At 71.0% G+C, this 113995-nt stretch carries 98 protein-coding genes and 1 pseudogene (1 of these 99 cut by a window edge); 44 read left to right on the forward strand and 55 right to left on the reverse strand.

What is annotated here, in order from left to right; genetic code table 11:
- Positions 1-155 precede the first annotated feature (155 nt).
- Positions 156-1463, forward strand: coding sequence for a beta-ketoacyl-[acyl-carrier-protein] synthase family protein (locus ACGFK0_RS03210; protein WP_392899299.1), 1308 nt, complete (start codon positions 156-158; stop codon positions 1461-1463).
- Between the two features lie 288 nt (positions 1464-1751).
- Here the strand turns inward: ACGFK0_RS03210 and ACGFK0_RS03215 are convergent, their stop codons facing one another.
- Positions 1752-2246 carry a DUF3145 domain-containing protein gene (locus ACGFK0_RS03215; protein WP_392899301.1) on the reverse strand — a complete coding sequence of 165 codons (495 nt, stop codon included), beginning with the start codon at positions 2244-2246 and terminating at the stop codon, positions 1752-1754.
- A gap of 318 nt (positions 2247-2564) precedes the next feature.
- On the opposite strand from ACGFK0_RS03215, the gene ACGFK0_RS03220 reads away from it, so the two are divergent.
- The 4 genes from ACGFK0_RS03220 (at position 2565) to ACGFK0_RS03235 (ending at position 7357) form a co-directional block, all read left to right on the forward strand.
- A complete protein-coding gene (locus tag ACGFK0_RS03220) occupies positions 2565-3782 on the forward strand; it encodes a S8 family serine peptidase (protein WP_392899304.1) in 1218 nt (405 codons plus the stop codon).
- Positions 3783-3852: 70 nt separating this feature from the next.
- Positions 3853-4395: an RNA polymerase sigma factor gene (locus tag ACGFK0_RS03225; RefSeq protein ID WP_392899306.1), complete on the forward strand. Its 543-nt coding sequence runs from the start codon at positions 3853-3855 to the stop codon at positions 4393-4395.
- Entirely contained in the window at positions 4392-4841 is a 450-nt protein-coding gene (locus tag ACGFK0_RS03230; RefSeq protein WP_392899307.1) for a hypothetical protein, read from the forward strand. The genes ACGFK0_RS03225 and ACGFK0_RS03230 overlap by 4 nt, the downstream gene beginning before the upstream one ends.
- Positions 4838-7357 (forward strand): CHAT domain-containing protein, encoded by a 2520-nt coding sequence (locus ACGFK0_RS03235; RefSeq protein WP_392899309.1) that lies wholly within the window; start codon positions 4838-4840, stop codon positions 7355-7357. Before ACGFK0_RS03230 ends, ACGFK0_RS03235 begins: the two co-directional genes overlap by 4 nt.
- Positions 7358-7417: 60 nt before the next feature.
- On the opposite strand, the gene ACGFK0_RS03240 is transcribed toward ACGFK0_RS03235, so the two are convergent.
- The 3 genes from ACGFK0_RS03240 to ACGFK0_RS03250 form a co-directional block, all read right to left on the reverse strand.
- Positions 7418-8248 carry a sulfurtransferase gene (locus ACGFK0_RS03240; RefSeq protein WP_392899311.1) on the reverse strand — a complete coding sequence of 277 codons (831 nt, stop codon included), beginning with the start codon at positions 8246-8248 and terminating at the stop codon, positions 7418-7420.
- 91 nt (positions 8249-8339) lie between these two features.
- The gene (locus ACGFK0_RS03245; protein WP_392899599.1) at positions 8340-9452 is read right to left on the reverse strand and encodes an alkaline phosphatase family protein; all 1113 of its coding nucleotides are present in this window, start codon (positions 9450-9452) and stop codon (positions 8340-8342) included.
- A gap of 19 nt (positions 9453-9471) precedes the next feature.
- Positions 9472-10065 carry a DUF5998 family protein gene (locus ACGFK0_RS03250; RefSeq protein ID WP_392899314.1) on the reverse strand — a complete coding sequence of 198 codons (594 nt, stop codon included), beginning with the start codon at positions 10063-10065 and terminating at the stop codon, positions 9472-9474.
- A gap of 144 nt (positions 10066-10209) precedes the next feature.
- On the opposite strand from ACGFK0_RS03250, the gene ACGFK0_RS03255 reads away from it, so the two are divergent.
- Positions 10210-10539 carry a hypothetical protein gene (locus tag ACGFK0_RS03255; RefSeq protein WP_392899317.1) on the forward strand — a complete coding sequence of 110 codons (330 nt, stop codon included), beginning with the start codon at positions 10210-10212 and terminating at the stop codon, positions 10537-10539.
- 6 nt (positions 10540-10545) lie between these two features.
- On the opposite strand, the gene ACGFK0_RS03260 is transcribed toward ACGFK0_RS03255, so the two are convergent.
- Positions 10546-13047, reverse strand: a complete 2502-nt coding sequence (locus tag ACGFK0_RS03260) for a GNAT family N-acetyltransferase (RefSeq protein ID WP_392899319.1) — start codon at positions 13045-13047, stop codon at positions 10546-10548.
- A 168-nt stretch (positions 13048-13215) separates the two neighbouring features.
- On the opposite strand from ACGFK0_RS03260, the gene ACGFK0_RS03265 reads away from it, so the two are divergent.
- Positions 13216-14139, forward strand: a complete 924-nt coding sequence (locus ACGFK0_RS03265) for a carbohydrate kinase family protein (protein WP_392899321.1) — start codon at positions 13216-13218, stop codon at positions 14137-14139.
- Positions 14140-14277: 138 nt separating this feature from the next.
- Here the strand turns inward: ACGFK0_RS03265 and ACGFK0_RS03270 are convergent, their stop codons facing one another.
- Both ACGFK0_RS03270 and ACGFK0_RS03275 read right to left on the reverse strand, forming a co-directional pair.
- Positions 14278-15303, reverse strand: coding sequence for a LysR family transcriptional regulator (locus ACGFK0_RS03270; protein ID WP_392899324.1), 1026 nt, complete (start codon positions 15301-15303; stop codon positions 14278-14280).
- Positions 15304-15692: 389 nt separating this feature from the next.
- On the reverse strand, positions 15693-17786 hold the full coding sequence (locus ACGFK0_RS03275) for a RecQ family ATP-dependent DNA helicase (protein ID WP_392899327.1): 2094 nt from the start codon (positions 17784-17786) through the stop codon (positions 15693-15695).
- 238 nt (positions 17787-18024) lie between these two features.
- Between ACGFK0_RS03275 and ACGFK0_RS03280 the strand changes: the two genes are divergently transcribed.
- From ACGFK0_RS03280 to ACGFK0_RS03290, 3 genes are all read left to right on the forward strand, one after another.
- The gene (locus tag ACGFK0_RS03280; RefSeq protein WP_392899602.1) at positions 18025-19356 is read left to right on the forward strand and encodes a threonine/serine exporter ThrE family protein; all 1332 of its coding nucleotides are present in this window, start codon (positions 18025-18027) and stop codon (positions 19354-19356) included.
- Positions 19357-19438: 82 nt separating this feature from the next.
- Positions 19439-19765 carry a hypothetical protein gene (locus ACGFK0_RS03285; RefSeq protein WP_392899329.1) on the forward strand — a complete coding sequence of 109 codons (327 nt, stop codon included), beginning with the start codon at positions 19439-19441 and terminating at the stop codon, positions 19763-19765.
- An 11-nt stretch (positions 19766-19776) separates the two neighbouring features.
- Positions 19777-20844, forward strand: coding sequence for a DUF6745 domain-containing protein (locus ACGFK0_RS03290; protein WP_392899332.1), 1068 nt, complete (start codon positions 19777-19779; stop codon positions 20842-20844).
- Positions 20845-20935: 91 nt separating this feature from the next.
- Here ACGFK0_RS03290 and ACGFK0_RS03295 read toward each other — a convergent pair whose 3' ends face one another.
- The 8 genes from ACGFK0_RS03295 to ACGFK0_RS03330 all read right to left on the reverse strand — a co-directional run bounded on the left by ACGFK0_RS03295 (position 20936) and on the right by ACGFK0_RS03330 (position 28477).
- Positions 20936-21322: an ATP-binding protein gene (locus ACGFK0_RS03295; RefSeq protein ID WP_392899334.1), complete on the reverse strand. Its 387-nt coding sequence runs from the start codon at positions 21320-21322 to the stop codon at positions 20936-20938.
- 135 nt (positions 21323-21457) lie between these two features.
- Entirely contained in the window at positions 21458-22312 is an 855-nt protein-coding gene (locus ACGFK0_RS03300; RefSeq protein ID WP_392899337.1) for an STM4011 family radical SAM protein, read from the reverse strand.
- Complete coding sequence (locus ACGFK0_RS03305) at positions 22312-23595, reverse strand: STM4012 family radical SAM protein (RefSeq protein WP_392899339.1); 1284 nt, start codon at positions 23593-23595, stop codon at positions 22312-22314. Before ACGFK0_RS03305 ends, ACGFK0_RS03300 begins: the two co-directional genes overlap by 1 nt.
- On the reverse strand, positions 23592-24383 hold the full coding sequence (locus tag ACGFK0_RS03310) for an STM4013/SEN3800 family hydrolase (RefSeq protein ID WP_392899605.1): 792 nt from the start codon (positions 24381-24383) through the stop codon (positions 23592-23594). Before ACGFK0_RS03310 ends, ACGFK0_RS03305 begins: the two co-directional genes overlap by 4 nt.
- On the reverse strand, positions 24380-25459 hold the full coding sequence (locus ACGFK0_RS03315; protein WP_392899341.1) for an STM4014 family protein: 1080 nt from the start codon (positions 25457-25459) through the stop codon (positions 24380-24382). The genes ACGFK0_RS03310 and ACGFK0_RS03315 overlap by 4 nt, the downstream gene beginning before the upstream one ends.
- A gap of 78 nt (positions 25460-25537) precedes the next feature.
- Positions 25538-26467, reverse strand: coding sequence for an STM4015 family protein (locus ACGFK0_RS03320; RefSeq protein WP_392899343.1), 930 nt, complete (start codon positions 26465-26467; stop codon positions 25538-25540).
- Positions 26468-26539: 72 nt separating this feature from the next.
- Positions 26540-27475 carry an STM4015 family protein gene (locus ACGFK0_RS03325; RefSeq protein ID WP_392899345.1) on the reverse strand — a complete coding sequence of 312 codons (936 nt, stop codon included), beginning with the start codon at positions 27473-27475 and terminating at the stop codon, positions 26540-26542.
- Between the two features lie 72 nt (positions 27476-27547).
- The gene (locus tag ACGFK0_RS03330; protein ID WP_392899348.1) at positions 27548-28477 is read right to left on the reverse strand and encodes an STM4015 family protein; all 930 of its coding nucleotides are present in this window, start codon (positions 28475-28477) and stop codon (positions 27548-27550) included.
- A 327-nt stretch (positions 28478-28804) separates the two neighbouring features.
- Here ACGFK0_RS03330 and ACGFK0_RS03335 point away from each other — a divergent pair, with 327 nt between their 5' ends.
- The 4 genes and pseudogenes from ACGFK0_RS03335 (at position 28805) to ACGFK0_RS03350 (ending at position 31131) form a co-directional block, all read left to right on the forward strand.
- Complete coding sequence (locus ACGFK0_RS03335) at positions 28805-29383, forward strand: hypothetical protein (RefSeq protein ID WP_392899351.1); 579 nt, start codon at positions 28805-28807, stop codon at positions 29381-29383.
- 33 nt (positions 29384-29416) lie between these two features.
- Positions 29417-29998, forward strand: coding sequence for a TetR/AcrR family transcriptional regulator (locus ACGFK0_RS03340; RefSeq protein ID WP_392899354.1), 582 nt, complete (start codon positions 29417-29419; stop codon positions 29996-29998).
- Between the two features lie 85 nt (positions 29999-30083).
- Positions 30084-30296, forward strand: a pseudogene (locus ACGFK0_RS03345) (SDR family NAD(P)-dependent oxidoreductase); the annotation flags it as partial.
- 145 nt (positions 30297-30441) lie between these two features.
- Complete coding sequence (locus ACGFK0_RS03350; protein WP_392899356.1) at positions 30442-31131, forward strand: class I SAM-dependent methyltransferase; 690 nt, start codon at positions 30442-30444, stop codon at positions 31129-31131.
- Here ACGFK0_RS03350 and ACGFK0_RS03355 read toward each other — a convergent pair.
- The 5 genes from ACGFK0_RS03355 to ACGFK0_RS03375 all read right to left on the reverse strand — a co-directional run bounded on the left by ACGFK0_RS03355 (position 31128) and on the right by ACGFK0_RS03375 (position 36130).
- Complete coding sequence (locus ACGFK0_RS03355) at positions 31128-31733, reverse strand: response regulator (protein WP_392899359.1); 606 nt, start codon at positions 31731-31733, stop codon at positions 31128-31130. The genes ACGFK0_RS03350 and ACGFK0_RS03355 overlap by 4 nt on opposite strands.
- Positions 31730-32872, reverse strand: coding sequence for a sensor histidine kinase (locus tag ACGFK0_RS03360; protein ID WP_392899363.1), 1143 nt, complete (start codon positions 32870-32872; stop codon positions 31730-31732). The genes ACGFK0_RS03355 and ACGFK0_RS03360 overlap by 4 nt, the downstream gene beginning before the upstream one ends.
- A gap of 39 nt (positions 32873-32911) precedes the next feature.
- Positions 32912-33571, reverse strand: coding sequence for an ATP-binding cassette domain-containing protein (locus ACGFK0_RS03365; RefSeq protein ID WP_392899365.1), 660 nt, complete (start codon positions 33569-33571; stop codon positions 32912-32914).
- 91 nt (positions 33572-33662) lie between these two features.
- Positions 33663-34931: an alpha-amylase family glycosyl hydrolase gene (locus ACGFK0_RS03370; protein WP_392899368.1), complete on the reverse strand. Its 1269-nt coding sequence runs from the start codon at positions 34929-34931 to the stop codon at positions 33663-33665.
- Positions 34932-34966: 35 nt separating this feature from the next.
- Entirely contained in the window at positions 34967-36130 is a 1164-nt protein-coding gene (locus tag ACGFK0_RS03375; RefSeq protein WP_392899370.1) for a lactate 2-monooxygenase, read from the reverse strand.
- 138 nt (positions 36131-36268) lie between these two features.
- Here ACGFK0_RS03375 and ACGFK0_RS03380 point away from each other — a divergent pair, with 138 nt between their 5' ends.
- Together ACGFK0_RS03380 and ACGFK0_RS03385 are read left to right on the forward strand one after the other, a co-directional pair.
- Entirely contained in the window at positions 36269-38755 is a 2487-nt protein-coding gene (locus tag ACGFK0_RS03380) for a DNA topoisomerase (ATP-hydrolyzing) subunit A (protein ID WP_392899373.1), read from the forward strand.
- A 143-nt stretch (positions 38756-38898) separates the two neighbouring features.
- On the forward strand, positions 38899-39465 hold the full coding sequence (locus tag ACGFK0_RS03385) for a G5 domain-containing protein (protein WP_392899376.1): 567 nt from the start codon (positions 38899-38901) through the stop codon (positions 39463-39465).
- A gap of 63 nt (positions 39466-39528) precedes the next feature.
- On the opposite strand, the gene ACGFK0_RS03390 is transcribed toward ACGFK0_RS03385, so the two are convergent.
- On the reverse strand, positions 39529-39993 hold the full coding sequence (locus tag ACGFK0_RS03390) for a DUF6463 family protein (RefSeq protein WP_392899379.1): 465 nt from the start codon (positions 39991-39993) through the stop codon (positions 39529-39531).
- Between the two features lie 67 nt (positions 39994-40060).
- Positions 40061-40612, reverse strand: coding sequence for a TetR/AcrR family transcriptional regulator (locus ACGFK0_RS03395; protein WP_392899382.1), 552 nt, complete (start codon positions 40610-40612; stop codon positions 40061-40063).
- 175 nt (positions 40613-40787) lie between these two features.
- On the opposite strand from ACGFK0_RS03395, the gene ACGFK0_RS03400 reads away from it, so the two are divergent.
- A complete protein-coding gene (locus ACGFK0_RS03400; protein ID WP_392899384.1) occupies positions 40788-41681 on the forward strand; it encodes a hypothetical protein in 894 nt (297 codons plus the stop codon).
- 54 nt (positions 41682-41735) lie between these two features.
- Here ACGFK0_RS03400 and ACGFK0_RS03405 read toward each other — a convergent pair whose 3' ends face one another.
- The 3 genes from ACGFK0_RS03405 to ACGFK0_RS03415 form a co-directional block, all read right to left on the reverse strand.
- Positions 41736-42599, reverse strand: a complete 864-nt coding sequence (locus tag ACGFK0_RS03405) for an SDR family NAD(P)-dependent oxidoreductase (RefSeq protein ID WP_392899386.1) — start codon at positions 42597-42599, stop codon at positions 41736-41738.
- On the reverse strand, positions 42590-43561 hold the full coding sequence (locus ACGFK0_RS03410) for an alpha/beta fold hydrolase (RefSeq protein ID WP_392899389.1): 972 nt from the start codon (positions 43559-43561) through the stop codon (positions 42590-42592). Before ACGFK0_RS03410 ends, ACGFK0_RS03405 begins: the two co-directional genes overlap by 10 nt.
- Before the next feature lie 94 nt (positions 43562-43655).
- Positions 43656-44018: a nuclear transport factor 2 family protein gene (locus ACGFK0_RS03415; protein ID WP_392899392.1), complete on the reverse strand. Its 363-nt coding sequence runs from the start codon at positions 44016-44018 to the stop codon at positions 43656-43658.
- Between the two features lie 53 nt (positions 44019-44071).
- Between ACGFK0_RS03415 and ACGFK0_RS03420 the strand changes: the two genes are divergently transcribed.
- Complete coding sequence (locus tag ACGFK0_RS03420) at positions 44072-44638, forward strand: thioredoxin family protein (protein WP_392899395.1); 567 nt, start codon at positions 44072-44074, stop codon at positions 44636-44638.
- Positions 44639-44708: 70 nt separating this feature from the next.
- Here the strand turns inward: ACGFK0_RS03420 and ACGFK0_RS03425 are convergent, their stop codons facing one another.
- The 3 genes from ACGFK0_RS03425 to ACGFK0_RS03435 form a co-directional block, all read right to left on the reverse strand.
- On the reverse strand, positions 44709-45368 hold the full coding sequence (locus tag ACGFK0_RS03425) for a response regulator (RefSeq protein ID WP_392899398.1): 660 nt from the start codon (positions 45366-45368) through the stop codon (positions 44709-44711).
- 16 nt (positions 45369-45384) lie between these two features.
- Complete coding sequence (locus ACGFK0_RS03430; protein ID WP_392899401.1) at positions 45385-46512, reverse strand: sensor histidine kinase; 1128 nt, start codon at positions 46510-46512, stop codon at positions 45385-45387.
- Positions 46513-46775: 263 nt separating this feature from the next.
- A complete protein-coding gene (locus ACGFK0_RS03435) occupies positions 46776-48866 on the reverse strand; it encodes a type IIA DNA topoisomerase subunit B (protein WP_392899403.1) in 2091 nt (696 codons plus the stop codon).
- A 228-nt stretch (positions 48867-49094) separates the two neighbouring features.
- Here ACGFK0_RS03435 and ACGFK0_RS03440 point away from each other — a divergent pair, with 228 nt between their 5' ends.
- From ACGFK0_RS03440 to ACGFK0_RS03455, 4 genes are all read left to right on the forward strand, one after another.
- Positions 49095-49997 (forward strand): ABC transporter ATP-binding protein, encoded by a 903-nt coding sequence (locus ACGFK0_RS03440; RefSeq protein WP_392899406.1) that lies wholly within the window; start codon positions 49095-49097, stop codon positions 49995-49997.
- Entirely contained in the window at positions 49994-51067 is a 1074-nt protein-coding gene (locus tag ACGFK0_RS03445) for an ABC transporter permease (RefSeq protein ID WP_392899409.1), read from the forward strand. The genes ACGFK0_RS03440 and ACGFK0_RS03445 overlap by 4 nt, the downstream gene beginning before the upstream one ends.
- Before the next feature lie 119 nt (positions 51068-51186).
- A complete protein-coding gene (locus ACGFK0_RS03450; RefSeq protein WP_392899412.1) occupies positions 51187-51417 on the forward strand; it encodes a hypothetical protein in 231 nt (76 codons plus the stop codon).
- 237 nt (positions 51418-51654) lie between these two features.
- Positions 51655-52434, forward strand: coding sequence for a YaaA family protein (locus ACGFK0_RS03455; protein ID WP_392899415.1), 780 nt, complete (start codon positions 51655-51657; stop codon positions 52432-52434).
- 92 nt (positions 52435-52526) lie between these two features.
- Here ACGFK0_RS03455 and ACGFK0_RS03460 read toward each other — a convergent pair whose 3' ends face one another.
- Together ACGFK0_RS03460 and ACGFK0_RS03465 are read right to left on the reverse strand one after the other, a co-directional pair.
- A complete protein-coding gene (locus ACGFK0_RS03460) occupies positions 52527-54206 on the reverse strand; it encodes an RNA polymerase sigma factor (RefSeq protein ID WP_392899418.1) in 1680 nt (559 codons plus the stop codon).
- 252 nt (positions 54207-54458) lie between these two features.
- A complete protein-coding gene (locus ACGFK0_RS03465; protein ID WP_392899421.1) occupies positions 54459-56570 on the reverse strand; it encodes a SpoIIE family protein phosphatase in 2112 nt (703 codons plus the stop codon).
- A gap of 482 nt (positions 56571-57052) precedes the next feature.
- Here ACGFK0_RS03465 and ACGFK0_RS03470 point away from each other — a divergent pair, with 482 nt between their 5' ends.
- The 10 genes from ACGFK0_RS03470 to ACGFK0_RS03515 all read left to right on the forward strand — a co-directional run bounded on the left by ACGFK0_RS03470 (position 57053) and on the right by ACGFK0_RS03515 (position 67642).
- Positions 57053-57757: a molybdopterin-dependent oxidoreductase gene (locus tag ACGFK0_RS03470; RefSeq protein WP_392899424.1), complete on the forward strand. Its 705-nt coding sequence runs from the start codon at positions 57053-57055 to the stop codon at positions 57755-57757.
- Positions 57758-57776: 19 nt separating this feature from the next.
- On the forward strand, positions 57777-58514 hold the full coding sequence (locus ACGFK0_RS03475; RefSeq protein ID WP_392899428.1) for a cytochrome b/b6 domain-containing protein: 738 nt from the start codon (positions 57777-57779) through the stop codon (positions 58512-58514).
- A gap of 141 nt (positions 58515-58655) precedes the next feature.
- Entirely contained in the window at positions 58656-58904 is a 249-nt protein-coding gene (locus ACGFK0_RS03480; protein WP_392899431.1) for a hypothetical protein, read from the forward strand.
- A gap of 245 nt (positions 58905-59149) precedes the next feature.
- Entirely contained in the window at positions 59150-60688 is a 1539-nt protein-coding gene (locus tag ACGFK0_RS03485; RefSeq protein ID WP_392899608.1) for a hypothetical protein, read from the forward strand.
- 99 nt (positions 60689-60787) lie between these two features.
- Positions 60788-62692 (forward strand): SseB family protein, encoded by a 1905-nt coding sequence (locus ACGFK0_RS03490; RefSeq protein ID WP_392899433.1) that lies wholly within the window; start codon positions 60788-60790, stop codon positions 62690-62692.
- 61 nt (positions 62693-62753) lie between these two features.
- Positions 62754-65039, forward strand: a complete 2286-nt coding sequence (locus tag ACGFK0_RS03495) for an SseB family protein (protein ID WP_392899435.1) — start codon at positions 62754-62756, stop codon at positions 65037-65039.
- The gene (locus ACGFK0_RS03500; protein ID WP_392899438.1) at positions 65036-65404 is read left to right on the forward strand and encodes a hypothetical protein; all 369 of its coding nucleotides are present in this window, start codon (positions 65036-65038) and stop codon (positions 65402-65404) included. Before ACGFK0_RS03495 ends, ACGFK0_RS03500 begins: the two co-directional genes overlap by 4 nt.
- A 29-nt stretch (positions 65405-65433) precedes the next feature.
- The gene (locus ACGFK0_RS03505) at positions 65434-66186 is read left to right on the forward strand and encodes a LamB/YcsF family protein (protein WP_392899441.1); all 753 of its coding nucleotides are present in this window, start codon (positions 65434-65436) and stop codon (positions 66184-66186) included.
- Positions 66183-66797, forward strand: coding sequence for a 5-oxoprolinase subunit PxpB (gene pxpB / locus ACGFK0_RS03510; protein ID WP_392899445.1), 615 nt, complete (start codon positions 66183-66185; stop codon positions 66795-66797). The genes ACGFK0_RS03505 and pxpB overlap by 4 nt, the downstream gene beginning before the upstream one ends.
- Positions 66794-67642 (forward strand): biotin-dependent carboxyltransferase family protein, encoded by an 849-nt coding sequence (locus ACGFK0_RS03515; protein WP_392899449.1) that lies wholly within the window; start codon positions 66794-66796, stop codon positions 67640-67642. Before pxpB ends, ACGFK0_RS03515 begins: the two co-directional genes overlap by 4 nt.
- Before the next feature lie 26 nt (positions 67643-67668).
- On the opposite strand, the gene ACGFK0_RS03520 is transcribed toward ACGFK0_RS03515, so the two are convergent.
- The 3 genes from ACGFK0_RS03520 to ACGFK0_RS03530 all read right to left on the reverse strand — a co-directional run bounded on the left by ACGFK0_RS03520 (position 67669) and on the right by ACGFK0_RS03530 (position 72228).
- Positions 67669-68391 (reverse strand): histidine phosphatase family protein, encoded by a 723-nt coding sequence (locus ACGFK0_RS03520; RefSeq protein ID WP_392899452.1) that lies wholly within the window; start codon positions 68389-68391, stop codon positions 67669-67671.
- Positions 68392-68466: 75 nt separating this feature from the next.
- Positions 68467-69552 (reverse strand): winged helix DNA-binding domain-containing protein, encoded by a 1086-nt coding sequence (locus tag ACGFK0_RS03525; RefSeq protein ID WP_392899455.1) that lies wholly within the window; start codon positions 69550-69552, stop codon positions 68467-68469.
- A 48-nt stretch (positions 69553-69600) separates the two neighbouring features.
- The gene (locus tag ACGFK0_RS03530) at positions 69601-72228 is read right to left on the reverse strand and encodes an AAA family ATPase (RefSeq protein ID WP_392899458.1); all 2628 of its coding nucleotides are present in this window, start codon (positions 72226-72228) and stop codon (positions 69601-69603) included.
- A 203-nt stretch (positions 72229-72431) separates the two neighbouring features.
- On the opposite strand from ACGFK0_RS03530, the gene ACGFK0_RS03535 reads away from it, so the two are divergent.
- Entirely contained in the window at positions 72432-73181 is a 750-nt protein-coding gene (locus ACGFK0_RS03535) for a ribonuclease HII (protein ID WP_392899610.1), read from the forward strand.
- A 69-nt stretch (positions 73182-73250) separates the two neighbouring features.
- Complete coding sequence (locus ACGFK0_RS03540; RefSeq protein WP_392899461.1) at positions 73251-73883, forward strand: endonuclease; 633 nt, start codon at positions 73251-73253, stop codon at positions 73881-73883.
- Between the two features lie 88 nt (positions 73884-73971).
- Here ACGFK0_RS03540 and ACGFK0_RS03545 read toward each other — a convergent pair whose 3' ends face one another.
- The 4 genes from ACGFK0_RS03545 to ACGFK0_RS03560 form a co-directional block, all read right to left on the reverse strand.
- Positions 73972-75399, reverse strand: a complete 1428-nt coding sequence (locus ACGFK0_RS03545; protein WP_392899464.1) for a TerD family protein — start codon at positions 75397-75399, stop codon at positions 73972-73974.
- A gap of 137 nt (positions 75400-75536) precedes the next feature.
- The gene (locus ACGFK0_RS03550; protein WP_392899466.1) at positions 75537-76586 is read right to left on the reverse strand and encodes a biotin/lipoate A/B protein ligase family protein; all 1050 of its coding nucleotides are present in this window, start codon (positions 76584-76586) and stop codon (positions 75537-75539) included.
- A 127-nt stretch (positions 76587-76713) separates the two neighbouring features.
- Entirely contained in the window at positions 76714-77082 is a 369-nt protein-coding gene (locus tag ACGFK0_RS03555) for a DUF4180 domain-containing protein (RefSeq protein WP_392899469.1), read from the reverse strand.
- Positions 77075-77521 (reverse strand): helix-turn-helix domain-containing protein, encoded by a 447-nt coding sequence (locus ACGFK0_RS03560; protein WP_392899471.1) that lies wholly within the window; start codon positions 77519-77521, stop codon positions 77075-77077. The genes ACGFK0_RS03555 and ACGFK0_RS03560 overlap by 8 nt, the downstream gene beginning before the upstream one ends.
- A 131-nt stretch (positions 77522-77652) precedes the next feature.
- Here ACGFK0_RS03560 and ACGFK0_RS03565 point away from each other — a divergent pair, with 131 nt between their 5' ends.
- Positions 77653-78618: a pirin family protein gene (locus ACGFK0_RS03565; RefSeq protein WP_392899473.1), complete on the forward strand. Its 966-nt coding sequence runs from the start codon at positions 77653-77655 to the stop codon at positions 78616-78618.
- Positions 78619-78800: 182 nt separating this feature from the next.
- A complete protein-coding gene (locus ACGFK0_RS03570; protein ID WP_392899476.1) occupies positions 78801-79502 on the forward strand; it encodes a DoxX family protein in 702 nt (233 codons plus the stop codon).
- Between the two features lie 25 nt (positions 79503-79527).
- On the opposite strand, the gene ACGFK0_RS03575 is transcribed toward ACGFK0_RS03570, so the two are convergent.
- The 6 genes from ACGFK0_RS03575 to ACGFK0_RS03600 all read right to left on the reverse strand — a co-directional run bounded on the left by ACGFK0_RS03575 (position 79528) and on the right by ACGFK0_RS03600 (position 89331).
- The gene (locus ACGFK0_RS03575; RefSeq protein ID WP_392899479.1) at positions 79528-79677 is read right to left on the reverse strand and encodes a hypothetical protein; all 150 of its coding nucleotides are present in this window, start codon (positions 79675-79677) and stop codon (positions 79528-79530) included.
- On the reverse strand, positions 79667-80602 hold the full coding sequence (locus ACGFK0_RS03580; RefSeq protein WP_392899482.1) for an NAD-dependent epimerase/dehydratase family protein: 936 nt from the start codon (positions 80600-80602) through the stop codon (positions 79667-79669). The genes ACGFK0_RS03575 and ACGFK0_RS03580 overlap by 11 nt, the downstream gene beginning before the upstream one ends.
- Before the next feature lie 85 nt (positions 80603-80687).
- Complete coding sequence (gene sigJ, locus ACGFK0_RS03585; protein WP_392899484.1) at positions 80688-81629, reverse strand: RNA polymerase sigma factor SigJ; 942 nt, start codon at positions 81627-81629, stop codon at positions 80688-80690.
- A 130-nt stretch (positions 81630-81759) separates the two neighbouring features.
- Positions 81760-88122, reverse strand: a complete 6363-nt coding sequence (locus ACGFK0_RS03590; RefSeq protein WP_392899486.1) for an LAGLIDADG family homing endonuclease — start codon at positions 88120-88122, stop codon at positions 81760-81762.
- Positions 88123-88244: 122 nt separating this feature from the next.
- On the reverse strand, positions 88245-88718 hold the full coding sequence (gene nrdR, locus ACGFK0_RS03595; protein ID WP_392899488.1) for a transcriptional regulator NrdR: 474 nt from the start codon (positions 88716-88718) through the stop codon (positions 88245-88247).
- Positions 88719-88995: 277 nt separating this feature from the next.
- Positions 88996-89331 carry a LysM peptidoglycan-binding domain-containing protein gene (locus tag ACGFK0_RS03600; protein ID WP_392899490.1) on the reverse strand — a complete coding sequence of 112 codons (336 nt, stop codon included), beginning with the start codon at positions 89329-89331 and terminating at the stop codon, positions 88996-88998.
- Positions 89332-89506: 175 nt separating this feature from the next.
- Here ACGFK0_RS03600 and lexA point away from each other — a divergent pair, with 175 nt between their 5' ends.
- Positions 89507-90205: a transcriptional repressor LexA gene (gene lexA / locus ACGFK0_RS03605; RefSeq protein ID WP_392899493.1), complete on the forward strand. Its 699-nt coding sequence runs from the start codon at positions 89507-89509 to the stop codon at positions 90203-90205.
- A 75-nt stretch (positions 90206-90280) separates the two neighbouring features.
- Here the strand turns inward: lexA and leuS are convergent, their stop codons facing one another.
- Positions 90281-92779, reverse strand: coding sequence for a leucine--tRNA ligase (gene leuS, locus ACGFK0_RS03610; protein WP_392899613.1), 2499 nt, complete (start codon positions 92777-92779; stop codon positions 90281-90283).
- Between the two features lie 150 nt (positions 92780-92929).
- Positions 92930-93553: a hypothetical protein gene (locus ACGFK0_RS03615; protein ID WP_392899496.1), complete on the reverse strand. Its 624-nt coding sequence runs from the start codon at positions 93551-93553 to the stop codon at positions 92930-92932.
- Between the two features lie 223 nt (positions 93554-93776).
- Here ACGFK0_RS03615 and ACGFK0_RS03620 point away from each other — a divergent pair, with 223 nt between their 5' ends.
- Positions 93777-95321, forward strand: a complete 1545-nt coding sequence (locus ACGFK0_RS03620; RefSeq protein ID WP_392899499.1) for a long-chain fatty acid--CoA ligase — start codon at positions 93777-93779, stop codon at positions 95319-95321.
- Positions 95322-95384: 63 nt separating this feature from the next.
- Here ACGFK0_RS03620 and ACGFK0_RS03625 read toward each other — a convergent pair whose 3' ends face one another.
- Entirely contained in the window at positions 95385-96632 is a 1248-nt protein-coding gene (locus ACGFK0_RS03625) for a cytochrome P450 (protein ID WP_392899501.1), read from the reverse strand.
- A 205-nt stretch (positions 96633-96837) separates the two neighbouring features.
- On the opposite strand from ACGFK0_RS03625, the gene ACGFK0_RS03630 reads away from it, so the two are divergent.
- Complete coding sequence (locus ACGFK0_RS03630; RefSeq protein WP_392899504.1) at positions 96838-97728, forward strand: alpha/beta fold hydrolase; 891 nt, start codon at positions 96838-96840, stop codon at positions 97726-97728.
- Between the two features lie 58 nt (positions 97729-97786).
- Here ACGFK0_RS03630 and ACGFK0_RS03635 read toward each other — a convergent pair whose 3' ends face one another.
- Positions 97787-98821, reverse strand: a complete 1035-nt coding sequence (locus tag ACGFK0_RS03635; RefSeq protein WP_392899506.1) for an ATP-dependent DNA ligase — start codon at positions 98819-98821, stop codon at positions 97787-97789.
- Between the two features lie 108 nt (positions 98822-98929).
- On the opposite strand from ACGFK0_RS03635, the gene ACGFK0_RS03640 reads away from it, so the two are divergent.
- Positions 98930-99139, forward strand: a complete 210-nt coding sequence (locus ACGFK0_RS03640; RefSeq protein ID WP_392899508.1) for a hypothetical protein — start codon at positions 98930-98932, stop codon at positions 99137-99139.
- Positions 99140-99273: 134 nt separating this feature from the next.
- Here ACGFK0_RS03640 and ACGFK0_RS03645 read toward each other — a convergent pair whose 3' ends face one another.
- The 4 genes from ACGFK0_RS03645 to ACGFK0_RS03660 form a co-directional block, all read right to left on the reverse strand.
- Entirely contained in the window at positions 99274-100539 is a 1266-nt protein-coding gene (locus ACGFK0_RS03645) for a class I SAM-dependent methyltransferase (RefSeq protein ID WP_392899509.1), read from the reverse strand.
- A gap of 85 nt (positions 100540-100624) precedes the next feature.
- The gene (locus ACGFK0_RS03650; protein ID WP_392899511.1) at positions 100625-101992 is read right to left on the reverse strand and encodes an FAD-binding oxidoreductase; all 1368 of its coding nucleotides are present in this window, start codon (positions 101990-101992) and stop codon (positions 100625-100627) included.
- 250 nt (positions 101993-102242) lie between these two features.
- The gene (locus ACGFK0_RS03655; protein WP_392899513.1) at positions 102243-102770 is read right to left on the reverse strand and encodes a DUF1707 and DUF4870 domain-containing protein; all 528 of its coding nucleotides are present in this window, start codon (positions 102768-102770) and stop codon (positions 102243-102245) included.
- A 35-nt stretch (positions 102771-102805) separates the two neighbouring features.
- On the reverse strand, positions 102806-103621 hold the full coding sequence (locus tag ACGFK0_RS03660) for a polysaccharide deacetylase family protein (protein ID WP_392899515.1): 816 nt from the start codon (positions 103619-103621) through the stop codon (positions 102806-102808).
- A 174-nt stretch (positions 103622-103795) separates the two neighbouring features.
- Between ACGFK0_RS03660 and ACGFK0_RS03665 the strand changes: the two genes are divergently transcribed.
- Positions 103796-104167, forward strand: coding sequence for a hypothetical protein (locus tag ACGFK0_RS03665; protein ID WP_392899517.1), 372 nt, complete (start codon positions 103796-103798; stop codon positions 104165-104167).
- Positions 104168-104186: 19 nt separating this feature from the next.
- On the opposite strand, the gene ACGFK0_RS03670 is transcribed toward ACGFK0_RS03665, so the two are convergent.
- Positions 104187-105155 (reverse strand): DUF4192 domain-containing protein, encoded by a 969-nt coding sequence (locus ACGFK0_RS03670; protein ID WP_392899519.1) that lies wholly within the window; start codon positions 105153-105155, stop codon positions 104187-104189.
- 222 nt (positions 105156-105377) lie between these two features.
- Here ACGFK0_RS03670 and ACGFK0_RS03675 point away from each other — a divergent pair, with 222 nt between their 5' ends.
- A complete protein-coding gene (locus tag ACGFK0_RS03675) occupies positions 105378-107441 on the forward strand; it encodes an ATP-dependent DNA helicase (RefSeq protein WP_392899616.1) in 2064 nt (687 codons plus the stop codon).
- 39 nt (positions 107442-107480) lie between these two features.
- Here ACGFK0_RS03675 and ACGFK0_RS03680 read toward each other — a convergent pair whose 3' ends face one another.
- From ACGFK0_RS03680 to ACGFK0_RS03690, 3 genes are all read right to left on the reverse strand, one after another.
- Positions 107481-108692: a pyridoxal phosphate-dependent aminotransferase gene (locus ACGFK0_RS03680; RefSeq protein ID WP_392899522.1), complete on the reverse strand. Its 1212-nt coding sequence runs from the start codon at positions 108690-108692 to the stop codon at positions 107481-107483.
- 174 nt (positions 108693-108866) lie between these two features.
- Entirely contained in the window at positions 108867-111377 is a 2511-nt protein-coding gene (locus ACGFK0_RS03685; protein WP_392899525.1) for an ABC transporter permease, read from the reverse strand.
- Entirely contained in the window at positions 111374-112156 is a 783-nt protein-coding gene (locus tag ACGFK0_RS03690) for an ABC transporter ATP-binding protein (RefSeq protein ID WP_392899528.1), read from the reverse strand. Before ACGFK0_RS03690 ends, ACGFK0_RS03685 begins: the two co-directional genes overlap by 4 nt.
- Positions 112157-112345: 189 nt before the next feature.
- On the opposite strand from ACGFK0_RS03690, the gene ACGFK0_RS03695 reads away from it, so the two are divergent.
- A complete protein-coding gene (locus tag ACGFK0_RS03695; protein WP_392899530.1) occupies positions 112346-113080 on the forward strand; it encodes a TetR/AcrR family transcriptional regulator in 735 nt (244 codons plus the stop codon).
- A gap of 73 nt (positions 113081-113153) precedes the next feature.
- Positions 113154-113995, forward strand: the 5' portion of a protein-coding gene (locus tag ACGFK0_RS03700) for a diiron oxygenase (protein ID WP_392899533.1). 160 nt of this gene lie beyond the right edge of the window; the window shows 842 of its 1002 coding nt (coding positions 1-842); it begins with the start codon at positions 113154-113156; its stop codon lies off the right edge, out of view.

Genomic DNA, 113995 nt, shown 5'->3' on the forward strand with positions numbered 1-113995 from the left:
CAATCTCCTTGGTTATTTCATTAAATAACTTTGTTTCAACACCCCCCCCCCGGGCCCACTTCCTTGGGGGGGGGGGGGGGGGGCGGCGCCCGGGGGGGGGCGGGTGGGGGGGCCGCGCCCGGCCCTCTCCCCACCGTCCGCAAGGAGCACCTGCTATGAGCAAGAGCCAGACCAGAGTCGTCGTGACGGGTCTCGGTGCAACGACCCCACTCGGCGGAGACGTACCGTCGACCTGGTCCGCCCTGCTCGCCGGCGAGTCCGGGGTCCGCACACTGGACTGGGAGGGCGTCGAGGACCTGCCCGTCCGGTTCGCCGCGACGCTGAAGGTCGACCCGTCCGAGGTCATGCCCAAGCAGGCGCTGCGCCGGCTCGACCGCAACCAGTCGATCGCGCTGATCGCCGCCCGCGAGGCGTGGACCGACGCGGGGTTCGCCCCGCCCACCTCCCGCAAGACCAAGAAGCCGGAGGAGCAGTCCGGCGTCGAGGGCGGCTTCGCCGTGGACGGTGAGCGTCTCGGCGTCGTGTTCTCCAGCGGCATCGGTGGCCTGCACACCGCGCTCAACAGCTACGACGTCTACCGGGAGAAGGGCTGGTCGCGGGTCTCGCCCTTCACCGTCCCGATGCTGATGCCGAACGGCGCGTCCGGGCACGTCGGCATCGAGTTCGGCGCGATGGCCGGCTCGCACGCCCTGGTCAGCGCCTGCGCGTCCAGCGGCGAGGCGGTCGGCTACGCGATCGACATGATCCGCGCGGGCCGCGCCGACGTGGTGATCTGCGGCGGCACCGAGTCCTGCATCCACCCGCTGCAGATGGCCTCGTTCGGCGCAATGCGGGCGATGTCCACCCGCAACGAAGAGCCTGAGCGCGCGTCCCGTCCCTACGACAAGAACCGCGACGGGTTCGTGCTCGGCGAGGGCGCCGCCGTGCTGATCCTGGAGTCGGAGGAGCACGCCCGCGCCCGCGGCGCGCAGATCAACGGCTTCGCGGCCGGCTGCGGCTACTCCGGCGACGCCTACGACATCGTGCTGCCCGACCCGAGCGGTTCCGGGCAGGCCAAGGCGATGCAGCGCGCCCTCAAGGACGCCGGCCTGGACGCCGCCGACATCGTGCACATCAACGCGCACGCCACCTCGACCCCCGCCGGCGACGTCGCGGAGCTCGCCTCCATCAAGGCGGGGCTCGGCGAGGAGGCCGCCTCCCAGGTCGCCGTCACCGCCACCAAGTCGATGACCGGGCATCTGCTCGGCGGCGCCGGCGCGCTGGAGTCGCTGTTCACGGTCCTCGCGCTGAAGGAGGGGCTCATCCCGTTCGTCGCCAACCTGGAGGACGTCGACGACGGCGTCGACCTGGACATCGTGCGCGACGAGCCCCGCAAGATCCCGGGCGGCCCCGCCGCGGCGCTCAACAACTCGTTCGGTTTCGGCGGCCACAACGTCTCCGTCGCCTTCGAACGCTGTGTCTGATTGCAGTTCCCTTGGCGTCAGGCGCTAGAGCGCCTTCCTTCGGCGGGAACCGCGGTGCGATCGCTGCATCGCTCCGGCTCGCCTAGAGGCTCGCTGCGCGATCAGGTTTCTCGCTTCGCTCGAAACCTGCCTTCGGACGCGTTCGCGACTGCTCAGGTTGTCGCGGGGTTGCGGTGTGGGCTGAGGCGCATGGGAGAGACGGCGATCGCACCGCATTGCCCGCCGACGTAGGGCCGCGGCGCCCTTGGCGTCAAGCGCTGCAGCGCTTGACGCCAAGGGCACTGCGAACTAAACCGCCGCGTGAAGCCAGCGGACGGGTGCGCCGTCCCCGGCCCGGCGGAAGGGCTCCAGTTCGTTGTCCCACGGCGTGCCGAGCAGACGCTCCAGCTCGTTCTCCAGTGTGATCTTGCCGACGGCGGCGTTGGCCATGACGGAGCGGAGCCGGTCCTCGGGGATCATGATGTCGCCGCTGGCCCCGATGGTGCCGGTGAACACCCCCAGGGACGGGGTGAAGCTGAAGCGGACGCCGTCGCTGCCGGGGGTGGGGTCCTCGGTGGCCTCGAAGCGCACCAGCTTCCAATTTCGCAGCGCCGAGGTGATGCCCGCGGCGGTGCCGGGGCTGCCCTCCCAATGCAGCTCGGCGCGCAGCGTTCCCGGCGCGGCCGCCTGATCCGCCCATTCAAGGGAAACGGGCACACCGAGAACACCTGCGGCGGCCCACTCGATGTGAGGGCTCAGCGCAGGCGGCGCGGAGTGGACGTAGAAGACGCCACGTGCGGTCACCGGACCTCCTGGATCTGTACCGAGGCTCGTCTTCCCCTACGGCCTCGTACGTCCCAAGTCGGCGTCCGCGTCCCTCATTGTGCATCATCGGCACGTGTCGCACCACCGTGAGTTCGGCGTTTGTTGAACGCTTGACCGCAGGATGCGCAACATTCACGGGCGCTGACCGACAAGGTTAACCGGTGGCAGGCCCCCGCGAGGCAGAAGCGCACAACGCGGTGAGGCCGCGTCCGGCCGCCGATCCCCGTCCACCTCCATCACCCAACGTGTGTGTTCCGGCACTATGGGTGCACACACCGAAGGCGAGAGCGAGGGCCGATGTTCGATCAGCAGGCGCGGCTGGAGCGGGTGCTGGCGCGGCATCCCGACGCGGTGGTGGTGGAGCCGGTACCGGGACGTCCGGCGCTGATCCGCCGGAACGAGATCCTGGTCGCCGGACGTGACGCCGGCGCCGCCGAGACCCTGGTGCGGCGCTGGTGCGACTCGCGTCACGACGAGCGCGCCGTCACGCGGCTGCGGCTGCGCCCGGCGGCGAAGGTCGACGTGTGCGAACTCTCCGCCCGGTTGAGCGCGGACGCGCTCGGCTCGGACGGGCCGGCGGCTGGCGGGCGGCGGCGCCGGCTGAGCGTGTCGCCGAACCATCTCGTCCACGGGCAGCCGATGTGGTGGAGCGGGCCCGCGGACCTGCCGCGCCCCGCCTCGCCGGTGCCCGCGCCGGAGGCCGCCACGGCGCGCCGGAACGTGACCGTCGCGATCCTGGACACCGGCCTGTCGCCGCATCCGTGGTACGAGGACGCCGAGTGGTACCGGGAGCAGCGCGACGAGGTCCGGGAGGTCCTGGACGCCGACCTGGACTTCGACCTGGACGCGCAGGCCGGGCACGGCACGTTCGTCGCGGGCGTGGTGCTGAGGCACGCGCCCACCGCCCGGCTGCGGGCCCGGCGCGTCATCGGCGGCGACGGGGTCGGCGACGAACTGGACGTGATCCGGGCGCTGGAGTGGCTGGCGGAGTGGGGGCGGGCCGACGTCGTGAACATCTCGCTCGGGTGCCATACCTTCGACGACCGGCCCTCGCCGGTGCTGGCGCGCGCGATCGCCGCGCTCGGCCGCCGGACGGTCGTCGTGGCGTGCGCGGGGAACGCGGCCGGGGACCGTCCGTTCTGGCCCGCCGCGATGAAGCCGGTGATCGGTGTCGCGGCGCTGGACGGCGGTGACCGGGCCTGGTTCTCCAACCACGGCTGGTGGGTGGACGCCTGCGCGGAGGGCGTGGACGTGGCCAGCGCGTTCGTGCGGTTCGACGGGACGCGTCCGCCCGTGGGCGGCGTCGACCCCGACCGCTTCGACGGCTTCGCGACGTGGAGCGGGACGTCGTTCGCGGCGCCGGTGGTGGCGGGCCGGATCGCGGGGCTCGCGGCGGCGGAGGGCCTCGACGCGGTCGACGCGGCGGACCGCGTCCTCGACCCGGTGGCGCACCCCGCCCTCCCGGGCCTCGGCGTCGTCGTCGACTCCGGGAACGACGCGACCGCAAAGCGTTAATTTCCAACACAGAGTCACCTGTACATGCCATAGGGTTAACCTTCGCGGGGGGCCTCGGGAGGAGACTTCGGTGGTCCATTGGGACGATGGCACGGATGAGCTGGTGGTCCGGGCACGCGACGGCGACGGTGCCGCGTGGGCCCGCCTGGTCGAGCGGCACAGCGGGCTGCTGTGGTCGATCGCGCGCTCGCACGGGCTGAACGACGCCGATTCCGGTGACGTGGTGCAGACGACGTGGCTGCGGCTGGTGGAGCGGATCGACGGGCTGCGCGATCCGTCCGCGACGGGTTGCTGGCTGGCGACGACCGCGCGGAACGAGAGCCTGCGCCTGGTGCGCCGGCGGGGACGCGACCTGCCGGTCGTGCCTGCGCCGCGGGCACCGGAGCCGCCGGCGCCGGAGCCGGGCCCCGACCGGATCGTGCTGGGCCGCGAGCGCCTGGGCCGGGTCGGTGCGGCCCTGGAGTCGCTTCCGCGGCGCTGCCGGACGCTGCTGCGGCTGTTCGCGCTCGCGTCGAGCCACGCCGAGCTGGCCGCCGCGCTCGGGATTCCCGTCGGCAGCGTCGCCCCGACCAGGGCGCGGTGCCTGAACGCGCTGCGGAGGCTCGTCCGGTGAACGACGATGAGCTGATGGCGGGCGTCCGCCACGCGTTCGAGGTCATGGATCCCGTGCCGGAGAGCGTCCTGGCCGCCGCGCGCGCGTCGATCGCGTGGCGGACGCCGTCCGCGACGCTGGCGGAGCCGGCGCAGGACCGGGCCGCGCGGACCGCGGCCGGGGTCCGCGGCGGGACGGGCAGGGTGCTGACCTTCACGTGCCCCGGGTCGACGGTGGAGATCGAGGTGTCGGAGAACGGCCGGGACCGCGAGATCAACGGGCGGCTCGTTCCGTCGTCGTCCGGCCTCGTCCAGGTGCGGCACCGGGACCTGCCGCCGGACGGGATCAGCACGCGCGCCGAGTCCGCCGGGCTGTTCTGCGTGCCGCGCGTGCCGGCGGGCCTGGTGAGCCTCGTGTTCCGGCTGGACGACGGCACGACGATCGTCACGAGCTGGATCCGCCTGTGACGGGGGCGGGTGAGCGCGAACTCCTCCTGCTGGCGGCGATGGACCCGGAGACCGCCTTCGCGCGGGCGATGGCCCTGCTCGACCGGGGCGGCGGGGTGCTCGCGCTGCGCATCGCCGGCCTGGCCGCCAAGGAGCTGGGGCGGCTGGACGAGGGCCTCGCCTTCCTTCACCGTGCCCTGGAGGCGGCCGGCGGCGCCGACGACGCGTACTCGGCGGCGCAGGTGCGGATGAATCTCGTCGGCCTGCTCACGGCACGCGGTGACGTCTCTGAAGCCCTCGTTCACGCGCATGGGGCGGAGATCGTCCTGCAGGGCCCGGACGCAGACCGTCTGGCCGCCAACAAGGCGTGCGCTCTGGCGAGGGCAGGGCGGCTGGACGAGGCACGCGAAGTCGCCACCCGAGCCCTGCCCCGCCTAAGGGAGGGACACGATCCGGCCGTGCTCAACGGCCTGCTCACCAACCTTGGGCTCGCACTGGCGTTCCGTGGCGATTTCGACGGCGCGGAGACGGCTCTGGCGGAGGCGGTCGCCGTCGGTGAGGCCGCCGGGCTGCGTCACCAGGCGGCGATGTCCAAGGGCAATCTCGCTTTCGTGGTGTCGCGGCGTGGGGACGTCCCGCGCGCGCTCGGGCTCTTCGCCGAGGCCGAACCCCACTTGACCGGTGAACGCTTGGCGCAATGCCGGTTCGATCAGGCGGAGACCCTCATCATGGCGGGACTGCCAGGCGAGGCGCGTCCCGTCCTCGTGGCGGCCCTGGACGCCGCCACGGTGAACGGCTACGGGTGCGACATCGCGGACGGGTTCCTCCTTCTCGCCCACGCCGAACTGGCCGACGGGAGTCCCGAGCGGTGCACGGACGCGGCCGAACGAGCGCGCGCCATGTTCGCCGAACAGGAACGGACGGGGTGGATGCTGCTGGCCGAGCACGTGTTGCTCAGGGCACGGTGGGCGTCCGGTGAACGCTCGGCCGTCCTGCTCCGTTCGGCGGAGGCCACGGCCGCGCGGCTGGAAGGCGGCGGATGGTCCGATGCCGCCGACGAGGCCCGTATCGTCGCCGCGCGCGTGGCGCTGGCGCTGGGCAGACCCGCCGGGCACCTGCTGTCACCGGTCGGGCGATCGCGCGGCTCCGCGTCCGCCCAGATCGCCGCCTGGCACGCCGTCGCCCTCGAACGCGCCGCACGCGCCGACCATGGGGGCGCGGTAGAGGCGGTCAGGGCCGGGCTCCAGGTGACCGAAGACCACGCGGAGGCGCTCGGTGCGCTGGACCTGCGGGCCCGCGCGATGGGATTCGCCACCGAACTGTCCGAACTCGGCCTCGGCCTGGCGTGCTCGGCGCCGGAACTGCTCGCCGTCGAGGAACGGCGGCGGGCGATCGCGCGCCCGGCCCGGGTCCGCCCTCCCCGGGACCCCGAGCGGGCCGCGGCGCTGACCGCGCTGCGCGCCCTCAGCGTCGAGCACACCGCGGGCATGGCCCGGGGAGACGTCCCGCCGGTCCCGCCGGACGACGTGGCGGACCTGGAGGCGGTGGTGCGCGCACGGACGCGGCGCCGCCCGTCGGGTGCGTCCCCGCCGCACTCCCCCGGCATCGGCGAGATCGCCGCCGCGCTCGGCGACCGCGCCCTCGTCGAGATGATCTCGATCGGTTCCGAACTGCACGCGGTGACCGTCGCCGGCGGCCAGGTCAGCCGCCATCACCTCGGGACGTGCGCCGACGCCGTCCGGGAGACCGGCCTGATCCGCTTCGCCGTCCGCCGCCTCGCCGCCGGCGACTCCCCGGAGGAGCTCTCCGCCCTCACCAGCGCCGCCGCGCGGCTCGACCGGCAACTGCTCGGCCCGCCGGGACACGACATCGGCGACCGGGAACTCGTCATCGCCCCGACCGGCGCGCTGCACAGCCTCCCCTGGGCCGTGCTCCCGTCGCTGGCCGGACGCCCCTTCACGGTCGTCCCGTCCGCCGGCGCCTGGCTCCGCGCCTGCGAACCCGGCCGCGGGGACGGGCACGTCGTCCTCGCCGCAGGCCCCGACCTCCACCACGCCGAACATGAGGTCGCCGCCCTGCGACGCATCCACCCGCGAGCGATCGTCCTGGACGGCTCGGACGCCCGCGCGGAACCGGTCCGGGACGCCCTCGACGGCGCCCTCATCGCCCACTTAGCCGCCCACGGTGAGTTCCGTGAGGGCAACCCCCTGTTCTCACGGCTGCGTCTCGCCGACGGGCCGCTGATCGTCCACGACCTGGACGAGCTGACCGCCCCGCCGGGCATGCTCGTCCTGTCGGCGTGCGACATCGGCCGCGCCGGCGAAGGCGACGCCGTGCTCGGCATGGCGGGCGCCCTCCTCGCCCTGGGCACCGCCACGGTCATCGCCAGCGTCGCACCGGTCCGCGACGCGGCGACCCCGGAGTTCATGTCCGCCTTCCACACCGCCGTGGCCGCCGGCCACGCCCCGGCGCACGCCCTCGCGGCGATCCCGCGCCCCCCGGGAGTGGCCGGGTTCCTGTGCCTGGGCGCCGGCTGACGACCGCGAGGCCGCCACCGGCGGCGGCCGCCCGAGCAGCCGTCGCCGGTGGCGACCCGGTCAGCCGTCGCCGGTGGCGACCGGGTTGGACGGATCCGTCACCCAGTCGGACCAGGAGCCCACGTAGAGGGCGGCGGGGATGCCGGCGAGGTTGAGCGCGAGGATCTCATGCGCGGCCGTCACCCCGGAGCCGCAGTACGCGCCGACGTCGAGGGCGTCCGTGGCGCCGAGCTCGGCGAAGCGCTCGCGCAGCAGGTCGGGCGGCAGGAACCGGCCGTCCACGCCGACGTTTCCGGACGTGGGGGCGTTGCGGGCGCCCGGGATGTGCCCGGCGACGGGGTCGACCGGCTCCTGTTCGCCGCGGTACCGCTCGGCGGCGCGGGCGTCGAGGAGAACCCCGGCCGTGGCCAGTTCGGCGGCGCCCTCGGCGTCCAGGACGGGCAGCCGGCCCGGGTCGGCGATGAAGTCGCCCGGCTTCACGTCGGGTTCGACCGTGCTCACCGGCCGGCCCGCCTCCGTCCAGGCGTGGTAACCGCCGTCCAGGACCCGGACCCGCTCATGGCCGAAGTACCGCAGGGACCACCACACCCGCGCGGCGGCCATGGAGTCAGCGTCGTCATAGACCACGACGCGGCTGTCCTCCGAGACGCCGGCGCGGCGCATGGCCGACTCGAAGGCGACGGGTTCGGGGAGGGGATGGCGGCCACCGGGCCCCGGCGGCCCGGCCACGTCGCGGTCGAGGTCGACGAAGACGGCGCCGGGCAGGTGCCCCTTGCGATAGGACTCGATCCCCGGGGGCCCCGCCAGATGCCATCGGACGTCCAGCAGGACCACGGGCGTCTGCCGCCGGAGCAGCCGGTCCAACGCGGGCACTTCGATGAGAGGGTGCACATCGCCAGTTTGACCGTCGGCACCCGGATTAGGGAGGGGCGAATCCGGGTTCATCTCACATCTCCCCTGGCTCGTGCCATATCGCAGGATGTCAGGACCGGGTCGTGCTCAGCAGCGGCACGAGCTGCTCCGCGGGGACGAGCGAGCCGTGCATGCCGACCATCCGGTTCAGCCACGGTTCCCGCTCGGACGCCACGATCGCCAGATCGGCGTGCGGGACCGCGACCACGTCGCCGATGCGTTCCAGCATCCCCGGGCCGAGCGGGCCGAACCAGCCGCCCTCCACGGCCGCCTCGCGCGGGAGCACCCATGCCCGGTCGCCGAGCAGGGCCGTCCATGCGGCGAGCACGTCCCCGTGGGCGCCCGGCTCGCTGTAGACGTACCGGGCGCGTGCGTCCCCGCCCAGAAGGGCCACGCCCTCGTGCAACTCGGGAACGGTATCGACGTCGACGCGTTCGGTGGGGTCGACCATGCCGTGGTCGGCCGTCACGTAAAGCGCCGACCCGGGAGGCAGGACGGCCGCGATCTGCTGGACGAGGACGTCCACGAACCGGAGTTGATGCCGCCAGTCGTGGGAGGCGACACCGAAACGGTGGCCTGTCGCGTCCAGGTCGGCGTGGTAGGCGGTGACATACGAGCGGTCGCCGCGGCGCAGCGCCAGCTCGATCCGCCCGACGAGCTGGCCGAGGCTCTCGGCGCTCAGATAACGGGCGCCTCGGGTGGTGGCACGGCTCAGACCGGACCCGCGGTACTGCCGCAGCGAGACGTACCCGGTCTCGACGCCGTCCGCCGCCGCCCGCTCGTACACGGTCGGGACGGGCTGGAACGTCTCCGGATCGGCGTCGTCGTCCTTCCACAGCAGGCAGTTGAGCAGCCTGCCGGTGGCCGGGACCGCCATCTGCAGACCGAGCAGCCCGTGCGCGCCCGGCGGGGCGCCCGTCCCCAGGGAAGCCAGGCTGGTGACCGTCGTCGCCGGGAACCCGGCCGTGATCGGGCCGCCTTCCATCGCGTTCAGGAACGGGGCCTCGTCCGGATGGGCCTTGAGCTGCTCCCAGCCGAGGCCGTCGACCAGCAGGACGCACGCGCGCGGCAGCGCGGGCAGATCCAGGACGTTCGCCGCGTCCGGGACACCGAGCGATGCCAGCACCGACAACGGGAGATCGGCGAGCGCGCCCGCCCCGTACCGGGGAACGGGCGGCTCCATGCTCGGAGCCGTCACCCGGTCACCGGGCCGGCGTCTCGGACACCGCCGCCGACAGCTCCTCGGCGAACGCCAGCACATGGCCGACGGCGTCGGCGCCGTCGGCGGCCTCGCTGACCCGCAGCGAGAGGTCGTCGGACGTGACGCTGCCCGTGTAGCCGTGGTCGGCCTCGCAGTTCTCGTCGCCGCACGTCGCGGGTTCGAGATCGATGTGGGCGATGGCGCCCCAGCCGATGGTGAGCACGACCTCCGTCGGCGGCACGCCCGGCACGTACGACGCCGGGTCCGGGACGACGCGTGTCACCGCGACCGACTGGACGCGTTCCAGCTTGACTGCCTCGGTGGTCGTGGACGCGTGCGGACGGGCCATGCCCTCACCCGGCGGGTGCTCGTCGGTGTGGCACACCAGCAGCCGGCTCGCCGACAGGACGAGCACGGTCACATGGCGCCGCACCTCCATCGCCGGGTCGAACGTCGCCTCATGGTGGACCACATAGGCGACGACGGGCTCGTTTCCAACGGCCGACTCGACCGCGTCCGCGACCAGGGCCGGGTAGTAACCGCTGCGGTCGATCGCCGTGCGCAGACCGCTCACCGTCGCTCGGGTTTCCCTCATGGCCCCATCCTGCCCTGTTCAGGGCCGGACGTGCACATGACGGTCCCGGCGCACGGTCATTCAGCCGGCCGCGGCCACGGAACCGGCCGCCGGGCACGGAACCGGCCGCGGGGTACGGGACCGGCATGCGGGTACGGGACGAGCATGGACGAGAAGCCGCTTCCGACTCCGCAGCCGGTCCCGCCGCCCACCCCGGATCCGGCGCCCGCCCCCGAACCGCTGGTGCCGCCCACCGAGCCGCCGCCCGGACCGTCCCCGAAACCCGCGCCGCAGCCGCCGGGGCCCGTCCCGCCGGGGCCGTCGCCCGAACCCGTCCCGCCGGGCCCGCCGCCGGAGCCCACACCGCCGGGCCCCGCGCCCGAGCCGAGCCCTCCCGCACCCGACCCCGACCCGGTCCCGCCGGGCCCGGAGCCCGATCCCATCCCGCCGACGCCGGGGCCCGGCCCGCCGAACCCGCCGGGCCCGCCCACCTGACGGACGTCAGGACAGCCGGCGCGGCCCCAGTTCGGGACGCGGCCCCAGCGGACGCTCCAAGGTCAGTGCCACCCGGCGCACCGTGACACCGGAGGCGTCCGCGACGACCGGGTCGAGTTCCAGGCGCGCCACCTCGGGAAGGTCGTAGCCGAGGCGGGACGCGCGCAGCAGCAGTCCCTCCAGGGCCTTCAGGTTCACCCGCTCCGCGCCGCGGTGGCCGAGCAGCAGCGGAGCCGTCCGGATGGCGCGGATCATCTCCGCCGCTTCCACGTCCGCGAGGGGCGACAGCCGGTAGGCGCGGTCGTCCAGCAGGGCGGCGGTCTCGTCGGCGATGCCGAACGACACCAGCGCGCCGAACGAATGGTCCTCCCTGATCACGATGCAGGTCGGCACCCCGTCGGCGTCCCCGCCCCCGGCGATCTCGATGCCGTAGCAGGACAGCAGCTCAGCCGCCTGTTTCGGCGTGGCCTCCACCGGGCCGCCGGAGCCACCGGGGCCGCCTGCGCCCTCCTCGCCGTCGTCGCCGGCGTCGTCGCCGGCGTTGAGCCACTCCGCGACCAGCTCCCGCGCGCGGTCGCGGTCCACACCGTCCAGCTCCGCGGTGTGCCCGGCGGGGCGCTGCCGCCACTGCGCGTACCGGATGACGTACGCCAGCGCCCTGACGGCGTCCTCCGGTGAGGTGTAGGACGGCACCGAGCCCTCCGCGGCCATCCCGTCCGGCCCGGTGACGCGCAGGTCGGCGGGCATGCCCTCGGTGCCCAGATAGGTCGCCACGATCGGCTTCGCGCTCCCGGCGGCCAGCCGGAGGATCTTCTCGGGGACGCGCACGTCGTAGCCCCCGATCGTCGGGGGCGTGAACAGCGCCACCACCGCGTCGACGGTGTCGTCCGCCAGCGCCGAGGCGAGCGCCGCCTCGTAGTCGTCGGCGTCCGCGCGCGGCCCGAGGTCGATGCGGGGCCTGACGTCCAGCCCGAGCGCCACCGCCTCGTCCTGCGCCAGCAGCCCCAGCGAGTTGGAGTTGTCGATGATCGCGACGCGGTCGCCGGCCGGGAGCGGCTGGTAGGCCAGTACCTGCGCCACGTCGAACAGCTCCGACAGGTCCTCCACCCGGATCACGCCGGCCTGCTCGAACAGCGCACTGACCGCGTGGTCGGGCAGGGTCAGCGCGCGTGCCGCATGCCCGATCGGGACGCCCTGCGTGCTGCGGCCGCTCTTGACGGCCACGATCGGCTTGCGGCGGCCGAGCCTGCGCGCGAGCCGCGCGAACTTGCGGGGGTTGCCCAGTGACTCCAGGTACAGCAGGACGGCCTTGGTCGCCGGGTCCTCCTCCCAGTACTGCAGGAGGTCGTTGCCCGACACGTCCGCCCGGTTCCCGGCGGAGACGAACGTGGACAGGCCGAGGCCGCGCTCGGCCGTCCGCTGCAGGATCGCGATGCCGAGCGCACCGGACTGGGAGAAGAAGCCCACCGGCCCCCGTCCCGGCATCGTCGGCGCCAGCGTCGCGTTCAGCCGGACGTCCGTGTCCGTGTTGGCTATGCCGAGGCAGTTGGGCCCGACGACGCGCATCCCGTAGGCGCGCGCGAGCCGCACCAGTTCCTCCTGCCGGGCACGTCCTTCATCGCCGATCTCACCGAAACCCGACGACACGACGATCAGACCCCGGACGCCCTTGCTCGCGCACTGCTCCACGACCTCGTGGACGGCGTCCGCCCGCACCGCGACGACCGCGAGATCGACATCGTCGGGAATCTCCAGGACGGACGCGTACGCCCGCACCCCCGCCACGGCCACCGCCGTCGGATGCACCGGGTACACCGGCCCGCTGAAGTCCCCGGCCAGCAGGTTGCGCAGCACGGTCTGCCCGACGCTGTGCTCGGCCCGGCTCGCCCCGATCACCGCCACCGAACGCGGGAACAGCAGCCGCTGGATCGACCGCGACTCCGCCCGGTGCTCGCGGGCCGTCATGACCTCCATCGACGTGTCGGTCGGCTCCAGGTCCAGGACGAGCTCGATCACGCCCTCCTCGAACCGCTGCTCCGCCCGGTACCCCGCCTCGCGGAACACCCGGGTCATCCGCCGGTTGTCGGGCAGGACGCTCGCCACGAACCGGCGCACGCCCCGCTCCCGCGCCGCCGCCGCGATGTGCTCCAGCAGCACCGGCCCGAGACCGCGCCCCTGATGCGCGTCCTCCACGAGGAACGCGACCTCCGCCGTCTCCTGCCGGTCGCTCAGCAGGTCGTAGCGGACGACCGCCACCATCACCTCCCCGATCGTGGCGATCAGCGCGACCCGCCGGTCGTGATCGACGGTCGTGAAGTGCGCGACATCACGGTCCGACAGGTGCGGGCGCGGCGAGAAGAACCGGTAGTAGATCGACTCCGGGGACAGCCGCGCATGGAACTCGCGCAGCAACCCGCCGTCACCGGGCCGTATAGGACGCAGATGGGCCGTCCCGCCGTCGCTGAGGACGACGTCGGCCTCCCACTGATCCGGGTAACGCTCGGTCACGTACCCGAGGGTAAGGCACGGACCCGCGGGCGCCCGCGCCAGGAAAAATTCTGCTTCCCCACTTTCGCTGCGCGTTCGAGACCTATTCGGGGCTCAAGAGCTGTTACGGTCGTCCACACGCCCTGAATTGCCGCTCGCGCGGGCCGTGTTGATCGAGGTGATGACTCCATGACGCGCGTGGTCGTGGTCGGCGATCTAATGACAGACACCGTGGCGCGTGCCGCCTACCCCTTGGCCAAGGGGAGCGACACGCCGGCCGCCGTGTCGATCCACGGAGGCGGCTCCGGCGCCAACGTGGCCGCCTGGCTCGCCGTGGAGGGGATCGACGTCGCCTTCGTCGGCCGCCGCGGCTCCGATATCGCGGGCCGGAACCGAGACATGGAACTCATGGGGTACGGCGTCGACGCCCGCCTCGTGATGGACGGCGACCGTCCCACCGGCACCTGTGTGGTGATGGTCACCCACAAAGGCGACCGGACGATGCTGTCCGACCCGGGCGCCAACGCGGCGCTCCTCCCCGAGGACATCGAGCGCTGCAGGGACCTGTTCTCCCAGGGCACCCACCTGCACCTGTCCGGCTACGCCCTGATCAACGAGGGCTCCCGGAAGGCCGCCATCCACGCTCTGGAGCTCGCCCGCAAGGCGCAGATGTCGGTCTCGGTGGACGGCGGCTCGTCCTCCCCCCTCAAGCGGATGGGCGCCGAGCCCTTCCTCGAATGGACGCAGGGCGCCCGCCTCCTCGTCGTCAACGCCAAAGAGGCCGAGATCCTCACCGGCCGCGACACGCCCGAGCAGGCCGCCAAGGTCCTCACCGCCTGGTACCCGCAGGTCGTCATCAAGACCGGCGCCGACGGCGCCCTCTGGTACACCAACGGCCGCCCCGAACCCATCACCGTGGCCGCCGAACCCGTCGAGAAGATCGCCGACGGCACCGGCGCCGGCGACGCGTTCGTCGCGGGCTTCCTGCCCCCGTGGCTGGACGGGAAGCAGCCCGCCGACGCCCTCACCGCCGGCTGCCGCCTCGGCGCGCAGGCCATGAAGAACCTGGGCGCCCGTCCGACCCTCGATGTCGTCGACAACCAGATCAATTGACCCGCTCCCCGGCCTGAAGAGGCCGGGGCCCCGTCCTGCGCCGACTCGTCCTGCGTCGGCCCGTCCGGGACGGCATTTCCGCGGCTTCCCGCTTCATCGGCGACCGCCACGGCGAACCGCGTTGCTGCCCGGCCAGGGTCAGGCGACCGGGGTATAGGTCCGGACGTCCTCCCGCACGGCCGCCCACAGGCGGTTGAGGGGGTGGCCGGCGTCGTAGCGTTCCAAGTCCGCGCGGCGGACGAAGGCGCCGGTCATGAGCTCCGCCTTCGGCTCCAGGTCGTCGTGGAGGCCGATGGCGCGAAGCGGGACGGTGTCCGGTTCGTCCTGGGCCGCCATGCCGCGCCCGATCGAACCGGTGACGATCATGCAGCCGCGGACGAAGCCGGAGCGCAGCAGGGAGAGGCCGTAGTGCACGTCGTCGATGTCGGCGACCACGGTGAGGCGGTCGCGGAAGTTCGCCCCGTACCAGGTGGCGAGCAGATCGGCGACGAGGCCGGCGGGCGGGACCACCAGCGGGATGCCGGCGAGGCGGCTCGTCTCCACCGGCGTGTCCGGCAGCTCGGACACCGGCAGGTTGGTGAGCAGCAGGGCCTGGCCCCGGGCGTACTCGATGACCTCGTACTCCTTGAAACGCAGGTCGCCCTCCGGGGTGCTGACGATGCTGCCGCAGATGAGGTCCACCTGGCGGGTCTCCAGGCGCGACCACAGGTCCTTGGTGCGGACGTGGGCGACCTTGAACTCCACCTCGCGCTGCCGGAACTCCTCCGATACGCGGTTCCAGGCCCGGGAGACGATCGGAAGGGTGAACTCGGTGGTGCCGACGGTGAGCATCCTGCCGAGGCGGCGCCGGCTCCAATGAATGGACTCCAGCCATTTCCCGAACGTCTCGCACGCCAGTTCGACCGTGGTCTCGCCGGTCGGGGTGAACAGGAAGTCCTTGCCGCGGCCCTGGCGGACCGTCAGGACCTCGCCGCAGAGTGTCTGGCTGTTGCGGTTCAGTGTGTCGAGCTGCTTCTGGACGCTGGACTGCTCACGACCCAGGACGCGGGCGGCCCGCAGCGCGGACCCCGTCTCGTGCACCACCAGAAGCGTCCGCAGTTGGTCGAACGTCATGTCCAACAGCCCGGACGGGCATTCCAGGAGCGCGTCAAAGGTCGGCGACACGGGGAGCGACATTACTACCTGTCCATCAAATGGCCGATTGGTTAGTTGAGCGGTAAATGATGACATTTCCCGCTGAACTTATCTCAAGATGTACTTCCAAACAACTGGACAGAGTTTTCTAACCTCTAGAACACTTCCTCGTGCGAGCCACTCCCCCGCCGCCGTCACTCCGTCCAGCAAGGACGGCGGCGCTCCCGGGCGTGCCCCGGCGGTGCCGGCCGCCGGGGCCGCCGCCCGGCGACCCGACTCCCGTTCGCCGCGGCACTTCTCCGCCGCGGCGCCGGGGCCGGACGCCGGCCCGTGCGCGGGGCCGCGCGCACGGGCCGGCCCGATCGTCCCGCCCGCGCCCACGGGGGCGCGCGGGCGCCGGACGGTCGTCACCGGTCGACCTAGTTGGGGGTGGCGAGGGTCAGGGGGAGGATGCGGCCGGCGCCGGACTCCTTCAGCAGGCGGGTGGCCACGGTCATCGTCCAGCCGGTCTCGACCCGGTCGTCGACCAGGAGGATGGGGCCCGGGTTCTCGGGGAGGGCCTCCGCCAGGCCTGCGGGGACGGCCAGGGTGTGCCAGACGGAGCGGAGTCGCTGGGCGCTGTTGTGGCGGCGCGGGACCGGCTCGCCGACGGGGGCGAGTTCGCCCAGGTAGGACAGGCGGCCGATCTCGGCTATGCGGTGGCCGAAGGTGCCGACCAGGCGCGGGCGGGAGCGGGAGCCGATCGTGACGACGCCGGTGGGGCGGGCGGGCCAGTCCCAGGCGGCGAGGACCTTGACGACGGCGTCGACCAGGTCGGCGGGAACGTCGGAGTCGTCGGCGGAGAACAGCTCGCGCAGGCGGTTGCCCCAGCCGATGTCGGTGAGACGGCCCAGGGCGCGGCCCGTCTCGGCCTGGAGGCCGGGCTTGATGCGGCCGGAGACGCCCAGGTCGTCCTTGACGCCGGTGGGCCACATGCGGCGGGGCGCTATGTCGACGCCTGGGCGGTGGAGGCGCTCGCGGGCCCGGGTCGTGCTCTCCTGGCCGACGTCGGCCGGCCAGTGACGGCCCGTGCAGTTGTCGCAGCGGCCGCAGGGGGCGGCGGCGGGGTCGTCCAGCTGGCGGCGCAGATACTCCTCCCGGCAGGCCGGGGTCGCGATGTAGTCGAGCATCGCCTGTTGTTCGCGGCGGCGTTCCGCGGTGACGCGTTCGTAGCGTTCGCGGTCGTAGGCCCAGGGCAGGCCGGTGGCCGTCCAGCCTCCCTTGACGCGGCGGGCGGCGCCGTCCACGTCGAGGACCTTGAGCATCATTTCGAGGCGGGCTCGGTTGAGGTCGACCAGTGGTTCCAGGGCGCCGGTGGACAGGGGGCGGCCGGCGGTCTCCAGGACGTCGAGGGTGTCGCGGACGACGGGCTCCGGTGGGAACGCGAGGCCGGCGAAGTAGGCCCAGATGTCGCGGTCCTCCCGGCCGGGCAGGAGGATCACCTCGGCGCGGTCGACTCCGCGGCCCGCGCGGCCGATCTGCTGGTAGTAGGCCACCGGGGACTGCGGCGCCCCCACGTGGACGATGAAACCGAGGTCGGGTTTGTCGAAGCCCATGCCGAGGGCGCTGGTGGCGACGAGGGCCTTGAGCTTGTTGTCCTGCAGGTCCTGCTCGGCCTGGAGGCGCTCGGCCTGCTCGGTCTGGCCCGAATAGGCGGCGACCTCGTGGCCGCGGTCGCGCAGGTGGCCGGTGATCTCATGGGCGGCGGCGACGGTGAGCGTGTAGATGATCCCCGAGCCGGGGAGGTCGGTGAGGTGCTCGGCCAGCCAGGCGATGCGCTGCTCGGCGGTGGGGAGCGCGACGACGGCCAGGTGCAGCGACTCGCGTTCGAGGGCGCCGCGCAGGACGAGGGCATCGTCGCCGGCGAGCTGCTCGGCGACGTCCTGGGTGACGCGGGCGTTGGCGGTCGCGGTGGTGGCGAGCACCGGGATGCCGGGCGGCAGTTCGGCGAGCAGGGTGCGCAGCCGCCGGTAGTCGGGGCGGAAGTCGTGGCCCCAGTCGGAGATGCAGTGCGCCTCGTCGACGACGACGAGCCCGGCCCCGGCGGCGAGCTTGGGCAGGACGAGGTCGCGGAAGTCGGGGTTGTTGAGCCGCTCCGGGCTGACCAGGAGGACGTCGACCGCGCCCTCCTCGACCTCGTCGAAGATCCGCTCCCAGTCGCCGGTGTTGGACGAGTTGATCGTGCGGGCGTTGATGCCCGCGCGGCCGGCGGCCTCGATCTGGTTGCGCATCAGCGCCAGCAGCGGCGAGACGATCACGGTGGGGCCCGCGCCGCGCTCGCGGAGCAGCCGGGTGGCCACGAAGTAGACGGCGGACTTGCCCCAGCCCGTGCGCTGGACGACCAGGGCGCGGCGCCGCTCGACGACGAGGGCGCGGATCGCCGTCCACTGGTCGTCGCGGAGCCGTGCGTGGTCGCCCGCGAGGGAGCGCAGGCAGCGCTCGGCCTCGTCCCGCAGTCCGTCTGAAGTGCTCATGCGTCCTTGGTACCAGCGGTTCGGAAGGCAACGCACCAGAATCGTGTTCTGTGGATGGCGGGCCGCGGCGGTTGGGGACATGGGGGGCGCGGGTAGCCTGCCTACCAAGATCGGTTCGACTGCGAGGGGGCACGAGCGGGGGATGGGCGCGGCGGAGCGCGTGCTGGGGCCGGTTGCGGCCGAACGGCTGCGGGAGTCGAACGCGGCGCACCGCCTGAGGCGGACGTGGCAGGTCCTGATGGACGGGGTTCCGCCGGAACCGCCCGAGGAGGAGCCCAGCGAGGCCGTCGACCCGCGGGCGATCGACCTCGTCCTGCGCGTCGGTGAGCTTCTGCTGGCCAGCGGCGAGACGACCGAGCGGGTGAACGAGGCGATGCTCGGGCTGGCCGTCGCCTACGAGCTCCCCCGCTGCGAGGTCCAGGTCACGCTTACCAGCATTCTGGTGTCGGCCCATCCGGGGAAGGGCGCACCGCCCATGACGGGGACGCGGGCCATCCGGCGCCGTACCCCCGCCTACTGGCGGCTCACCGCGCTGCACCAGCTCGTCCAGGACGCGTCCATCGGCATGCTGGAGCTGGACGAGGCCCACATGAGGCTCGCGGAGATAAAGCGGGGCCGCGCCCCGTACCCCGCCTGGCTCCTGGTCGCGTCACTGGGGCTCATCAGCGCCTCCGGCAGTGTGCTGGCCGGCGGTGGACCGCTCGTGGCGACCACCGCGTTCGCCGCCACCCTCCTCGGCGAGCGGACCGGCGCCGTCCTGGCGCGCCGCGGAATCGCGGAGTTCTTCCAGCTGGCGGTCGCCGCCGCGATCGGCGCCGGGGCCGCCGCGATACTCGTGGTGACGGTGGGCGAGCCCGGCCAGGCCGCCGCGATCGTCACGGGCGCGATCCTGGCCCTGCTGCCGGGACGCCCCCTGGTCGCCAGCATCCAGGACGGCATCACCGGCGACCTGGTCAGCGCCGGGGCCCGGGTCCTGGAGGTCTTCTTCATCGTCGCGGCGCTCGTCGCGGGGCTCGGCGCGGTCGTCTACGTCGCGGTCAGCCTGGGCGCGCCGATCGACGTCAGCCACCTGCCCACCGCCCCGGCGACGCTGGAGCCGGTCGCGGTCGTCGCCGCCGCCGCGATCTCGCTCACGTTCGCGGTGTCCCTCGCCGTTCCGCGGGACGTACTGCTCGCCGCGGCCCTGGGCGGCGCGCTGATCTGGGTGCTCTACGTCCTGACGCGGGGATGGGGTTTTCCGCCCGTCCTGGCGGCGGCCGTATCGGCCACCGTCGTCGGTGTGGCGGCCAACTGGCTCGCCCGCCGGCACGGTAATCCCGTCATGCCCTACGTGGTCCCGGCCATCGGCCCCCTTCTGCCGGGCACGGCGCTCTACCGGGGCATGGTGGAACTCAACACCGGGTCACCGGAGACAGGGGTGCTCAGCCTCATCGGCGCCGTGTCGGTGGCCCTCGCCCTGGGCGCCGGCGTCAACCTCGGCGGTGAATTCATCCGGGCGTTCCAGCATGTCGGGTTGAGCGCGTCCGGACGCTGGGCCCGCCCCGCGGCCCGCCGCACCCGCGGCTTCTAGCGCGCACCATCGCCGTGGGCCGGTGCTCGGTGCTCGTTTTGTCGGTGCTCGTTTTGTCGGTGGCGGACGTTACGTTCGCCGTATGTACCGACAGGGAGACATCCTGATCCTGCCCGTGCCGGAGGAGGCGGTTCCGCAGTCCGTGCGGAACCTGCCGCCCGCCCCGCGGGACGGCCGGGGGCGCATGGTCCTCGCCCTCGGCGAGGCCACGGGGCACGCGCACGCGCTGGCCGCGCCCGGGTCACTGCTGCGCGTCCCCGATCCGCTCACTCCCGATCACCTTCACCTGCCGGCCGGCGGGCGGCTGGTCCATGAGGAGCACGCGGCGATCTCACTGCCCAAGGGCTGGTACCGGGTGGTCCGCCAGCGCGAGTACGTGCCCGGCGCCGTCCGCGTCGTGGCCGACTGAGGGAGGTCGCGATGCTCACCGGGACAATGCGCGAATCGCACTTCGTGGTCGCCGACTGGCAGTCGGTGGCGTTCGGCACCGGGCCCGCCGACCGCGACCGGGCGGAGGCGGGCGTCGCCGCCGCCTACGCGGCCGCCGGGCTGGACGCCCCCGAGCGGTACCTGTGGATGCCCTCCCCCGCGCGCGGAGCCGTCACGGCGGCCGTCCTGAACAGGCGCGGCGACGCGGGCGCGAGCGTCCTGAAAGAGGTGCGGACGCGTCCATGGGAGGCGGAACGCACCGCGGCCTGCTCCGAACAGGGGCCGGAGCAGTGGCCGCGGGTGTGGGCCGAAACGGGCGGCCTGCTGTGGAACCAGGTGCAGGCACTCGTCGCGCGCGTGCGCGGCGCCATCGGTGACCTGGCACTGGACGGGCCCGAGGCGTCACCGCGGGCGGAGGCGGCCTCGTCCGTGCTGCGGGGCGCGACGCTCGACGCGGTCCTCGGCCAGCATGACGCGCCGTGGCTGGCGCTGTTCGAGACGCTCGGGCGGCTCGACGGCCCGCTCGCCGGCCTCGCGGAGGTCGCCCGTTCCGCCGGCTGGTGGTGGCCGTACGAGCGGCTGGTGATCCTGACGGAACGCCCCTGCGACCTGCATCGTGACGAGCCGGGGCGGCTGCACCGGGGCGACGGCCCGGCCCTCGCCTACCCGGACGGGTTCGCACTGCACGCCTGGCGCGGCATGCCGATCCCGCCCGATTTCATCGAATCGCTGACCGACCTGACGCCCGCCCGCATCACCTCGGAAGACAACGCCGAGCTGCGCCGGGTGATGCTGGAGATCTTCGGTTACGACCGCTATCTGGCCGAGACCGGCGCGCGTCCCCTGCATCAGGACGAGACCGGTGTCCTGTGGTCGATCGACCTGCCCGGCGACGAACCGTTCGTCATGGTGGAGGTGGTCAACTCGACACCCGAACCGGACGGCACGCACCGCACCTACTATCTGCGCGTCCCGCCGACCACCCGCACAGCGCGCGCGGGCGTCGCCTGGACGTTCGGTGTGGACGAGGCCGACTACCACCCCGAGAAGCAGACCTGAGCCTGCGGACGGCCGGGTTCGTCCCGGCCCGGCGGGTGTCCCCTGGTCGCACTTCCCCAGTCGCCAAGGGACGCCCGCCCCCCTCTCGCCTTCAGGGGGCCGCCGTCTGCGCCCAGGTGACCTTTCCGTCGGAGGTGGAGCGCCACCCCCAGGACCGTGACAGCGCGCCGACGAGCATGAGGCCACGGCCGCCTTCGGCCTGGAAGTCCACGATGGGCACCGTCGGCCCGTCCGGGTTGTCGTCCCACACCTCGACCATGGCGGTCTTGTCGTCGGGCAGGTAGATGACGAGCGTGACGGTGTTCGCGTGGCGGATCGCGTTGGTGACGAGTTCGCTGGTGATGAGTTCCAGGTCGCCGTTGACGTCCTGGCGGTCCCACCCCTCCAGGGCCGCGCGCACGGAGTCGCGCGCCGCGCGCACGGCCGCGTCGACCGGTTCGAGCGCGAGGACGAAGTGGGGTCGCTGTCGATGGTCCACGAAACCGCCTAAAATTCACCGGCTAACGCAAGCATGCGCTCTCTGAGACGGTCGTGCACGGAATCTGGACTCAATGCCGTTTCCGGTTCGCGTCGGGGTCACCGCCGGTTTCCTTCCCCGATCGCCGCCGCCGGATCACTCACGGCCGAGCAGGGCCGGAATGCGTTCGAGGACGCCTCCCGCGAACGTGCCGTAGAGGCCGAGTGGCTCAAGGTGGACATAGCCGATGTGGCAGTCGCACGTGCCGAGGGGGCACGGGCGCGGCGCGAGGGCGTCCCTGAACGAGCCGTCGTAGAGGTTGCCCAGCACCGCCGGGACGAAATGGCAGCGGCGCACCGTGCCGTCACCGTCGACGGACACGACGGTCTCGCCCGTGCGGCACGCGAGGCCGCGGCTGGGATGCGGGTGCCGGCTGACCGGGAACAGGGGGTCGATGCCGGTCCAGGAGGCGGCCTCGGCGTCGTCGTAGACGCGTCCCTCGGCGGCGTTGACCCACAGGTACGTCCCGGCGGGCAGGTCGGCGCGGAGGCGCCGGGCGGCGTCGAGGTGTTCGGGCTGCCCGACGATCCCGACGCTGAACCGCACCCCGCGCGCCGCCAGGTCGCGGCATTTGCCGAGGAAGCGCTCGTAGGGCACCTGGCCGGGGTGGTAGGTCGCCCACAGCGCCAGGCGGGACAGGTCGGCGCCGGACGTCCACGACACGCGGTGGCTCAGGTTGGTCTGGATCGCGACGCGGTCGACGTGCGGGAGGTGGCTCAGGTCGGTGAGGGCGCGCCGGTACCAGGACCGGACGAGCCCCTCGCCCCACGGCGTGAACAGGACGGAGACACGATGGTCCTGGCGGGAGACCCATTCCGTGAAGCGTTCCAGCGCGGCCCGGTCGGCGCGGAGTTGTTCCGGTGTGTCGCGGCGCTTGGCGAACGGGCAGTACGGGCAGTCGTAGTCGCAACTGGCGAGCGGCCCCCGGTAGAGGATCGTTAGGTGCTCCATCACCGCGCCTCGTAGGAGGCCATCCGCGCCTGGACGCGAGGTGAGAACAGGGCGGGGCCGATGGCGTCGGAGTAGGCGAGCCCTTCCGGAGTCAGCCGCAGGGCGCCGCCGGACGTGTCCAGCCATCCGCGGTCGTCGAACGACTTGAGGTCGGCGGGGAAGTCGTCCAGCGGATCGGTGCCGAAGCGCGCGCGGTAGTCGGTCCGGTCGAGGCCGGACGCCTGCAGGAGCGATTGGACGAGGTGCCGTCGGCGGCGTTCATCGTCGTCCAGTTCGAGGCCCACACGCGCTGTCGTGAAGTCGTCCTCGCGCACATAGTCGTCGATGATGGATCGCACCTGGCTCGCCCCGACCGCGTACTCGAACGAGTAATGGAGGCGGGACGTGTAGGAGCGGGCACCGCAGCCCAGGCCCACCATGCCGTCGGTCTGGCAGCAGTACTCGGTGCCGTTGGCCGTGTCGCCGGGAAGGCGGAACATCCGCATCGACACCTGCTCATAGCCTTGGGACAGGAGATGGTCCCGGCCGATCCGGTAGAGGGTGAGGCGCTGGTCGTCCCAGTCTTGCGCACGGCGTCCGAGGCCGGTCAGCGGACGGACGTAGAGGGGGTAGAGGTAGATCTCCTCGGGGTTCCAGGCAAGCGCGGCGTTCAGGGAGTGCACCCATGTCACGGGTGTCTGGCCGTCAATGCCGTAGATGAGGTCGATGTTGAGGGTCGGGAAGCCCACCGCACGGATACGGTCCAGCGCCGCCTCGACTTCGGCGCGTTTCTGGGGGCGGACGGCCGCGCGTGCCTCGTCGTCCAGGAAACTCTGCACGCCGATGGAGATCCGGGTCGTTCCGTGTTCGGCGAGGACGGTGAGGCGGTCGGTGGTGGCCGTCGCCGGGGAGGTCTCCACGCCCAGGGGAGTCGCGCCGAATCCTGGGAACCGTCCCGCGATGGCGCAGAGCCGTTCCAGTTCAGGCGCGGTGAGGTAGGTCGGTGTGCCGCCGCCGAACGCCGACGTGGCGAACGAGGCATCACTGCCGAGCGCGTCCAGGACGGCGGTGGCCTGCCGGTCGAGTGCGTCCAGGTAGGCGCCGGTCAACTCTTCGGGGGCGCCAGTGCGGGTGAACAGATTGCAGAAGCCGCACCGCATCTCACAGAACGGCACGTGGAGGTAGAGGAAGAGCGTGTCGATCGCCTCCCCCGCCCATACGTCGCGCAGGAGCGGTGGCGGGTCCAGCGGCCGGTAGGCGGTCTTGTGCGGATAGGCGTACACGTACCCCTGGTAGGGCGTCATGACAGAACGAACTCCCCATACGGAACGGTCCACACGACTTCGTGGCCGATGCGGTGCCCGGTGTGGCCCTCCTCTCCGTACGCCGTCCCGTGGTCGGAGCAGACGATGACGAAGCAGGGACGGCGCATCAGGTCGAACAGCCGGCCGATGTGTGCGTCGACATGCCGGAGCGCTGCGGCATGGCTGGCGCGCGTGTCTCCGTCCGAGGGCGTCGCGCCGTCCAGGTAGAACCAGTTGGGCTGGTGCAAGGACGCGACGTTCACCAGCAGGAACAGGCGCCGGTCGGCGGGCAGGCGTGCCACGATCTCGGCGACGCGGTCGATCTGGTTGGGCAGCGACTCCGCGTCGGTCACTCCGAACTCGCGCTCCCAGTGACTCTCGGCGAACAGCGACGGGAGCGCGGATCCGAGGGGCGTCAGCTTGTTGAAGAACCCGACACCGCCCACGCAGACCGTGTGGTACCCGTCGGCGGCGAGCCCCGAGGGAAGGTCGGGGGCGTCGAACGTCCACGTCCCGCGGGTGGTCGTCTCGCTGCCCGGGAACGCGCCGGCGAAGAGCCGTGGATGCGGCCCAGGCGACGCGGGCGTCGGCAGGAAGCCCGCCAGCATCGCGGCGTGCGCGGCGTAGGTGAAGCTCCCCGGCGTGTGGCGGCGCTCCCACCGGCCATCTGGAAGCAGCCCGGCGAGGGTGGGCGTCTCCCCAGCCGCGGCCAGTTCAGCGGCCACGTCGTAGCGGAGCGTGTCGAGCGTCACCAGCAGCAGGTCGTGGCTGCCGACGACCGCGTTCATGTCGCGCACGCACCGCTCCCCGCTAGGACGGCCCTGACCTGGGCGGTATAGGTGTCGGCGCCTTCGGCGGAGCCGCCGGGCAGGCCGGTGACACGCGGCAGCAGATCACCGAACGCGTTCACCTCGGCGACCGCGAACCGCTTCAGCCCCATGCCGATGAGCAGGTCGACGCCGACCATCAGGCTGCCCGGGAAACAGGCGGCGGCCCGCGCGCACACGTCCAGCGCCCGTTTCCAGCCGTCCTCGCCAAGCGCCCGCTGCACCGTGCCCAGGTCTCCCCTGACACCGCCCAGATGCAGGTTGGTCATGGGATGGCGGCTCGTCCGGACGACCGCGTGCGTGGGTTCACCGCCGATGACGACGACGCGCAGGTCGAACGCCCGCCCTCCGGCCATGGCCTTCGGCAGCCACCGCTCCACGTGCAGGCCGCCGGGCGCGAGCGCGTCGATGAGCGCCGCGACCTCGTCCTCGGTCTCGTACGCGCGGACGCGCAGCGAGTTGAGCAGGCCGTCCGGCGTCCTCGCCGCCGACGTGACGGCCCGCACCCGGCCGGGGGCGGTCTGCAGCGCGACGACCCCGGCCCCGGACGAGCCGTGCGCCGGTTTGACGAACACCCGCCGCTCCCTCGCCTCGTCCATCCGCGCACGAAGCACCGTATAGCCATCGACATCCGGCAGAGCGGGCGGGACGGGGACGCCCGCCGCCAGCATCCGCGCATGCGAGAGCCGCTTGTCGAACATGATCCCGATCTCCTCGGTGTCGCCGAGGAGCCGCGCCCCGGAGGCCGAGGCCGCGGCCGCCAGACGTCGCAGCGCCGCCGTGAACGTCCGGTGCCAGCGTGCGCCGCCGCCCACGCGGGCGGGGTGGCCGGGGCCGCGCAGCAGCGCGTCCGCCTCACGGTCCTCGCCCGGCGAGTCGATCCGGAGAAGTTCCCCCGGCTCAAGGACGATCTCGGCGCCGCGCAGTACGTCCGTCCAGGGCACCAGACGCGGCTCGGGCAGCCCGCACGACCGGCACGCCGCCGCGAACAGCTCGGGACGCCGGTCACCGGGTGTCCCCACCACGACGAACGTCATTGCGGCCCTGCGTTCATGCCGCGCGCCCGGCCCTGTGGCGGCGTTCGGGACGGACGGCAGAACGCTCCGCCTCGTGTGTCATTCCGTCACCGCGGGGCGGAACTCGTCGCCTCCCGGCTCTCCCTGCTCGCCCAGGTCGATTTCGACGCCGGGAAGTGCCGCTCTCACACGCTCCATCATCGCGCCGGACAGGAAGTGGTGATGCAGGTCCAGATTGCGCAGGTGCGTGAGCGGCTGACCGGACAGCAGCGCCTCCGCACCCTGGTCGGTGAGGGTGCCCATGGCCAGGCTCAGCGACTCCAGCCGCGCCACGACCGGCGCGCCCGCCACCGCCGCGGCGACCTCGTCCTGAATCTCGGAGTCCTCCAGGCCCAGGTGACGCAGCGCGGGCAGCCGCTCCCCGGACAGGATCGGCCCGAGGTCGGCCACCGTCGTATCGCCGCCGTAGTCCTCCACACCGAGCCACAGATCCAGTCGCTCAAGGTTCGGCAGCTCGCTCGCCCCCACGGCCTGGACGACCCGCGCGGGCAGCCCGCCCGACTCGACCCGCAGTACCTTCAGGGTCTCGCTTTTGATCGGATCGAGCGCGAGACCCTGTGCTCCGCGTACCCCCAGGCGCTCCAGGTCGGGAAACGCGGCCAGCAGGGGCGAGATGTCGGAGTGCTCGATCCAGGAGATCTCCGCCTCCTCCCAGGTGACGTCGCCGACGAACAGCGACCGCACGCTCGGGAGGGACCCGGCGGCCTCCACCAGCAGCGCGACCGGGTCGGAGGTGTGCGTGTCGTACTCACCGCCCCAGTGGCCGATGATCAGCGCCGTGATCCCGGTGGTGTCGACCGCCCGGACGAACCGCGCGAAGACGTCGCTGAACGGCTCCTCGTCGAATTCGGTCCCGACGTGCCAGGCGACCTCGGCCGCGGGCGGGAGCTCGTCGTCCGGCCCCGTCTCGTGGTTGAACCTGAACACCGGCAGGCCGGCATATTCCTCAAGATGCTGTCGGACGCCCATGGGTCCCTTTCACAAGATCGTCGGCGAGATGTCCTGCCAGAGACGCACGGCGGACCGCCCGGGTTCCCGGCCTCACTCCGTCACCGCCGCGAAGAGCCACTCGGGGTTGGGTTCGTCCTGTTCGCTCAGGTCGACCTCGACGCCGGGATGAGCCGCCTTGACCCGCTCGACCATCGCGTCGGACAGGAAATGGTGGTGCAGGTCGAGCTTGCGCAGGTGGGTGAGCGGCTGACCGGACAGCAGCGCCTCCGCACCGCGGTCGGTGAGGGTGCCCATGGCCAGGCTCAGCGACTCCAGCCGCGCCACGACCGGCGCGCCCGCGACCGCCGCCGCGATCTCGTCCTGGGTCTCGGAGTCCTCCAGGCCGAGATGACGCAGCGCGGGCAGCCGCTCGCCACCGAGCAGCGGAGCGAGGTCGGCCACGGTCGCGTCGCCGCCGTACCATTCGCTCCCGAGCCACAGGTCGAGGTGCGTCAGGTTCGGCAGCTCGCTCGCCGCCACGGCCTGGACGATCCGGGCGGGCAGCCCGCCCGACTCGAACCGCAGCACCTTCAGGCGCTCGCTCCTGATCGGGGCCAGCTCCAGATCCGCCGCACCGCGGACCTCGAACCGCTCCAGGCCGGGGAACGCGGTGAACAGCGGCGAGATATCCGAATGGTCGATCACGGAGATCATCAGTTCCTCGTAGACGATGTCTCCGAGGAACAGCGCCCGCAGCTTCGGGAAGGACGCGGCGGCCTCCGTCAGCGCCTCGACCGGGTCGGCGTCGTCCCAGTAGCCGATGATCAACGCTGTGATCTCGGTGGTGTCGACCGCCTCCAGGAACCGCGCGAAGACGTCGCCGAACGAATCCCGGCCGTCGGGCGCCCCGACGTACCAGGCGGTCCCGGCGGCGGGCGGGAGTTCGTCGTCCGGCCCCGTCCCATCGTTGAACCGGAACACCGGCAACCCGGCGTACCCCTCAAGATGCCGGCCGGCGGACTCCTCAAGATGCTGATAGATGTCCATGGGTCCTCGTCGCGGACTCGGTCGTGCCATGCCCCGTCAGGGGCGGGAGGGCCGGCGTCCGCACTCCCCTCGTCATTCCGTCACCGACGCGTAGAACCAGTCGCCGTCCGGCTCTTCCTGTTCGTTCAGGTCGACCTCGACGCCGGAGAGCGTCGTCCTCACCCGCTCCATCATCGCGTCGGAGAGGTAGTGGTGGTGCAGGTCGAGCTTGCGCAGGTGGGTGAGCGGCTGGCCTGACAGCAGCGCCTCCGCACCGCGGTCGGTGAGGGTGCCCATGGCCAGGCTCAGCGACTCCAGCCGCGCCACGACCGGCGCGCCCGCCACCGCCGCCGCGATCTCGTCCTGGGTCTCGGAGTCCTCCAGGCCGAGATGACGCAGTACGGGCAGCCGCTCTCCGGACAAGATCGGCCCCAGGTCGGCGACCGTCGCGTCACCGCCGTAGTTCTCCACCCCGAGCCACAGGTCGAGATGCCTCAGATTCGGCAGCTCGCTCGCGCCCACGGCCTGGACGACGCCCGCCGGCAGCCCGCCCGACTCGAACCGCAGCACCGTGAGGGTCTCGCTCTTGATCGGTGCGAGGACGAGGCCCCCCGCACCGCGGATCTCGAAGCGCTCCAGGCCGGGGAAGGCGGCGAACAGCGGCGAGATGTCGGAGTGCTCGATCCAGGAGATCTCCGACTCCTCGCCGGTGATGTCGCCGAGGAACAGCGCCCGCAGCTTCGGGAAGGACGCGGCGGCCTCCGACAGCAGCTTCACCGGGTCGGCGGCTTCCGTGTCGTAGGAGGCGCCCCAGTAGCCGATGATCAGCGCCGTGATCTCGGCGGTGTCCACCGCCTCGACGAACCGCGCGAACACGTCGCCGAACGGCTCCTCGTCGAAGGACGTCGCGACGTACCAGGCCGACCCGGCGGCGGGCGGGAGTTCGTCGTCCGGTTCCGTCTCCTCGTTGAACCGGAACACCGGCAGGCCGAAGTACTCGTCAAGATGCTCATAAACGCCCATAGGTCCCCTTCGTGGGTCTGTTGGGGAAGATTCCTATCAGGTGCGGAGGACAGAACGCGGGCGTTTCGCGATCGGCGCGGGACGCCGCCGGGCCCCGGCCCGCCACGGCCGCCGGTCACCGAAGGTGATGTCGCGCACACCCGCGCCGCCATGCGCTGACCTGGCCGCGGACGCGTATAACGGCCAGGTGACGGACACGTGGCAAAGCATCGACGGGACTGCCTCAGATGGGTGAAACCAGACGAGCCGGACCTCTAGAGTGAATCGAACTCGGGGCCCTCTCGCGGGGGCCCCTTGCCCTGCCTGCATGATCAGAGGTCCCCGAACATGAACGACCACGAGGTGCACGAGGAGTGCCTGCGGCTCCTCCAGGACGGCATGCCCGTCCCCGCTCCCGCCGCCTTCGAGGCGGGACGGGACTTCCTTCCGCTGGGGCTCGACATGGACGGCGACGTCGCCGTCGTCACGTTCCTGCACCAGTGGGACGACACCGCCGCCGCGTTCATCGAAGGCTGGACGTTCCATCGCCGCGACGGCGAGTGGCGTGAGCTGGGCGGCGCCGGCGGCTCGGCCCCCGACGAGCCCCTCGCCCGGCGCTCGTCCGGAGAGATGGGCCGCCACCTGCTGAAGTACGGCTCGGGACGGACGGTCCGCAACTCCAACCGGCTGCTGCCCTGGGGCGCCAAGTGGGTGAACGAGGCCCGGCTCCGGGCGTCGGCGGAGGTCACCCGGGTGCGGGTCGGCAAGCGGATCCTGGACGTCCCCGCGCACGGGCATGTCGCCGTGGTGTGGGGCGCCCGGCGGGGACCGGTCATCGAGGCCCTCGCCGCGGACGGTTCGGTGCTGGACGCCCTGGACCTCGACCGCCCGGCCGTCCCGGCACGGGCCCAGCGCGCCGATATTTGACCGTTCGTTCTGGAACGGTCTAACGTCCTGTCCATGGCACGGACGAAGGAGTTCGACCCGGACGCCGCCCTGCAGCGTGCGCTCGAGCTGTTCTGGGAGCGGGGGTACGAGGCGACCTCCATGGCCGACCTCGTGGCGCATCTCGGCGTCGCCCGCGCCAGCATCTACGCGACGTTCGGCGGCAAGCACGAGCTGTACATCAAGGCCCTCGACCGCTATCTCCGGACCACCGACCCGAAGATCGCCGAGGCGCTGTCGCAGCCCGGTCCCGTCCTGCCGGCGGTGCGGGCGCTGATCGAGCGCTATGCGGCGGAGGCGGCGCACGACCGGCCGCGGCGCGGCTGCATGGTGGTCAACACCGCGGTCGAACTCGCCCCCGGGGACACCGAGGCGGCCCGCCTGGTGGAGGCGAGCTGGGGCTTTCTGGAGGCGTCCCTCACCTCGGCGCTGACCCGCGCCCAAGCCCAGGGCGAGCTGCCCCGGGACAGGGACCCGCGGGGACTGGCGCGTCTCCTGCTCGTCCTCTTCCAGGGCATGCGGGTCCTGGGCCGCGGACCCGCCGACGACGGCCGGCTCGGGGACGCCACGCGCCAGGCCCTGACCCTCTTCGACTGACCGTTCCTCGCCCCGCCCGCCGGGCGGGGCTCTTTACGGCCCCAATTCAAGAACGATCGATCCAAATACAAGGGAGACACTCATGATGTTCGACGGCAGGGTCGCCCTCATCACCGGCGGCGCGGGCGGCATCGGCCGCGCCACCGCGCACGCCTTCGCACGCGAAGGCGCCACGGTCGTCCTCGCCGGACGCGACGTGACCGCGCTGGCCGACGCCGTCAAGGAGATCGGCTCCGGCAGAGCCGACCAGGTCGTCGCCGACGTGACCGACGCCTCGTCCGCGGCCCAGATGGTCGAGACCATGGTGGCGCGCCACGGCGGCCTGGACATCGCGGTCAACAACGCCGGTGTCCTCGGCATGGTCGCGCCACGACCTCGTCATCGACGGCGCCGCCACCGCCTGACGACGCTTTCCGGGCCGGTCCCCCGGGCACACTCAGTCCATGGCCCTCACGCCCGACTACGACTCCGACCCGGAGCGCTTCCGCCTCGCCGGCCGGGTCACCCGGCGGTATCTGATCGGGGCGCGGAGCCTGCACGACCACGTCGCCTCGAAGCTGCTGGGCGACGGGGCGTCCCGCGTCCTGGACATCGGCTGCGGGGAGGGCGCCCTCAGCGACGCCCTCCCCCACCCGCCGCCGTTCCGGCTGGTGGGCCTGGACGCGTCCGCCACGCTTCTGCACGCCCATCCGGGGCCGCGGGTGCGGGCCGACGCGACGCGGCTGCCGTTCCGGGACGGGACGTTCGACGCCGCCGTGTCCGTGAACATGCTCTACCACCTGGACGATCCCCGGCTCGCGCTCCGCGAGGCCCGCCGCGTACTGGTCCCCGGCGGCCTGCTGCTCGCCTCGGCGATCTGCCGGGACGACAGCCCGGAACTGGCGCCCGTCTGGCGGCCCGAATCCACCCCGTTCGACGCCGAGGAGGCCCCCGCCCGCGTCTGCGAGGTCTTCGGCGAGGTCGAGGTGGAGCGCTGGGACGCGCCGCTGATCACACTTCCCGACCGCGGCGCCGTCCGCGACTACCTGATCGCCCGCCGCATGCCCCGCACCGAGGCCGCCGAGGCCGCCGGCAGACTCCGCACGCCTCTGCCCGTCACGAAGCGCGGCAGCCTGGTCCTCGCCCGCCGCTAGAGCCAGCCGCGGTCGCGGGCGGCCTGTGCGGCGGCGTGGCGGTTGTCGGCGCCGAGTTTGGTGACGGCGGACGACAGGTAGTTGCGTACGGTCCCCTCCGACAGGCCCAGGCCGCGGGCGATGCGGGAGACCGGGGCGCCGTCGGCGGCGGCGCGCAGCGTGTCGAGTTCGCGCGGGGTGAGGGGGCAGTCCTCGGCGGCGAGGGCGTCGGCGGCGAGCTGCGGGTCGATGTACCGGGCCCCGGCGGCGACCTGCCGGATGACCTGGGCGAGCTGCGCGCCGGGCGCGTCCTTGCCGAGGAAGCCGCGGACGCCGGCGGCCATCGCGCGGCGCAGGTTGCCGGGACGGCCGTGCGCGGTCACGATCACCAGGCGGCAGCCGGGCAGGTCGCGGGAGAGCCGTTCGGCGGCGGCGAGACCGTCCAGCCCGGGCATGTCGATGTCGAGGACGGCCACGTCCGGCTTGAGGGCGAGCGCGCGGTCGACGGCCTCGTCGCCGCGGCCGACGTCGGCGGCGACCTCGATGCCGTCCTCGGTCTCCAGCAGCAGGACGAGCGCCTCCCTGATCAGCAGGTGGTCGTCGGCCAGCAGCACGCGGATCATGCCTCTCCCTCCGCCGGGGCGGGTTCCGCCGGGACGGCGGCCGCCACCCGGAACGTCCCGTCTCCGACCGGGCCCGCCGCGAACTCGCCGCCCGCCGCGGCGATCCGCTCGGCGAGGCCCGCGAGGCCGCTGCCGGCGTCCCCGGCGGCGCGGCGGGCGGCGCCGTCGTTGACGATCTCCACGTGGACGTGGCCGGCGTCCGCCCGGACGGTGATCTCGCACCAGGTGGCGCTGGAGTGCCGCAGCACGTTGGTGGCGGCCTCCCGGGCGACCCAGCCGAGCGGCTCGTGGACGTGGGCGGGCAGCTCCGGCGACACCTCGGGGCGCTCGCAGCGGAGCCCAGCGGCGCGCAGCACGGCCGACATTCCGTCCAGTTCGGTGCGCAGGGACGTGGCACGGTACCCCCGGACGACCTCGCGCACGTCCCGGACCGCGTCCCGCGCCATCGTCTGGATCTCGGTCAGCTCCTTGCGGACCCGCCCGTCGTCGCGTTCCAGGAAGCGTTCGGCGACCTCGGCGCGCAGCGCGACCGCCTGGAGGCTGTGGCCGAGGACGTCGTGCAGGTCGCGGGCGAACCGGAGCCGCTCCTCCCCCACCGCGGACCGGGCCAGCTCGGCGCGTGCCTCCCGGAGTTCCTGGACGATGTGAAACAGCCAAACCGTGACGTATCCGGAGAACGCGGCGAGCGGTATGGCCGCCACCTCGTACAGGACGGTCAGCGCGGGCAGCCCGAGAACCACGCCGTAGACGGGGGTCAGGACGGTCGCCGCCGCCGTCGCCGTGATCGCCTCGCGCACGGGCAGGACCACGGCGATCAGCCCGGCCGGGACCAGGAGCGCGTTGCCCCAGCCCTGGCCGATGCCGAACAGCGGCGGCATCGCCCAGCAGATCAGCGTGATCGCCGCGAGCCCGAACCGGTGGCCGGGCGCGGTGCGGCGCATCAGGTTCTGCCACAGGAGCCGGGCGTACAGGGCGAACGCGGCGGCGACACCGGTGGCGGCGAGGATCAGCCGCCCGGCGTCCTGCCGGTTGAACACCTCGTACCAGAGTGCGGGCAGCAGGAGCCCCGACAGCGTCATCATCGTCATTCCCACGAGGATCGCGGCGATGACGGTGGGACGCGGGATGCTGGGCTGCACGCGCCCAGCGTATGCGGCCGTCAAGGGGGCGCGCGGCGGTCAGGCGGCGCGGAGGCGGGCGGCGGCGCGGCCCGTGCCGTCGTCTTGAATCTGGAGGCGGCCGTCGTCCAGGACCCCGACGCGGTCGGCCCGGCACGCCTCGCCCGGGTCGCGGGTCGTGAGCACCACGCTGACCCCGTGGGCGGCCAGCATCAGCAGGACGGACCACGTCTCGCGGGCGTCGGCCTCGCCGAGCCCGGCGGTGGGCTCGTCGAGGAAGAGCACGTCCGACCGTCCGACGAGGGCCAGCGCCAGGTCGAGCATGCGCCGCCGTCCCGCCGTCAGCCGCTCGAACGGGACGTCGGCGACGTCGGTGAGACGGGCGAGGCGCAGGGCCTCGGCGCGGGTGAGCGGGTCGAGCGTCCAGCGCCGCCACGTGTCGACGATCTCGGCGACGGTCAGGCCGGGGAACAGGCCGCCGTCGCGCCAGACGGCCCCCGCCCGCGCGGTGCCGCGGTCGGTGTAGGGGTCGGCGCCGCGGAGGCGGACCGACCCGCCGGTCGGACGCCGCAGGCCGGCGAGGATCTCCAGCAGTGTCGTCTTGCCCGACCCGTAGCGCCCGAGCAGCGCGTAGACCTCCCCTTCGGCAACGGTGAACGAGACGTTCCGCACGGCCTCGTTCAGGTCCAGGTCGCGTACCTCGATCACAGGTGCCTTCATGATGTCCATGCTCGCCGCGCCCGGCGCGGACGTGCAGTCACAGGCATCAGGAAACGACCGTGAGGATCGCAGGGGTGACCCATGACAGATGTCATGGTTCGGCGATGGCCCATCCGGCCGGGGGGACGGTGACGCCCTTCTCTGAGAAGGCCGCCTCACCTGCCACGCACGTCCAGTCGGCGTCGGGCAGATCCACCTTGGCGGGCTCGTCGTCCAGGTTCAGGACGACCGCGAGCCGCTCTGTGCCGTGGCCCACTGTGTAGGAGAGTGCCGTATTGGTCAAGGTGTCCACGGTGGTGTGGGCGTGGACAAGCCATGGATGGCGTCGTCTAAGGCCGATCAGCTCTTGATGGAGCCTGTGGTGACCCTCGCCATGGCCGGGCGTCTCGTCGGGGCTTTCCGGGAAGGCGGGCCGTATGGCGTCGTCGCCTCCCTCCCGTTCTTCCTTGACGCCGTGGAAGCCGAACTCGTCCCCGGCGTAGATGGACGGGACGCCGCCGATCGTCAGCAGGACGACGAGCGCATGGGCGGTCTGCCGCTCGTCGTCCAGGCGGGTCGCTATCCGTGTCACGTCGTGGTTGCCCAGGAACGTCTGCGGCGTGAACGTGTCGAGCATCTCGTCGTGCCGGCCGAGGGCGTGGGCCAGTTCGAAGAAGTTGTGATCGTTCAGGGCGCTCCAGATCGCCTTCCAGAGCTCGTACTGGGTGACCGAGTCGAATCCGCTCTGTTCCACCAGGGCCGCGTAGTCGCCGTGGATGACCTCGCCGACGAACCAGGCCTCGGGGAAGCGCGCGCGGACGCGGTCGATGACCGTCCGCCAGAACTCCGGCGGGACGGCGTAGGCGGCGTCGAGACGCCAGCCGTCTATCCCCCGCTCCAGCCAGTGGGTCATGACGTCGGTGACGTAGTCGGCGACCTCCGGTTCGGCATGGTTCAGCGTGACGAGACGGTCGTGCCCCTCGAACGTGTGCAGTTCAGGGTGGAACCACTTCCTGTACGGGGACTCATCGCCCTTGGCTTCGACATCGGCGAACGGCGCGAAGCTCCGTCCGACATGGTTGAAGACGCCATCGAGCAGGACACGGACCCCCTTCTGCGACGCCTCGTCGATGAGCCGTTGCAGGTCGTCCTCGCCGCCGAGCCTGGGATCGACGCGGTAGTGGTCGACGGTGTCGTAGCCATGGGTCTCGGACGCGAACACCGGACCGAGCGCGAGCCCGTTGCAGCCGAGCCCGACGACATGGTCGAGCCAGCCGTTGAGCCGCCCCAGCCGAGGCTTCGGGAACGTCCCGTCCGGTACCGCCCCGACGAATCCGAGGGGATAGGCATGCCACCAGATGGCGTGATCGGGCCAGCGCATGCGCCTTCCCCTACCCGGAATGCGCGCGGCTACGGTCACGCGCGCACGAGCGTCTCCGGATTCAGCTCGCCCGGCCGGGTGACGCCCGCGAGGGCCATGGTCAGTTCCAGTTCGGCCTGGAGGCAGCGAAGGACGTGCTGGACGCCCGCCTGGCCGCCCAGCGCCAGCCCGTACGCGTACGGGCGCGCGACCAGCACCGCCTTGGCGCCGAGCGCGAGAGCCTTGGCGACGTCCGCTCCCGTGCGGATCCCGCTGTCGAAGAGCACGGCCGCCTGGTCGCGGACGGCGTCGACCACACCGGGCAGCGCGTCCAGCGAGGCGATGGCCCCGTCCACCTGGCGCCCGCCATGGTTGGAGACGATGACGCCGTCCATGCCCGCGTCCACGGCCTGGCGGGCGTCGTCGGGGTGCTGGATGCCCTTGAGCGCGATGGGCCCGTCCCAGTGGTCCCGCAGGAAGATCAGGTCGTCCCAGGTGAGGCGGGGGTTACCGAAGTTCGCGACCCAGTGGAGGATCGCCATGTCACGGTTGGCGTCGGTGACGGGCCCGCCGACCGCCTTCTGGAAGACCGGGTCACTGAAATAGTTCGCGACCCCGATACCGCGCAGGAACGGCAGGTACGCCTGGTCGAGGTCACGTGGACGCCACGCCAGCGTGAACGTGTCCAGGGTGACGACGAGGGCCGTGTAACCCACCGCCTTGGCCCGCTCCAGGAAACTGACGGCCAGTTCCCGGTCCTTCGGCCAGTACAGCTGATACCAGCGGGGCCCGTCGCCGTTCGCCTCCGCCACGTCCTCGATGGTGTACGACGACGCCGTACTCAGCACCATCGGCAGGCCCTCGGCAGCCGCCGCCCGCGCGACGGCCAGCTCACCGTCCGGATGGAAGATCGACTGGACGCCGATGGGCGCGAGCAGGACCGGGGACGGCATCGCGGTGCCCAGAACGTCCACCGACAGGTCGCGGTCGGCCACGTCCCTGAGCATCCTCGGCACGATCCGCCACCGCTCGAACGCCGCCCGGTTCGCCCGCGCGGTCGACTCGCTGCCCGCCGACCCCGCCACATACCCGAACGCCTGCGCCGACAGCGACCGCTCGGCGAGACCCTCCAGCTTCGTCAGGTCCGTGGGCAGCGCGGGCAGAACGTCGCCGAGCCCCTGCAGATAGATCGAGTTCTGATGATCGGCCAGCGCGCTCAAAGGAAACCTCCGCCTGCGGGATGGAAGCCACTCTGCCAGGTCCGCGGAGGTGACGGAAAGACATCGATCCGCCAAGTCGGACGCCGTACCCGGTGGGGCGGGCACAAGCTGTCCTTGGGACCGGCCACAATGTGGGGCATGGCACGACGCGGATCCCCAGCCCCTCCACCGCCGGACTTCGAAGAGAACATCGTCGACGTCGATGTCTCCGAGGAGATGCGCGGCAGCTTCCTTGAGTACGCCTACTCGGTCATCTACCAGCGGGCGCTTCCCGACGCGCGCGACGGGATGAAGCCCGTCCAGCGCCGGATCCTGTACTCGATGAACGAGATGGGGCTCCGCCCCGACCGCGGGCACGTCAAATGCGCCCGCGTCGTCGGCGAGGTCATGGGCAAGCTGCACCCGCACGGCGACAGCGCCATCTACGACGCGATGGTGCGGATGGCGCAGTCGTGGGCGATGCGGATGCCGCTCGTCGACGGGCACGGCAACTTCGGCTCGCTCGGCGGCGACGACCTGCCCGCCGCCATGCGGTACACCGAGGCCCGGCTGTCCCGCGCGGCGATGCTCATGGTCGCCTCCATCGACGAGGACACGGTCGACTTCCGCCCCAACTACGACGGGCAGGAGACCGAGCCGGAGGTCCTGCCCGCCGCGTTCCCGAACCTGCTGGTCAACGGCGCGTCCGGGATCGCGGTCGGGATGGCGACGAACATGGCGCCGCACAACCTCGGCGAGGTCATCGCCGCGGCCCGGCACCTGATCGACAACCCCGACGCGTCCCTCGACGACCTGATGCGCTTCGTCCCCGGGCCCGACCTGCCCACCGGCGGCAAGATCGTCGGCCTGGACGGCATCCGCGACGCCTACGAGCGGGGCCGGGGCACGTTCCGCACCCGCGCCACCACGTCCATCGAGAACGTCACGCCCCGCCGCAAGGGCATCGTCGTCAGCGAACTCCCCTACGCCGTCGGCCCGGAGCGCGTCAAAGCCAAGATCAAGGAACTGGTCAACGCCAAGAAGATCCAGGGAATCTCCGACCTGAAGGACCTCACCGACCGCAACGTCGGCCTCCGCCTGGTCATCGAGATCAAGAACGGCTTCCACCCCGAAGCCGTCCTGGCCGACCTCTACCGGCTCACCCCGATGGAGGAGACGTTCGGCATCAACAACGTCGCCCTCGTCGACGGCCAGCCCCGCACCCTCGGCCTCCGCGACATGCTGCAGGTCTACGTCGACCACCGCATCGACGTCGTCCGCCGCCGCTCGATGCACCGCCGCAAGAAGCGCGAGGACCGCCTGCACCTCGTGGACGGCCTCCTCGTCGCCCTGCTCAACATCGACGAGGTCATCCAGGTCATCCGGCAGAGCGACGACGCCGCCCAGGCCAAGCAGCGCCTCATGCAGATCTTCGAGCTCTCCGAGATCCAGGCGCAGTACATCCTGGACACCCCGCTCCGCCGCCTCACCCGCTACGACCGGCTGGAGCTGGAGAAGGAGAAGGAGCAGCTCGCCAAGGAGATCGCCAGGCTGACCGCGATCCTCGAGTCGGAGAAGAAGCTCCGCGGCGTCGTCTCCAAGGAACTCGGCGAGGTCGCCAAGGAGTTCTCCACGCCGCGCCGGACGATCCTCCTGGAATCCTCCGGCCACACCGCCGCCGCGGCCGTCCCCCTCGAAGTGGCCGACGACCCCTGCACGGTGCTGCTCTCGTCGACCGGCCTCATGGCCCGCACCCACGACGCGTCTCCGCTGCCCGACAGCGGCCCCCGCGCGAATCACGACGTGCTGACCTCGGTCGTCCCCGCCTCGGCCCGGGGCCAGGTCGGGGCGGTGACGTCACTGGGCCGGATGATCCGCATCGAGGTCATCGACCTGCCGACGCTGCCCTCCACGTCCACGCCCCCGTCCCTGGCGGGCGGCGCCCCGGTCACCGAGTACGTCGACCTCGAACCGGACGAAACAGTCGTGGCCATAGCCGCCGTCTCCGAAGAGGGCGGCGGGCTCGCCCTGGGCACGGCCCACGGCGTGGTCAAACGGGTGGTCCCCGACTTCCCGGCCAACCGCGACGAGTTCGAGGTCATCACCCTCAAGGACGACGACCGCGTCATCGGGGCCGTCCAGCTGCTCTCCGAAGACCAGCACGTCGTCTTCATCACCACCGACGCGCAACTCCTGCACTTCGCCGCCTCCATCGTCCGCCCCCAGGGCCGCGCCGCCGGCGGGATGGCGGGCATCAAACTCGCCCCCGACGCCCGCGCCCTGTGGTTCGGCGCCATCGACCCGGCCCGCGAGGCCCGCGTGATCACGGTGTCGGGCTCGTCCTCGGCCCTGCCCGGCACCCAGACCGGCGCGATCAAACTCGCCGACTTCGCCGACTTCCCGTCCAAGGGCCGCGCAACGGGCGGCGTCCGCGCCCACCGATTCCTCAAGGGCGAGGACGTCCTCCTCCAAGCCTGGGCGGCCCCGACACCCCTGCGCGCCTCGGCCGCCAACGGAAAACCGGCCATGCTCAACGTCGCCATGGGCCGCCGAGACGGCTCCGGCGAGAAACTCGACAAGCCCATCGTCTCCATCAGCGGCCCCTTGGGCGAGCCTCCTCCGGAGGAGAACACCACCGAGGAATGATCAAAGGTCCCGGGCCGCACCCGCGTCCCGGGACCCGCTCACCACTTCCGACCGACGTCGGCCAAATCGCCTTGTACCGTATTTCCCACGATTGTCCCGGCCGGATGACCGCCAGATGATTTTTTCCTACATAGGGGGAAACCATGCGGCACCTCATATCGGCCATTGCGGCGATAAGCACATTGCTCGCACTCGGCGCCTGCAATGCGGAGACCGGGTCGCCCACCGCGGCGTCCCCGACGAACGCGGTGGCGAGCGCGGCGCCTTCCACCGCGAGCGCCACGGCCGAACCCACCCCGTCGGTCGCCACGCGCACCGTCACGGAGACCCGCAAGATCCCGTACAAGACGAGAAGGGTGAACGACCCGACCCTCGCCAAGGGCAGGACCAAGGTGAAGAGGCGCGGCGTCCCAGGCGTCAGGACCCTCACCTACGAGGTGACCTCCACCGATGGCGAGGAGACGGACAAGAGGCTGCTGCGCGAGGCGGTCACGAAGAAGCCGGTCACCCGGATCATCGCGATCGGCACCGAACAGGCCAGGCGGTGCGACCCGAACTACAGCGGCGCCTGCGTGCCCATCACCAGCGACGTCGACTGTGCGGGCGGAAGCGGCGACGGCCCGGGCTATGTCCGGGGACCCGTGCGCGTGGTCGGCTCGGACATCTACGACCTGGACAGAGACGGTGACGGCACCGCCTGCGACACCTGAGCGGGCCCAGGGCCGGCACCACGGGGACGCGCCGCGACGGCGCCCGGCACCGACCTGCGACATCTAGTCCGAGGCGGCGGCGCTCGACGACGTGGCCGCAGCCTCCGACCGGGCGGAAGCGTGGCCGGCGGGTGGCGCGTCAATGTCGTGGCGCGACGCGATGAGGGCCAGGACGCCGATGCCGATCAGGGCGGGGGCGCCTCCGACGGGTTCCAGCACGGTGATCGGTATTCCGAGCGCCAGCAGGATCCAGCCGGTCTCCACCGGAATTCGTCCCGTGACGAGCACGGCCTTCCTTGTCAGCAGCCCCAGACCGAAGAAGGCGATACCACTGACCATGAACCATTCGGCGGACATGCGTGCTTTGTCGCCGGTGGCCGAGTTCCATACACCGTCCGACACCATGCCGCGCCAGAGCGAACCATCGACGACCACGCCGAATATCAGGTGCAGGACGGCGACGATGAGTATGAGACGCGGGACCCACCGGCCCACGCCGGTGACATCCCGGGGCGCAGAGGCCGTCATGACGTTCCCCCTTCTCCGGCCCGCGTAAGGGCCTGTACGCCCACGGGGTGAGCGATTTCATTGGTTTTCACGATGCGGGCCTTCCTTCGTCCAATGGCCGGAACAGCAGCTCGTAGATGTCGCGCATCTCCTCGCCGGGCACCGGTGGCATCAGGTGCGCGCCTCCGATCACCACCAGGTAGAGCAGCGTGGCCATCCGGTCCGGTGCCGCGTAACCGGCCTCGCCGCACAGGTCCCGCAGATATCGGATGCGGGTGGCGTCCACCCGCTCCTGCATGACCGCCGCCTCCGGGTCCTGCTTCGCCCAGGCCCGGATCGCGATCTCCAGCTGCGGATCGTCGTCGCCGGTGGCCTCCGCCGCGAGGCGGTCGAGTTTCCCCCGTGCCGACTGGTCCTCGCCGCTTTCCACCACGTCGATGATCGCCGTGGTGTGCCGCTCCTCGTAGTGGGCCAGCAGCCGCGTCCGGAACTTCGGCATCGATCCGAAGTGATGGTAGAAGGCGCCCTTGGACATCCCCATCCGCTCGCACATCCGGTCCAGCGTCACCGCCGGCGCGCCCTGCTCGGCCAGCAGTGCCAAGCCCTCCTCCAGCCACGCTCCGGCGGCCGTGTCGCTCATGCCCCACCTCCATACCAAAAGGTTTGGTATGGAGCCTAGCAGAGGAGGGCGTGGTAACCGTCCATGGCCCGGGATGGCCTCACGGCGTAACGGCACGTTTCGCACACGCTGCACGAAGCCTGCTCTAAAGTGTCCGTACGCTAGTTGATCATGATTGGGGGCCCGGGTGGTTCGTATGGCGCTGGTGGTTCGGCCGGACGCGGAGGTCGAGGACGATCTGCTGGACCTGCTCGCCGAGGAGACGGGCCACAGGTTCACCTACCACGGCAGCGGAGGCTTCGGGGTCGAGTTGCTGGCCACCGCGTACAAGGACGAGTCCGGCAACCTGCTGATCGAGGCGGAGGCGCTCGACGCTCCCGTCAAGGCCGTGGTGATGCACATCGGGTCGGTCGACGAGGCGGTCAAGATCCGGCAGGTCGTCGGTGACCACCTGGGGGGGTGGAGCGAGCAGATGCTCCGTGCCCAACTTGAAAGCAACGGTCTGGAGTCGAACCCCGGAGTCCTCCTCGCTCTCGCCATGGCCGGCGGCGGAGGTTCGCTCGACAGCGAGACGGTCGACTTGATCAACGGCGCCGCCGAGCATGAGGACGAGGCCATTGCCGACTGGGCGTCGTATGCCATCCGGGTCTGGAACGAGTTGCGGGAGCCCCCGATCCTGATGGCGGAGAAAGAGCAGGAGATCCCGGCGGTCCTGCGTCCCGCCGAGGAGGTGGACGGCGAAGAGGGCTGGGTCACGGCGCGCCCCGGAGTGCCGGGCCGTGCGATTCCCCGAGCGACGACCTGGCTGCGGGTGAGCGGCGACGGCGACGCCCTCTTTCACAGCGTGATGCAGCGGTTCAAATGGTTCTTCGCGGTCGCGGGAGACACCCGGTCCGACTGGTACGAGCAGATCACGACGAGCAGAGACGAGAGCACTGCCATCCATCTGGTGCGTCATCCGGCACTCCCCGCCGATCACCTCGTGGTGCACGGCGACAGCACGTCCGATGTCATCGCCGAAATCCGCAGGAAGAACGACGTCCACGTCTTGGACGGACCGCCGGCTTCCCTTGAACAGACCAGCGCCTAAGGCCCGCCCGCCCCTGAGACCCCGCGCCGGTAACAGCCGTATGCGTTACAACGGTTATTGAACGATGGCCTCGTTGAAGGTGGGTGGGGCGCCCAGTGCCCCGCGGTGGGATTGGGGGCGGGTGCCGTCGATGTCCAGGACGTTCAGTTCCTCGCCGAGTTCCGCTCCGATGAGAACCTGGCCGCTTCGTTCCATCAGTTTCGGGTCGCGGGCGAGGGCGTCGATCAGGCGGCCGGTGAACTCCGGGGACTCCGCGTTGGCGGCGAAGGACTTGTAGCGGTCGGGGGCGCCTTCGAACAGGGCCTTGGTCCGTTCGGTCTTCAGAAGGCCCATCCACAGCGAGAGGACCGCCACGTTGTAGGGCTTGAAATCCACGGCCATGTCGTGGGCCATCTTGTCCACGGCGGCCTTGCCGGCGCCGTAGGCGGGGCCGTGCATGTAGCAGCGGCCACCGAAGGACGAGGTGTTGACGACCAGGCCCGCATTGTTCTTGATGAGCAGGGGCGCCGCGTAGTAGCCGGCCACGTAGGCCGAGCGCATTCCTACGTCGAACATGTCCTGGAGTGCGAGAGACTTCTCCCAGAAAGGGCCCTTCCGGGAGAGGTCAGGGTGAATCGTGAACGCGTTGTTCACGAGGATGTCCAGGGCGCCGTGCTCGCGTCCGACCTGCTGGAACAGCGCTTCCACCTGGTCGTCCCGGGAGTGGTCGCATATCACCGGGATTCCGGTGCCGCCGCGCTTGTTGATCTCCTCGGCCGTGTCGAAAACCGTGCCGGGGAGGTCGTTCTCGCGGGACGAGCGCGTGCGGCCGGTCACGTACACCGTGGTGCCGGCCTCGCCCAGGGCCAGTGCGATCCCCTTTCCCGCACCGCGGCTGGCGCCGGTGACCACCGCCACCCGGTCTTCGGTCAGGCCCATTTGGTCTCCTGGAGGAATTCCAGCATCGTCCTGGTGGTTTCGCCGGGCTTTTCCATCTGCATCATGTGACCGGCGTTTTTGATCATCCGCACTTCACGTACGTCGGCGTGGTGCCTCGCCAGTTTGGTCAGCGGATCGGCACCGTGCCAGCCCTCCAGGTCGGTGTCCTGCTCGCTTCCGATGAAGAAGTACGGCACGGGGTTCTTCTCGTCTCCGTACGACTTGCGGTACTCCCAGGAGAGATCCATGGCCCGGTACCAGTTCAGGCCGCCGGTGAAACCGCTGCGGCTGTAGTCGGCCACATAGAGCTCCAGTTCCGCTTCGGTCAGCCACGTCCACGGGAGAGGAGGCGTCTCTGGCAGGGCGTCGATATAGGAGGTGCCCGGGGGCCGCTTCCAGACGTCGAGATAGTGGTAGTCGCTGGAGAGCGCGTAGAACAGCTTGCGCAGAAACTCGCGGGGTGCCGCGGCGAGGTCGCGGTCGGCGACGCCGGGCTCGTTGAAGTAGTGGATGTGGTTGAAGTGCTTCGCGGCCTGCCTGGCGGCCAGTGTCAGTGGGGATTCCCTGCTCGGCGTGAAGAACGGGTTCTCCAGGGCGATGATCGCCGCGACGCGATCCGGCTGGTGATGGGCGAGGTCGTAGGCCGAGAAGAGACCGAAGTCCAGGCCGCTGAAGATCGCCTTTTCCTCGCCGAGGTGGTCCAGCAGACCGATGAGATCGGCCACGATCCGGTCCACGTCGTACTCGCGGTGATCGCTCGGGCCGGTGGTCTGGCCCATGCCGCGCATGTCGGGGGCGACCACACGGAAGCCGGCGCCGGCGATCGGGCCGATCTGGTGGCGCCAGCTGAACCAGGTGTGCGGGAATCCATGGAGGAGGACGACGAGTGGCCCCTGCCCCTCCTCCACATAGTGAGCGTCGAGACCGTTGATCCTCGCGTACCGATGACTCCAGTTGGCCACGCTGCGGTCCCTTCGGTTCGGGAGTCGGCCGTCATCACGACTTTGCAGGGCCTCGCACGGCGGCCGACAGCACGCCGTCTCGCTCAGCGGGAGTTCACGTCTCTATGTCGTCCGGGCCCCAGTGGGCGTCCATGCGGGTGATCTTGCCATCGGAGCCGAAGGTCATCACGTCGATGGCGCGGATCTTCATGCCGGGGATGTCGACGGTGAAGGCCATGGCGGCCCGGTCGCCGTGGGAGCCGCGGATGGGTGCGTCCAGGGAGAGCTTCGCTCCACCGGCGATGGCGTTCGTGTAGAACTCCCCGATCGCGGCATGGCCGGTGATCGGCGGGTTGCCGACCGGGTCTTCGACGACGGCGTCGGCGGCGTAGAGGGCCACGATGGCCTGCGCGTCGCCGGCGTTGAAGGCGTCGACGTAGGTTTGAAGAGCCTGCTTCATATGATCCTGGGTCGGCATGGCCGAAGACTAGCAAGCGATCGCTTGGTCTGGTGATGCGTGATGATGGACCCATGGCGATCGCATCGTTCATGGTTCCGCTCGGTTCACCGGTTCCCGCGTTCCGGCTTCCGTCCATCGACGGGGAGAACGTGTCGGACGGGGACTTCGCCGGGGCGTCCGCGCTGCTGGTGGTATTCCTGTCCAACCACTGCCCGTACGTCCGGCGCATCGAGGACGCCATCGGCGCCCTCACCTCGGAGTACGCGGACAGGGGGCTCGCCACCGTCGCCGTGTGCGGCAACGACACCTCGAACTATCCGGACGACGGGGCCGACCATCTGCGTGAGCAGGCCGAGCGCGCCGGGTTCGGGTTTCCGTATCTGGTGGACGAGTCCCAGGAGACGGCACGCGCGTTCAAGGCCGCCTGCACCCCGGACTTCTTCCTGTACGACGGGCAGCGCAAGCTCGCGTACCGGGGCGAGTTCGACGGGGCTCGCCCCAGGAACGACGTGCCGTCCGATGGAAGCTCGTTGAGGGCGGCGCTGGATCTGGTGCTCGCGGGCGAGGACGTCCCCGAGCCGCACACACCGAGTCTCGGCTGCGGCATCAAATGGAAGCCCGGAAACGAGCCGGTGTAATTACGTGGCCCGTAATCACACCGCTTGAACAACACCGGCTGAGTTACGCCGGAGTCGTTCCGCCCGGCGGTCAGCCGGCCAGGCCGTGTCTGAAGGCATAGGTGACGGCCTGGGCGCGGTCACGGAGGTTCGCCTTCGCGAACAGGTTGTTGATGTGCGTCTTGACCGTCGCCTCCGAGATGAACAGGTCACCGGCGATCTCGGTGTTGGAGCGTCCCTGCGCGATCAGGGCGAGCACCTCGGCCTCGCGGCGGGTGAGGCCGTCGGGCAGGGCGCCTGGCGCGGGACGGCGGGGACGCTCGTCCGTCGCGACCGCCTCGACCAGGCGGCGCTGGACGGCCGGGTCGAGCTGGGCCGCTCCCCCGCGGACGGCGTCGACGGCGCGGGCGATCTCGTAGGCGCCGGCGTCCTTGGTGAGGTAGCCGCGCGCACCGGCGCGCAGAGCGGCGAAGATCGACTCGTCGTCGGCGTAGGTGGTGAGGACGACGATCTCGACCTCCGGGTGGGCCTGTTTGATCCGGCGTGTCGCCTCCACGCCGTCCACGCGCGGCATACGCAGGTCCATCAGGACCACGTCCGGGCTCAGTTCCGCGACCATCTCCACGGCCTGTTCGCCGTCGCCGCACGACCCGGCGACGTCGAGGCCGGGCAGCAGTTCGAGCAGGAGCACCAGCCCCTCGCGCACCACGGTCTGGTCGTCGACGACCAGGATTCTCGTCTTCTCGCTCACCGCGTCCCGTCTTCCGTCACAGCGGCACTGTGAGGGATACACGGAATCCCCCGCCTTCCGGCCCCGTCATGAGGATCCCATCGATCAGCTCGGCGCGCTCCCGCATCCCCACCAGGCCGTACCCGCCGCCGTCCGGTAGCACGAGGGGCTCCGTGCCGCCGCTGTCGGTCACCTCGAGTTCGACCTCGTCGCGGAGGTAGCGCAAGGTCACTCTTGCGCGCGCGCCTGGAGCGTGTTTGCGGACGTTCGTCAGCGCCTCCTGCGCCGTGCGGACGACGGCGAGCCCAGCCTGAGGTGACAGTTCGCGCGGTACACCCGTCACGCGAACATCGCAGGGACGGCCGGTACTCGCGTAGAACTCCTCGGCAAGGTCAGCGATGACCTCCTTGGGCTCTGGGGTCTCGCCGCGCAGCGTGGCCAGCGCCCGCCTGGTCTCTTCCAAGCCCGAGCGGGCGAGGCTCCGCGCGCGCTCCACTCGGTCCAGGGCCTGCACACGGTCGCCGTCCCGGGACAGCAGCAGCCTCGCACCCTCCAGATGGACGATCTGCGCCGACAGCGAATGGGCCAGGATGTCGTGGATCTCCCGGGCGATGTGCGACCGTTCGGCGAGGACCGCGTTGGCGGCCTCCGCGCGGCGGGTCGCCTCCTGCGCGACCTGGTTCTGCCGGCTGGCGATACCGCCCAGGGTGAGACCCGCGAACGCGGACATCAGCCCGAGATCGGCGCCGTCCCGCAGGGCCTCCCCCAGCCCACCGACCGCGGCGATGACGAGCGTGCTCAGCGAAATCCCCCAGGGCAGGGGAAGTCGAACCATGAGCGCCCAGAGGGCGGCCAGGCAGAAGATGAACCCCCGGTCGGCGTGCGGCGTGACCGCGTACAGCGTCACCGCCGCCATCATCGACCCCAGCAGCAGGACGATCCCCAGCCGCCACCACGGGGACTCCCGGTGCCGCCCGACCCACAGGCCGCTCCCCAGCGTCCCGAACATGACCAGGTTGAGCAGAAGGATGCCCAGGCCGGCCCCGTGCGGCGCCGGCCCGGCGTCCGACATGTCCCGGACGTAGGCCGTGAGCGCCCACGCCACCAGGAGACCGACGACGAGGGCGCGGACGAGCCGCTCCGCGAGCGGCGCCCTGCACCTCACGGTAGGACGCCGACCGCTGCGGGACCGTGCGGGCTCCTCGCCCGCGCCCCGGCGACCATGCTCCCGGCGACCGGCGCCGCACCGCAAAGGGACCGGCGAGCGGCCGCCGCGCACGTGGCGCCCACCATGACGGCGGCGGGTGGCGGGATGTCCGGCATGTCCATGGTCACCAACGCTACGACGCCGGTGGCCTCGCGCCCATCGGCGTCAGGCTGGACATCCGTTCTCCACCGCCGGGTGGACGCGCCGCGTCCACCCGGGGGTCACACGTCGATGCGTTCGGCGTCCAACTCGGAGGCGCCGGCCGTGATGAAGGCGCGGCGCGGGGCCACGTCGCTGCCCATCAGCAGATCGAAGACCTTGGCGGCCTCGTCGGCGTCCTCGATGCGGATGCGGCGCAGCATGCGGTAGCGCGGGTCCATGGTGGTCTCCGCGAGCTGATCGGCGTCCATCTCACCGAGGCCCTTGTAGCGCTGGACGGGCTCCTTCCAGCGCTGGCCCTTGCGCTCGAACTCCACCAGCTTGCGGGTGAGCTCGCCGTCGCTGTAGCAGTAGACGTACTTGTCCTGGCCCTTCTTCGGCTTGATCAGCTCGATGCGGTGCAGCGGCGGGACGGCCGTGTAGACCCGTCCCTCCTCCAGCATCGGACGCATGTAGCGGTACAGCAGGGTCAGCAGCAGGGTGCGGATGTGGGAGCCGTCGACGTCCGCGTCCGCCATCAGGATGATGCGCCCGTAGCGGGACGCGTCGATGTCGAAGGTGCGGCCCGAGCCGGCGCCGATCACCTGGATGATCGCAGCGCACTCGGCGTTCTTCAGCATGTCGGCGACGGACGCCTTCTGCACGTTCAGGATCTTGCCGCGGATCGGCAGCAGCGCCTGGAACTCCGAGTCGCGGGCCAGCTTGGCGGTGCCGAGCGCCGAATCGCCCTCGACGATGAACAGCTCGCTGCGGTCGTCGGCGTTGCGGCAGTCGACGAGCTTGGCCGGGAGGGCGGAGTTCTCCAGGGCGTTCTTGCGGCGCTGGTTGTCGCGCTGGGTGCGGGCGGCGATGCGGGTCTTGGCCGCGCCGACGACCTTCTCCAGGACGGCCCTCAGCGGCTGCTTCTGGCCGCGCGGCGGATTCTCGAAGATCTCCCGCAGCTCGCGCATGACGACCTGGGAGACGATGCGGGTGGCCGCGGAGGTGCCGAGGACCTCCTTGGTCTGGCCCTCGAACTGGGGCTCGGGCAGCCGGACCGTCACCACCGCGGTGAGGCCCTCCAGCACGTCCTCCTTGAGGATGTCCTCGTCGCCGTTCTTCAGCAGCCTGGTGGCGCGGAGCTGCTCGTTGACGACCTTCAGCACGGCGCGGTCGAACCCCCGCACGTGCGTGCCGCCCTTCGGCGTGGCGATCACGTTGACGAACGACTTGGTGATGGTGTCGTAGCCGCTGCCCCAGCGCAGCGCGATGTCGACCTCGAGGTCGCGTTCCACGTCGGTGGGCGTCAGGTGGCCCTGGTCGTCCAGGACGGGGACGGTCTCGGTGAAGTGGCCGCGCCCGCGCAGCCGCAGCACGTCGACGAGCGGGGCGTCCTTGGCCAGGTAGGTGCAGAACTCGCCGATGCCGCCGTCGAACCGGAACGTCTCGTCGACGATCTCCTCGCCGCGCTCGTCGCGGACGTCGATGGTGAGGCCGGGGATGAGGAACGCGGTCTGGCGCATCCGGTCGAGGACCAGGGACTGCTCGACCGTGGCGTCCTTCAAAAAGATCTGCAGGTCGGGCCAGAAGCGGACCCGGGTGCCGGTGACCTTCTTGGCGACCTTGCGGACCTGCCGGACGCCGGACCTCTTCTTGAACCGGGCGTTCGGGCGGCCGTCGTCGGCGAACTCGCCGGGCAGGCCGCGCCGGAAGCTGATCGCGTGGGTGTGCCCGTCGCGGTCGACCTCCACGTCCAGGCGGGCCGACAGCGCGTTGACGACGGACGCGCCGACACCGTGCAGGCCTCCGGACGCCGTGTAGGACACCCCGCCGAACTTGCCGCCCGCGTGCAGCCGGGTCATGACCAGCTCGACGCCGGCGAGGCCCGTCTTGGGCTCCAGGTCGACCGGGATGCCGCGGCCGTTGTCGGCCACCTCGAAGGACCCGTCGGCGCGCAGCAGCACGCTGATGTGGGTGCAGTAGCCGGCGAGGGCCTCGTCGACGCAGTTGTCGACGATCTCCCACAGGCAGTGTGCGAGGCCACGGCTGTCGGTCGACCCGACGTACATCCCGGGTCGCTTGCGCACGGCCTCCAGGCCCTCCAGCACCGAAAGGTGCCGGGCGGAGTAGCCGTGCTGGTCTTCGGTGGTCGCTTCGGCGGTCGCGGCGGTCAACGTGCGTGTGCTCCTCGGGGGTAGGACGGTCGGCAGCAGGGTACCCCCGGCCGCCGACAGTCCACCGGCAGGCTCGCCGCCGCCGACGTTGCGGCACGTCTGCGCGGCGGACCCGGACGGTTCGCCAGGTTACCCCGGCCCCGAGCCGCCCTGCCCCCGACTTCTGGACCTGAACGTCCACCTTCGGGTGGGTGTGCCGGGCTCCGCACCCCGCCTATCGTCCTCGGCATGCCGCAAACGATCGAGGTCACGGGCCTACGCAAACGCTACGGGGACGTCCAGGCCGTGGACGGGGTGACGTTCGGGGTCGACCAGGGCGAGTTCTTCGGGATCCTCGGCCCGAACGGAGCCGGGAAGACGACGACGCTGGAGATCATCGAGGGGCTGCGGGAGGCCGACGAGGGGAACGTGTCGGTGCTCGGGATGGCGCCGTGGCCTCGCAACCCCCGCCTGCTGCCCCGGATCGGCGTCCAGTTGCAGGCGTCGTCGTTCTTCGAGCGGCTGACCACCCGCGAGCAGCTGCGGACGTTCGGCTCGCTCTACGGCGTCCCCGCCAAGAAGGCCGACGCGATGATGGAGCTGGTCGGGCTGGACGACAAGGCCGACACCCGGGTCGAGAAGCTCTCGGGCGGGCAGGCGCAGCGCCTGTCCATCGCGTGCGCGCTCGTGCACGGTCCCGAGCTCCTGTTCCTGGACGAGCCGACCGCCGCGCTGGACCCGCAGGCGCGCCGCAACCTCTGGGACGTCCTGCGCGAGATCAGCACGGAAGGACGCACGATCGTCCTGACCACGCACTACATGGACGAGGCGGAAATCCTCTGCGACCGCGTCGCCATCATGGACGCGGGCGAGATCCTCCGGCTGGGCCCGCCCGCCACCCTGGTGCGCGGTCTGGACGCCCCGGCGAGGATCAGCGTGGCCAGCGGCATCCTCGCGGTCGAGGACGCGCGGCTGCTGCCGAGTGCGGACGAAGCCGCCGACGACGGCGTCTCGCTGACCATCTCCACCCGCGACCCGTCGGCGGTGGTCGCGGCGATGGCGGCCAAGGACGCGCTGGACGGCGTCCAGATCCGCGGCGCCACCCTTGAGGACGTCTTCCTGGACGTCACCGGACGGGAGTACAGGGCGTGAGCACGTACCAGAGTTTCAAGAGCCTGTCCCGGGCCATGTACCTGGGCTTCCAGCGGGACCGGACCGCGTTGTTCTTCACCGTCCTGTTCCCCCTGATGTTCCTGGTCATCTTCGGCGGGATCTTCAGCGATCAGACGACGTCCAAGGTCGAGGTCCTGACGCTCGGCAAGGTGCCGGTGCTGGACCAGGCCGTCGCGCAGGGCGGTGACGAACTCGGCAAGGTCATGAAGGTCACCGAGGCGTCCGACCGGGCCGGCGCCCTGCGCAAGGTGGAGAAGGGCGACGTGCACGGCGCCGTGGAGCAGCGCGGCGGTGAGCTGGTCGTCCACTACTCCGCGGCCGACCAGGTCAAGTCGGGGACGGTGCGGGCGCTGATGGACTCGATCATCCAGTCGGCGAACCAGGCGGCCACCGGCAGGCCGCCCGCCTACACGCTCGCCACCGAGCGGGTGGAGGACGACTCGCTCAAGGCCATCCAGTTCTTCACGCCCGCCCTGCTGGGCTGGGCACTGGCTTCGGCGGCAGTCTTCGGGGCCTCCCAGACGCTCGTGACATGGCGGACCAAGGGCATCCTGCGCCGCCTCCAGCTCTCCCCTGCCCCGATCCCCACCGTGTTCGCCGCGCGGGTCGCGGTCAGCGTCGCCGTCGCCCTCGTGCAGTTCGCGCTGTTCGTGCTGGTCGCGCTGCTGCCGATATTCGGCCTTCAACTCGAGGGCGCCTGGTGGATGGCCATCCCGCTGCTGGTCGCGGGCGTCCTCGCCTTCCTGTCGATCGGGATGATCGTGGGTGCGTGGGCCAAGTCCCAGGAGACGGCCAACGCGGTGACGCAGCTCATCGTCCTGCCCATGGCGTTCCTTGGCGGCTCGTTCTTCCCGCTGGAACAGACACCGGGCTGGATGCAGACACTGTCGTACATCTTCCCGCTGCGATACCTGAACGAGGGCATGCTCGACGTGATGAGCCGCGGCCTCGGGCCGACCTCCGCATTGGCCGAAATCGGCATCCTGGTGGGCGTCGCCGCGGGCGGCGCGTTGATCGCCTTGCGCCTGTTCCGCTGGGAGTCCAGCTAACGTGACCTGGGTCACCAATCGCGCCATTCCGCTCTCGGCGTACGAAGAACCAGGTTGGGAACGCCAGCGTCGGGTTAGATGTTGTCCTAAGTACCGACCCCGAGCATGAGGAAGGTGCCGTGACTGGAGCCCTTGCCCCAACCAAGCCGCTGACCGTCGCCGACCGATGCGACCGCTGCGGCGCCCAGGCCTACGTCCGTGCTGTCCTTGTAGGCGGCGGCGACCTTCTGTTCTGCGCCCACCACGGGCGCAAGTACTCAGAGGCGCTCCGCTCTAACGGGGCGGACATTCAGGACGAGACCGACCGGCTCACTGAAACCCCGGCGATCGCTCCAACCGAGGAGCGGTAAACCTCCATATAGCAGGAGCCCTGGAACGGCGGTCACCGGAGACGGTGGCCGCCGTTCACATTCCGCTCCTTCGGCTCTCAAAGAACCAAGGGGACACAACTTCATACTGTAATCGACTGATCACTTATAGTGTTCACATAGGTGACGCGGATCACCATTCCGGATCCGCGCTCACCTGCCGGTGACTTTCTTCACCGAGCCACCGCTTCCGGATCGGCCGCGCCATCGAGGGGGAACGTGCACATCCTGCTGCCGCCGTCGGAGAAGAAGGCCGCCGACGGGGACGGGCCTCCCCTCGACCTGTCCTCCCTGAGCTTCCCGGGGCTCAATCCGGTACGCGAGCGCATTCTGGCGGGACTGGGCCGGGTGTGCCGCCGGAGCGACGCGTCAAGCGTCCTCGGGCTGCCGCCAGGGCAGGCCGAGGAGGCGCTGGCCCGTAACAGGGCGTTGCGGGACGCCCCCACGCTGCCGGTCGCGCGGCTCTACACCGGCGTCCTCTACGACAACCTGGACCTCCCGAACCTGGACGCGGCGGCCGCGGCCGAGCAGATCATCGTCTTCTCGGGCCTGTGGGGCGCGCTGAGGCTCACCGACCGCGTCCCGCCCTATCGGCTGGCCATGGCGGTGTCGCTACCGCCTGGAGGCCGTCTGGGGACATTGTGGCGGCCGGCGATGCGCGACGCCCTCCGGCTGGACGACGACCTGATCGTCGACATGCGGTCCGGACCGTACGCGTCCGTCTGGAAGGCGCCCCAGCCCGCCGTGGCCGTGCGGGTGTTCCGCGAACGGCTCGTCGGCGGCGCCACCGCCGGGGCGGCGGGGCGCAGCCATAGGGGTGAAACACACCGGACCGTGGTGAGTCACATGGCCAAGGCGACCCGCGGGCGGATCGCGCACGACCTTCTCAGGGCGGACGCCGCGCCGCGCACCCCGGACGAGCTCCTGAAGGCCGTCGCCGACCTCGGGTACACCGCCGAACTGAACGGCCCGAACCTCGACGTCATCCTCCGCGACTGAACGACGGCACGGCCGGACGGCGGCACGGCCGACACATGAAGCAGGGCCCCGCCGGTGAGACGGGGCCCTGCTTCATGGTTCGGGTTATCGGGTCAGTCGAGGTAGTCGCGCAGGACCTGGGACCGCGACGGGTGGCGCAGCTTCGACATGGTCTTGGACTCGATCTGCCGGATGCGCTCACGGGTCACCCCGTAAACCTTGCCGATCTCGTCCAGGGTCTTCGGCTGGCCGTCGGTGAGGCCGAACCGCATCGACACCACGCCCGCCTCGCGCTCGCTGAGCGTGTCCAGGACGGAGTGGAGCTGCTCCTGCAGAAGCGTGAAGCTGACCGCGTCGGCCGGGACGATGGCCTCGGAGTCTTCGATGAGGTCACCGAACTCGCTGTCGCCGTCCTCACCGAGCGGGGTGTGCAGCGAGATCGGCTCACGGCCGTACTTCTGGACCTCGACGACCTTCTCCGGGGTCATGTCGAGTTCCTTGGCAAGCTCCTCCGGAGTGGGCTCGCGGCCCAGATCCTGGAGCATCTGCCGCTGCACGCGCGCCAGCTTGTTGATGACCTCGACCATGTGCACCGGGATACGGATGGTGCGGGCCTGGTCGGCCATCGCGCGGGTGATCGCCTGCCGGATCCACCAGGTGGCGTACGTGGAGAACTTGTAGCCCTTGGTGTAGTCGAACTTCTCGACAGCGCGGATCAGGCCGAGGTTGCCCTCCTGGATCAGGTCCAGGAACAGCATCCCGCGTCCGGTGTAGCGCTTGGCCAGCGACACGACCAGCCGCAGGTTCGCCTCCAGTAGGTGGTTCTTCGCGCGGCGGCCGTCCTCGGCGATCCACTCGAAGTCCTCGTTGTCCTCTTCGGACATCGCGGGCCCGTCGGCGGCGAGGCGCTCCTCGGCGAAGAGCCCCGCCTCGATGCGCTTGGCGAGCTCCACCTCCTGCTCGGCGTTGAGCAGGGGGACCTTGCCGATCTGCTTGAGGTAGTCCTTGACCGGGTCGGCGGTGGCTCCGGCAGCCGCGATCTGCTGCGCTGGCGCGTCCTCGTCGTCGTCGCCGAGGGTGAAGCCCTCCTCCTCGGCGGCGGGCGCGGCGCCCTCCGCGGCCTGCTTGCCGGCGGGAACCGCCTTGGGCGCGGGCGCGGGTGCGGCCGGGGTCTCGTCGTCCTCGCTCTCGGGCGCCACCTCGGCCACCACGGCCGTGTCGTCCTCAAGCTCGACGTCCAGGACGGCCAGGTCCTCGAGGTCGACGTCCACTTCGTCGTCGACGTCGGGGTCGTCGCCCGCCTTCTTGGCGGCGGGCTTGGCCGGGGCCGCCTTGGCCGCCTGCACGGCGCCCTTCTTGGCGGGCGCGGCCTTCTTGGCCTTGGCGCCCTTGGCGGGCGCGGCCTTCTTCGGCGGCGCGGGCTTGGCGGCCACCGGGCGCGGCTCGGCGACGGGCTCCTCGGGAGCCGCGTCGTCGCCGACGACGGCGGTCACCGTGTCGGGCTGCTCCTTGGCCGCCGCGGCGGTCCTGGGCTTGCGCGCCGGCGGCGTTCCGCGCTTACGCGGACGCTTGGGCGCCGCGGAGTCGGCAGCGCTCACCATGACGGTCACACCCTCCTTGCTGAGGCTCCGCAGAATGCTGGAGGCCTTCGACACGGGGATGTCGGCCTCCTCGAACGTACGTCGTACGTCGTCGGCTTCGAGGTAACCCTGGGACCGTCCACGCTCGATCAGTTGCGCGATGACGTGATCGTGCAGATCTGACGCTTTCGAGGTCGAGCTAGCAGGCGACACAAATACCTCTCGAACGAACGTGTGGCTTGGTTGACCCAAGTGCCCTGACGGGCCCGGCCTCACACTGGGTGGGACCACACACAGAGGACCTCCCGGTGCGGGACCGCAGCGTACCCGCTATCTCTGGGTCAAGCATTCTGGCACTGCTGCGCATTCCGCCTGTGAAGTCCTACCCGGTAACTCTCCACCTTAGAGGGCGCGGGGCGGTCCTTCGTACGTGCCAGGCCGTCTTCGTGCCGTCGCCGGCGGGCCTCACACAGGTTTGGGCGGGACGTGCAGGGCAAGCACGGTCACATCGTCTACCTGCTCATACCCGGCAAGCATCCGATCGACCAGGAAGTCGACGAGTCTCTCGGGATCTCCTACCACTTCAGGTGGGGCGTCCGCCGCCACGGCGACAAGCTCCTCAAGCCCGGCGTCCACCCCACGCCTACGGTTCTCCACAAGTCCATCGGAATAGAACACCACAGTGTTGCCGGTCTCGATGGAAAAACTTGTCTGCTGTCGCTGGCTCGGCCAGCCGAGCGGCGTTCCCGGCTCCCGCGTGCTCACCCGCGCGGGCGCGTCCGGCGAGATCAGCAGGGGCGGCGGGTGACCCGCGTTGCTGAACTCCCCCTGACCGGTCTCCGGGTCGATGACCACGTACGCGACCGTGGTGAACTGCTCCTCGTCCTCGGTGGCGCTGAACAGGCGATCGAGGCCGGCCAGCACCGCGGCGGGACGCGGGTCGTTCAGCGCGAGGGCGCGCAGGGCGTTGCGGACGCGTCCCATTCCGGCCGCGGCGAGGACGCCCTTGCCCATGACGTCCCCGACGGCCACGGCGAGGCGGTCGTCGGCCAGTCGGAACACGTCGTACCAGTCGCCACCGACCTGGACGTGACGCGTCGCCGGGTTGTAGCGGGCCGCCAGCACCATGCCGGGGAGCTGAGGAAGGTCGCTCGGCAGGAGGCTGCGCTGCAGCTCCTCGGCGGTCTTGTGCTCACGCTCGAAAAGCAGGGCCCGCTCGACGGCCAGGGCGCACTGCCCGGCGAGCGCCTCCAGGAAGACCCGCTCCTCCTCGGTGATCTCCCTGGGCCGGGTGAACGAGAAGCGGAGCGCGCCGATCGGGGCGCCCGCCGCCAGGAGCGGAAGGCCGACCCAGGCGCGTTCTTCGGTGTGCTGGGCGAACAGATCCTTCTCCCCGTGGCCCAGCTGCAGTCGGAGACTGTCGGGATGCTCGGCCAGGAACGGACGGCTCTCGCGCACCGCCACCGACATCACGGTCTGGTCACTGACCTTGATGTCGTCGCGGGAGACGGGACCGGCCTCCCCTTCGGCCCCCGGCTGGGACGGCACCACGATGCTGAGGCGCAGTTTGTCGTCGTCCAGGAGCGCCACGGCGGAGTAGTCGGCGCCGATGGCCGACCGCCCCACTTCGGTGATGACCTGGACGACCTGGGAGACGGTCAGGGCCTCGGCCAGCATCGAGGTCGCCTGCTGGAGGCGCGCGGTGCGCAGAGCGGCCGCCGACAGCTGCTCGGTCAGCCGGCCCCGCATCTCCTCGGCCTCGCGCTGCCCGGTGACGTCGGTGTTGGCGCCGACCCACTCGATGACCGCGTCGCCCTGCCAGATGGGCACGGCCCGTACGTCGAAGTGCCGGTAGGTGCCGCTCTTGGTGCGGATCCTGTAGTTGGTCTCGAAGACCCGGTTCTCCTCGACGCACTCGCCCCAGGCCGCCTCGATCCGAGGACGGTCCTCCGGGTGCACCACCGACTGCCAGCCGCCGACCGCGTAGTCGTCCGGCGTCTGGCCGGTGATCGCGCGCCATTCGGGCGCGTCGTCGATCACGCCGCCCGCCGGGGCGGCGACCCACACCACCTGGGCGCTGGCCTCCACGAGCGAGCGGTAGCGCTGCTCCTTGCGGCGGATGACCTCCTCGGCCCTGCGCCGCTCGGTCACGTCCAGCGCGGTCAGGACGACGCCCAGGTGCTCACCGTCGCCGTCCCTGGCGGGCAGCCACGTGCAGGCCAGAATCCGCTCCTCGAGCACCGTGGCCACGCCGGTGGTGTCGCCGCCGTCCGCTCCGGGCTGACCGGACGGGCCGGGCGGGCCGGACTGCTCACCGGGCGGCACGACCAGATCGAAGTCCGTCATCGGGCGGTCTTCGGCGATCACCTTGCGCAGGGCCGTCTCGAACGCCGTCGCCAGCGCCTCGGGCAGCACCTCGGACGGCCTGCCCCGCTGCAGGTCGCGCACAGGGACGCCCAGAAGCGCCGCGAGCGCGTCGTTGGCCCTGCGGCAACGCAGGTCACGGTCGAAGAACGCCAGCCCACCGGGGGCTTCCGTCAGCAAAGTCGCGTACAGCGCGGCGTCGGACGCATCCATGGGCTGCCCCTCCACCCCTGGGACGCGAGGATGCGGAACGGACGTCTCGGTGCTCATGGACAACACCTCCGCCCCAGAGGGTCCCGTACCGCGCGGCTGGTTTTCATCACTATGAGTGAATGGGAGCAGGCTAGCGCTCCCGCCTCCATCACAACACCGATCGGAGTCAGGTACTCATCATCCCGATGGTTCGTCGCGTACGGAACCCCTGATGAACATCCTCGTTCCCTTCGACTCCAGACGAACCCGTCGGATTCGGACACCGTCGCTGAGGACGCGGGAGGCGGTCCGCCAGGACGGCGAGTAGGAGATGCTACGGCTCCCGGGCATCACTGGGCGTCAACTCGGCTCCATCGGAGTGTTGGGTGCGTTCGTCCATGCCGCGGCCCGGTGAGGGTTTCCACCGCGCCCGAGATCTGTCAGAAGTCTTACGGGGCGGCCGAAACCTGGCATGGCGCGGGCCACAGTGCTCGAATGAAGAGGTGAATGAGGAGGAGCGGCCAGAAGGCAGTCCCGTGGGACGGCGGGTGGTGCTCGGGATGCTCGGCCTCGGCGTGGCGGGGGTCGCCGTGGGGGCGTCCGTGCAGGACAAGGTGAGTCGCGCCTTGGCACCCGTGGGCCCGATCAGCGACGTCATCCCGGCAGCAGGCGGTTTTCGCTACTACTCGATCACCGGGAGCGTGGAGCGGCACAGTGCCGCGACCCACCGTGTGACGGTCAAGGGCCTTGTCGACAAGCCCCAGGCCTTCCGCATGGCCGACCTGGCGAAGTTGCCGCAGACGGCGCTGGAGAGGGATTTCCAGTGCGTGACGGGTTGGCGGGTCCCGGACGTGAAGTGGGCCGGGGTGGCGCTGCCCGATCTGCTCGACGCGGTCGGCGTATCGCCGAAGGCCCGTGCCGTGCGATTCACGTCCTTCGACGGCGTCTACACCGAGTCGCTGACGCTGGAACAGGCGCGACGGCGGGACGTCCTGGTGGCGACGCAGATGGAAGGCAAACCGGTCACACACGATCACGGCGGGCCGACGCGGCTCTACGTCGCTCCCATGTACGGCTACAAGTCGCTGAAATGGCTTGGCGGCATCGAACTGACCGACGAGCTCGTTCCCGGTTACTGGGAGAACCTCGGATACGACGTGCATGCCTGGGTCGGGCGGTCGAACGGGCGTGACGATGTCCCGACCTGACGTGCCGCACCATGGCGTGTTGCAGCGTGACGCGGTCTCGTCCAGGCGGGTCCGGCTGGAGCGGTTCACACGTGCCGAGCGGGCGATTCACCACGTGGCCGCGCTGTTGATGCTGATCTGCCTGGTGACCGCGGCGTTGTTGTACCTGCCGGTGCTGTCGACGCTTGTGGGCTACCGAGAGGTGGTCAAGACCGTCCACGTGTGGTGCGGGTTCGCGCTGCCCGCGCCGATCGTCCTCGGCCTCGTGTCCCGCGCCTTCAGGGCCGATCTCCGGCGGTTCAACAGATTCGCCCCGCACGACTGGCAATGGCTCAAGAGCAGTGACCGCAGGGTCGTGCGCGGCGGCCGCGGGATCTTCCCCGTGGGCAAGTTCAACGCGGGGCAGAAACTGAACGCGGCGTTCACCGCCGGGGCGATCCTCATCATGCTCGGCACCGGCGAGATCATGACCTTCCCCGGCCCATGGGGAGACCGGTGGAGGACGGGCGCCACGTTCGTCCACGACTGGCTCTTCCTCCTCATCGCCGCGGTGACCGTGGGGCACCTGTGGGAGGCGTTCCGCGACCGCGGCGCGCTCGACGGGATGCTCACCGGGCGGGTCGATCTCGATTGGGCGGCGCGGCACCACGCGGGATGGGCCGACGCCATGCGGCGGCCATCACGAAAGGCGCAGGTCACGCCGATGGACGCCGATCCGGACGAGACCTCTGCGGAAGACGGCTCAGACTTTGCGAAACGACGCCCCGGTATGTCTTGACTCTCCCCACAAAAGCGCTGGAATGGGACATCGAGGCGGGGTTCGCGCGGAAGCTCCCGAGCCGGGGTCAGTCCGTACGCGCTTCGTCTCGGCCGGCGGCGTCCCCGTCCGCCGGATCCCCGCGTGCGGAGGTGTGCGCAAATGCATGCACTGGCCGATCACCGGAGCGAGGCTCGCGACGAGCTCACACAACGGCTTGGCGACGAGTTCGCGACCTTTCCCCTGGACGCGGTGCACCGGTGCGTGGTGGACGTCCAGGCGTGCATGGCCCATCTGGGGCTCGATGCCACGCCCGCCAGAGTCGAACGGATGGCGCGCGAGCATCTCACCGGAAAACTGAAGTCGGCGCCGCCTTCCGGCTGCGCGCCGGCGGACGGAGTGGACGGCTGAGCAGCCGGCAGCATCCGATGAAGGGACTGCGCGTACCCTGTGGGCGTTGTACACGGGCACCTGCGGGATTGTGCACGTGCCCTGCGGTGCGGTTGCCCAGCGGGTCTCGGACATGTCCTGCACATCACCCGCGCCGGATCTGAGAGGCTAGAAGCGTGAGTCCCCGCAGCCGCCACCGCTCCACCGGGGACCCTGGCTGGGACGGATCGACGCCCCCGGACGAGGTCTCGGCGATTTTCGACGGCATGCTGCAGCACGCCCGCGAACTGCTGGCCGTGCGCAGCCCCCTGGACGCCGAACTCATCGTCAGCGAGATCCTCGGGGCCTGGTGGGGGCACCGGGTACCGGACGGCGACGTCGAGGAGGTCATCGGCGAGGCCCTCGTCGACTACGCCAGGACGGCCGGGACACCGGCCGCGCTGGCACTGCTCACCGGCATGGCCTACATGGGCACGCCGCGGCAGGCGGCCAGGGCGGAGCGTGCGGCGCTCGAACTGATGGAGAACGGGGTCGCCAGGCCGGGGTGGGCGGACCGCGTCGGAATGGTCGCCCCCGAGGGCTGCTACGTGTCCAGGGACGTCTTCGGCGACCAGGACTCCATCGTCTGCACCTACAGCTACGGAGGGGCCGAACGGCACGCCCTCGTCATCCTGGTCGACCGCAACAAGGCCGGGGCCGTCCAGCCGGCGGGCGACCCGTTCGCCCCCGCCGCGCGCGCCGGACGGCCGCCGACGAGCGGGATGGTCAGGGACGCCTGGGTCTCGTCGCGTGTCGACAAGCTCCTCGACCACTGCCGCCGCGAAGGCCGCGACAACCCGCTGATGCGGTTCGAGCAGCTCGACCCGCGCGACACCAAGGCGCTGCTGTGGAGCGCACTGGACCTCACCGACGACACCGACGATCCGCCGGTGAACGAGAACTTCGGCACCTACCACGCCTTCGTCCGGGCGCGGGTGGACATCCTGCCGCCGGGCGGCCGGCTGCCCCAGCCGCCGGTGTACGGGCGCGACAGGCGCGCGACGATCGCCGCGCGGTTCCTCGCCTCGGACGAGGCCGAGGGCCTGTCCGACCGCTCCGCCGCCAGCCGGTGCGTCGACCGCATCATCGACTACGGCTGCACGCACGACTTCGGCCGGCCGCTGCGGGTCAGCCCCCTCAAATGCGAGATGTTCCTCCTCGACTGGCTGCCACGGAAGGTTTTACTTTCCCCGACGGAACAAGATGCTGTACCTCACGTACTGGCCGCGTGGGTGCGGTGGGCGGGCAACCGCACAGGGCTGCCCGAGGAGGGCATCAGGGCGACGCTGGACGCCCTCTGGGACGCCACAGCGAAGTTCTCCGACGCCTACCGCGACCCGTCCGCGTACGGCCTCGACCGTGAACTGGTCGGACGGCTGCTGCCGGACGGCGACCTGGAGGCGCTGCCCCGCCGGGCGTTCGCCCTGCCGTTCCTGTCGGGCACGCACCGCCGGTCCGGGCGGCACGGATTCATCAACCTGTCGACCTTGGATCCCGCCGACCCGGACGACCGCCGCGTCGTCCTGGAGTTCGAGCATCCCGGCGCCGACGAGGAACACATCGAGGCCCACGAACGCCTCACGGAACGGCTGTGGGACGGCGAGCCGCCGCAGTTGTGGGATACCGCCCAGTCGCTGCTCGACGTCGGCTACGAGCGCCATGAGATCCTGCACAAGCTCATTGACGTCCTCGACCGTTCCGGGAACGATCCCGAGGCTCTCCGCGAGGCCCTGCGTGTGCTGCGTCACGAACCCCCGCCCGAGTGAACTCCCGGTTTGCGCGCGGCGTCCCCGGCGACAATCATCGGGTCTCGGGCATGGTCTCGCGGGGGCCCGGGGACCGGCCCCCGGTCGTAGGGAGTGATCTTGTTGGAGTGGTCCGAGTTCGCCCGGCGGCTGGGGCGTGAACTGGCGGGTCTCGAACGGGACACCATCCTCATCGTGCGCGAACGCGATGAGAGCCGCCACTACGTCCAGGCCATGCGCGAGCCCGACCGGCTCTACGCCGAGGCCGTCAGCAACAACTTTCTCGATGGGCCGCTGCTGCTCACGCTGGCCGACGAGGAGGTCATGAGCGACGCCGGCTGGCGTCCGCCCACCGAGCCCGCCCCGCGCAACTGGTGGACGGAGCTGCCGGAGTTCGGCGTGCCCGGCGGGATGCTGTCGGTGTCCGACGGCGACTTCTCGCGGCTGGCCGACGTGATGGTCACCGCGCTCCGCGACGTCCAGGGCATCCGGCGGCCGTCCGATCTCGTGTACGAGTCGTTCCACCGGCACGGCACCGGCCTGATCGAGCTGCTCGACTTCGGCATCGACGTCGCCGACTCGTCGCGGGTGAACCAGCGCCGCTCCTCGTCCGGCGGCGCGGTCGGCGAACCGCCCGGCGGCCCGCTCGCGGGAGCCGATCCCCTGCCCGCGGGCACCCACCCAGCGGGGATCTCGATGCCGCTGCAGGCGGAGGGCCCTCCCGGCGCGGACGCCGACCTTCTCGAACTCCGCCTGGCCGAGGCCAAGTCGAGCGGCGACAACGCCACGTACTTCCAGTTGCTGGCGAACGCCGACCTGGTGCTTCCCGCGACGGCGTCCGCGGTGGAGGATCCCGACCGCGCCGAGTTCCCCGCCACCACCGTCGGCGGCGACACCTACGTCACGGTGTTCACCTCTCCCAGCGCCCTGGCCCGCACCGGCGACCGGCACCCCGGTCTCTACCGGCGCACCTCGTTCGCGCGGCTGGCGGCCGGCTGGCCGGACCCCGCGTGGCGTCTCGCGATCAACTGGGGCCTGCCGAGCGAGGTTCTCCTGGACTCGTCCGTCATCCCCCGCCTGCACGGAGGCCCGGACGCTCCGCCGCCCGCCGAGCCAGACGTCCCCAACCCGTACGGGACGGTCGACCCCAACGCGCTCGCTGGGCCCAACCCCGTCGCAGGTGGCTCGCTCCCCACCGTGAACGGTTCGGCCCCCAGCGTGGACGACGCACACGACGATTCCCATACGGCGATCGACCCGTTCACGGCGGCCGATCTGCGGGCGGCACTCGAAGCCGGGGATCCCGCACTGCCCCTGGAGACCGGCGCCGGCGCGGAAGCGGTGCCCGCCGACCCGCAGCCTCACGAGCCGCAGGCCGCAGGACCGGCGATCCCCGCACCGGAGCCGCCGAGCCCGCCACTCCCGGAACCGCCACGCCCAGAGCCTGAGCACCTTCAACCCGAGCCCGTGCGCCCCGAGCCCTTGCAATCTGAGCGGCTCGAACCCGAACGCCCGCAGCCCGAGCACCTTCTGCCCGAGCCCCGACAGTCCGAGCCCCCCCAGCCCGAACATTTTCAGCCCGAGCCCCTCCAGCAGCCTGAGCCCCCGCAGCCTGAGCTCGTGCAGCCTGAACTCGTGCAGCCTGAGCACCTGGAGCCCGGGCGCCTCGAACCCGAGCCCGTGCAGCCCGTGCAGCCCGTGCAGCCCGTGCAGCCCGAGCGGCGCGAAGCCGAACGTCTCCAGCCCGAGCGCATGCAGCGCGAGCGGCTCGAACCGGAGCGTGTCGAGGCAGAGCGTGTCACGCCGGAGGCGGACGCGGCGCTTCCGCTGGGTGCGCCGACGAGCAGGCGGTCCGCCGTCCCGGAGCAGCAGGCCGCGGGCGTCCCGATACGGCTGCCCCACGGCGCCCGCCTCTGGCGCTGGACCGGCGAGGGCGACGAGACGCCCCTCGCGGTCTACGACGCCGTCGGCGGTGTCTGGGCGCCGGTGAGGGCCGACGCCGTTCCGGCACCGTGGACCGAGTGACGCCCCGTTCGGCTACCGTCGAGTACGGCACCCGCACCATGGACGTGAAAGTGGATCCCGAGTGGACTGGAACGACTTCGCCAAACGACTGACGCTGGAGCTCTCCCGGCTGCCGGTCACGTCGTTCCTCATCGTGCAAGGCCCCAGCGGGCTGCCCTACGTCCAGGCGATGAGGGCCGAGGGAGTGCTCGACGCCGAAGCGGTCAGCAGCGAATTCCTGCCCCGCCCGCTCGCCTCGCGGCAGGAGCGGCGGCTCAGGGCGCTCGGCTGGGAACCGCCGGACGAGGAGGAACGCAAGAACTGGTGGCACCAGTTCTTGCTTCGCGACCGCGGTGGCGCCCGGGCCTCGGCCGAGCAACTGGAGGCCTGCGCGCTCCTCGCGGGGCTGATGGTCGGCGCGTTCCGTGACGTCTACCGCGTCGAATCGCCGCTCGAACTCGTCTACCAGGCGAGCCGGTCCGGTCCCGAGGGCGGTCCGCTGGCGCTGCCGGGGCTCGGAATCCCGCTGGCGGTCCCCGATGCGGACGCTCGCCCCGACGCGCGTCCTGCCCGTCCCGCGGGTTCCACGCTGGAGACCGCGCTCGCGGAGGCGCGTGAACGAGGCGACCAGCACGGTTACCTGGACCTGCTCGCACGCGCGGTTCTGTATCTGCCCGCTCCCGGCGACCCGGGGGCCGCCGAGCACCAGTTCGCCACCGCCCAGTTCGGGGACGGCACGTTCGTCCTGGCGTTCACCTCCCCCGAGGCGATGGACCGCTCCCTGCAGGGCCAGGCGATCCACCACAGGCAGGCGTCGCTGTCGGAGCTGTCCCGCCACTGGCCGCATCCGGATTGGCAGCTCGCGGTCAACCCGGGCCTCCCCAGCGCGTCCTATCTGGACGCCACCGCGCTGTTCGAGCCGGAGGAGCCGCGGAAGCCCGCCGACCCGGCGCCGCCGGCACCGACGGACGTCCGTGTCGCGGGCGCCTCGTCCCGCACCGGGACGCGCGGCGGCTCCACCGGCGACCGGCGGGCCCCCAGGCGGCCGGAGAGCTCCGCCCCGCCGCGGACGGAATCTCCCGCACCCTCGGACCTCCCCGCGGCCTCACAGGAGCCCACACGCCCGCCCGTCGACTCTTCCGCGCCCCGTGCCGCGGCACCTCCTCCGACGCGGCGGCCCGAGGCCCCCGCGGCCCCCGCGGCCCGGGAGACCGTCGGCGACCCGCGGGGCATCCCGGTGCTCGGGCACGGCGGGTCGGCGAAGCCGTCCCGGGAGACGCCGAGCGACCCGCAGGGCCTCCCCGTGGCGCCCGCCTACGGCCGGCGTGAGGCCACGGAGACGGTCTCCAGGCACCACACCGTCCCGGCCGGCCCGCAAAGCACCGCACCGAACGCAACCGCCCCGGCGCAGAGCCCCAACCCGCCGCCGAACCCTGTGCCGAGGCCGGCGCAGAGCCCGCCGCAAAGCCCGCCGCCGAACCCTGTACCGAGACCGGCGCAGAGCCCGCCGCCGAACCCTGTGCCGAGACCGGCAAAGAGCCCGCCCCAGGGCCCGCCCAGCGGCGTGCCAGGCAAGAGCGCTGCGGCTCAGGCAACACCCGTCTACACGCAGAACCGAACAAGCGCGCCCCAGAGCGGAGTGCGCGACACACGGACGGACCCCGTCGCCCCGCACGCCGGGTCCGGCGCCGGCATGGACGCGCCAACCCGCCCGCAGAACGCGCCGGGCGGGCGAGGGCGGGAGCGGCGGATCCCGACACAGGACGTCCCTGTCGCCGGCCGTGAGAGCGGCGGCGCGGCCGAGAAGCGGAAGGCCCCCGCGAAGGACCCCGGCCAGAAGGGCCAGGCTCCGCCGGACGGCGCGTCCCCGGTCGTGGTGATGCAGAAGGTGGTGCGGCCCGAGCACGTGCAGCACTACCTGGAGGGCGGCTACGACCTGGTCGCCGGCTACGTGCACCGCTTCAAGGACGTCCGGGAGATGACGACTCCCGGCGCGCTGATCCGCTGCCTCGGGCTGGTGTACGAGGGTTCGCCGTTCACGCCCGCGGACGAGGAGATCCACGCGATCCGGTGGCCGGCGGTGAAGCCGCCGCTGTTCCGGCGGCCGCTGGGCGGGATCGACGAGTGGAGCATGGGGATCATCCCGGGCGGATGGGTGATCGAGAAGGCGCCGTTCCCGGGTTCGGGGTACGCGCCGGGCGAGGGGCCCGCCATCCCGGAGTTCAAGATCGAGAGTCAGCGGCTGCCGCACGGCGCCGAGATGTACCGCCTCACCGCGAACGGCCGGGAGGCGCTGGTGGCGAGCTACGACGCCGATCTGCGCAGATGGCTGCTGAAGCAGCAGGAAAGGCCGGGGGGACGGGCATGAGCATCCGGCACGGCTTCTACGCGGGCTGGCGCGGCGCCGACTACGAGGCGAGCCCGGACGGTGACCGCGTGCGCCTCTACGCCTCTCGGCACACCGACGGTTTCAGGCAGGTGATGCCCGACCGGTACATCCATGTGGTGCCGCTGGAGGACGTCGACCATCTGCAGTACGTCACGACACACTGTGTCTGGCGCGGTGAACCGTTCGTCGTGCTGGGCGAGCATGAGGGCTGGTTGCGCGTCGAGTACAGCGGCGGCAAGGCGCCGGTGGCGGAACGGCTCGGCCTGGAGGTGTTCGACCGCGGCGTCTACCAGGCGTGGGCGTCCGAACACGAGGTCGAGGACGTCCGCGAGGAGACCGTCTGAGCTGAGATAATCGGGTTGGGAGTCTTGCCATGGCGGTCATCGACATCAACGCCGATCTCGGCGAAGGGTTCGGCATCTGGGAACTGGGCGACGACCTGGCGCTGCTGGACATGCTCACGAGCGCGAATGTGGCGTGCGGGTTCCACGCGGGCGATCCTCTGATCATGCGGCGGGTGTGCGCCGCGGCCGTCGAGCGCGGGGTGACCATCGGCGCGCAGGTGTCGTACCGGGACCTGGCCGGTTTCGGACGCCGCGATATGGAGGTGCCCGCGGCGGAGCTGACCGCCGAGATCCTCTACCAGCTCGCGGCATTGGACGGCATGGCGCGCACGGAGGGCGGACGTGTCTCCTACGTCAAGCCGCATGGGGCGCTCTACAACCGGGTCGCCCGTGACGTCGTCCAGGCCCGCGCCGTGGCCGACGCGGTACGCGCGTACGATCCTTCGCTTCCGCTGCTGACCCTTCCGGGTTCCGCGGTGCACGACGTCGCCGATGGGCTCACCGTGGTCGCCGAGTGCTTCGCCGACCGGGCCTACACGCCGGCGGGTGCGCTGGTGTCCCGCAAGGAGCCGGGGTCCGTCATCCACGATCCGGACGCCGTCGTTGAGCGGGTCGTTCAGATGGCCGTGGACGGCATCGTCCTGGCGGCGGACGGTACCGAAGTCGCGTTGAAGGCTCGTTCGGTCTGCGTGCACGGCGACACTCCGGGCGCGGTGCCTCTGTTGCGGGCCGTCCGGGTGGCGCTGGCCGAGGCGGGCGTCGCGCTGGAGTCGTTCGCATGAAGGTGCGGCGGGCCGGTGACGCGGCCCTGCTGGTGGAGACCGCGGATCTCGCGACCGCGCACCGGTTGAACGCCGCGCTCCGGAACGAGCCTCTGCCCGGCATCGTGGACGTCGTCCCCGGGGAGCGGAGCGTCCTGGTGGTGGCCGATCCATCGGCGGATCTGGCGGGTCTCGCGGCGCGGCTCCCGCACCTGCGGCTGCCGGAGGACGCCGGCGGCGACGCGGAGCCGGTGGAGTTCCCGGTGGTCTACGACGGCGCGGATCTCGACGAGGTCGCCGACCTCACCGGGCTGTCGCGCGACGAGGTCGTCCACCGGCACTCGGCCGCCACGTACACGGTCGCCTACCTGGGCTTCTCCCCGGGATTCGGCTACCTGACGGGGCTCGACCCGGTGCTGCGGGTGCCGCGCCGCGCGTCGCCGCGCACGTCGGTCCCGGCGGGTTCGGTCGCGATCGCGGACCGGTACGCGGCCGTCTACCCGTCCCGGTCGCCGGGCGGCTGGCGGCTGCTCGGACGCAGCGGGCTGCGGCTGTGGGACGTGACGCGCGACCCGCCGTCGCTGCTGCGGCCGGGCATGCGCGTCCGATTCGTTCCCCGGGGGTCTTCTTGATCGAGGTCGTCCGGCCCGGGCCGCTGGCGACCGTCCAAGATCTCGGCAGGCCCGGCCGGGCCCACCTGGGCGTCCCGTGTTCCGGCGCCGCCGACGAGCGCGCCTTCCGCCTGGCCAACAGGCTCGTCGGGAACCCGGAGGGCGCGGCGGCACTGGAACTGACGTTCGGCGGGGCGGCACTGCGTTTTCACCGGCACGCCTGGGTCGCGGTCACGGGTGCGCCCGCGCCGCTGCGCATCGGCGGCCGCGCCTGCGGGACGCACGCGCCCGTCCACGTCGCGGCCGGCGCGCTGGTGGAGGTGGGCACGCCATCGTCGGGACTGCGCAGTTACGTCGCCGTCCGCGGTGGCGTCGCCGTCGACGAGACGCTGGGGAGCCGTTCGACCGACCTTCTGTCCGGGCTCGGCCCCGCGCCCCTGTCATCCGGGGACCGCCTTCCCCTCGGTTCCGCCACGGGGCTCGCGGAGATCGCCGTCGACGTCGCGCCCGTCCCGCCCATGCAGGAGACGCCGGTGCTGCGCATCCTGCCGGGTCCGCGTGAGGACTGGTTCACCGAGGACGCGATGGCCACCCTCATGTCCACGCCCTATGAGGTGTCGCCGGACTGCAACCGTGTGGGTGTGCGGCTGGACGGCCCGCGCATCGTCCGCGCGCGCGCCGGCGAAATCGGCAGCGAAGGCATGGTCACCGGTGCGCTTCAGGTGCCGCCCAGCGGGATGCCGATCATCTTCCTGGCCGACCATCCGACGACCGGCGGCTACCCCGTGGTCGCGGTGCTCGCCTCCGCCGCCGTCGCCGACGCCGCGCAACTGCGGCCCGGCCAGCGCGTCCTGTTCCGCCTCTGACCGTTCCGTCCCCAGCCGTTCCGCCTCTAGGTCAACGGCGCGGGGACGGACCAGTCCAGGTGGGAGACGTCGTTGAATCCGCGGATGGACGACAGGCCGCCGAGCCTCACCAGCAGGGAGATCGACGCGTTGTCCGGGGGGAGGAACGCGAACCGCCTGGCCCCCGTCACGGACGCGAGCGCCTGCGCGATGACACCGCCGTGGGTGAACACCGCGACCCGGCCGCCCGCGTGTGCGGCCGCGAGGCGCGTGAGGCTCTCGTCGACGCGCGCCGCGAACGCTTCGTGGTTCTCCGCCCCGGGGATGACGTCCCAGCGTTCCTCGGTGAACATCCGCTGCACCACCGGGGTGTTCTCGGCGACCATCTTGCGGAACATCCCGCCTTCCCATTCGCCGAGGTGCACCTCGCGCAGGCCGGCCTCGACGCGCGGCTCCAGCCCGAGCCTGCGCGCCAGCGGCGCCGCGGTCTGCGCCGTGCGGCGCAGGGTCGTCACGTAGATGGCGTCGAGGCGTTCGTCCGCGAGCCGCTCACAGACCCGCTCGGCCTGTTCACGCCCCTCTGGCGCGAGGTCGGGGTCGCCTTGACCGTCCACGAGGGGGAACGGCCGCTCCGGGCGGGCGGGCGCGGAGGCGCCGTGCCTGATCAGCAGAAGCTCGGCCGCACCGTCCGGCGCCTTGTACCGCTTCTGCCCGTACTCGAGCGGCTCGTCCCGCTCGACCGGCTCGCCCGTCTCGTCTCGCTGTTCCACGGAACGGCACCCTAGACGAACGGCCTGAACCCGCCGTGAACCGGGGCCGCCGCACATCTTTCGGTGCGGCGGCTCTCACTGCAGCAGCGCCGCCAGGCGGCTCAGCCGGTCCTTGAGCGGAGCGGCGGGGATGTCCTCGAACGGGGTCACGGCCACGTCACCGCCCTTGGCCTCCCAGACACCCGCCACGCGCCCCTCGTGCAGGACGACCGGGGAGATCCAGCCCGCCGCGCGGCTCACGTCCTTGCGATGCTCGGCGGGCACCAGGTAGGTCGCGGACGTCCCGGCCCCCAGGACGTACTGGTCGAACGCGCCGAGCAGCCGGACGGACGTGCTGGGCGCGGTGGCCAGAAGCTCGTCCAGGTGCTCCCGCAGCACGTACATCTGCACGCCGTCCACCTCGACGGTGGAGAGTGCTTCCTCGGCGGCCGCGAACCAGTTCTTGACGTCCTTCTTCCGGTTCATCTTGCGCATGAGCCAGTTGTCGAACATGTCGGGGGTCGCGGGCCCGTGCGCGCCCAGGAACGCATGGATGACCGTCCGGGCGGCGTCCTCCACCGGCGGCAGGCCCGTCCAGCCGGGCAGCCACCTCTCCGGCGAGGTGAACGTCACGCGTGTGCCCTGCGGCGGCCCCTGGCAGAGGACACCCCACCAGGCCAGTGGTTTGAGCAGCGTGCTCCAGCCGGAGCCGAGCACGTCGGCGAGATGCCGTGAGCCGGTCTCCTCGACGACGGCCGCGGTGAGCTCCTCGCGGGTGAGGACCGCCCCATCGGCGAGGGCGTCCCCCGCCGCCTCGGCGATCGCCTCCAGGTCGGCGGGCGTGGCCCCGAAGGTTTTCTGCCAGGCGGGCTTCTCCCAGTTGCGGACGGCGGCGGACAACACGAGATGGGCGGCGGCCTCGTCGGCGGGCAGCAGGTGCAGGGTTCCCCGCGCGGCCCACGTCTTGACGAGGGTCCGTTCGTCGAGCAGCGCCCGCGCCACGGCGCCCTTCTCGGGAGCCGCCTGCCGCACCGCGACCGCGAGTTCCGCCGACGAGGCGACCTGCGCCTGCACCCCGGCCAGGCGCCGCGCGATCTGCACGGCCGACGCGTCGCCCGGAGAGTCGATGAACTGCCGCCGCATCCGCCAGGCGAGCACTTGGGCCCACGTCACCGAGGTCATGCCCCGATTACAGCGCATGCCGCCGACGGGACGTGCCCGGGGCTCACCTCACGCCAGCCGGTGGGTGACGTCGGCGAACGCGTCGCGGACGTCCTCGGTGGTGAGGAGCGTGAGGTCGTCGGCCGTCGCGGCGTCGCCGAGTTCGGCGGCCCGCAGCGCCCGGCACGCACACGCCTTCTCGTACATGGAGCGGGCGAAGCGGCCGTTGCCCAGCTCGTCGATCCGGCCCGCCCCGCAGACGCGCTGGAAGACCAGGGCGAGGTCGTCGAGGGCGCGTTCCTCCCAGTGGTCGCCGCCCTCCTCGGCGATGAGCTGGGCGATGCGGAGCAGTTCGTCAGGCCCGTAGGACGGGAAGTCCACGCGGACGTCGAACCGTGAGGCGAGCCCAGGGTTGGACGACAGGAACCGGTCCATGTCGCCCTCGTAACCGGCCAGGACGACGACGAGGCGGTCCCGGTCGTCCTCGGCGCGCTTCAGCAGGGTCTGCACCGCCTCGGCGCCGAACGCGTCACCGCCTGAGTAGCCGGGGTTGGTCAGCGAGTACGCCTCGTCGATGAACAGGATGCCGCCGAGCGCGGAGTCGACGATTTTGTTCGTCTTCAGCGCGGTGGCGCCCAGGTGCTCACCGACGAGGTCGGCGCGCTGGGCCTCGACCACCTCGGGACGGGCGAGGAGGCCCGCCGCGGCGAAGATGCGGCCGAGCACGCGCGCGACCGTCGTCTTGCCGGTGCCGGGCGGCCCGGTGAAGACGAAGTGGCGGGTCGGCGGCCGGGTGACCAGGCCCTGGTCGTGCCGCATCCGGGCTACCTGGAGCTGGGCGGCGATCTCCCGGACCTGCCGCTTCACGGGTTCGAGTCCGATCATCGCGTCGAGCGAGCCGAGCGCCTCGTCCAGCGTCGGCGTCTCGGCGTAGCCGCGGTACCGCTCGGTGACCTCGGCGAACGCGGTCTCGACGTCCTCGGCGCGCAGGGTGACCAGGTCGTCGGCGCTGGGGTTGGCCGGTCCCGTGGAGGCGGAGACGGCGTCGACGACCCGCACGTCCCGCGCGCGCGCCGCCGCCTCGGTCAGCGACCGGACGAACCTTCCGTTCCCCAGCTCATCGACGATGCCGCGCCTTTCGGCCTCCTCGAACCGGACGGCGAGGCGCTGCCGGGCCTCCGCGTCGAGGCGGTCCTCGCGGAGCCCGGTGTGGTAGTCGGCGATCTGCAGCAGTTCGGACGGACTGTACGACGGGAAATGCACGCGCGTCCCGAACCGTGAGGCCAGCCCGGGGTTGGAGTCGAGGAACTCGGCCATCTGCGCGTCGTATCCCGCGAGGATGATGACCAGGTTGTCGCGGTCGTCCTCCGCGCGTTTGAGAAGTGTCTGCACGGCCTCGTCACCGAACCGGTCGGGCTGCCCTTCGGCGGAGTTGGCCAGGCTGTACGCCTCGTCGATGAACAGCATCCCGCCGAGCGCGGAATCGACGAGCCGGTTGGTCTTGATGGCCGTGGCGCCGAGGAACTCACCGACGAGGTCGGCCCGGTGCGCCTCGACCACGGTCCGCTCCGGCAGCAGCCCGAACGCGTAGAAGATCTTGGCCAGGACGCGCGCCACGGTGGTCTTGCCCGTACCGGACGGTCCGACGAACACGAAGTGCCGCATCGGCTTCTCCGTGGGGACCCCGGCGGCGGCGCGCATGTGCGCGGCCTCGATGGACGCGGCGATCGAGCGGACCTGCCGCTTGACCGGCTCAAGCCCGATCATGCCCTCCAGTTCGGCGAGTGCTTCGGCCACGGATATCTCAGGCACCTTTTCCGTTCGGGGCTCGGCCGGGCCGGCCCGGTCGGCGGCGGTGGCGGCCGCCTGCGCCGCGGCGCGCTGCCCGTGGCCCGCTTGCGTGGCAGCCGATGCGGCGGCGGCGTCATCGGCCGGGCCTCGCCCGTCGGATCCGCCGCCGGGCTGGTCGGATCCGCCGGAACGGTCGGACCGTCCGGGCCTGCCCGGCCTGTCCCCCTTATCGGCCCGGTCGGGCCGTTCACGCCTGTCGGGGCCGGACGGGTTCCTGCGCGGCCCTGCCGTCCCGTCCCCCTTCGGCCCGGCCTGTTCCTGCACCCAGCCGGTCTCGTAGGCCTCGGCGGGCACCGCGCGCCGTGCCTGGTCCCAGCGGTAGGCGAGGACGGCGAGGGCCGCGGCCCAGCCGGGCGCCACACTCGCCTCCGGCAGCAGAGGGACCACCGCCGCCGTCACCACGCCGGCGGCGCCCAGGGCGAGGAGCGCGGTGCGCCACGGCGTGTACCCGCGCAGACGGAACGCGACGACCGCCACGGGCAGTGCGAGCACCGCCAGGAGCAGCGCGGGGTTCAGGTAGGGCGGCCGCCCTTCACCGGGGAAGAGACCTCCCAGAGGCACCGACAGCGCCAGCCAAGACACGATCACCGCGACGACCGTCATGCCCGTGGGCGACCGCAAGGTCAGATGGACGACCACGAGCAGGATCACCGTGGCCGCCGCCGCGCGGAGGATCGGCCCGTCCAGCACGACCACGGCCGACAGCACGAGCGCGACCGACAGCACCCCGCCCAGGAACCGCACGCCCGGGGTGACCTGGAAGTAACGCCACCGCAGGCGCTCGAAAAGATCCCGTGCCGCGGCGTCCTTCGCCGGGCGGGAACGCGATCTGCCGAACAAAGCCATCAGAAGCGAGTAAAGCGCAGGACCGCCCGGAACGGGACTCCCCGCGCGCGGTTCGTTGACTCCCCACACCGCGGCCTGGTGCGGAACGGAGAAAACCCCGACCCGGAGCCAGGACATTCGTCGTGTCCACAACGATGTTCGGCATGATGGGGCTCACGATCTAAGGAGAATTTTTGACCGACTCCACCCACGCTCTGCCCGGACTGGACTCCGCCCCAGCGGCCGCCAAGGACGTCCCACGCGTCGCGGGCTACGAGATCGAGGACGAGCTTCAGGCCGCGCCGTCCGGCAGCAGCCGTCCCATCAGGATCGCCGGGGTGGACGAGGTCGGCCGCGGCGCCTGGGCCGGCCCGGTCGTCGTGTGCGCGGCGGTCACCGACCTGACCCCGCCGCCCGTGCTGAAGGGCAGAGGCGACAGGACGATCGGGCTGACCGACTCCAAGCTCCTCACCGAAGCCCACCGTGAGTCGTTCGCCGAACTGCTGCCCGGCTGGCTCGCCGGGCACGCCATCGGCGCGTCCGGCCCCGAGGAGATCGACGAGGTCGGCATGACGGAGGCGCTGCGGCGCGCCGCCGTCCGCGCCCTGGAGGCGCTGCCCGTCGCGCCCGACGTGGTCATCCTGGACGGCAAGCACGATTTCCTGAGCCGGCCTTGGCGGGTGCGCTGCGAGGTGAAGGCCGACCAGCGGTCGGTCACGGTCGCTGCCGCGTCCGTCCTGGCGAAGGTCCATCGTGACCGGCTGATGGCCGGCCTGGACGGCGAGTTCCCCGGATACGGGTTCGCGGACAGCGCCGGGTATCCGTCGCCCGTCCACCAGAAGGCCCTCCGGGAGTCAGGGCCCACACCGCATCACCGGATGTCGTGGTCCTACCTGGACGACCTCCCGCGCTGGCGGCACCTGAAGAAACACCGCGACCCGCTCGCCGGTGAAGGCCAGCTGAGCCTTCTGTGACGCCGTCCGGCGTCCCCGCATGAGTCACGTCCGCCGGCTCGGGTAGACGCGACGACGGGAGGTAATGCCATGGACACCGTCGTCAAGAAGCTGCTCCACGAGTCCGGCGAGACGTTCGCCGAGGAGGCCGGCATCCCCCTGAAGGACCAGCCGGCCGCGTTGTTCAAGCTGCTCGTCCTGGCCAACCTGCTGAGCGCGCGCATCTCGTCGGACATCGCTTTGTCGGCGGCACGTGAACTGTTCGCCGCCGGCGGTGGGACGCCACGCGGGATGAGCGGGCTGACGTGGCAGGAACGCGTCGACGCGCTCGGACGCGGCCACTACGTCCGCTACGACGAGAGCACCGCGTCCCGACTGGGCGACACCGCGCAGATGGTCCAGGACAAGTACAAGGGCGACCTGCGGCGCCTCGCCATCGAAGCCGGACGCGATCCAGAGAAAGCCGCCGAACTGCTGCGGGAGTTCCCCGGCATCGGCCCGACCGGCGTGGACATCTTCTGCCGCGAGGCCCAGTCCATCTGGCCCTGGCTCCGCCCCTACGTCGACAGCCAGGTCAAGAAGGGCGCCGAACGGCTGGGGCTCCCCACCGACGCCAGCGAACTCGCCTCCAAGGTCCCCGGCAAGGACATGGCCCGGCTGAGCGCCGCCCTGGTGAGAGTGGCCCGCGACAAGAAACTGGCCGACACGGTGAAGACCGCGTAAGCCGACGATCGGCGCCGGGCCCAGGACGGTCGGCCGGGATCAGCCGACCGTTCCGGGCCCGTGTACGCGCCTGCGCGAACGGACGGGTTCAGTCCTTGCCGCGTGCGGCGACCCACTCCAGATTCCAGCCGTACGCCTGGTCGACCGACATCTTCCCCCAGCGCGGACGGCCGGGCGGCGGCAGGACGAAGCGTCCCTCACGGCGGACGACCAGTTCGCCGCCCACGTTCTCGATGAGCGCCAGGACCGCGTCACGGGACGCGTCGACACAGTCGCTGATGCGCATGTCGATGGGCGGCGCGCCCTTCGGGTACAGGGTCGCGATCGCGTCCAGGCCGCGGAAGTCGTCGGCACCGTCGTAGATCTCGGCGAACACCAGGATCCGCTTGAAGTCCGCGGTGTGGTCGAGGTTGATGTGGAGGTTCTCGCCCGACGCGATCGCCCCGGTGCGGTCGTCCTTGTCGAGCTTGATGAACGGCGGACGTTCCAGCGCACCCATGTCGCCGAGCGCGTGGATGATGCCCTTGCGGCCGTCCTGCAGCTCCCAGAGGCAGCACAGGTCCAGGTCGAGGTCGTGGCCGCGGCGGCGTTTGCCGAGCAGCCCCTTGGCCACGCCCTCGCGGGCGGTCCAGTTGAGGTTGACCCGCATGTGACCGGACGTCGCGCCGTGCTTGGTCAGCGAAACCGACGGCGCGTTCTTGGTGAGCGAGATCGTGCCGCCCTGCTGCTGCGGCTGCGCCGGAGGCGGCGCGGCAGCGGGCGCGGGAGGCGGGGGCGGGGGCGCGTACTGGCCGCCCGGTGGGGGCGGAGGAGGCGGCGGCGGCGCGAACTGTCCGGGCGGAGGCGGCACGTACTGCCCACCAGGAGGCGGAGGAGGGGGCGGCGCGTACTGCCCACCAGGAGGAGGGGGCGGCGCGTACTGGCCGCCGGGAGGCGGGGGCGGCGCCTGGGGCTGCGCGGGCGCGGGGGGCGGCGAGGCGGTCTCCGGGGCGGGCTCGTCGACCGAGATCCCGAAGTCGGTGGCCAGACCGCCGAGCCCGGAGTCATAGCCCTGCCCGACCGCACGGAACTTCCACGCCCCCTGCCGCCGGTAAAGCTCACCGAGCACGAACGCCGTCTCCGTCGTGGCGCCCTCGCTGTCGAACCGGGCGACCTCCGCCCCGGCCGCCGCGTCCACCACGCGCACGTACAGGCCCTGGAACTCGCCGAACGTCCCCCCGTCGGCGGACGCCGCGATGACGATCCTGTCGATGGCGGGCTCGACGCGGTTCAGATCGACCGACAGGACGTCGACGACGGTCGCCCCCCGCTGCTTGCCATCGTGCCGGACCGCGCCCGAGTTGTGCGCCGGCTGGTTGTAGAAGACGAAATCGTCGTCCGAACGGACCCGGCCGGTCTCCGCCAGCAGAAGCGCCGACGCGTCCGCGTCCGGAACGCCCGGACCGCTCTGCCAGCCGAGCTCGACCCGGACCGAGGGAACCGGCACCGTGGTGTTGGCGCCCTTCTGCAGCGACATGAACGCTCCTCATCATCGATCGATGTCCCCAACCTACGACCAGTCGCGCGGCCCGGCGACCTGCCATGACGAACGACGCATGGAAACGGCCCGGAGTTCCGTCCGGGCCGCGGTCCGCGTCATGGCGCCCGGCCCGCTCACGGGACGCGGGCGGTCCACTCGGGGGTACCGAACTTGTCCGTGACGTACTTGCCGGCGAGGCGCATCTCATCCTCGCTCACCCGGTCGCCGGTCAGCCCGTACCGGCCCCGGAAGTGCCCGATCATCCGGTCGATGATCTCCTCGCGGGCCATGCCGGTCTGGCGGCGCAGCGGGTCGACGCGCTTGACCGCGCTGGCGGTCCCCTTGTCGGAGATCTTCTCCCGGCCGATCCGCAGCACCCGCACCATCTTCTCGGCGTCGATGTCGTAGGCCATCGTCACGTGGTGCAGCACCGCGCCCGCGGCCAGCCGCTTCTGCGCCGCGCCCGCGATCTTGCCCTGGTCGGAGGTGATGTCGTTCAGCGGCTGGTACCAGGCCCTGATCCCCACCTCGCCGAGCGCGCCGAGCACCCAGTCGTCCAGGAACGCGTAGCTCTCCGCGAACGACATGCCGGCCACCAGCGTCTCCGGCGCGTACAGCGAATAGGTGATCGTGTTGCCCGGCTCGATGAACATCGCGCCGCCGCCGCTGATGCGCCGGACGACGTCCACCCCGTACCGCGCGGCCGCCTCGGCATCGACCTCGTTGCGCAGCGACTGGAAACTGCCGATGACGACCGCGGGCGACGCCCACTCCCACACCCGCAGCGTCGGCGGCCGGCGCCCCGCCCCGACCTCTTCGGCGAGGACCTGGTCGAGCGCCATGTGCAGCACCGGCTCCCGCGGCGGCTCGTGGATCAGCCGCCAGTCGTGGTCGCGCCAGTCCGACGCCCGCGCGACGGCCCGCTTCACCGCGATCCCCACGGCCTCGGCGGTGATCCCCAGCATCACCGTGTCCCGCGGCAGACCCGCCTGGACGCGGACGCCGATCGCCCTGGCGTCGAGTTTCGCGGGCAGGCCGTCCAGGACGGCGTTGATCGCCTCCAGCGCCTCGTCGGGCTCCAGGAAGAAGTCACCGCTGATCCTCGGCCCGCTCAGCAGGCCGTCCACGACATCGACGTCGGCGACGACGAGCTTGCCGCCCGGAACCTTGTACTCACCGTGCATCACATACAGGTGAACCCCGCGCGACCACCCCGGATTCCACGCACCGGAACCACCGCCTCCGACCTGCGCGGCAGCGCATCGGCGTGCCTCAAGGCCCGGCCGTCGCGGAGCCGGCCGGCCCGGCCGCTCAGGCGACCGCGCGCAGCCGCTCGTCGAGCGCCTCCAGGTCGGGAACGAACCACACGTGCCCGGCCGAGTTCGACTCGCGGACGAGCGCCTGGAGCGCCGGGCTCGCCGCCAGGTGACCGGAGATGTCGCCGAAGACGACCAGACGCAGCCGGTAGTTGACGAACTTCTGCATGACATCGCCGGCGAAGCGGGTCCCCAGGGAGAAGAAGCTCTCGTCCAGGCGGCTCGCGGGCACCGCCACCACCTCGGCGCCGAGGAAGGCCGCACCGATCAGGTCCAGCGCGTCCTGCGTGGTCGTCACCCGCGGCCCGTCCGGGTCGCACACCAGAACCTGCACCCCGGCCCGCTCCTGCATCACGTCAGTCATCGCCGTCCCCCCTCACGAACAGGCCGCTGTCATCGCCGAGCACGGCTTCGAGCATCCGCAGCACGTCGGCGGTGGCGGCGGCGCCGCCCAGTATCACGATCTTCATCCGGTTCCGCTCCTGGTCGTGGGCGACCTGCACGCGCAGCGGGTCGCGGGGATCGCCGGTGTTCACCCCTGCCAGGACGAGCGTCCCCAGCCGGTCGGCCGCGGCACGGTCGACACCGTCGATCTGCACGATGCTCGACACCTCGACGTGCGCGGCCCCGGCGGGCAGGGACACCTCGGGCCGGTCCCGTCCGGTCAGCTCCTCCAGGTCGGCCTCGGCGATCCGGTACTGCTTTCCGATCCGCACCGCCCTGAGCCGGCCGGCCCGGATGTAGCCGCGCACGGTACGCACATGCAGGCCGAGATGATCGGCGACCTCCTCGACTGAGTACATTTTCTCCTTCATCACTCCCTAACATACGCCAAAAAGGGAAGCTTGCATGATTTTACCGATCGACAGGGCAGTGCTTGGGGTCGCGAGCGGTAGGGCATCGTAGAAGCAGCGGTCGAGGGAAAGGTGGCGTGGTGAGCAATCTCGATGTCCGGCCGAAGCCGGTCGAGTGCGGCGGCCGGGACGACGCCGCGGGACGCCCCGTCCACGAACTCCTGCCGCCGCGGCGGGTGCCGCTGGGCGAATCCACGGTCGTCCGCCGGCTCCTGCCCAGTCTGGGACGGCGCATGGTGGGCGCCTGGTGCTTCGTCGACCACTACGGGCCGGACGACATCACCGACGAGCCGGGCATGCAGGTGCCGCCGCATCCGCACATCGGTCTGCAGACGGTGAGCTGGCTGCACGGCGGCGAGGTCCTGCACCGCGACAGCCTCGGCAGCCTGCAGACCGTCCGGCCGAAGGAACTCGGCCTGATGACCGCCGGACGGGCCATCGCGCACTCCGAGGAATCACCCCGCCGGCACTCGCCGATCCTGCACGGCGCCCAGCTGTGGGTGGCGTTGCCCGACACGCACCGGCACACCGAGCCCGCGTTCGAGCACCATGCCGCCCTGCCCGTCGTGGACGGGCCCGGTCTCAGCGCCACCGTGATCCTCGGTGAGCTGGACGGGACCGCCTCGCCCGGCACGGCCTTCACACCGATCATGGGCGCCGACCTCGCCCTGGAGGACGGGGCCCACGTGCGGCTGCCGGTCGAACCCGACTTCGAGTACGCGGCGCTCACGATGTCCGGCGTCACCGAGGTCGACGGCATGCGCGTCGAGCCCGGCTCGATGCTGTACCTCGGGAGCGGCCGCCGCGAGCTGCCGCTGAGGGCCGACGGCGACAGCGGCCTCGTCCTGCTCGGCGGTGAGCCGTTCGAGGAGAAGCTCGTCATGTGGTGGAACTTCATCGGCCGGACGGGCGAGGAGATCGCCCAGGCGCGCAAGGACTGGATGGAGGGCGACCGCTTCGGCACCGTGAACGGCTACGACGGCGCCCCGCTCCCCGCGCCCACCATGCCCGCCACCCCCCTGAAGCCCAGGGGCCGCACCCGCTGACGAACACGGCCGCGCGGGACCATCACCGTCCGGTACCTCGGCGATCATGCCGCCACCGTGCACCGTTACCAATTGTCCCTTCCTGGGGCCACTTCACCTGGTATGTTCGCGCGATCCGTCCGGCAGACGTCATACTCTCCGTCGAAAACCGGGCCGAATCCCCCGTAGAAGGAGTCGATGGCATGCGCACACGACCGCTTTACAACATCGCGGCGGTCCTCGCGCGGGTCGGCGTGGGTGTCGTGTTCATGGCCCACGGCTGGCAGAAGATCGAGGCGGGCGTCACCGCGACCAGCCGGTCGTTCGACGACCTCGGCGTACCGCTGCCCACCGCCGCCGCCGTCTACTCCGCGTTCGTCGAACTGCTCGGCGGCGCCGCGCTGATCGCCGGGCTGGGCCTGCCCGTCACCGGCGCCATGCTGTTCCTGGACATGGCCGGCGCGTTCGTGTTCGTCCACGCCGGCGAAGGCCTGTTCCTCGTGGACGGCGCCACAGTCGAGAACGGCTTCGAACTCGTCCTCGTCCTCGGCATGGCCAGCCTCCTGTTCGCCGCGGGAGGCGGCGGCCGGCTGACCCTCGACCAGTGGATCGCACGCAAGCGGCAACAGAGCCCGGACGACGAAGGCGACGACGACGCGAAGAGCTTCGTGGAATCACTCCGCCAAGCGGAGACGAAGCCCGTCGCCAAACCCGCCCGCAAGCCGTCGTCCCCGCGCCACGAGAAGACCCCGGCCCTGCCCGGCTCCCCCGGGGCGGACACCGGCGCCAAGAACACCGGTACCGACGACGACACCCTCGTCGCCGGACGCCGCAAGCCCGCCAAGCGCCGCCGCCCGAACGGCGGCACCGCCCCCGAGAGCACCGACACGAACCCCGCCCAGTAGAGCGGACACGGCGCGAGCCCGGCCCTCACACCCGGCCGGGCTCCCTTCCGATCCGCGCCTTACCGGCGGAGAGCAGCCACTCGAAGCCGGGGACGGCCCACGGCCGGGACAGGCGGTTGTCGATCGCCGGCAGCCGCCGGTCCCGGTTCCAGACGCCCAGCAAGTCACGTCGCAACCCGGAGTCCCTCACGCCAGGTGGGGTGTGCCGGGTGCCAGCCCAGTTCGCGCTTGGCCTTGGCGTTGGATGCGCCGCGGAGTTCGGTCATGAGCACGACACCGGCCGCTCCGGCGGCCAGCCGTCCGACGAACCGCGGTACGCGCATCGGTTTCCCGGCGCCCAGCATCGCCGCCAGTTCCGGCAGCCATTCGGCGACCGGCGCGGGGTCGTCGTCGACGATGTTGTAGACACCGCGGCCGCCGCCCTCCACCGCTGCGACCGTGGCCTCTGCGGCGTCGGCGATGTGGACGAACGACCACACCCCGCCGCCGTCGCCGACGATCGGGAACTTGCGTTTGCGGATCATCTCGAACTGCTCGGAGCCCGGCGCCATGGAGGTGCCGGGTCCGTAGAACGCGCCGTAGCGCAGCACGATCCCTTCGGTCCAGGCGGCGTTCAGCACGGCCTTCTCCAAGTGCTCGATCGCGGCGATCATCGAGGCCATCTGGGCGACCGGTGAGCGGTCCAGGGGGTCTTGTTCGTCCTTGACCGGCCCGCCGGTCCGGCTGTAGGTGAACGCGCCGTTGCTCTGGGCGACGAACCGCCGTACACCGGCGGCGCGTGCGGCCGCGAGCAGGTTGTCGGTGCCCTCGATCCGCAGCCGGTCGGTGGCGGCGAAGCTGCGTTCGAAATGGCGGGTGTCGATGTGCCCGATGGCGGTCAACTGGTCAACGATCACCTCCGGGGCCGCCTCGCGCACGGCCGCCTCGACCTGGGCGCGGTCGAGGGCGTCGGCGATGACCGGTACCGCACCCAGCCCTGCCGCCCTGGACTTGCCGCTTTCGCTGCGGACCATGGCGAACACCTCGTGTCCCGCATCGACCAGACGAGGCAGGAGCTCCCTGCCCATCGCTCCGGTCGCTCCCGCCACCAGCACTCTCATCGTCGGCTCCCTTGCTCTCGGTTCGGGTTCGCCACTTGAACCGGATGGCCCGCCGATTGCTGACAGGAGTCGAATGTGATGTGCGTCACACCATGAGGAGAGGCTCTCCATGGTCGGCCGCCGCCCATTGCTCGGTCGCGCGTTCGAGCTTGTCGGGGTTCGCCTGGGTACGGCAGGCGGTGATGCCCTCGGCCGTGACGTCCAGACACATGATGGCGACGACCCGGCCTTCCACGACGGCCACAACGGCGGGTTCGCCATTGGCGATCCAGGCGTATATCTCGGACGAGCCGCCGACGATGGCGCGCTTGGCCTCGGCGGGCTTGAGGAGGGTCCACACGAACCTCGCGACCGCGACGGCTCCCTCCAACGCCCTGGTGCGTGCCGGGACCTTCCCTCCGCCATCGCCGATGGAGATGGCGTCCTTGGTGAGCAGGCGTACGAGCTCATCGGTCCGGCCACTGGCGGCGGCCGCGAGGAACTCCTCCACGATCCGGCGGGCGGCGGCCTCGTCGATTTCGCTGCGGGCCCTGCCGTCCGCGACATGCTTCTTGGCACGGTGAAAGATCTGCTGGCTGGCGGCCTCGGTGATGTCGAGGATCTCGGCGATCTCCCGGTGCGTGTAGTCGAAGGCCTCCCGCAGCACATAAACGGCCCGTTCGTTGGGGGACAGGCGCTCCATGAGGGTGAGAACCGCGTACGACACCGATTCGCGCTGCTCAGCGGTGTCGGCCGGGCCGAGCATCAGGTCGCCCGCGAGCAGCGGCTCGGGGAGCCATTGGCCCACGTAGGTCTCGCGGCGTGCCCGCGCGGAGGCAAGGTGGTTCAGGCACAGGTTGGTGAGCACCTTCGTCAGCCAAGCCTCAGGAACCTCGACGCGGTCGACATCAGCGGCCTGCCAGCGCAGGAACGTTTCCTGCACCACGTCCTGTGCCTCGTGCGCGGAGCCGAGGAGACGGTAGGCGATGGCCTCCAGGCGAGGCCTGGCCAGCTCGAACCGGTCGACGTCATCCACCGTCAAAGGCATGACCTGATCGTAGTCTTCGCGGTGCCCCGGCCCAGGGGAGAGCGGGGAGCGACCCCACCCTCCCCCGGCCAGGGAAAGTGCATTACGCCGAGCGTGCCGGATGTTGCATGTGCTGCAACTCGGCCCGTAACTAGCTGCAGCCGCTGGTGGAGCCGCAGCCTTCGCAGACGTAGCAGCTGCCCGCGGGACGCATCTTCGTGCCGCAGGTGAGGCACAGCGGCGCGTCCGCGGTGCGGCCCTGGCGGCTCTCGATGACCTCCATGGACGAATGCGCCTCGCCCGCCGGAGCCGAAGCCGGAGCCGCCGGCCTGGTGATCTCGGCGGACTGCGCCAGCGACTCGTGGTCGACCACATCGTCCCCGTGCAGGGCCGCCGGGTCCTCACCGTTGGCCTGCATGGCGCGCTCCCCGGCGGTCAGGATGCCGAGACCCGCACGCTCCTCGTAAGGCAGGTGGTCCAGTGCCAGCCGCCGGAAGATGTAGTCCATCACCGACGTCGCCATGCGGATGTCGGGGTCGTCGGTCATGCCGGCCGGCTCGAACCGCATGTTGGTGAACTTCTCCACCCACGTCTCCAGCGGGACGCCGTACTGCAGGCTGATGGAGATCGCCATGGAGAAGGCGTCCATCACGCCGGCGAGCGTGGAACCCTGCTTGCCGAGCTTGAGGAAGACCTCACCGACACCGTCGTCCGGGTAGGACGACGCCGTCATGTACCCCTCGGCGCCCGCGACGGAGAAGCGGGTGACGGTCGCCGGCCGCTGCTTCGGCAGCCGCTTGCGCACCGGACGCGGCGTCGCCGCCTCCACCGGCTCCGCCACCTCCTTCTTGCCCGCGGCCGACAGCGGCTGGCCCACCTTGCAGTTGTCGCGGTAGATCGCCAGGGCCTTCAGCCCGAGCCGCCACCCCTCGAAGTACACCCGCTCGATGTCCTCGATGGTGGCCTTCTCCGGCATGTTGACGGTCTTCGAGATCGCCCCGGACAGGAACGGCTGGACGGCCGCCATCATCCGGACGTGGCCCATCGGGCTGATCGCCCGCTCCCCCATCGCGCAGTCGAACACCTCGTAGTGATCGGGCCGCAGCCCGGGAGCGTCCACCACGTGACCGTGCTCGGCGATGTACTCGACGATCGCCTCGATCTGCTCCTGCTGGTAGCCGAGCATCTCCAGCGCCCGCGGCACCGTGTGGTTGACGATCTGCATCGACCCGCCGCCGACGAGCTTCTTGAACTTCATCAGCGCCAGATCCGGCTCGATCCCGGTCGTGTCGCAGTCCATCATCAGCCCGATGGTGTTGTGGCTCACCATGCCGTTGGCCACATAGGTGACGTTGTCCGGCACGGACAGGTCGTACGTCGGCTGGACACCGCCGTCCTCGTTGGCCTCGACCCGCTCGAACAGGTACCCGAGCGCGTGCCCGAGCCGCTCATCGAATGCCTGGGTGTACAGGGACTGGGCCAGCATGCGAGGGACGCCACCATGCTTGCGGAGCGACTGAAGGACCGCGTCCCTCGACGGGTGTCCGGCAGGGACGATCCGGTCCCACGTGGCCCGCGGCAGGATGACGTGGTCGTTCTTCGCCGACCGGGCGGGCTCCAGAGAGGCCATCAGCCTGGCCTTGCGCTCGCTGATGAATCCCACGGTCTCATCGAAGTTCAGCGCGTGATCGATGTTCCGCAGGCGGACCTGGAAGATGTCTCCGCCGAATCCGCTGACGGTCGTGCGCGTGGTCGTCGCGAGGCCGAGCGCGAGCAGCAGCGTCCGAACCTCGCCGGCGAAGGACGCGGAGGCGGTCGAGAGGCTGGGGACCCCATCGGCGACCGTGCCGTCCGCCTCGAACAGGCCCCTCAAGAAGCTCGCGTAAACCTCGCCGTCGTTGGTCTCGAGGATCGCGGAGGGCACCCGGGGGGTCCAGCCCTTACCTGTGTGGTCCACACCGGGCAGGTCCTTGGCCAGGCCGGCCGCCTTCCACCACCGGGCGAGCCGCACGGACTGGAGGGCGACCTCCTGATAGCCCTGCTGCTGGGTGACCACCGGGGTGATGCCGAACAGTTCCTTCGCGAGGATCTGCAACCGCTCGGCGACGTCCATGTCCGCATCCGCCACGCACAACCGAAGGCCCTTCGCATGGAGACTTCCGTCCCCCATGAAGTAGCCGACGAGTTCGGCGAGTCCCGGAGTGACCGAGTCAGGAACGTCCAGTCCGCGGTCACCGGTGTAGTACGCCTGATCGAGCACAGGCAGCGGCACCTCGCGACGCTCGCCCACGAGTGTCCGCATCTGCATGGGGACCAGGTCGCCCTCACGGATGTCGGCGAGCCGCCGCCACACCCACGCGCCCGTGTCCTCCTCGACCACCTTGACCCTGTGCGTCAGGGTGCCCTGAATCGTGTAACCGCCCCGGGTCCGAACCAGCCGAGTCGGCTCTTCACCGTTGACGAAGAACTTGGTCGCCTGACGCGGACCGTCGTCCGTGGACACCGCCATGTCCAGGTCCTGCCAGCGATCGCCGTACACGTCCCCGATCTCGGACAGCCGCATCAGGCCGCGGTCGGTCGTCACCAGCGTGTCGCCGGTCAGGCAGCCGGTCGGAGCGAGAAGGCTCGCCTGCGCGTTGCGGTAGCCGTGCTTGTCGCCGGCCTTCAGGCATTCCTGCCACTGCTTCGCGGCGGCGGCGTGGATGGCCTTGTCCATGTTGTTCAACGTGCGGATGCCGTCGTTGGCGGCGGCGTGCTTGCGCATGACGCGCTTGTGGCCGTCGGCGTTGCGCGCGTAGCCCTCGTACGGGCCGACGACGCCGGCCATCTCGGCGGACCGGCGGTAGGCGACGCCCGTCATCAGGGACGTGATCGCCGCGGCCAGGGCTCGCCCGCCGTCGGAGTCGTAGGCGTGGCCGGTCGCCATCAGCAGCGCGCCGAGGTTCGCGTAGCCGATCCCGAGCTGCCGGTAGTCGCGGGTCGTCTCCGCGATCTTCTCCGTCGGGAAGTCGGCGAACGTGATGGAGATGTCCATCGCCGTGATGATCAGCTCGGTGAGCTTGACGAACTTGGCGATGTCGAAGGTCCCGGCGTCCGTGAGGAACTTCAGCAGGTTGATGCTCGCCAGGTTGCAGGACGAGTTGTCCAGACTCATGTATTCCGAGCAGTTCGCTACGACCACACCACTGACGATGTAGGAGTGGTTCCGGGGCTCGGTGAGGTTGTAGGTGGTCTCGAAGCCCTTCGACTCCCGGGACACCATCCGGACGGTCAGGTCCTTCTTGTACCGCTTGGTCGTGTCGAGGAGACCGAGGAGCGCGTCCTGCTTGGCCTGCAGGCCGAAGCCGACCACTGCGGCGAACTCCACCATGGCCTGGCCGCTGATCCGCAGGTCGAAGCTCGGGCCATCCGACCCGTAGGTCGCCTCACTTCCGTCCTTGCGGGTGTAGTGGAAGCTCGCCTTCTTGGCACCCGTCCGGTAGATGCGTCCTGCGATGCCCAGCGAGGCCAGCAGTTCCTGGACGCCGAGGAGCAGTTCCTCGGACCGGCTTCCGAGGCCGACGTACCGGGTGCCGTTCTCCAGGTCGGCGACGCAGCCGTCGGCGTCGAAGAGACCCTGGAGGAAAGCCACCAGTTCCGCTTCCGGAGCCTCATAGACGGCGGCCGGGACGGTCTTGTCCGGTGCGCGGCCACCGGAGACGCCGAGCGCCCAAAGGAAGGCGCGGAAGGCTTCGTGGCCCACCCGGAGTTGCTGGGTGCCGTTCTGCTGCACGCTCGGCTTGCGGTCCGAGCCCGTGATCCGGCGCAGCAGAGCCTCGTGCCGAGGCATCACCGTCTCCTGCTCCCGCGCGGTGCCGTAGACCGTGACGGCACTGACCTCGGTGACGCACCCGTCACCGGTCAGCCAACCGAGGTAGTGGGCGAAGTCCTCGTCCCACTTCTCCGGCAGGTCCAGGGCGTGCCGGGACGCCGCCGCCTGCGCCGCGTGGTGTGCGGCCATCGGGATCTCGCCCGTCGCCGCGGCGCGGCTCGCCCGGTGGAAGGACCGGACGACCCCGTCGTCCTCGGTCAGGTCCTCGGCGTGCACCCAGCCGCGATTGGCGGTCCAGACACGGTGACCGGGGGTGCACCTCAGCCGCGATCCGTCCGAGAACCGAAGCTCAAGGATCTCGTTGGTGCCGGTCACCATGTAGCGCACCGGGTCGGTCGCGACGATGCGGTCCTGCGGGTCGGATTCGGACGTCACGTCGTTGGTGTAGATGCCGTAGGTCTCCCCGGCCGCAGCCCGGCGCACCATGTCACCGATGCGGACGAGGCCCTTGTCGGTGACGACCCGCTGGTCGGCGGGGAAGCACGGGTTGGACGCCGTGATACGTCCGGTTTCGGGGTTGGTGTGCCAGTCGTTGATCGTGTCGTCGTACTGGATGCCCGGGTCGGCGCACTCCCAGGCGGCCTTGGCCATCAGGCGGAACAGGTCCTTGGCCTTGACCGTCTCCACGACCTCGCCGGTCATCCGGGCGCGCAGCCCGAACTCGTCGTCCGACTCGACGGCCCGCATGAACTCGTCCGACACCCGGACCGAGTTGTTGGCGTTCTGGTACTGGACGCTGCCGATGTCCTTGCCGCCGAGGTCCATGTCGAATCCGGCGTCCCGCAGCGCGCGGATCTTGTTCTCCTCGCGCGCCTTGGTCTCGATGAACTCCCCGACGTCGGGGTGGTCGACGTCCAGCACGACCATCTTCGCGGCCCGCCGCGTCGCGCCGCCGGACTTGATCGTCCCGGCGGACGCGTCGGCGCCGCGCATGAACGAGACGGGACCGCTGGCCGTCCCGCCGGACGACAGCAGTTCCTTGCTGGAGCGGATTCGGGACAGGTTCAGGCCGGCACCGGAGCCGCCCTTGAAGATGACGCCCTCTTCCTTGTACCAGTCCAGAATCGACTCCATCGTGTCGTCCACCGACAGGATGAAGCAGTTGTGCACCCGGATGTTGTCGCAGAGGAACTCGCCGCTCTCGGTCTGGATGTCGTAGACCTCCATCGCGCCGATTTCCTCGATCTCGGCTATCTCCAGCCGCTTGATCGGGTGGGCTGGGCGCCCCGGCTTCTCGAAGCCCTGGTGCAGCTTGAGCGCCTTGACCGGGTCGATGAAACCGATCTCGTCGGCGAAGATGCGGCGGTCTCCGGCGTTCTGGATGCGCAGCGTCCAGCAGCCGTGCCGGTCAGGTCGCGCGTCCGCCTTGAAGCCGACCCTGGAGAAGATGCCGAAGCGCAGCAGGAGACGCTGCATGCCCCGGATCAGTTCTTCGGAGATCATGTCGACTTCGACCACCGTGGAGGATTCGCGCGCGGACACGAGGCCCTCGGCCTGGAAGACGCTGCGGAGGTAGGCGGCGACATGGGGAAGCGGCGCGGTGAAGAGCCGCTCGGGGACCACCATGTCAACGCCGCGGGCCAGCAGCCCCCACTCGTCGACGTACTCCTTCAGGACCTCCCCGTAGAGCCGGGTGCGGCGGCAGTCGAGATCGGTGTCCTGCGTCTCGACGGTGCGCTCGTGGCGGTGGACCCCGGGGAAGACGACGTTCAGGTGGCGGCCGACCCACTCCCGTTCGGAGTCGGTCACGGTCATGGCCTCGATGGTCAGCGAACGGTTCGTGCCGGTCTCGTACCGTCCCACGAATCCGTCCGACTGCAGCCAGCCCGCAAGTGCGGACTCCGCGTACCCGCGGGAGGTGATCTCCGTCTCGCCGTAGGCGTCCCGCCGGTGCCATTCGAGCTGGTCACCGGCCTTGAGCTCACCGGCCTGGACGAAACGTCCCGTTCCGGCCCCGGTGGCCTTCCAGACGAGGTGGTCGGGGGTGACGTCCAGGGTGTAGCCGGCCTTGGTGTGGATTCGCAGGACGTCCCGAACCCCGTTGGCCTTGGTGGCGACGATGCGGGTGAGCCCGGTCGCGTCGTACACCTTGGTGCCGACGGCGTCGTCCTCGACGAGCCTGCCGATCGGAATCAACCCGGCAGGGGTGCTCACCAGCGACTCGTACGGAAGACACGCCGAGACCTGCTGCGGGGACTTGGTGCCCACGTTGAACCAGACGGGGGAGTTGAAGCTGAACATCTGGTGGACCAGGGCGTACTTCAGCTCGTGCTCGAAGATCTCGGCGTCCTGGTCGGTGGCGAAGTAGCCCTGTTCGAGGCCCGTGCCGACGTACATGCTCACGACGCGGTCGACGAGCTGCTTCAGGCTCCATTCGCGCTGCGGTGTGCCGACCGCGCCGCGGAAGTACTTGGACGTGACGATGTTGGCGGCGTTCAGCGACCAGAAGTCGGGGAACTCGACGCCGCGCTGCTCGAAGTTCACCGAGCCGTCGCGCCAGTTGGTCATGACGACGTCACGACGTTCCCAGCGCAGCTCGTCGTACGGATGCACGCCGGGTGTGGTGAAAATACGCTCGATCTTCAGGCCTTTACGGCTCCCCTTGCCGCGTCGTGCCGCCGAGCCGCTCACCGTCTCCGTCATGACCTTCCCCCTCTCGGGCCCTCCCGCCGGGCCCTGCTCAGGAACAACTCCGCCGCCGCACGGGCCATGCCCGCGCGGAGGCCGCTCTTACTTGTGCTGCTTTGTGTTTCCGGAACCCGCCCCTACCGGGACGGGCCGGGCTCCCCCGAGGAACCGGCCTTCCGCAGTGTCTCGATCTCCTTGGCGAAGTCGTCCAGCGACTCGAAGCTCCGGTAGACCGAGGCGAATCGCAGATAGGCGACCTCATCGAGTTCGCCGAGCGGCCCCAGGATCGCGAGGCCGATCTCGTGCGAGGGGATTTCGGCGGAGCCGGAGGATCTGATCTCCTCTTCGACCCGCTGTCCCAGCTGTGCGAGCGCATCCTCGTCGACCGGACGGCCCTGGCAGGCCCTGCGCACACCGGCGATGATCTTTTCCCGCGAGAACGGCTCGGTGACCCCGCTGCGCTTGGCCACCATCACGAGCACATTCTCCTGCGTCGTGAATCGCTTGCCGCATTCCGCGCACGACCGGCGACGCCGAATGGCGCCGCCGTCGTCGGTGGAGCGGCTGTCGATCACTTTGGTGTCAGGGTTGCGGCAGAACGGGCAGTGCACGTCCAATCCCTCCCCTGACAGAAACGCATCACACCTCCGAGTAACGCCACATATAGGTGAAGTACATCGGTGTGACTACTAGATGTTGTGGTCAACCGTACGGCTCACCGCAGGCGTTCGCAACCTGATCCGCTGCCTCACGCGCCACATCCGGCGCGTCCCCCCAGGTCACGTGAGCCCTCCCGGATTTCCTCCCGGGCGTGTCGTCACAGACCGTCTCCGGCGGCACACTCCGCCGCGGCAGACCCCCTGGTGAGCCCGTGTTCGGCCCCGGAGATCAGCGGGCGGGGAGGCGGATCTCCTGGCCCGGCCGGACGGTGGGATCGCCGCCCAGTCCGTTGAGGTCGATGATGCGCTGGACGACGACGCGGGGGTCGGTGCCCCGGTCGGCGTCGGAGGCGATGCCCCAGAGGGTGTCGCCGGGTTCGACGACGACGGTCTCGGCGGCGGCGGTCGGGCCGCGATGGCTTTCGCGGCCGCCGGCCAGTGCGCCGGTGCCGACGGTGAGCCAGAGGATGACGAGCGTGACGGCGGCGGCGAACAGGACCAGGACGGCGCGACCGCGGCGGGTCAGGCGGATCGGGACCCGGTCACTGTGGGGTGAACCCGACATCTCTCCCCTCCTCGACGTCGAATGCATTTTCGATCGAACGCCTGTACGATGTTCTACAGGGGGCGCCGACAAAAAGCGAGCACATCTTCGAACAATTGTTTGATCATCGGGCCGGGACGCGATAGCGTTCCATGACAAGGAGTGACGGATCGAGGCGCCCGGGAGGCGACGAGCGATGAGCAAGGTCCGGGAGCTGCCCGACGGGCCCATGGACGAGACGGGCCTGACGCAACGGCAGCGCATGGTGCTGGAGGTGATCCGCGACTCGGTGCAGCGCCGGGGGTACCCGCCTTCGATGCGCGAGATCGGCGAGGCCGTGGGTCTGACCAGCACCTCCAGCGTGTCGCACCAGCTCCGGGCGCTTCAGCGCAAGGGTTTCCTGCGCCGCGACCCCAACCGGCCGCGGGCCGTGGAGGTCCGCGTGCCGGGTTCGACGCCGGTGCGGACGGACGAGGAGGCCTACGAGGCCGCCGGGGGCCAGCAGACCTCGGTGCGGCCCGCGCCCGCGTACGTGCCGCTGGTGGGGCGGATCGCCGCCGGTGGGCCGATCCTGGCCGAGGAGGCCGTGGAGGACGTGTTCACCCTCCCCAAACAGCTGGTCGGCGAGGGCACCCACTTCCTGCTGAAGGTCAGCGGTGACTCGATGATCGACGCCGCGATCGCGGACGGTGACTGGGTGGTCGTCCGGCAGCAGCCGGTGGCCGAGCAGGGCGACATCGTGGCCGCCATGATCGACGGCGAGGCGACGGTGAAGACCTTCAAGCGCCGGGACGGCCACATCTGGCTGATGCCGCAGAACCCCGCCTACGAGCCGATCCCCGGCGACGAGGCCTCGGTGCTGGGACGTGTCGTGGCGGTCCTCCGCAAGATGTGAGACCGCACGATGTGAGACGCACGCCGAGACGGCCGCCGGAAGGACCCGGCGGCCGTCTTCGCGTGCCGTGCCCGGTCAGCGCTTCGGGACGATGTTGACGATCTTGGGGGCGCGGACGATGATCTTGGCGATCTCGGCGCCGCCCAGGGCGTCCCGGACCCTGGTGGAGTCCAGGGCCAGCCGCTCCAGTTCCTCGTCGGCGATGCCGGGGGCGACCTCCAGCCGGTCGCGGACCTTGCCGGCGACCTGGACGACGCAGGTGACCGTCTCCTCCACCAGCAGCGCGGGGTCGGCGGACGGCCAGCCCGCGCGGATGACCGGGGCGGTGCGTCCCAGCAGCTCCCATGCCTCGTCGGCGGTGTAGGGGGCGAACAGCGACAGCAGCGTCGCGATGGTCTCGGCGGCCTCGCGGACGGCGGGGTCGGACGCGCCGGGGCCCGAGTCGATGGCCTTGCGGGTCGCGGTGACCAGTTCCATGATCCGGGCGATCGCGACGTTGAACCGCTGCGTCTCGACCAGGGTGGTGGCCTCGTCGATGGTGCGGGCGGTGACGCGGCGCAGGGCCGTGTCGCCGGACGCGACGTCGGCGCCGGGCGGGGAGGCGACCTCGGTGGCGATGCGGTGGACGCGGGACAGGAACTTGGACATGCCGTGCGGTGACACGTCCGCCCAGTCGATGTCGTCCTCGGGCGGGCCGGAGAACAGGATGGCCAGCCGGACGACGTCCACGCCGAACTCGCCGATCTGCTCACCCAGGTCGACGCCGTTGCCCAGCGTCTTGGACATCGCCTTGCCCTGGTTGATCACCTGGCCCTGGTTCAGCAGCCGGCGGAACGGCTCGGTGAAGTCGATCATGCCCATGTCGTACAGGACCTTGGTGAAGAACCGGCTGTACAGCAGGTGCAGGATGGCGTGCTCGACACCGCCGGTGTACTGGTCGACGGGCATCCACTTGCGGACCTGCTCGACGTCGAACGGGCCGTTCTCGTAGCCGGGCGAGCAGTAGCGGAAGTAGTACCAGGACGAGTCGACGAACGTGTCCATGGTGTCGGTGTCGCGTTTGGCGGGGCCGGCGCACTTGGGGCATTCGACGTTGACCCAGTCGGACGCGGCGGCCAGCGGTGAGGTGCCCTTGGGCGCCAGGTCGGCGCCGCGCAGGCCTTCGGGCAGCGTCACGGGCAGCTGCTCGTCCGGGACGGGGACCTCGCCGCACGACTCGCAGTGCACGATCGGGATGGGGCAGCCCCAGAACCGCTGCCGGGACACCAGCCAGTCGCGCAGCCGGAAGTTCACCGAGGCGCGGCCGGTGCCGCGCTCGGCCAGGATCTCGGTGATGCGGGTGATGGCGTCGGCCTTGGTCAGCCCGTCGATCGGCGCGGAGTTGACGATCGCGCCGTCGCCGGGGGTGGCGACGCCGGTCTCGGACGGGTCGGGCAGGCCGGTCTCGACGACGACGCGGACGGGCAGGCCGAACTTCAGCGCGAAGTCCAGGTCGCGCTGGTCGTGCGCCGGGACGGCCATGATCGCGCCGTGCCCGTATTCGGCCAGGACGTAGTCGGACGCCCAGACGGGCAGCCGCTCGCCGTTGACGGGGTTGACCGCGTAGCGGCCCAGGAACACGCCGGTCTTCTCGCGTTCGGTGGACAGCCGCTCGATCTCGCTCTCGCGGGAGACCTCCTCGCGGTACGCCTCGAACGCGGCGCGGTGGTCGGGTGCGCAGATCTCCTCGGCCAGGGCGGCGTCGGCGGCGACGACCATGAACGTGGCGCCGAACAGGGTGTCGGGGCGGGTGGTGTAGACGGTGACGGGCTCGTCGCGTCCCTCAATGACGAAGTCGACGTCGGCGCCGGTGGAGCGGCCGATCCAGTTGCGCTGCATCAGCAGGACGCGCTCGGGCCACTTGCCCTCCAGCTGCTCCATGTCGTCCAGCAGCCGGTCCGCGTATTCGGTGATCTTGAAGTACCACTGGGTCAGCACGCGCTTTTCGACCAGGGTTCCGCAGCGTTCGCAGTGCCCGCCGACGACCTGCTCGTTGGCCAGGACGGTCTGGTCCTTGGGGCACCAGTTGACGTGGCCGCCCTTGCGGTAGGCCAGGCCCCGCTCGTAGAAGCGCAGGAACAGCCACTGCGTCCACTTGTAGTACTCGGCGTCGGAGGTGTGCAGGCGCCGCGACCAGTCGAAGGACGCGGCGTAGCGCCGGAACGAGGACGCCTGGGTCTCGATGTTGGCGTAGGTCCACTCGGCGGGGTGGGAGTCGCGTTTGATGGCGGCGTTCTCGGCGGGCAGGCCGAAGGAGTCCCAGCCGATGGGGTGCAGGACGTTGAAGCCGCGCTGGAACCAGTAGCGCGCGGGGACGTCGCCGATGCCGAACGCCTCCGCGTGGCCCATGTGCAGGTCACCGCTGGGATAGGGGAACATGTCCAGCGCGTAGCGCCGCTCGTCGACGGTGTTGTCCTCCTCGGCCGTGAACGGTTCGAGCTGCGCCCAGCGGGCCTGCCACTTGTCCTGAATCGCCCGCGGATCGTAATGCTCGTCGCTGCTCACGCCTACAACTCCGGTTTCTTGCTCGCTGATTGCGGGGCCCCAGGCCACCTGCCGACATGAAATGGCCCCTCGCACAGGAGGGGCCACCACGCTGACGTCAGTTCGTCAACGTGGTCGTTCAAGGAGCAGCCTGGCTGACATACATCAAGAGTAGCGCAACCGCAAGCCCGTCCGCCGGGACTAATGGCCGGATTGCTGACGGGCCATGGAGACGACGCCGGTCACCTGGACACGGGTGAGTTCCAGGTCGGCGCCGACGGCGGCGAGGGTCTCCTCCTCGGAGACGCTGAGCCGCCCGTCGGTGAGGGCGATCTCGGCGGCGGCGCGCAGGATGCTCTCGCGCGCCTCGGGGGCGAGCGCCGAGGCGGCGCGGGACATCTCGGCGCGGACCTCGTCGAACGGGCGGCCGAGGTCGGCGTTCAGTGCGGCGTCGTCGTATCCGGCCACGCCGGCCTGCTGGACGACGGCCACGGCGCGGGAGCGGGCGGACGGGTCGGTGTAGTCGCCGGAACGCAGGACCTGGGCGATGGCCATGCGCAGGAGCATCGCGGGCATCTGGGCGAGCTGGGCGGTGGTCGGCACGTTGAGGACGCCCGGGTTCCAGCGGCCCTTGCACGTGTCGCACTGGATGAATTCACCGCCGGTCTTGGTGAGGGGAATGACCGGGACGAAGAACAGGGTGAAGAAGTTGCGCCCCTGCCGGCGGCGGTAGTCGCGGTCGCCGCCGCAGTCGGGACAGTGGAAGATTCCCCTGGTCAGGGTGAAGAACACCACGCGCCAGCCGAAGATGATCAAGACGTGCACCCTTTCTCGGTGGAGCGGCACATCGTAACGGTGACATGGGCGGGCATGTGCCGGGTCCGCCGGCCGGGCGGTGGCAGGCGTCTATTCACGGCACGGAAACAGCACGTCAAAGAGGCGCGATGGATGGCGCGCGCCGAACCCCATGCAGGAGGATGTGCGAAACGGCTCATACACTCGTCGGTAACTAACCGACCGGTCACCTTTCGCGCGAGGAGTCCCACCGATGCTCAACCTGTCCGTGCTGCTGGAGGACGCCGCCAGGGAGACCCCCGACCGCGACGCGGTCGTGTTCGGCGACCTCCGGCTCTCCTACTCGTTCATCGACTCGGTCGCCAACCAGGTCGCGAACCTGCTGCGGTCGCGCGGCGTCGGACCGGGCGACAAGGTGGCGCTGTCCACCCCGAACCTCCCGTACTTCCCGATGGTCTACTTCGGGGCGCTCAAGGCGGGCGCGGTGGTCGTCCCGCTGAACGTGCTGCTCAAGCCGCGGGAGATCGCCTACCACCTCGACGACTCCGACGCCAAGGCGCTGTTCTGCTTCGAGGGGACGCCGGAGCTGCCGCTCGGCGAGATGGGGTACGCCGGGTTCGAGCAGGCCGGGGGATGCGAGCACTTCTTCCTGCTGCCCGCGAACCCGGCGGCGGCCGAGTCGCCGATCGAGGGCGCCGAGCTGTTCTGGGCGGCGCTGGCGGGGCAGCCGAACACGTTCGACCCGGTGCAGACGGAGCCGAACGACACCGCGGTCATCATCTACACCAGCGGGACGACGGGCCAGCCGAAGGGCGCCGAGCTCACGCACAGCAACCTGCTGGCGAACGCGATGGTGGACGACACGCTCTTCTACCGCACCCTGCACGACACGTCGCTGGTGACGCTGCCGCTGTTCCACATCTTCGGGCAGACGTGCGTGATGAACGTCGGCATCTACCGGCGGGCGACGCTCGTCCTGCAGCCGAGGTTCGACGCCAAGCAGGCCATCGAGCTGATGGTCAAGGAGAAGGTGAACATCTTCGCGGGCGTCCCGACGATGTACTGGGGGCTGCTGACCGACGACACGTCCGACGAGGACATCGCGACGATCCGGGAGAACCTGCGGGTCGCGGTGTCGGGCGGCTCGGCGCTGCAGATGGAGGTCCTCAAGGGGATCAAGCAGAAGTTCGACGTGGACGTCCTGGAGGGCTACGGCCTGTCGGAGACGTCGCCGGTGGCCTCGTTCAACCGCCCGGACCGCCCGGCCAAGGCCGGTTCGATCGGCCTGCCCGTCTGGGGCGTCGAGATGAAGCTGATCGACGAGGACTGGAAGGACGTCGAGGGCGAGGGGCCCGGGGAGATCGCGATCCGCGGGCACAACATCATGAAGGGCTACTACAAGCGGCCCGACGCGACCGCGGACTCGATGAAGGACGGCTGGTTCCGCACCGGTGACGTGGCCCGCCGCGACGAGGAGGGCTACTACTACATCATCGACCGCTCCAAGGACATGATCATCCGCGGTGGCTACAACGTGTACCCGCGGGAGATCGAGGAGGTCCTGATGACCCACCCGGAGGTGTCGCTGGCCGCGGTCGTGGGCGTCGAGCACCCCTCGCACGGCGAGGAGGTCAAGGCGTACGTGATCCGGACGCCCGGCGCCTCCGTCACCGAGGACGAACTCGTCGCGTGGGGCAAGGAGCAGTTCGCGAACTACAAGTACCCGCGGATCGTCGAGTTCCGCGACGAGCTGCCGATGACCGCCACCGGCAAGATCCTCAAGCGCGAGCTGCGCTGAGACCCGCTCAGGGGCCCGGGGTCTCGGCGCAGACCGAAGCCCCGGCCCCGCGGGTCCGGTGGATCAGATCGTGTAGGGCAGGCGCTTGATCCCGTTGATGAAGTTGGACTCCAGGCGCTCCGGCTCGCCGGACGCGCGGATCTCCGGGGTCCGGCGGAGCAGTTCGCGGAACATCACGGTGATCTCGCGCCTGGCCAGGTGGGCGCCCAGGCAGAAGTGCGGCCCGGGCCCGCCGAACCCGACGTGCGGGTTGGGGTCGCGCAGGATGTCGAACTTCTCCGGGTCGGTGAACACCGATTCGTCGCGGTTGGCCGACCAGTAGTACATGACGAGCTTGTCGCCCTCTTTGATCTGGTGGTCGTTCAGCGTGGTGTCGCACGTCGCGGTGCGGCGCATCCAGATGACCGGCGACACGTACCGGACGATCTCCTCGATGGCCCCGGGCATGCGGGCGTCGAAGTCCTCGGTGAGCAGTGCCCGCTGGTCGGGGTGGCGGGTGAACAGGTCCAGCCCGTGCGCGATGGCGTTGCGGGTGGTCTCGTTGCCGGCGACGACCAGCAGGATGAAGAACGAGCCGAGTTCCTGGTCGGTCAGCGACTCGTCGTCGATGTTGGCGTTCACCAGCGCCGACGTGAGGTCGTCGGTCGGGTTCTCGCGGCGCTGCCGGCCGAGGTCCTCGACGAGGCTCTTGAGCGTCTCGCCGGCGCCGAGCAGCGCCATCGCCATCTGCTCGGCGTCGTCGGTCGGGACGAACTCGGGGTCGTTGCCCGCCAGGATGACGTTCGTGGCGTCGAGGACGGTCTGGTAGTGGTCCTCGGCGATGCCCATCATGTCGCAGATGATCTTCAGGGGCAGCCGGGCGGCGACGTCGGAGACGAAGTCGCCCGAGCCGCCGCCCGCCGCCACGTTCTCGACGATCTGCGCGGCGACGCTCTCGACCTTGTCCTCGAACCGCTGGATCATGCGCGGGGAGAAGGCCCGGGACACGATCCGCCTGATCTTGGCGTGCCGCGGGTCGTCCATGTTGATCATGGAGCCGAAGAACTCGTGCATGTCGCCGGGCAGGTCCGGGATGCTGATGGCGCCCCTGCCCGAGCAGAAGTCCTGCGGCCGCCGGGACGCCTCGATGATGTCGGCGTGCCTGGTCAGCGCGTAGTAGCCGGGCCCCTGCGGCATGATGACGATGTCGGGTTCCTCGTAGTGAACCAGCTCGGGATGCCGGCGCAGGGCCTTGAACGCCTCGTGCCGGTACTCGTGCGGCTGACGCCAGAACTCCCAGTCGGTCAGGTTGATGTCCTCGACCTTGAGCACGCTGCCCACCACCTCATCGCTTTCCGAATCCGGTTCGGTTTACATGCAGCCTCTCAAAGTAAAGCCGCACGTGCACACTGATCGGCCGAGTGACGCCACTCACACTAGCCGTCGTGCTGGGCGGGCGACACGCCGTCCCCGGCCCCCCGGCCGCTCCCCCGGCAGCACCCCGGGGTAGCGTGCGCCGCGAACCGAGGAGGCGGACATGGGCGGCATCACGACCGGATCGGTCACCGCGAACGGGCTGGACTTCGGATACCTGACGGCGGGCCCCGGCGACGGGCCACTGGCGCTTCTCCTGCACGGCTTCCCCGACTCGGCGCACACGTGGCGGCATCTGATGCCGGAACTCGCCGCCGCCGGCTACCGCGCCGTGGCGCCGTTCATGCGCGGCTACGCCCCCACGCCGGTCCCCGAGGACGGCGCCTACCAGAGCGGCGCCCTGGCGGCCGACGCCATCGCTCTGCACGAGGCCCTCGGAGGCGGCTCCGACGCCGTCGTCATCGGCCACGACTGGGGCGCCTTCGCCGCCTACGGCGCCGCGAACGCCGCCCCCGGCCGCTGGCGCAGGGTCGTCGCCATGTCCGTCCCGCCGGTCTCGGTGATGGCGACCGGGTTCTTCGACTACGAGCAGCTCAAGCGCTCGTTCTACATCTTCGTGTTCCAGACGCCGCTGGCCGAGGCCGCGCTGAACCGCGCGTTCGTCGAGGGGCTCTGGCGCGACTGGTCCCCCGACGACGGCCGCGACCGGTCCGCGGACGTCGACCACGTCATGGAGTGCCTGGCCACGCCCGCCAACGTCGCGGCGGCGATCGGGTACTACCGCGCCATGCTCGACCCGACCCGGCTCCTCAAGCGCTACGCGGCCGAGCAGGAGGCGGCGACCGCGGTCGGCGAACTGCCCGTCCTGTACCTGCACGGCGTCGAGGACGGCTGCCTGGGCACGGACGTGGTGGCACCCGGCGGCGACCTCGGCGCCGTCCAGGCGGCCCTGCCGCCCGGGTCGCGGACCGCTCTCGTCCCCGGCGCCGGGCACTTTCTCCAGCTCGACCGGCCGGAGGATGTGAACGGCCACATCCTCGACTGGCTGGCCTAGACCGGGAGCCGGGGCGGGGGCGGGCGGTCTCCGGCCGGGGCGGCGCGGCGTTCGTGCGTCACGCACCGAACCCCGGGACGTCGACCGGGGCCAGGTCCGACCGTGTCCGGAGAAAGCGGACGGCGTGCCGCCAGCGGCCGCGTTCGACGGCCGCGTCCGCGCTGATCTCCACGACGACCTCCGGCTCCGTCCGGACATAGCGGATCGGCGGATGCGCCCCGTACAGGCCGCCGGCGAACCCGGCGGGCAGCTCGGCCGGCCACGGATGGTCGGCGCCGGCGTGGCGCAGCACCTCCGCGAGCGACACGCGCGCGGAGGGCGGGAGCGGGGTGGTCCGCGCGACGACGCGGAGGCGGCCGCCGTCGTCGTAGCGGCCGAGGATCAGCGACTCGGGGGCCTGCCTGGTGCCCGTCACGCCGCCCACGATCGCCTGGGTGGTGATGCGGCGCTTCACCTTCCACCAGCGGCGGCGTCCCTCCAGGTAGGCGCCGTCGGCGTCCTTGACGACCAGGCCCTCGATGCCCTGCACGGCGAGGGCGTCGAACCACAGCCGCGCCTCCTCGGCGTCGGACGTCTGCGGGGTGGCGACGACCCGCGCGGACGGCGGGGCGCCGCCGAGCAGGGCCTCCAGGACGGTGCGGCGTTCCCGCAGCGGACGGGGACGCAGGTCCACGCCGTCCGATTCCAGGACGTCGAACACGACGTAGTGGCAGGGTTCCGCCCGCGCGAACTCGGCGCGGCGGCGTCCGGCGACGTGGCGGCGTTGCAGCGCGCCGAAGTCGAGGCGCCCGTCGTCCCCCCAGCGGACCAGCTCGCCGTCGACGACCGTGCCGGGCGCGAGCTGCTCCCCGACCGCCGCCACGATCTCGGGGAACCCGTCGTTGAGGCGGGTCCTGCGGCGCGAGGACAGGTGGACGGCGCCGCCGTCGTCCACGAGCGCGACCGCGCGGAACCCGTCGAACTTCGGCTCGTACCGGCAGCCGCCCGGGCATGCCTGCGCCGGGGGGATGTGGTCGATGGTCGCGGCCAGCATCGGCTTCACCGGGGACCGGATGTGCATCGCCTCGCGCCCCCCGAACTCGACGGTCCTCACCACCCGTACCCCGTCCGGCCTGCCCTGATATGGGGGTGGCCGAATGTTGACCCGCGGTTGAGGTGCCCGGGGTCAGGCCGAGAAGCGCCGGATCAGGATCGCGAGGCGGTGGTCGCGCTGCTCGCGGCGCAGGCGGCCGTTGCGCAGAAGGGTGAGGAGGCCGTGCGCGCGGCGGCCGCCGACTACGGGGTCCCCGCCAAGCAGGACGGAGACGCCGCCTACTTGGAGATCAAGGGGGTGCGCGACCTCACCTTCGGCATCCACGTCGCCACCGCCGTGGTCATTCTCGGCAGCGCGGCGCTGCTCTTCGCGGTATGACGGGAACCCGCCGGAGATGATCGGCCCCGGCCGGAACGGGGCCGCCGGGACAGGAGCCGTCGGAGGGCCTTGAACGCGGACGAGCCGACCGGACACCCGGTCGGCTCGTCACATCGCCGGAATCGGTTCCGCCGTCACGATGCCCAGTCGGGGCGCAGCGGCATACCGCTCGTGCCGTCGTCGTGCAGCTTGACGCCGAGCGTCTGGTGCAGCTCGATCCAGTTCTGGTCGAAGCCGAGCACGCAGCCCGCCATGTAGACGCGCCACACGCGCGCGATCCCGTCGCCGACCTCGGCGACGGCCTCGTCCCAGTGCTCGTCGAGGTTCTCGCACCAGGCGGTGAGCGTCCGGGCGTAGTGCTCGCGCAGGTTCTCCTGGTGGCGGATCTCGAAACCCGCGTCGTTCATCTGCATCTGGACGTAGCCGGGGCCCTCCAGCTCACCGTCCGGGAACACGTAGCGGTTGATGAACCCGTTCTCCCTGCGGGTCGGAGCGATGTTGTCCGGACGGGTGATGGTGTGGTTCAGCATCCGGCCGCCCTTCTTCAGCTTCCCGTGCAGGAACGAGAAGTAGGACGGCAGGTTCGCCTTGCCGATGTGCTCGGTGAGCCCGATGGAGCTGATCGCGTCGAAGCCCTCCTCGGCCACGTCCCGGTAGTCCATGTGCCGGACCTCGGCCAGATCCGACAGGCCCCGGTCGGCGATGGCCTTCTGCGCCCACTCGGCCTGCTGCTTCGACAGCGTCACACCGAGCGCCTTGACGCCGTACTCCTGCGCGGCGTGCATCACCATGCCGCCCCAGCCGCAGCCCACGTCCAGCAGCCGCATCCCCGGCTTCAGCGCGATCTTCTTCGCCACCAGGTCGTGCTTGAAGAACTGCGCCTCCTCCAGCGTCGCGTCCTCTCGGGGGTAGCACGCGCACGTGTAGGCCATGGAGGGGCCGAGGACCCACTCGTAGAAGGTGTTCGAGACGTCGTAGTGATGGGAGATCGCCTTCGCGTCCCGCCGCTTGGAGTGCCGCAGCCACGACGGAATGCGGCTGAACGGCGCCTCCTGCGGCGGCGGGTCCAGCCGGCGCGAGATCGCGGCGCGCAGCAGCGGGTCGCCGAGCACACCGCCGACGATCCGCGCCTTGTCCCGCGCCGTCACGTCGCCGAGCACCTGCTGCATCGTCGTCAGCGCCGTGATCATGTCGCCGCTGACGTCGATCATGCCGGTGACATAGGCGCGGGCCAGGCCCAGCGCCCCCGGCGAGTGCAGCAGGTACGACACCGCGTACGGCGAACGGACGTCGAACCGGATGTCGGCCCCGGGCACCCCCGCCCGCGATCCGTCGTACGCCGTGAACTCCACTGGCGCCTCAGCCCCGGCGAGCCGCTCGAAGACCCTGGCCAGCGTCATCTTGTTCCCTCCTGTCTCTCCGCCCGGCCGGCCGGCGATGGTCGGCCGCCCGTCCGGGCACTCCCCCGAAACGGCGGACGCCTGGTCAGCGCCCGCGTACACACTTGTCGTAGAGGTCCAGCAGCCGCCCGCCGGAGTCGTAGCTCCCCTTGAGGCGCCGGTAGGTCTCCCCGTCGTAGTACCGCCAGAACTCGTCCCTGTTATAGAAGGAAGTCGAATAGAGAGACTTGTGCCCGTCAAGGGCTGCGACCCTGCGTTCGATGAGCCGGTTGTGATATTCGGGGATCTGCCCAGGTGGGAGCCGCACCGTCCCCCAGAAACCCACGTTCACGTACGTGCGGCCCACTTCCAGCGGGTACAGCGGCCACCGCTCCTTGGCACGCAGCGGGCACAGCCAGACCGGGCTCATGCCCACCTTGTCGTGGAAGAATTCCAGGAACTCCGGCAGCCGCTCGACCGGCACCTCGATGTCCTGGATGACGTCCTCGCGCGGCCTCAGGCCACGCCACCGCTCCGCCCGCGCGACGAAGTGGTACCGACGGTCGTACGCGACGAGCTTGCGGTACACGTCCGACCGCTTGTACTTGTCGGGCCACAGCCGCCGGACGGCCGGGTTCTGCACGCCGAACGCGCCCGAGCACCAGAACCAGTCGGTGTCCCAGCGCCAGATGTAGTCGCGGACCGTCAGGAAGTCGACCGACCGCTCCTGGATCGACCGGTAGTAGATCTGCTGACCGGTGTAGTCGGACGTGTACGGCGCCGAGTCCGCGAAGAAGCCCAGCGTGATGTACTGCTCGTCCGCGCCGAACACCGTCCCGTCCAGGAAGTCGACGGCCTCGCCCTCGAACGTCCCGGACTCGGTGATCTCGCTCATCGCGCTGGACATCTCCACCGCGTCCCGGAACCGCAGATGCCGCAGCCGGACGTAAGGGCCGACCGGCCTGAGCTCGATCTTCAGCCGCAGCGTGTAGCCGAGCGTCCCGTAGGAGTTCGGGAACCCGTAGAACAGGTCCGCGTGCTCGTTGTCCCTCGTCGCGGTGACGATCCTGCCGTCACCCGCCAGGACCTCCATCTCCAGCACGCCCTCGTGCGGAAGCCCGTCCCGGAACGACGTCGACTCGATGCCGAGCCCCGTCACCGCGCCGCCCAGTGTGATCGTCTTCAGCTGCGGGACGACCGTCGGCATCAGCCCGTGCGGGAGCGTCGCGTCGACCAGGTCCTCGTACGTCGTCATGCCCTGGACCTGTGCGGTCCGCTCGTCCGCGTCGACGCTCAGCACCTTGTCGAACCCGGACACGTCCAGCCCGGGCGCGTCCGACGGGTCGCGCCACCGGAACAGGTTCGAGGTCCGCTTCGCCAGCCGCACCGGCGTGCCCGCAGGGATCGCCTCGTAGGACCTCCTGAGCGCCTCGACCGCCCGCTGGTGATCGCCCTTGACCGCAAGCTCCGTCATCCAACCCTCCCCGGACACAGTTAATCGATCATCCTATGCACGGTCCACACAATTCGGACGTTGTGGGAGTCACAGGTAGAGAGGGGAATAACCCCACGGGCGCATACATCGGCGTCGTTTCAACTCCTGGAGCGACGGAACCGCAACGGGGCGGCCACGTCGACATCTCCCCCGAGCCCCACGGCGACAAACCAACTCCGGGTCCCGGAAACCCCGCGCCCCGTCCACCGGACGGCGGCGGGGCGGGCGGTCACTTCACCAGGCGGAGGATCCACGGATAGCGGAAGGTGTGGCCCGTCAGCGCGTAGACGGCCGCGATGGCCGACAGGATCCACGCCACGGCGTAGACGATGCCGCCGACGCCGAACGTGACGATGGTGAGGAGCAGGAGCGTCACCTGGAAGTTCACGGCCTCCGCCGCCTGCCGCCGGACGTACTCGGACCGCTTGCCGCTCAGCAGCATCAGCACGAGCGGCCCGACGAACAGCGTCGGGACGGCGACGGCATGCGCCGCCGCCGCGAGCATGCGGTCCTCCCCGGTCGGCGGCTCACCGTCCCACGCGGCGGGGTTGTGCGCCTGCTTCGGCGCCGGGGCGAGATCGCGGGTGAGCGCACCCAGGTCGTTGCGCGTCTTGGCCGTCATCGCCAGGTGCATGCGCAGGTCGAATTCGTCGTGGTCGATCCGGCCCTCGGCGTACGCGTCCTGAAGGCGCTCGATGACCGGTTCGCGTTCGGCGTCCGAGACCCTCAGATCCCCCACCGCGTAGCTGCTGTCCATATCTCTCATGGTCCGCGCCGCGGCCGCCGGCAGCATCAGGGAAGACCCTGACCCTCCCCTGAATTCAGCCGCGTGTACTCCTTCCCGGGTGTCAGGTGCCCGCCGAACAGTTCGGAGACGGTCACGAAGACGTAGCCCTGCGCCGCCAGACGGTCGATGATCTCCGGAACGGCCCGCACGGTCGTCGGGTGGATGTCGTGCAGCAGCACGATGTCGCCGGGCTTCGCCGACGTCAGCACCCGGCGCTCGACGTCCTCGGTGTCGCGATCCCGCCAGTCGAGCGGGTCGACCGTCCACAGCACCTGCGCCATGCCCATCCGCCGCGTGATCCTGGTCAGCCGTTTCGACGTCGACCCGTACGGCGGCCGCAGCATGTCCGGCGTGACGCCGGACGCGCGGCGGATCGCCTCCTGCGTCCGCGTCAGCTCCGAAACGATCTTCTGCTTGGAGGCACTCCCGAGGTCGGCGTGGGTGTAGCTGTGATCGGCTATCTCGTGCCCGGCCTCATGTTCACGTCGGACGAGCCCGGGGTACTTGGCGGCGTTCTCCCCGATCAGGAAGAACGTCGCCTTGACGTTGCGGGACGCCAGGATGTCCAGCAGTTTCCCGGTGCTCTCGGCCGGGCCGTCGTCGAACGTCAGCGCCAGGCATTTCACGCGGGTGCAGTCGGGCGGCGGGGGCTTCGGCTCGGGCTTGGGCCCGGGCGGCTCGGGCTCGGGCGCGGGGGGCCCGCTCCGTGCCGCGGTGAGCCGCACCCGTTCGTCGACCGGGGCCAGTGTGCTCAGCCCCCCGCACATCGCCGCCGCGAGCACACCGGCCGCCCCCCGCCGGACCAGCTTCAGCCCGTCCATCAACCCCCCCGGCTGCCGATCCCAAGACCGGCCAGTCTAGGGCGCTGCGCCGCGCCCGCCGGGGATGCCGCCGCTGTGTCGGGAACCAGCCGAGGCCGCACAGCCGTTATCGTCGTAGACCACACCTGACCCCCGGAACGGTTCCGGGGGCCGGCACCAGACGACGGGGCAGGCATGAGGTTCCGGGACCGATTCGGGATCCGCAAGAACCGCGGGTCCACGGTGACCAGGCTCGACCGCGAGGCGACCGACTCCGACATCGAGGCACTGATCGCCTTCGCCCGCAGCCGTCGCGGCGTCGAGTTCTTCGTGGAGCCGGAGACCTTCGCCACCGACACCACCGCCGTCGCCGTCGCCCACGACGGCGAGTGGACCCGCCGCCGCGTCGGCTCCCCCAAGGTCATCGGCAAGGTGGCCCGCGACCTCGGCCTGCCCGTGTACGACGTCCAGATCGTCGGCTACCCGCCCCGCATGCGCGCCTGGAACGCACGCAACCCCGACCGCCGCATCGACCCCGGAACCCCCGGCGAAGCCGTCGCCCCCTGACGCTCGGTCGTGGCGGGGGTCAGCCGGCTTCCCGGTGCTGGTCGTAGTAGGCGGCGGCCAGTTGGTCGGGGGTCATGTGCAGGCGGACCTTCGAGGGTGGGATACCGGCGTTGATCACCTCCCTGAGCAGGACAGCCATCGAGTAGGCGGGGTCGGCGTCCAGAGCGCGTTCCAGGGCGACGTTGGCCAGGCCGCCGTCGCCCGCGGAGTAGGCGGCGAAGGCCAGCAGGGACGCCGGGGCGGGGACGTAGGGCTCCTCGACGCGGCGGAGGACGTCGCGCCAGAGGGCGATGTCGGCGGCCGGGGCGTCTTCGTCGATGCGGATCCAGGCCTCGTCGCGGACCCGCAGGTCGGTGAGGAGGATGCCGAGCCGGGCGACCTCGTCGTCGGTCGGGGCGGTACCGCCGCGGGTGAGGAGGGTGAGGACGAAGGTGAGGTCGTCGCCTGAAGTGCCGGGCCCACGGCGTCTCTCGGCACGTGCGGTGGCCTCGCGCATGGCGGTCCGGGCGGGGCCGTCGAGCGGCTGGACGGAACGGACGAGTTCGGAGCGGTCGGCGAGGGCGACGTGGCCGGCGTAGGTCGCCTGGGCGGCGAGGACGCTGGCGGAGGCGTCGTACGGGGTCCCTTCGGGCGGGCAGCAGTCGTCGTTGCAGGTGAGCGACCACCAGCGGCCGCCGGCGACGCGGATCGCCTCGGCGGCGGGGACGCCCGCAGAGCTCAGGGCCGCCTGCATCGCCGCGGCGGACTCGCCGACCTCGCCGGACGGCCCGTAGCCGAGGACGAGGGACCGGGCGAAGCCGTTGCCGGCCAGGAGGGCCGCCACCCGCCCGGCGGCCTCGCATGACGGTAAATCGAGGCGGATGGCGCATGTGCCGTGGGCACGTCCCTCGAAACCGATCACGACGAGGCTCCGGGACGGGTGGAAACCGAGCAGGTACGGGACGGCTGCGATGGCATCTTGGGCCGATCGGATCACCAGGGGTGTCATGCCTCCGACAGTGGCAGCCGCGCCGCGGGCACGAGACCGCGCACGAAACTGTGGATAACTCCAGGTCGCGTGATGGGATGTTCTGAGCGGATTCGTCGCCGAACCGGCCGATGTCGGGCTCCGCCTGACGGGACTGGACGCGGGTGTCCGCCGCGAGCGGTAGCGTTGGGCGACGTGCCCGCCCCTGATCTGCTGACCGGCAGCGATACCCAGATTCCGGACATGGCGACCCTTCTCGCCGCGGCCGTCACGTCCATCGGGGGCGCCGAGCGCCCCGGGCAGGTGGAGATGGCGCAGGCGGTGGAGAAGGCGATCGAGTCCGGTGAGCATGTCGCCGCGCAGGCCGGCACCGGCACCGGCAAGTCGCTGGCCTACCTGGTCCCGGCGATCCGGCACGCGGTCGAGAAGCAGACGACGGTGGTCGTGTCGACGGCGACGATCGCGTTGCAGCGCCAGCTCGTCGACCGCGACCTGCCGCGACTGGCGGAGGCGCTCGCGCCGCTGCTCGGGACGGAGCTGAAGTTCGCGATCCTGAAGGGCCGCCGCAACTACCTGTGCCTGCACCGGGTGCAGACGGGTGTTCCGGAGGAGGACGAGGGCCCGAGCCTGTTCGATCCGCAGCAGCTCTCGTCGCTCGGGCGGCAGGTGAAGCGGCTGAACGAGTGGGCCGACGAGACGAAGACCGGCGACCGCGACGAGCTGGTGCCGGGGGTCAGCGAGCAGGCGTGGCGGCAGGTGGCCGTCACCGCGAAGGAATGCCTGGGTGCTCAGCGCTGCCCGCACGGCACGGAGTGCTTCGCCGAGCTGGCCCGGGCGGAGGCGGGCGAGGCGCACATCGTCGTCACCAACCATGCGCTGTTGGCGATCGATGCGCTGGAGGAGTTCCAGGTCCTGCCCGAACACGATGTCGTGATCGTGGACGAGGCGCATGAGCTGGTCGACCGGGTCACGTCGGTCGCGACCGGGGATCTGAGCGCGGCCGCCGTCGAGGTGGCGGCCCGCCGGTGCGGGCGTCTCATCGAGGAGACCACGGCCGACCGGCTGAAGGAGGCCGCGGAGGGGCTCGGCCTCCTGCTGGAGGACATGCCCGCCGGGCGCATGGACGTCCTGTCGCCCGCTTTGGGCAACACCCTCGTCGTCGTACGGGACGCAGCGCGCGCGTGCATCACCGCGCTCGGGCCGGAGAAGAAGGAGTCCGACCCAGGCGACATGGCCGCGCGCAAGGCGGCACGGTCATCCCTCGAAGAGCTGCATGAAACGGCCGAGAGGACGCTGGAGGCCTTCAAACCCGAGATCGCCCAGCGCTTCGACGTGGTGTGGCTGGAGAAGCCGTTCGTCCCGGAGGGGCGGCCCAGGCGTCCGCCGGCGCTGCACGTGGCGCCGATCGGGGTCGGCGGGCTGCTGCGGACGACGCTGTTCGAGCGGCGCACCGCGATCCTGACTTCGGCGACGCTGACGCTCGGCGGGTCGTTCGAGCCGCTCGCCCGCCAGTGGGGGCTGCCGCCGCTGGGCGAGAGCGCGGGGAAGGACGCCCAGAAGGATGCGCAGACGGCCGCCGAGGGCCTCGCGCAGACCGCGACGGAGAAGGGCGAGGAGACCGAGGTCGTGTGGTCCGGGCTGGACGTCGGCTCACCGTTCGACCATCCGAAGGCGGGCATCCTGTACGTCGCGCGGCATCTGCCGCAGCCGGGACGGGACGGCCTCGCCGACGCCTACCTCACGGAGATCACCGAGCTGATCGAGGCGGCGGGCGGCCGGACCCTCGGCCTGTTCTCCTCGATGCGGGCCGCGCGGCAGGCCACCGACGAGCTGAAGGACCACCTGTCCCATCCGCTGCTGTGCCAGGGCGACGACTCCACGTCGCTGCTGGTCAAGCAGTTCGCCGAGGACGAGCGGACCTGCCTGTTCGGCACCCTGTCGCTCTGGCAGGGCGTGGACGTCCCGGGCCCGTCGCTGCAGCTCGTCATCATGGACCGCATCCCGTTCCCTCGTCCGGACGATCCCGTGTCCTCGGCGCGGTCGCGGGCGGTGGCGGCGCGCGGCGGCAACGGCTTCATGGCGGTCGCGGCGACGCATGCCGCACTGCTGCTCGCGCAGGGCGCCGGGCGGCTGCTGCGCTCCATGGACGACCGGGGCGTCGTGGCCGTCCTCGACCCGCGCCTCGCCACGGCTCGCTACGGCGGCTTCCTCAAGAACTCCCTGCCGCCGTTCTGGGCCACCACCGACCCCGGTATCGTCCGCGGCGCCCTCCGCCGCCTCGACACCGCCGCGACGGAAGCGCCGTAGGAACCCGCGCAGCGGAGGCGCAGGGGCCGGCGGCCGGGTTCAGCGGCGGTAGGTGTGGAGGAACTCGCCTATGCGACCCACGGCCTCTTCGAGGTCGTCGGCGTACTGGAGGGTGACGACGCGGAAGTGGTCGGTGGACGGCCAGTTGAAGCCCGTCCCCTGGACGACGAGAAGTTTCTGCTGTTCGAGGAGGTCGAGGGCGAAGCGCATGTCGTCCTCGACCGGATACATCTCGGGGTCCAGGCGCGGGAAGACGTACAGGGCGCCCATGGGGCGGACGCAGCTCACGCCCGGCAGGTCGTTCAGCAGTTTCCAGGCACGTTCGCGCTGCTCGCCCAGGCGGCCGGTCGGCAGGACGAGGTCGTCGATGCTCTGGTAACCGCCCAGGGCGGCCTGGATGGCGTGCTGGCCGGGAACGTTGGGGCAGAGCCGCATGTTGGCGAGGATGTCGATGCCCTCGATGTAGGACTCCGCGTGTTCCTTAGGGCCGGACAGCGCGACCCACCCGGCGCGGAACCCGGCGACGCGGTAGTTCTTCGACAGGCCGCCGAAGGTGAGGCAGAGCAGGTCCGTGGTCAGGGACGCGATGGGGATGTGCTCGGCGTCGTCGTAGAGGATCCGGTCGTAGATCTCGTCGGCGAAGATGATGAGGTTGCGGCGGCGGGCGACCTCGACGATGCGGGTCAGCACGTCCCGCGAGTAGACGGCGCCGGTCGGGTTGTTCGGGTTGATGATGACGATCGCCCTGGTGCGGTCGCCGATCTTCGATTCGATGTCGTCGACGCTCGGCTCCCAGCCGGCGTCCTCGTCGCACAGGTAGTGGACGGGCGTGCCGCCGCACAGCGAGACCGACGCCGTCCACAGCGGGTAGTCGGGGGCCGGGATGAGCACCTCGTCGCCGTCGTTGAGGAGCGCCTGCAGGGTCATCACGATCAGCTCGGAGACGCCGTTGCCGAGGTAGACGTCCTCCACGTCGACGCCGGGGACGCCGTCGTCCTCCAGCCGCTGCACGACGGCGCGGCGGGCGGGCAGGATGCCCTTGGAGTCGCTGTAGCCGTGCGCCTCCGGCAGGTTGCGGATCATGTCGTGGAGGAGCTCGGGCGGTGCCTCGAACCCGAACGGCGCCGGGTTGCCGATGTGCAGCTTGAGGATGTTGTTCCCCTCGGCCTCCAGCTGCTTGGCGCGCTTGAGCACCGGCCCGCGGATGTCGTAACAGACGTTGATGAGCTTGCCCGACTGGTTGACCTGCATGGATTTACCATAGCCGCGGCCGCCCGCGCGAACGTGCCCGGGCCGGAAAGCGGGCGGGGCGCGGGAGGCGGCCGACCGGAAGGCGGGCGGTCCGGAAGGCGGGCTGGACCAGAAGACGGGCGGACCGGAAGACCCGTCCCCCCGCGCGGCGGCGGGGGGACGGGTCCGGTGGCGTCACGGCGCGGAGATGGCGGACAGGATCGCCAGCCGCGCGGCGCGCCTGGCCGGGCGGATGGCGGCGAGCGCGCCCGCCACCGCGCCGACCAGCGCGATGACCGCGAGCTGGACGGCCCCCGGCGCGAACGGGTTGCCGAGCGCGGTGCCGAGGCCCCAGCCGAGGAACACCCCGAGGCCGATCCCGCCGCCGGTGCCGAACAGCGCGACGATGACCGATTCCCACCGGACCATCGACCTGATCTGCGGGCGGGTTCCGCCGACCGCGCGCAGCAGCCCCAGCTCGCGGGTCCGCTCGTGGACCGACAGCGACAGCGTGTTCGCGATGCCCATCAGCGCGATGACGATGGCGAGGATGAGCATCCCGTAGACGACGCTGATGAAGCCCGCCATCTCCTCCGTCTGGGCGGCGACGTAGTCGTCGCGCGTCTGGACCTCCGGTGCGCCGTACGGCTTGGCGAGCGCGGTCAGGGCCTGCCGTGCGTCCGCCTCCGACGCGCCCGGCGCCAGTTCCACGAACGCCGCGTTGTCCAGGGGTTGCCGGGTGTGCGCGTCCCACGCGGTGCGCGGCACGAGGTAGTCACCGGTCAGGTCGGTGTTCTCGTAGACGGCGCCGACGGTGAGGCGCTGCGCGGCTCCGTCGGCGAACGTGACGCCCACCTGGGAACCGGTGCTCCACCCCTTCTCGTCGGCGACGCTCTTCGACACCGCGAACGTGCCGGCGTCCGACATGCCGCCCTGCGTGACGTCCAGGTCGAGGACCCGGCTGAGCGCGGACGGGTCGGCGACGCTGACCGTCGACGGGTCGCCGTCCACCCGCAGGCTGCCGCTGCCGACGCCCGCGACCTCGCTCACCTGGGGCAGCTTCGCGGCGTCCCGGACGAGTGCGGTGCTGAACCCGCCGGTCTCGTTGTTGCCGGCGTTGACGACGATCGGGCCCTTGAACGATCCGGCGACGTTGTTCTCCAGCGACGCGCCCAGTGACCCGATGAACACCGTCATCAGCGTGACGACGCCGACGCCGATCATGAGGGCGGTCGCCGCGCCGGCGGTGCGCTGCGGGCTGCGGGACGCGTTGTCGCGGGCGAGCGCCCCCGGGACGCCGCGCAGCCGTACCGCGGGCCCGCCGAGGAGCCTGGCCACCGGGCGGGCCGCGACGGGGCCGAGCGCGACCATCGCGATGACGGTCACGATGGCGCCCGCTCCCGCCATCGCCATCTGCTCGGTGAGGGCGCCGAACACGACGGTCCCGATCGCGACCGCGGCGAAGACGCCGCCGACGATGACGCGGGTGTCGGACGGGCCGGCGGTCTCGGCGGAGACCTCGCGCAGCGCCGCCAGCGGCGGCACCCGGGACGCCTTCACCGCGGGACCGAGCGCCGCGACCAGGGTGACGAGCAGCCCCACCGGCACGGCGATCAGCAGGGAGGTCGCCGACACGGTGAGGCCCTCCATGGCGATGCCGATCCGGAACTCGGTGAACAGCAGCCGGAGCAGGGCCGCGAACCCCAGCCCGCCGGCGAGCCCGGCGATGGTGGCGGCCCCGCCGATCACCAGGGCCTCGAAGCCGACGATCGTGACGACCTGGCGGCGTCCGGCGCCGAGGGCGCGCAGCAGCGCCGACTCGCGGGTCCGCTGCGCCATCGTGATCGCGAACGTGTTGTGGATGCTGAACGCGGCGACGAGCAGCGCCACCGCCCCGAACGCGCCGAGGACGGTGCGGAAGATGGTGAGGAAGCCGCTCTCGACCTCGCTCATGCCCTCCTCGACCTGCGCCTCGGTGGTGACGGCCTCGGTTCCGGCGGGCAGGACGTTCTGCACGCGGGACGCCAGCTCGTCCGGGCTGACGCCGTCCTCTGCGAGGATGGAGACGCCGCTGATGCGGTCGGGCGTCTTCGCGACGTGCTCGCGGGCGCCTTCGAGTGTGAACGCCGTGAACGACGTCTCGCCGAAGGCCTCCTCGTCACCGAACATGCTGATGCCGACGACGGTCACGGGAATCCGTTCGGGGGTGAGCACCGCCGTCCGGTCCCCGATGGCCAGGCCGCCTTCGTCGGCGAACATCTTGTTGATGACGACCTCGTTCGGCGCGCGGGGCGCCCGGCCCTCTGCGAGCCGGTACGGGTTGAGCTTCGGATCGGTCATCCAGTTGCCGGCGGTGCGGGGGCCGCGTGACTCGATGACCGTGCCGTCCTTGGCGAGCAGTTGCCCCGAGCCTTCGATGACCGGTTCGGCGTTCGCGACGCCGTCCACCTGCCGCACCTTGCCGACGACGGACGCGTCGATCTGCCCCCGGGAGCCCCAGGGCTCGTCGCTGACCTTCGTGGAGTTCCGCACGCTGACTTCGGTCTTGCCGTAGGCGTTGGAGAAGTACCCGTCGATGCTTCCCGCGAGGGTGTCGCCGAGCACGAGCGTTCCGGTCAGAAACGTCACGCCGAGGAAGACCGCCAGCAGGGAGCCGACCATACGGCCTTTGCGTCCCCACAGTTCCTTGAAGACGAGCCCGATCATCGGTGGTCCCCCAGCCCTCGCATCCGGTCCAGCACCCGGTCGGGTGTGGGCGCGTCCATGACGTCGACGATCCGGCCGTCGGCGAGGAACACCACCGAGTCGGCGTGTCCCGCGGCGACCGGGTCGTGGGTGACCATCGCGACCGTCTGGCCGAGGTCGTCCACGGCGTTGCGGAGCAGGTCCAGCACCTCGGCGCCCGTGCGGGAGTCGAGGTTGCCGGTCGGCTCGTCCGCGAACACGATCTGCGGGCGGGTGACGAGCGCCCGCGCCAGCGCCACCCGCTGCTGCTGCCCGCCCGACATCTCCGACGGGCGGTGCGTGAGCCGGTCGCCCAGCTTCAGGACGCGGATGACCGTGTTCAGCCACTCCTGGTCCGGGGTCGTGCCGGCCAGCGTCATCGGCAGGACGATGTTGTCGCGTGCGGTGAGCGTCGGGAGCAGGTTGAACGCCTGGAACACGAACCCGATCCGCTCGCGCCTGAGCCGGGTCAGGCGCCGGTCCGACAGCGCCCCGAGCTCCTCGCCGCCGACGTAGACCTTGCCGGACGTCGCGTCCTCCAGGCCCGCCACGCAGTGCATCAGCGTGGACTTGCCGGCGCCGGACGGACCCATGATCGCGGTGAACCGCCCTTCGGGGAGCACGACGCTGACGTCGTCGAGCGCGCGCACCGCCATGGCACCGGACCCGTACACCTTGGTGAGGTGGACCGTGCGGGCGCCGCCCTTCGCGGTGCCCGGGTCCTCGTTGATCGTTCGCCTTGCTTCTGCTGCGTTTCCCATGCCGGGATCGTCGCGGGGTGTCACGGCGTCCGTCGTCGGGCCAGAAGAGGCTCTGGCTCTGCTCCGTACGCAGCATTGGGAGCGCCTCGTCTACGTCCACCGCAGTACTTCGACTCGATGTCCAATTGTGACGCGGCCAACATACATGCAGGCTTGATTGCTTGTTTGTTCGCTCGTACCGTCTGAGACGTGTCAGTAAGCAGTCGCCGACGTCACCGCCGCGGTCCCTCCAGCCGCCGTACGCAGGAGGAACGCCGGTCACGCACGCAGGCCAGCCTCCTGGAGGCCACCATGGAGTGCCTGGTGGACCTCGGCTGGTCCCGGACGTCCACCACCGAGGTGGCGCGCCGCGCCGGCGTCTCCCGGGGCGCGCAGCAGCACCACTACCCGACCAAGATGGTGCTGGTCGCGGCCGCGCTGGAGCACCTGCTGGAAGCGCAGCGGCTGGCGTACGAGACCGCGTTCGCGGTGCTGCCGGCCGAGCGGCGCAACGTCTCGGGCGCGCTCGACCTGCTCTGGGAGGTGTTCCGCGGCCGCCCGGCCAAGGCCCTCATGGAGCTGGCGGTGGCGGCCCGCACCGACGACGAGCTGCGGCCCCTCTGCCGCGACCTCAACGAGCGGATCCTCCAGGTCATCCTGGAGACGTTCGAGAAGCTGTTCCCGGAGAACACGCTGCCCGCCGACTTCGTCCCGACGATGCTGCGCGGCGTGTTCGCGATGTTCGTCGGGCTGTCCATACAGAACGCGCTGGACGACGACTCCGACGGCCACCAGGCCGCCGTGCTGCGCCAGGTCAAGGACGTCGCGCAGTTGATCGTCCCGGAGCGGGGAACGCCCACCCGCGCCCCGATGCCCACCACCGCCCCCGGCCCGGAGCCGGGGGACGCGGACGTCACCGAGCCGCGTATCGCGGCCAAGCCCTGAACCCCACCAGACCCTTCCACCCTGGAGCACCGTCGGCTTCGTCCGACGGCACGACCCCGAGGGAGCGACCGACATGCCGAAAGCCCCCACCGAGCTCGCCGACGAGGTCCGCGAGCAGGTCAAGGACAAGAAGTCGTACCTGGGCGTCATCGACCGCCTGAACAAGGCGTCGGTGGACAAGCACTGGGAGGCCTACGTCGACATCCCCTGGGACGACCCGGAGTTCACCGTCGACAAGAACGACCCGCGCTGGGTGCTGCCGCCGTTCGACCGGCTCGGCGAGACGGCGTGGTACCAGTCGCAGCCACCGGAGATCCAGGCGCAGATCGGGCTGTGGCGCGTCGCCACCGCCATGAAGATCGGCCTGCAGTTCGAGAACCTGCTGAAGCGCGGACTGCTCAACTACGCCTACCGGCTGCCGAACGGCCGGCCGGAGTTCCGGTACGTCTACCACGAGACGACCGAGGAATGTCATCACGGCATGATGTTCCAGGAGTTCGTGAACCGGACGAAGATGCCGATCCGCGGCATGCCGCGGTCGCTCAGCTTCATCGCGCAGGCCGCTCCGTGGATCCCGCTGGTCAGCACCGAGATGTTCTTCATCTTCGTCCTCGGCGGCGAGGACCCGATCGACTACGTCCAGCGCAAGTCCCTCAAGGGCGGTCACATCAAGCACCCGCTCGAAGAGACCATCATGAAGATCCACATCGCCGAGGAGGCCCGGCACATCTCGTTCGCCAGGCACTACCTCAAGCACCGGGTGCCGAACATGAACCCGATGCGCCGACGGATCCTCGGCATCGCGACCCCGATCGTCCTCGGCGTCATGGCGCGGATCATGCTGTCCCCGCCCGGGCCGATGGTGCGGCACTTCGGCATCCCGAAGGACGTCGTCCGGCAGGCGTACAAGAACGA

The organism is Spirillospora sp. NPDC048823 (assembly GCF_043198445.1).
GTDB lineage: Bacteria > Actinomycetota > Actinomycetes > Streptosporangiales > Streptosporangiaceae > Spirillospora.

Bases quoted from the DNA above. Each gene is read 5' to 3' on its own strand.
- ACGFK0_RS03210 (WP_392899299.1), top strand. From the start codon at position 156: ATGAGCAAGAGCCAGACCAGAGTCGTCGTGACGGGTCTCGGTGCAACG.
- ACGFK0_RS03220 (WP_392899304.1), top strand. From the start codon at position 2,565: ATGTTCGATCAGCAGGCGCGGCTGGAGCGGGTGCTGGCGCGGCATCCC.
- ACGFK0_RS03245 (WP_392899599.1), bottom strand. From the start codon at position 9,452: ATGGAGCCGCCCGTTCCCCGGTACGGGGCGGGCGCGCTCGCCGATCTC.
- ACGFK0_RS03250 (WP_392899314.1), bottom strand. From the start codon at position 10,065: ATGAGGGAAACCCGAGCGACGGTGAGCGGTCTGCGCACGGCGATCGAC.
- ACGFK0_RS03255 (WP_392899317.1), top strand. From the start codon at position 10,210: ATGGACGAGAAGCCGCTTCCGACTCCGCAGCCGGTCCCGCCGCCCACC.
- ACGFK0_RS03265 (WP_392899321.1), top strand. From the start codon at position 13,216: ATGACGCGCGTGGTCGTGGTCGGCGATCTAATGACAGACACCGTGGCG.
- ACGFK0_RS03275 (WP_392899327.1), bottom strand. From the start codon at position 17,786: ATGAGCACTTCAGACGGACTGCGGGACGAGGCCGAGCGCTGCCTGCGC.
- ACGFK0_RS03280 (WP_392899602.1), top strand. From the start codon at position 18,025: ATGGACGGGGTTCCGCCGGAACCGCCCGAGGAGGAGCCCAGCGAGGCC.
- ACGFK0_RS03285 (WP_392899329.1), top strand. From the start codon at position 19,439: ATGTACCGACAGGGAGACATCCTGATCCTGCCCGTGCCGGAGGAGGCG.
- ACGFK0_RS03290 (WP_392899332.1), top strand. From the start codon at position 19,777: ATGCTCACCGGGACAATGCGCGAATCGCACTTCGTGGTCGCCGACTGG.
- ACGFK0_RS03300 (WP_392899337.1), bottom strand. From the start codon at position 22,312: ATGGAGCACCTAACGATCCTCTACCGGGGGCCGCTCGCCAGTTGCGAC.
- ACGFK0_RS03305 (WP_392899339.1), bottom strand. From the start codon at position 23,595: ATGACGCCCTACCAGGGGTACGTGTACGCCTATCCGCACAAGACCGCC.
- ACGFK0_RS03310 (WP_392899605.1), bottom strand. From the start codon at position 24,383: ATGAACGCGGTCGTCGGCAGCCACGACCTGCTGCTGGTGACGCTCGAC.
- ACGFK0_RS03315 (WP_392899341.1), bottom strand. From the start codon at position 25,459: ATGACGTTCGTCGTGGTGGGGACACCCGGTGACCGGCGTCCCGAGCTG.
- ACGFK0_RS03320 (WP_392899343.1), bottom strand. From the start codon at position 26,467: ATGGGCGTCCGACAGCATCTTGAGGAATATGCCGGCCTGCCGGTGTTC.
- ACGFK0_RS03325 (WP_392899345.1), bottom strand. From the start codon at position 27,475: ATGGACATCTATCAGCATCTTGAGGAGTCCGCCGGCCGGCATCTTGAG.
- ACGFK0_RS03330 (WP_392899348.1), bottom strand. From the start codon at position 28,477: ATGGGCGTTTATGAGCATCTTGACGAGTACTTCGGCCTGCCGGTGTTC.
- ACGFK0_RS03335 (WP_392899351.1), top strand. From the start codon at position 28,805: ATGAACGACCACGAGGTGCACGAGGAGTGCCTGCGGCTCCTCCAGGAC.
- ACGFK0_RS03340 (WP_392899354.1), top strand. From the start codon at position 29,417: ATGGCACGGACGAAGGAGTTCGACCCGGACGCCGCCCTGCAGCGTGCG.
- ACGFK0_RS03350 (WP_392899356.1), top strand. From the start codon at position 30,442: ATGGCCCTCACGCCCGACTACGACTCCGACCCGGAGCGCTTCCGCCTC.
- ACGFK0_RS03355 (WP_392899359.1), bottom strand. From the start codon at position 31,733: ATGATCCGCGTGCTGCTGGCCGACGACCACCTGCTGATCAGGGAGGCG.
- ACGFK0_RS03365 (WP_392899365.1), bottom strand. From the start codon at position 33,571: ATGAAGGCACCTGTGATCGAGGTACGCGACCTGGACCTGAACGAGGCC.
- ACGFK0_RS03370 (WP_392899368.1), bottom strand. From the start codon at position 34,931: ATGCGCTGGCCCGATCACGCCATCTGGTGGCATGCCTATCCCCTCGGA.
- ACGFK0_RS03380 (WP_392899373.1), top strand. From the start codon at position 36,269: ATGGCACGACGCGGATCCCCAGCCCCTCCACCGCCGGACTTCGAAGAG.
- ACGFK0_RS03385 (WP_392899376.1), top strand. From the start codon at position 38,899: ATGCGGCACCTCATATCGGCCATTGCGGCGATAAGCACATTGCTCGCA.
- ACGFK0_RS03390 (WP_392899379.1), bottom strand. From the start codon at position 39,993: ATGACGGCCTCTGCGCCCCGGGATGTCACCGGCGTGGGCCGGTGGGTC.
- ACGFK0_RS03395 (WP_392899382.1), bottom strand. From the start codon at position 40,612: ATGAGCGACACGGCCGCCGGAGCGTGGCTGGAGGAGGGCTTGGCACTG.
- ACGFK0_RS03400 (WP_392899384.1), top strand. From the start codon at position 40,788: ATGGCGCTGGTGGTTCGGCCGGACGCGGAGGTCGAGGACGATCTGCTG.
- ACGFK0_RS03405 (WP_392899386.1), bottom strand. From the start codon at position 42,599: ATGGGCCTGACCGAAGACCGGGTGGCGGTGGTCACCGGCGCCAGCCGC.
- ACGFK0_RS03415 (WP_392899392.1), bottom strand. From the start codon at position 44,018: ATGCCGACCCAGGATCATATGAAGCAGGCTCTTCAAACCTACGTCGAC.
- ACGFK0_RS03420 (WP_392899395.1), top strand. From the start codon at position 44,072: ATGGCGATCGCATCGTTCATGGTTCCGCTCGGTTCACCGGTTCCCGCG.
- ACGFK0_RS03440 (WP_392899406.1), top strand. From the start codon at position 49,095: ATGCCGCAAACGATCGAGGTCACGGGCCTACGCAAACGCTACGGGGAC.
- ACGFK0_RS03465 (WP_392899421.1), bottom strand. From the start codon at position 56,570: ATGGATGCGTCCGACGCCGCGCTGTACGCGACTTTGCTGACGGAAGCC.
- ACGFK0_RS03480 (WP_392899431.1), top strand. From the start codon at position 58,656: ATGCATGCACTGGCCGATCACCGGAGCGAGGCTCGCGACGAGCTCACA.
- ACGFK0_RS03485 (WP_392899608.1), top strand. From the start codon at position 59,150: ATGCTGCAGCACGCCCGCGAACTGCTGGCCGTGCGCAGCCCCCTGGAC.
- ACGFK0_RS03500 (WP_392899438.1), top strand. From the start codon at position 65,036: ATGAGCATCCGGCACGGCTTCTACGCGGGCTGGCGCGGCGCCGACTAC.
- ACGFK0_RS03505 (WP_392899441.1), top strand. From the start codon at position 65,434: ATGGCGGTCATCGACATCAACGCCGATCTCGGCGAAGGGTTCGGCATC.
- pxpB (WP_392899445.1), top strand. From the start codon at position 66,183: ATGAAGGTGCGGCGGGCCGGTGACGCGGCCCTGCTGGTGGAGACCGCG.
- ACGFK0_RS03525 (WP_392899455.1), bottom strand. From the start codon at position 69,552: ATGACCTCGGTGACGTGGGCCCAAGTGCTCGCCTGGCGGATGCGGCGG.
- ACGFK0_RS03530 (WP_392899458.1), bottom strand. From the start codon at position 72,228: ATGGCTTTGTTCGGCAGATCGCGTTCCCGCCCGGCGAAGGACGCCGCG.
- ACGFK0_RS03540 (WP_392899461.1), top strand. From the start codon at position 73,251: ATGGACACCGTCGTCAAGAAGCTGCTCCACGAGTCCGGCGAGACGTTC.
- ACGFK0_RS03545 (WP_392899464.1), bottom strand. From the start codon at position 75,399: ATGTCGCTGCAGAAGGGCGCCAACACCACGGTGCCGGTTCCCTCGGTC.
- ACGFK0_RS03550 (WP_392899466.1), bottom strand. From the start codon at position 76,586: ATGCACGGTGAGTACAAGGTTCCGGGCGGCAAGCTCGTCGTCGCCGAC.
- ACGFK0_RS03555 (WP_392899469.1), bottom strand. From the start codon at position 77,082: ATGACTGACGTGATGCAGGAGCGGGCCGGGGTGCAGGTTCTGGTGTGC.
- ACGFK0_RS03560 (WP_392899471.1), bottom strand. From the start codon at position 77,521: ATGTACTCAGTCGAGGAGGTCGCCGATCATCTCGGCCTGCATGTGCGT.
- ACGFK0_RS03570 (WP_392899476.1), top strand. From the start codon at position 78,801: ATGCGCACACGACCGCTTTACAACATCGCGGCGGTCCTCGCGCGGGTC.
- ACGFK0_RS03580 (WP_392899482.1), bottom strand. From the start codon at position 80,602: ATGAGAGTGCTGGTGGCGGGAGCGACCGGAGCGATGGGCAGGGAGCTC.
- sigJ (WP_392899484.1), bottom strand. From the start codon at position 81,629: ATGCCTTTGACGGTGGATGACGTCGACCGGTTCGAGCTGGCCAGGCCT.
- ACGFK0_RS03590 (WP_392899486.1), bottom strand. From the start codon at position 88,122: ATGACGGAGACGGTGAGCGGCTCGGCGGCACGACGCGGCAAGGGGAGC.
- ACGFK0_RS03600 (WP_392899490.1), bottom strand. From the start codon at position 89,331: ATGTCGGGTTCACCCCACAGTGACCGGGTCCCGATCCGCCTGACCCGC.
- lexA (WP_392899493.1), top strand. From the start codon at position 89,507: ATGAGCAAGGTCCGGGAGCTGCCCGACGGGCCCATGGACGAGACGGGC.
- ACGFK0_RS03620 (WP_392899499.1), top strand. From the start codon at position 93,777: ATGCTCAACCTGTCCGTGCTGCTGGAGGACGCCGCCAGGGAGACCCCC.
- ACGFK0_RS03630 (WP_392899504.1), top strand. From the start codon at position 96,838: ATGGGCGGCATCACGACCGGATCGGTCACCGCGAACGGGCTGGACTTC.
- ACGFK0_RS03645 (WP_392899509.1), bottom strand. From the start codon at position 100,539: ATGACGCTGGCCAGGGTCTTCGAGCGGCTCGCCGGGGCTGAGGCGCCA.
- ACGFK0_RS03650 (WP_392899511.1), bottom strand. From the start codon at position 101,992: ATGACGGAGCTTGCGGTCAAGGGCGATCACCAGCGGGCGGTCGAGGCG.
- ACGFK0_RS03655 (WP_392899513.1), bottom strand. From the start codon at position 102,770: ATGGACAGCAGCTACGCGGTGGGGGATCTGAGGGTCTCGGACGCCGAA.
- ACGFK0_RS03660 (WP_392899515.1), bottom strand. From the start codon at position 103,621: ATGGACGGGCTGAAGCTGGTCCGGCGGGGGGCGGCCGGTGTGCTCGCG.
- ACGFK0_RS03665 (WP_392899517.1), top strand. From the start codon at position 103,796: ATGAGGTTCCGGGACCGATTCGGGATCCGCAAGAACCGCGGGTCCACG.
- ACGFK0_RS03670 (WP_392899519.1), bottom strand. From the start codon at position 105,155: ATGACACCCCTGGTGATCCGATCGGCCCAAGATGCCATCGCAGCCGTC.
- ACGFK0_RS03675 (WP_392899616.1), top strand. From the start codon at position 105,378: ATGGCGACCCTTCTCGCCGCGGCCGTCACGTCCATCGGGGGCGCCGAG.
- ACGFK0_RS03680 (WP_392899522.1), bottom strand. From the start codon at position 108,692: ATGCAGGTCAACCAGTCGGGCAAGCTCATCAACGTCTGTTACGACATC.
- ACGFK0_RS03685 (WP_392899525.1), bottom strand. From the start codon at position 111,377: ATGATCGGGCTCGTCTTCAAGGAACTGTGGGGACGCAAAGGCCGTATG.
- ACGFK0_RS03690 (WP_392899528.1), bottom strand. From the start codon at position 112,156: ATGGGAAACGCAGCAGAAGCAAGGCGAACGATCAACGAGGACCCGGGC.